82 protein-coding genes, 2 tRNA genes, 2 pseudogenes and 1 riboswitch (1 of these 87 cut by a window edge) are annotated in these 87,397 nt (G+C 59.8%); of the genes and pseudogenes, 42 read left to right on the top strand and 44 right to left on the bottom strand.

What is annotated here, in order from left to right:
- The first annotated feature begins 196 nt into the window (after nt 1-196).
- Genes ACVWYU_RS19695 through ACVWYU_RS19685 form a run of 3 tightly spaced genes read left to right on the top strand, consistent with a single transcriptional unit; the run spans nt 197 to nt 3,762 of the window.
- Nucleotides 197-856 (top strand): paraquat-inducible protein A, encoded by a 660-nt coding sequence (locus ACVWYU_RS19695; RefSeq protein ID WP_457373463.1) that lies wholly within the window; start codon nt 197-199, stop codon nt 854-856.
- Complete coding sequence (locus tag ACVWYU_RS19690; RefSeq protein WP_090325178.1) at nt 843-1,466, top strand: paraquat-inducible protein A; 624 nt, start codon at nt 843-845, stop codon at nt 1,464-1,466. The genes ACVWYU_RS19695 and ACVWYU_RS19690 overlap by 14 nt, the downstream gene beginning before the upstream one ends.
- Nucleotides 1,459-3,762 carry a PqiB family protein gene (locus ACVWYU_RS19685; RefSeq protein WP_457373462.1) on the top strand — a complete coding sequence of 768 codons (2,304 nt, stop codon included), beginning with the start codon at nt 1,459-1,461 and terminating at the stop codon, nt 3,760-3,762. The genes ACVWYU_RS19690 and ACVWYU_RS19685 overlap by 8 nt, the downstream gene beginning before the upstream one ends.
- Before the next feature lie 160 nt (nt 3,763-3,922).
- On the opposite strand, the gene mksF is transcribed toward ACVWYU_RS19685, so the two are convergent.
- The 3 genes from mksF to mksB are packed head-to-tail and all read right to left on the bottom strand — an operon-like array spanning nt 3,923 to nt 8,746.
- A complete protein-coding gene (gene mksF / locus ACVWYU_RS19680) occupies nt 3,923-6,763 on the bottom strand; it encodes an Mks condensin complex protein MksF (protein WP_248916514.1) in 2,841 nt (946 codons plus the stop codon).
- Complete coding sequence (gene mksE / locus ACVWYU_RS19675) at nt 6,760-7,461, bottom strand: Mks condensin complex protein MksE (protein ID WP_090325174.1); 702 nt, start codon at nt 7,459-7,461, stop codon at nt 6,760-6,762. Before mksE ends, mksF begins: the two co-directional genes overlap by 4 nt.
- The gene (gene mksB / locus ACVWYU_RS19670; protein ID WP_248916515.1) at nt 7,451-8,746 is read right to left on the bottom strand and encodes an Mks condensin complex protein MksB; all 1,296 of its coding nucleotides are present in this window, start codon (nt 8,744-8,746) and stop codon (nt 7,451-7,453) included. Before mksB ends, mksE begins: the two co-directional genes overlap by 11 nt.
- A gap of 206 nt (nt 8,747-8,952) precedes the next feature.
- On the opposite strand from mksB, the gene ACVWYU_RS19665 reads away from it, so the two are divergent.
- Together ACVWYU_RS19665 and rimI are read left to right on the top strand one after the other, a co-directional pair.
- A complete protein-coding gene (locus tag ACVWYU_RS19665; protein ID WP_457373466.1) occupies nt 8,953-9,705 on the top strand; it encodes an energy transducer TonB in 753 nt (250 codons plus the stop codon).
- On the top strand, nt 9,698-10,150 hold the full coding sequence (rimI, locus tag ACVWYU_RS19660; RefSeq protein ID WP_007981794.1) for a ribosomal protein S18-alanine N-acetyltransferase: 453 nt from the start codon (nt 9,698-9,700) through the stop codon (nt 10,148-10,150). The genes ACVWYU_RS19665 and rimI overlap by 8 nt, the downstream gene beginning before the upstream one ends.
- A 68-nt stretch (nt 10,151-10,218) precedes the next feature.
- Here the strand turns inward: rimI and ACVWYU_RS19655 are convergent, their stop codons facing one another.
- Nucleotides 10,219-10,623: a serine kinase/phosphatase gene (locus ACVWYU_RS19655; RefSeq protein ID WP_457373461.1), complete on the bottom strand. Its 405-nt coding sequence runs from the start codon at nt 10,621-10,623 to the stop codon at nt 10,219-10,221.
- Nucleotides 10,624-10,791: 168 nt separating this feature from the next.
- Here ACVWYU_RS19655 and can point away from each other — a divergent pair, with 168 nt between their 5' ends.
- Nucleotides 10,792-11,436 (top strand): carbonate dehydratase, encoded by a 645-nt coding sequence (can, locus tag ACVWYU_RS19650; protein ID WP_090325166.1) that lies wholly within the window; start codon nt 10,792-10,794, stop codon nt 11,434-11,436.
- Nucleotides 11,437-11,441: 5 nt separating this feature from the next.
- Here the strand turns inward: can and ACVWYU_RS19645 are convergent, their stop codons facing one another.
- The 3 genes from ACVWYU_RS19645 to ACVWYU_RS19635 all read right to left on the bottom strand — a co-directional run bounded on the left by ACVWYU_RS19645 (nt 11,442) and on the right by ACVWYU_RS19635 (nt 14,838).
- Nucleotides 11,442-11,966 (bottom strand): SET domain-containing protein-lysine N-methyltransferase, encoded by a 525-nt coding sequence (locus ACVWYU_RS19645; RefSeq protein ID WP_457373460.1) that lies wholly within the window; start codon nt 11,964-11,966, stop codon nt 11,442-11,444.
- Nucleotides 11,967-12,118: 152 nt separating this feature from the next.
- Nucleotides 12,119-13,291, bottom strand: a complete 1,173-nt coding sequence (locus ACVWYU_RS19640) for a hypothetical protein (protein ID WP_457373459.1) — start codon at nt 13,289-13,291, stop codon at nt 12,119-12,121.
- 128 nt (nt 13,292-13,419) lie between these two features.
- A complete protein-coding gene (locus ACVWYU_RS19635) occupies nt 13,420-14,838 on the bottom strand; it encodes a short-chain fatty acid transporter (RefSeq protein ID WP_090325162.1) in 1,419 nt (472 codons plus the stop codon).
- A 202-nt stretch (nt 14,839-15,040) separates the two neighbouring features.
- On the opposite strand from ACVWYU_RS19635, the gene ACVWYU_RS19630 reads away from it, so the two are divergent.
- The 5 genes and pseudogenes from ACVWYU_RS19630 to ddlA all read left to right on the top strand — a co-directional run bounded on the left by ACVWYU_RS19630 (nt 15,041) and on the right by ddlA (nt 19,691).
- On the top strand, nt 15,041-16,354 hold the full coding sequence (locus ACVWYU_RS19630; RefSeq protein WP_457373458.1) for an MFS transporter: 1,314 nt from the start codon (nt 15,041-15,043) through the stop codon (nt 16,352-16,354).
- 130 nt (nt 16,355-16,484) lie between these two features.
- Nucleotides 16,485-17,213 (top strand): annotated as a pseudogene (locus tag ACVWYU_RS19625) (PAS domain-containing protein); the annotation flags it as partial.
- A 9-nt stretch (nt 17,214-17,222) separates the two neighbouring features.
- Nucleotides 17,223-17,801 (top strand): methyl-accepting chemotaxis protein, encoded by a 579-nt coding sequence (locus ACVWYU_RS19620; RefSeq protein WP_457373465.1) that lies wholly within the window; start codon nt 17,223-17,225, stop codon nt 17,799-17,801.
- A 148-nt stretch (nt 17,802-17,949) separates the two neighbouring features.
- Nucleotides 17,950-18,549, top strand: a complete 600-nt coding sequence (locus ACVWYU_RS19615; RefSeq protein ID WP_090325157.1) for a flavin reductase family protein — start codon at nt 17,950-17,952, stop codon at nt 18,547-18,549.
- A 47-nt stretch (nt 18,550-18,596) separates the two neighbouring features.
- Nucleotides 18,597-19,691, top strand: coding sequence for a D-alanine--D-alanine ligase (ddlA, locus tag ACVWYU_RS19610; RefSeq protein ID WP_457373457.1), 1,095 nt, complete (start codon nt 18,597-18,599; stop codon nt 19,689-19,691).
- Between the two features lie 79 nt (nt 19,692-19,770).
- On the opposite strand, the gene ggt is transcribed toward ddlA, so the two are convergent.
- Entirely contained in the window at nt 19,771-21,603 is a 1,833-nt protein-coding gene (gene ggt / locus ACVWYU_RS19605) for a gamma-glutamyltransferase (protein WP_457373456.1), read from the bottom strand.
- A 166-nt stretch (nt 21,604-21,769) separates the two neighbouring features.
- On the opposite strand from ggt, the gene ACVWYU_RS19600 reads away from it, so the two are divergent.
- Nucleotides 21,770-22,873, top strand: coding sequence for a DUF2817 domain-containing protein (locus tag ACVWYU_RS19600; protein WP_457373455.1), 1,104 nt, complete (start codon nt 21,770-21,772; stop codon nt 22,871-22,873).
- A gap of 174 nt (nt 22,874-23,047) precedes the next feature.
- Here the strand turns inward: ACVWYU_RS19600 and ACVWYU_RS19595 are convergent.
- Nucleotides 23,048-23,124 (bottom strand) — tRNA-Met (locus ACVWYU_RS19595).
- 116 nt (nt 23,125-23,240) lie between these two features.
- A complete protein-coding gene (locus tag ACVWYU_RS19590; protein ID WP_457373454.1) occupies nt 23,241-25,298 on the bottom strand; it encodes a methyl-accepting chemotaxis protein in 2,058 nt (685 codons plus the stop codon).
- Nucleotides 25,299-25,630: 332 nt separating this feature from the next.
- On the opposite strand from ACVWYU_RS19590, the gene ACVWYU_RS19585 reads away from it, so the two are divergent.
- The gene (locus ACVWYU_RS19585; protein WP_457373453.1) at nt 25,631-26,848 is read left to right on the top strand and encodes an MFS transporter; all 1,218 of its coding nucleotides are present in this window, start codon (nt 25,631-25,633) and stop codon (nt 26,846-26,848) included.
- 66 nt (nt 26,849-26,914) lie between these two features.
- On the opposite strand, the gene ychF is transcribed toward ACVWYU_RS19585, so the two are convergent.
- The 8 genes from ychF to ACVWYU_RS19545 all read right to left on the bottom strand — a co-directional run bounded on the left by ychF (nt 26,915) and on the right by ACVWYU_RS19545 (nt 33,834).
- On the bottom strand, nt 26,915-28,015 hold the full coding sequence (gene ychF / locus ACVWYU_RS19580) for a redox-regulated ATPase YchF (protein WP_090325143.1): 1,101 nt from the start codon (nt 28,013-28,015) through the stop codon (nt 26,915-26,917).
- Between the two features lie 22 nt (nt 28,016-28,037).
- Nucleotides 28,038-28,622, bottom strand: coding sequence for an aminoacyl-tRNA hydrolase (gene pth / locus ACVWYU_RS19575; RefSeq protein ID WP_090325142.1), 585 nt, complete (start codon nt 28,620-28,622; stop codon nt 28,038-28,040).
- Nucleotides 28,623-28,791: 169 nt separating this feature from the next.
- On the bottom strand, nt 28,792-29,394 hold the full coding sequence (locus ACVWYU_RS19570; protein WP_090325140.1) for a 50S ribosomal protein L25/general stress protein Ctc: 603 nt from the start codon (nt 29,392-29,394) through the stop codon (nt 28,792-28,794).
- Between the two features lie 141 nt (nt 29,395-29,535).
- Nucleotides 29,536-30,477 carry a ribose-phosphate pyrophosphokinase gene (locus tag ACVWYU_RS19565; protein ID WP_003171603.1) on the bottom strand — a complete coding sequence of 314 codons (942 nt, stop codon included), beginning with the start codon at nt 30,475-30,477 and terminating at the stop codon, nt 29,536-29,538.
- 46 nt (nt 30,478-30,523) lie between these two features.
- Nucleotides 30,524-30,598: transfer RNA gene (locus tag ACVWYU_RS19560), tRNA-Gln, on the bottom strand.
- Between the two features lie 36 nt (nt 30,599-30,634).
- Entirely contained in the window at nt 30,635-31,486 is an 852-nt protein-coding gene (gene ispE / locus ACVWYU_RS19555; RefSeq protein WP_248916523.1) for a 4-(cytidine 5'-diphospho)-2-C-methyl-D-erythritol kinase, read from the bottom strand.
- A gap of 1 nt (nt 31,487) precedes the next feature.
- Nucleotides 31,488-32,105 (bottom strand): lipoprotein insertase outer membrane protein LolB, encoded by a 618-nt coding sequence (gene lolB, locus ACVWYU_RS19550; RefSeq protein WP_090325137.1) that lies wholly within the window; start codon nt 32,103-32,105, stop codon nt 31,488-31,490.
- A gap of 4 nt (nt 32,106-32,109) precedes the next feature.
- Nucleotides 32,110-33,834 carry a tetratricopeptide repeat protein gene (locus ACVWYU_RS19545; RefSeq protein WP_390957249.1) on the bottom strand — a complete coding sequence of 575 codons (1,725 nt, stop codon included), beginning with the start codon at nt 33,832-33,834 and terminating at the stop codon, nt 32,110-32,112.
- Between the two features lie 214 nt (nt 33,835-34,048).
- On the opposite strand from ACVWYU_RS19545, the gene hemA reads away from it, so the two are divergent.
- From hemA to ACVWYU_RS19515, 6 genes are all read left to right on the top strand, one after another.
- Nucleotides 34,049-35,338: a glutamyl-tRNA reductase gene (gene hemA, locus ACVWYU_RS19540; RefSeq protein WP_090325133.1), complete on the top strand. Its 1,290-nt coding sequence runs from the start codon at nt 34,049-34,051 to the stop codon at nt 35,336-35,338.
- Entirely contained in the window at nt 35,335-36,417 is a 1,083-nt protein-coding gene (gene prfA, locus ACVWYU_RS19535) for a peptide chain release factor 1 (RefSeq protein ID WP_247256321.1), read from the top strand. The genes hemA and prfA overlap by 4 nt, the downstream gene beginning before the upstream one ends.
- On the top strand, nt 36,418-37,248 hold the full coding sequence (gene prmC, locus ACVWYU_RS19530; RefSeq protein WP_390957247.1) for a peptide chain release factor N(5)-glutamine methyltransferase: 831 nt from the start codon (nt 36,418-36,420) through the stop codon (nt 37,246-37,248).
- A complete protein-coding gene (locus ACVWYU_RS19525) occupies nt 37,242-37,997 on the top strand; it encodes a molybdopterin-synthase adenylyltransferase MoeB (RefSeq protein WP_390957246.1) in 756 nt (251 codons plus the stop codon). Before prmC ends, ACVWYU_RS19525 begins: the two co-directional genes overlap by 7 nt.
- Nucleotides 37,990-38,781, top strand: coding sequence for a glutamate racemase (gene murI / locus ACVWYU_RS19520; protein ID WP_390957245.1), 792 nt, complete (start codon nt 37,990-37,992; stop codon nt 38,779-38,781). Before ACVWYU_RS19525 ends, murI begins: the two co-directional genes overlap by 8 nt.
- 119 nt (nt 38,782-38,900) lie before the next feature.
- The gene (locus ACVWYU_RS19515; RefSeq protein WP_457373452.1) at nt 38,901-39,419 is read left to right on the top strand and encodes an acyloxyacyl hydrolase; all 519 of its coding nucleotides are present in this window, start codon (nt 38,901-38,903) and stop codon (nt 39,417-39,419) included.
- Between the two features lie 75 nt (nt 39,420-39,494).
- Here ACVWYU_RS19515 and ACVWYU_RS19510 read toward each other — a convergent pair whose 3' ends face one another.
- From ACVWYU_RS19510 to ACVWYU_RS19460, 11 genes are all read right to left on the bottom strand, one after another.
- Nucleotides 39,495-39,800, bottom strand: coding sequence for a YkgJ family cysteine cluster protein (locus tag ACVWYU_RS19510; RefSeq protein WP_457373451.1), 306 nt, complete (start codon nt 39,798-39,800; stop codon nt 39,495-39,497).
- 62 nt (nt 39,801-39,862) lie between these two features.
- A complete protein-coding gene (locus tag ACVWYU_RS19505) occupies nt 39,863-41,134 on the bottom strand; it encodes a class I SAM-dependent methyltransferase (protein ID WP_457373450.1) in 1,272 nt (423 codons plus the stop codon).
- Nucleotides 41,121-41,936, bottom strand: coding sequence for a DUF1365 domain-containing protein (locus tag ACVWYU_RS19500; protein ID WP_457373449.1), 816 nt, complete (start codon nt 41,934-41,936; stop codon nt 41,121-41,123). The genes ACVWYU_RS19505 and ACVWYU_RS19500 overlap by 14 nt, the downstream gene beginning before the upstream one ends.
- Entirely contained in the window at nt 41,933-43,180 is a 1,248-nt protein-coding gene (locus ACVWYU_RS19495) for an NAD(P)/FAD-dependent oxidoreductase (protein ID WP_457373448.1), read from the bottom strand. Before ACVWYU_RS19495 ends, ACVWYU_RS19500 begins: the two co-directional genes overlap by 4 nt.
- Nucleotides 43,177-43,959, bottom strand: coding sequence for an SDR family NAD(P)-dependent oxidoreductase (locus ACVWYU_RS19490; protein WP_248916533.1), 783 nt, complete (start codon nt 43,957-43,959; stop codon nt 43,177-43,179). The genes ACVWYU_RS19495 and ACVWYU_RS19490 overlap by 4 nt, the downstream gene beginning before the upstream one ends.
- Nucleotides 43,956-44,378 (bottom strand): nuclear transport factor 2 family protein, encoded by a 423-nt coding sequence (locus ACVWYU_RS19485; protein WP_248916534.1) that lies wholly within the window; start codon nt 44,376-44,378, stop codon nt 43,956-43,958. Before ACVWYU_RS19485 ends, ACVWYU_RS19490 begins: the two co-directional genes overlap by 4 nt.
- Nucleotides 44,371-45,816: a deoxyribodipyrimidine photo-lyase gene (gene phrB, locus ACVWYU_RS19480; RefSeq protein ID WP_457373447.1), complete on the bottom strand. Its 1,446-nt coding sequence runs from the start codon at nt 45,814-45,816 to the stop codon at nt 44,371-44,373. The genes ACVWYU_RS19485 and phrB overlap by 8 nt, the downstream gene beginning before the upstream one ends.
- A gap of 13 nt (nt 45,817-45,829) precedes the next feature.
- Nucleotides 45,830-46,771 (bottom strand): MerR family transcriptional regulator, encoded by a 942-nt coding sequence (locus ACVWYU_RS19475; RefSeq protein ID WP_457373446.1) that lies wholly within the window; start codon nt 46,769-46,771, stop codon nt 45,830-45,832.
- Nucleotides 46,771-47,730: a YbgA family protein gene (locus tag ACVWYU_RS19470; protein ID WP_457373445.1), complete on the bottom strand. Its 960-nt coding sequence runs from the start codon at nt 47,728-47,730 to the stop codon at nt 46,771-46,773. The genes ACVWYU_RS19475 and ACVWYU_RS19470 overlap by 1 nt, the downstream gene beginning before the upstream one ends.
- A 181-nt stretch (nt 47,731-47,911) precedes the next feature.
- Nucleotides 47,912-48,127, bottom strand: coding sequence for a TIGR02450 family Trp-rich protein (locus tag ACVWYU_RS19465; protein WP_457373444.1), 216 nt, complete (start codon nt 48,125-48,127; stop codon nt 47,912-47,914).
- Nucleotides 48,124-49,110 (bottom strand): NAD(P)/FAD-dependent oxidoreductase, encoded by a 987-nt coding sequence (locus tag ACVWYU_RS19460; protein ID WP_047533123.1) that lies wholly within the window; start codon nt 49,108-49,110, stop codon nt 48,124-48,126. The genes ACVWYU_RS19465 and ACVWYU_RS19460 overlap by 4 nt, the downstream gene beginning before the upstream one ends.
- A 198-nt stretch (nt 49,111-49,308) precedes the next feature.
- Here ACVWYU_RS19460 and ACVWYU_RS19455 point away from each other — a divergent pair, with 198 nt between their 5' ends.
- Both ACVWYU_RS19455 and hemH read left to right on the top strand, forming a co-directional pair.
- Nucleotides 49,309-50,211: a TIGR01777 family oxidoreductase gene (locus ACVWYU_RS19455; RefSeq protein ID WP_457373443.1), complete on the top strand. Its 903-nt coding sequence runs from the start codon at nt 49,309-49,311 to the stop codon at nt 50,209-50,211.
- A gap of 13 nt (nt 50,212-50,224) precedes the next feature.
- Entirely contained in the window at nt 50,225-51,250 is a 1,026-nt protein-coding gene (gene hemH / locus ACVWYU_RS19450; RefSeq protein ID WP_457373442.1) for a ferrochelatase, read from the top strand.
- Between the two features lie 135 nt (nt 51,251-51,385).
- Here the strand turns inward: hemH and ACVWYU_RS19445 are convergent, their stop codons facing one another.
- Together ACVWYU_RS19445 and upp are read right to left on the bottom strand one after the other, a co-directional pair.
- Nucleotides 51,386-52,660, bottom strand: a complete 1,275-nt coding sequence (locus ACVWYU_RS19445) for a uracil-xanthine permease family protein (RefSeq protein WP_090325106.1) — start codon at nt 52,658-52,660, stop codon at nt 51,386-51,388.
- A 2-nt stretch (nt 52,661-52,662) separates the two neighbouring features.
- Nucleotides 52,663-53,301 (bottom strand): uracil phosphoribosyltransferase, encoded by a 639-nt coding sequence (gene upp / locus ACVWYU_RS19440; protein WP_090325104.1) that lies wholly within the window; start codon nt 53,299-53,301, stop codon nt 52,663-52,665.
- 175 nt (nt 53,302-53,476) lie between these two features.
- On the opposite strand from upp, the gene ACVWYU_RS19435 reads away from it, so the two are divergent.
- The 4 genes from ACVWYU_RS19435 (at nt 53,477) to ACVWYU_RS19420 (ending at nt 55,456) form a co-directional block, all read left to right on the top strand.
- Nucleotides 53,477-54,034, top strand: coding sequence for a hypoxanthine-guanine phosphoribosyltransferase (locus ACVWYU_RS19435; RefSeq protein ID WP_090325102.1), 558 nt, complete (start codon nt 53,477-53,479; stop codon nt 54,032-54,034).
- A 4-nt stretch (nt 54,035-54,038) separates the two neighbouring features.
- Nucleotides 54,039-54,512 (top strand): WbuC family cupin fold metalloprotein, encoded by a 474-nt coding sequence (locus ACVWYU_RS19430; protein WP_457373441.1) that lies wholly within the window; start codon nt 54,039-54,041, stop codon nt 54,510-54,512.
- A gap of 107 nt (nt 54,513-54,619) precedes the next feature.
- Nucleotides 54,620-55,105: a hypothetical protein gene (locus ACVWYU_RS19425; protein ID WP_090325099.1), complete on the top strand. Its 486-nt coding sequence runs from the start codon at nt 54,620-54,622 to the stop codon at nt 55,103-55,105.
- 63 nt (nt 55,106-55,168) lie between these two features.
- Nucleotides 55,169-55,456 (top strand): PA4642 family protein, encoded by a 288-nt coding sequence (locus ACVWYU_RS19420; protein WP_090325097.1) that lies wholly within the window; start codon nt 55,169-55,171, stop codon nt 55,454-55,456.
- A 68-nt stretch (nt 55,457-55,524) separates the two neighbouring features.
- Here the strand turns inward: ACVWYU_RS19420 and mqo are convergent, their stop codons facing one another.
- Both mqo and ACVWYU_RS19410 read right to left on the bottom strand, forming a co-directional pair.
- Nucleotides 55,525-57,033 carry a malate dehydrogenase (quinone) gene (mqo, locus tag ACVWYU_RS19415; protein ID WP_457373440.1) on the bottom strand — a complete coding sequence of 503 codons (1,509 nt, stop codon included), beginning with the start codon at nt 57,031-57,033 and terminating at the stop codon, nt 55,525-55,527.
- A 739-nt stretch (nt 57,034-57,772) separates the two neighbouring features.
- Complete coding sequence (locus tag ACVWYU_RS19410; RefSeq protein WP_090325094.1) at nt 57,773-58,006, bottom strand: hypothetical protein; 234 nt, start codon at nt 58,004-58,006, stop codon at nt 57,773-57,775.
- Between the two features lie 204 nt (nt 58,007-58,210).
- Between ACVWYU_RS19410 and ACVWYU_RS19405 the strand changes: the two genes are divergently transcribed.
- Complete coding sequence (locus ACVWYU_RS19405; RefSeq protein WP_090325093.1) at nt 58,211-58,795, top strand: YajG family lipoprotein; 585 nt, start codon at nt 58,211-58,213, stop codon at nt 58,793-58,795.
- A 137-nt stretch (nt 58,796-58,932) separates the two neighbouring features.
- On the opposite strand, the gene ACVWYU_RS19400 is transcribed toward ACVWYU_RS19405, so the two are convergent.
- Complete coding sequence (locus tag ACVWYU_RS19400) at nt 58,933-59,139, bottom strand: hypothetical protein (protein WP_247256338.1); 207 nt, start codon at nt 59,137-59,139, stop codon at nt 58,933-58,935.
- A 192-nt stretch (nt 59,140-59,331) separates the two neighbouring features.
- Here ACVWYU_RS19400 and ACVWYU_RS19395 point away from each other — a divergent pair, with 192 nt between their 5' ends.
- Entirely contained in the window at nt 59,332-59,616 is a 285-nt protein-coding gene (locus ACVWYU_RS19395) for a hypothetical protein (RefSeq protein WP_090325090.1), read from the top strand.
- A gap of 76 nt (nt 59,617-59,692) precedes the next feature.
- Here ACVWYU_RS19395 and ACVWYU_RS19390 read toward each other — a convergent pair whose 3' ends face one another.
- Complete coding sequence (locus tag ACVWYU_RS19390) at nt 59,693-60,856, bottom strand: 1-acyl-sn-glycerol-3-phosphate acyltransferase (protein ID WP_174552487.1); 1,164 nt, start codon at nt 60,854-60,856, stop codon at nt 59,693-59,695.
- A 142-nt stretch (nt 60,857-60,998) separates the two neighbouring features.
- Here ACVWYU_RS19390 and ACVWYU_RS19385 point away from each other — a divergent pair, with 142 nt between their 5' ends.
- Genes ACVWYU_RS19385 through ACVWYU_RS19375 form a run of 3 tightly spaced genes read left to right on the top strand, consistent with a single transcriptional unit; the run spans nt 60,999 to nt 62,110 of the window.
- Nucleotides 60,999-61,181: a CPXCG motif-containing cysteine-rich protein gene (locus ACVWYU_RS19385; protein ID WP_090325087.1), complete on the top strand. Its 183-nt coding sequence runs from the start codon at nt 60,999-61,001 to the stop codon at nt 61,179-61,181.
- Between the two features lie 9 nt (nt 61,182-61,190).
- On the top strand, nt 61,191-61,451 hold the full coding sequence (locus ACVWYU_RS19380; RefSeq protein ID WP_090325085.1) for a putative signal transducing protein: 261 nt from the start codon (nt 61,191-61,193) through the stop codon (nt 61,449-61,451).
- 35 nt (nt 61,452-61,486) lie between these two features.
- The gene (locus tag ACVWYU_RS19375) at nt 61,487-62,110 is read left to right on the top strand and encodes an SOS response-associated peptidase (RefSeq protein WP_090325083.1); all 624 of its coding nucleotides are present in this window, start codon (nt 61,487-61,489) and stop codon (nt 62,108-62,110) included.
- Between the two features lie 107 nt (nt 62,111-62,217).
- Here ACVWYU_RS19375 and ACVWYU_RS19370 read toward each other — a convergent pair whose 3' ends face one another.
- Complete coding sequence (locus tag ACVWYU_RS19370) at nt 62,218-62,961, bottom strand: methyl-accepting chemotaxis protein (protein ID WP_425415231.1); 744 nt, start codon at nt 62,959-62,961, stop codon at nt 62,218-62,220.
- A gap of 111 nt (nt 62,962-63,072) precedes the next feature.
- Nucleotides 63,073-63,270: pseudogene (locus ACVWYU_RS19365) on the bottom strand (HAMP domain-containing protein); the annotation flags it as partial.
- A 1,359-nt stretch (nt 63,271-64,629) separates the two neighbouring features.
- Between ACVWYU_RS19365 and ACVWYU_RS19360 the strand changes: the two are divergent.
- Nucleotides 64,630-65,448: a M48 family metallopeptidase gene (locus ACVWYU_RS19360; RefSeq protein ID WP_457373439.1), complete on the top strand. Its 819-nt coding sequence runs from the start codon at nt 64,630-64,632 to the stop codon at nt 65,446-65,448.
- Between the two features lie 79 nt (nt 65,449-65,527).
- Here ACVWYU_RS19360 and ACVWYU_RS19355 read toward each other — a convergent pair whose 3' ends face one another.
- From ACVWYU_RS19355 to ACVWYU_RS19345, 3 genes are all read right to left on the bottom strand, one after another.
- The gene (locus ACVWYU_RS19355; RefSeq protein WP_090325078.1) at nt 65,528-66,112 is read right to left on the bottom strand and encodes a TMEM165/GDT1 family protein; all 585 of its coding nucleotides are present in this window, start codon (nt 66,110-66,112) and stop codon (nt 65,528-65,530) included.
- Nucleotides 66,113-66,201: 89 nt separating this feature from the next.
- Nucleotides 66,202-66,327, bottom strand: a riboswitch (yybP-ykoY riboswitch).
- 40 nt (nt 66,328-66,367) lie between these two features.
- On the bottom strand, nt 66,368-67,366 hold the full coding sequence (locus ACVWYU_RS19350; protein ID WP_247256340.1) for a class I SAM-dependent methyltransferase: 999 nt from the start codon (nt 67,364-67,366) through the stop codon (nt 66,368-66,370).
- A 33-nt stretch (nt 67,367-67,399) separates the two neighbouring features.
- Nucleotides 67,400-68,365 (bottom strand): 2-hydroxyacid dehydrogenase, encoded by a 966-nt coding sequence (locus ACVWYU_RS19345; protein WP_457373438.1) that lies wholly within the window; start codon nt 68,363-68,365, stop codon nt 67,400-67,402.
- Between the two features lie 91 nt (nt 68,366-68,456).
- Between ACVWYU_RS19345 and ACVWYU_RS19340 the strand changes: the two genes are divergently transcribed.
- Nucleotides 68,457-69,086, top strand: coding sequence for a LysE family translocator (locus ACVWYU_RS19340; RefSeq protein WP_090325073.1), 630 nt, complete (start codon nt 68,457-68,459; stop codon nt 69,084-69,086).
- Nucleotides 69,087-69,088: 2 nt separating this feature from the next.
- Here the strand turns inward: ACVWYU_RS19340 and ACVWYU_RS19335 are convergent, their stop codons facing one another.
- A complete protein-coding gene (locus ACVWYU_RS19335) occupies nt 69,089-69,859 on the bottom strand; it encodes an AraC family transcriptional regulator (RefSeq protein ID WP_457373437.1) in 771 nt (256 codons plus the stop codon).
- An 85-nt stretch (nt 69,860-69,944) separates the two neighbouring features.
- Between ACVWYU_RS19335 and ACVWYU_RS19330 the strand changes: the two genes are divergently transcribed.
- The 7 genes from ACVWYU_RS19330 (at nt 69,945) to ACVWYU_RS19300 (ending at nt 81,104) form a co-directional block, all read left to right on the top strand.
- Nucleotides 69,945-71,129, top strand: a complete 1,185-nt coding sequence (locus ACVWYU_RS19330; RefSeq protein ID WP_090325072.1) for an MFS transporter — start codon at nt 69,945-69,947, stop codon at nt 71,127-71,129.
- 145 nt (nt 71,130-71,274) lie between these two features.
- Nucleotides 71,275-72,957 carry a fatty acid--CoA ligase gene (locus tag ACVWYU_RS19325; RefSeq protein WP_090325071.1) on the top strand — a complete coding sequence of 561 codons (1,683 nt, stop codon included), beginning with the start codon at nt 71,275-71,277 and terminating at the stop codon, nt 72,955-72,957.
- Between the two features lie 339 nt (nt 72,958-73,296).
- Nucleotides 73,297-75,234, top strand: a complete 1,938-nt coding sequence (locus ACVWYU_RS19320) for a DUF1302 domain-containing protein (protein WP_247256342.1) — start codon at nt 73,297-73,299, stop codon at nt 75,232-75,234.
- Between the two features lie 28 nt (nt 75,235-75,262).
- Nucleotides 75,263-76,627 (top strand): DUF1329 domain-containing protein, encoded by a 1,365-nt coding sequence (locus ACVWYU_RS19315; RefSeq protein WP_090325068.1) that lies wholly within the window; start codon nt 75,263-75,265, stop codon nt 76,625-76,627.
- Between the two features lie 173 nt (nt 76,628-76,800).
- The gene (locus ACVWYU_RS19310) at nt 76,801-79,539 is read left to right on the top strand and encodes a LuxR C-terminal-related transcriptional regulator (RefSeq protein WP_457373436.1); all 2,739 of its coding nucleotides are present in this window, start codon (nt 76,801-76,803) and stop codon (nt 79,537-79,539) included.
- Between the two features lie 87 nt (nt 79,540-79,626).
- Complete coding sequence (locus tag ACVWYU_RS19305) at nt 79,627-80,268, top strand: MBL fold metallo-hydrolase (RefSeq protein WP_248916544.1); 642 nt, start codon at nt 79,627-79,629, stop codon at nt 80,266-80,268.
- 104 nt (nt 80,269-80,372) lie between these two features.
- On the top strand, nt 80,373-81,104 hold the full coding sequence (locus tag ACVWYU_RS19300; protein ID WP_090325063.1) for an OmpA family protein: 732 nt from the start codon (nt 80,373-80,375) through the stop codon (nt 81,102-81,104).
- 232 nt (nt 81,105-81,336) lie between these two features.
- Here ACVWYU_RS19300 and ACVWYU_RS19295 read toward each other — a convergent pair whose 3' ends face one another.
- Nucleotides 81,337-81,771 (bottom strand): YhcB family protein, encoded by a 435-nt coding sequence (locus ACVWYU_RS19295; protein ID WP_090325061.1) that lies wholly within the window; start codon nt 81,769-81,771, stop codon nt 81,337-81,339.
- A 144-nt stretch (nt 81,772-81,915) separates the two neighbouring features.
- On the opposite strand from ACVWYU_RS19295, the gene ACVWYU_RS19290 reads away from it, so the two are divergent.
- The 3 genes from ACVWYU_RS19290 (at nt 81,916) to zapE (ending at nt 85,110) form a co-directional block, all read left to right on the top strand.
- Nucleotides 81,916-82,545 carry an alpha/beta hydrolase gene (locus ACVWYU_RS19290; protein ID WP_247256396.1) on the top strand — a complete coding sequence of 210 codons (630 nt, stop codon included), beginning with the start codon at nt 81,916-81,918 and terminating at the stop codon, nt 82,543-82,545.
- Nucleotides 82,546-82,569: 24 nt separating this feature from the next.
- Nucleotides 82,570-83,925 carry a tryptophan--tRNA ligase gene (locus ACVWYU_RS19285; RefSeq protein WP_248916546.1) on the top strand — a complete coding sequence of 452 codons (1,356 nt, stop codon included), beginning with the start codon at nt 82,570-82,572 and terminating at the stop codon, nt 83,923-83,925.
- A gap of 90 nt (nt 83,926-84,015) precedes the next feature.
- Entirely contained in the window at nt 84,016-85,110 is a 1,095-nt protein-coding gene (gene zapE / locus ACVWYU_RS19280) for a cell division protein ZapE (protein ID WP_390957228.1), read from the top strand.
- A gap of 90 nt (nt 85,111-85,200) precedes the next feature.
- Here zapE and ACVWYU_RS19275 read toward each other — a convergent pair whose 3' ends face one another.
- Both ACVWYU_RS19275 and ACVWYU_RS19270 read right to left on the bottom strand, forming a co-directional pair.
- Nucleotides 85,201-86,184: an asparaginase gene (locus tag ACVWYU_RS19275; protein WP_457373435.1), complete on the bottom strand. Its 984-nt coding sequence runs from the start codon at nt 86,182-86,184 to the stop codon at nt 85,201-85,203.
- A gap of 75 nt (nt 86,185-86,259) precedes the next feature.
- Nucleotides 86,260-87,397 carry the 3' portion of a hypothetical protein gene (locus tag ACVWYU_RS19270; protein WP_457373434.1) on the bottom strand. Its footprint extends 56 nt past the window's final position, so the window shows 1,138 of its 1,194 coding nt (coding positions 57-1,194); its start codon lies beyond the right edge, outside the window — the gene reads right to left on this strand; it ends in the stop codon at nt 86,260-86,262.

Here is an 87,397-nt window from a genome sequence, read left to right as displayed (position 1 = left end):
ATGGTAGTGTGGGGTTTCCCCATGTGAGAGTAGGTCATCGTCAAGATTAAATTCCGAAACCCCTATCTGCGTATGCAGGTAGGGGTTTTGTTTTTTGCGCGCGGGAAAGCCCGAGTAGTTCGTCACACAAATTTGCACAGTTATTTTCGGTTCAGAACACTAGAATAGGTCCAACTTTTTCGGAGCCGAAGCCTTTATGCCAGATCCGCTTGACGCCCCCGTGCTGTCAGAATTGCCACTTGGCGATTTGGTGGCGTGTCATGAGTGCGATTTGCTGATGCGCAAGCCAAAGCTCGCCCATGGCGAGAAAGCGTTGTGCCCGCGCTGTGGATACGAACTCTACGCTCATCGAAACAACGTTGTGCACCGCAGCCTCGCCTTGGTTATCGCAGCACTGTTGTTATATGTTCCGGCGAACTTTTTACCGATCATGCAGCTCAATCTACTTGGGCAGTCATCGCAAGATACTGTCTGGAGCGGCGTTGTCGGCCTGTTTAACACCGGTATGCAAGGCGTAGCCGTAATTGTGTTCCTGTGCAGCATGGGGATACCGCTGCTCAAGTTGCTCTGCCAGTTGACGGTATTGCTGAGCATCCGTTTTGATGTCGGCCGCAGTTACGGTTTGCTGCTTTACCGTATTTATCACCACTTGAGAGATTGGGGGATGCTTGAGGTTTACCTCATGGGCGTGCTCGTCGCCATCGTAAAGCTGGCAGATATGGCAGCAATGACCATAGGTCTCGGGCTTGCCTGCTTCGTCGCTTTGCTGTTGGTTCAAGTCTGGCTGGAGGTTGTCATGTCGCCTCACCAGGTCTGGCAGGCTTTATCAGGAGAGGATGCCCATGCGGGCGATTGATGCAGGCATTCTGATTTGCGCCGAATGCCATGAATTGAACAAGCAGGAAGCTGGTGCCGATGAGCAGGTGTGTACTCGCTGTGGGGCGATGGTGCATGCCCGCCGTCCCAATAGCCTGATGCGCACCTGGGCGTTGCTGATTACCGCCGCCATTCTCTACATACCCGCCAATGTGCTGCCAATCATGACTGTGAGTTCGCTGGGCAAGGGCGACCCCAGCACTATCATGTCCGGCGTGATCCAGTTGGTTCAGCACGGCATGATTCCCATTGCCGCCGTGGTTTTTATCGCCAGTATCCTGGTACCCACGTTCAAATTGGTGGGCATTGCACTGCTGCTGTATTCCGTACAGCGTCGTCAGCCACTATCAGCCCGCCAACGCATATGGATGTACCGTTTCATCGAGTTCATCGGCCGCTGGTCAATGCTCGATATCTTTGTGATCGCCATTCTGGTGGCGGTCGTGAACTTTGGACGACTGGCCAGCGTCGAAGCCGATCTTGGCGCCATCGCTTTCGCCAGCGTGGTCATCTTGACCATGCTGGCTGCAGTTACTTTCGATCCCCGACTGATTTGGGATAACACGGAGTCGGACGACGACCATGACTGATTTGCCAACAGCAAAAACCCGACCGGCCTCGAACTGGTCGGCCATTTGGGTGCTACCCCTGATTGCCTTGATCATCGGCGGCTGGCTGGGCTGGCGTGCCTATACCGAGACAGGCATCGAGATCCAGGTACGCTTTGAAAGCGGCGAAGGCATTCAGGCCAACAAGACCGAAGTCGTCTACAAAGGCATGTCGGTCGGCAAAGTGAAAGCGCTCAAACTCGATGATGAAGGCGCCTCCAAAGGCGTAATCGCCACCGTCGAAATGAACAAGGACGTGGAGCAATACCTGCGTACCAGTACGCGCTTCTGGTTGGTCAAGCCGAGCGTAACCCTGGCCGGGATCACTGGCCTGGAGACCTTGGTATCGGGCAATTACGTCGCGATCAGCCCGGGTGAAGGTGAGCCCACCCGAAAATTCAAGGCGCTGGCCCAAGAGCCACCGCTCTCCGACGCCCAGCCCGGCCTGCACCTGACGATCAAGGCTGATCGCCTGGGCTCTTTGAATCGTGGTAGCCCGGTGTTCTACAAACAGATCAAGGTCGGCCAGATCAAAAGCTACGAGCTGTCCGAAGATCAGAGCACCGTTGAACTCAAGGTCTTCATCGAGCCGACCTACGCCAAACTGGTGCGGAAGCACACGCGTTTCTGGAACGCCAGCGGCATCAGCATTGATGCCAACCTGTCGGGGGTGAAGGTGCGCAGCGAGTCCCTGGCCAGCATCGTCGCGGGCGGTATTGCATTCGCCACGCCGGAAAACCGCAAGGACAGCCCACCCACCGATCCGAGTCTGCCGTTCCGGCTCTATGAAGACTTCGATGCCGCGGCGGCCGGAATCAAGGTCAAGGTCAAACTCAGTGACTTCGAAGGTTTGCAGGCCGGTCGTACGCCAGTGATGTACAAAGGCATCCAGGTCGGCACGCTCAAGGCGCTTAAGGTCGATCCAGACTTGTCCGCTGCCACTGCCGAATTGACGCTGGACCCGCTGGCCGAGGATTACCTGGTCGATGGCACCCAGTTCTGGGTCGTCAAGCCGTCGATCTCTCTCGCGGGCATCACTGGTCTTGAGGCGCTGGTCAAGGGCAACTACATCGCCGTGCGTCCCGGGGATAAAGGCGCTGCACCGCAACGCGAGTTCGTCGCACGGCCCAAGGCGCCGCCGCTGGACCTGCGTTCGCCGGGTTTGCATCTGGTGTTGTTCACCGAGAACCTCGGTTCGCTGGAGGTCGGCAGTCCGGTTCTGTACAAGCAGGTCAAGGTCGGCTCGGTACAGAGCTATCAGTTCTCGCGCAAAAAGAACCAACTGGTGATTGGCGTTCACATCGAGAAGGAATACGAAAACCTGGTCAACGCCTCGACCCGGTTCTGGAATGCCAGCGGCATTACCCTGACGGGGGGGCTGACCGGAGGGATTCAAGTCAAAAGTGAGTCGCTGCAAAGCTTGATGGCCGGCGGCATTGCCTTTGAAACGCCGCAGGCCAAGGCGCCATTGCAAAAGCGCATTCCGCGTTTCCGGCTGTTTGCCAGTCATGATGAGGCTACGCAAAAAGGCGAAGTGATCACGATCAAGGTCGACCGCGCCGACGGCTTGCGCGCCGGTACTCCGATCCGCTTCAAAGGGCTGGATGTCGGCAAGATTGAAAGCGTCGACCTCACGGATGACCTGCAATCGGTGCTTATAAGCGCGCGGATCACGGAAGTGCCTGAGCGCATCGCCCGCGTCGGTAGCCAATTCTGGGTGGTCAAGCCTGAGCTGGGGTTGATCAAGACCTCCAACCTGGAAACCTTGGTGACCGGGCAATACATTGAGGTCCAGCCTGCGCCGAAGAACCTCGGTCCGCAGAAGAACTTCACGGCCCTGGCCAGCCCGCCGGAGAGCGCCAAGGTTGAAGCCGGATTAAGCCTGGTGCTTAGCGCGGCACGGCGTGGTTCGCTCAAAGCCGGTGTACCGGTAACGTACCGTGAAATCACCGTCGGCAAAGTGACCGGGTACGAGCTGGGTCAGACCGCAGACCGCGTGTTGATCCACATTCTGATCGAGCCGAAGTACGCGCCATTGGTTCGCAGCGGCACTCGCTTCTGGAACACCAGTGGTTTTGATTTTGATGTCGGACTGTTCAAGGGGGCGACACTACGCACCGAGTCGCTGGAGACCATGATTCAGGGTGGGGTTGCGTTTGCCACTCCGGATGGCGAGCGCATGGGCAGTCCGGCACGGGCAGAGCAGACGTTCCCGTTGTTCGACAAGTTCGAAGAGGAATGGCTGACCTGGGCGCCGAAAATTTCCCTGGGTAAATAATCCCTGGCGTATGGGGCGTCTATAGTGGCACCTTCGTCGGTACGCCACCCGGAGCAAGCCCGCTCCTACAGAGGGCTCGGTTGCTCGCAAAGATAAAGCCCAAATGAAAAAGGCCGCGATCCTTGGGATCGCGGCCTTTTCATTGCCATCAATTCAAGCGTCAGACCGCATCCAGCTCCGGCTCGTCCGCTTCAACATTGACCGTCGCCTTCACCTGATCGTGACGGCGGATGTACTTCCAGTCCGCTTCGTCGATGTAGATGCCGGCCGGGCCGCTGCCGCCTTCCAGGTCGATAGCGACACTGGCGCAGACCTGAGGCTTCACACTCGCCAGGATCGGTACGAAACCCAGTTGCAGGCTGGTTTCCAGCAACGCCGCCTGGTTTTTCTCGTCGATGTCCGCTGCCTCATCGAGGTAGTACGGCAAGCGCACACGACCAGCCAGGTCGCGATCCATCAAGTGCAGCAACAGGTACATGTTGGTCAGCGCCTTGATGGTCATCGTGGTGCCGTTGGACGCGGCGCCGTCGATGTCGGTGTGGATCACTGGTTGACCGTTGACCTTGGTGATCTCGAACGCCAATTCAAACAAGTCCTTGAGGCCGAGCTGGTTATGGTTCGCCGCCACCAGGCGTGCCAGATACTCCTTGGCCTCTTCGTTCTTGTTGTCCTGTTCCGCGCTCTGGCTCAGATCGAACACCGACAGGGTCTCACCTTCTTCGTACTGGCCGGCGCTGTGGATGATCTGGTCGATGTGCTTGAGCGCTTCCTTGTTCGGCGCCAGCACGATGCGGAAACTCTGCAGGTTGGACACCTGACGTTTGTTGATCTCGCGGTTGAACAACGCCAACTGGTGCTCGAGGCTGTCGTAGTCGCTGCGGATGTTACGAAGGGTCCGGGCGATGTCCGTGACGGCGGCACGCCGCGCCTTGCCCAGGGTCAGGGCTTCGTCGGTGCGGTGTGCGTACGCGTTGATCAGCAGTTGCAGGCGGCGCTCCATATCGTCTTCGCTGTCGAACTTGGCCACGCCCTTGAGGCGCACCTGAGCGTACAGCGCTTCGATCTGGCCGTCGGCGCGCAGCAGACCTTGCCAACTGTCCTGATAATCGTTGAGCAGCGGCAACAGGTTATCCATGGAATCGTCGATCGGGTCCATGAAAGGCGTGCCGAAAGGCAGGTCCGCCGGCAGCAACTGACGGCGGCGCAGGGCGTCATCGAGCGTGCGTTGCTTGGCCTCCATGTCGGCGATCTGCCGGCCGACCAGTTGCAGCTTGGCCGAGAGTTGCTGAACACGTTCGGTAAAGGCATCGCTTGAACGCTTCAATTCATCCTGCGCGGCTTCCATCTGCGCCAGCTGCTCAAGCTTGTCGCCTTCCTCGGCGCTCAGGGTCTGGGCGCGACGGAAATCCTCCAGGGCTTTCTGCGCATCCAGCACTTGCTGGTACAGGGCTTCGGTCTGGGTCTTGCTCGCGGCGCGGTCAGCGGCCACGGCTTGCTGGGTTTTCAGTTGCTTGAGTTCTTTCTCCAGACGCTCCTTCTGGTCGCGCAATGCCGCGCGGTCAGCCAGCGCCTGCAGGGCGGGCGGTTCGATGTGCGAAAGGTCGATGGACAGCCCGGGCACTTCGAAGCGTTCGCCCTTGAAGCCATCGAGGATCAGTTCCACCGATTTGACCCAGTCGCCATTGTCGTCCAGCGCAATGCCGTGCTCGCCCAGCGGCAGGCTGAACAGGGCACTGTTGAACAGACGCATCAGGCGCTCGACGTCCTGCTGCGAGAACTCTTCGCGCAAACGCGCGTAACTGTTGTTGTCGGCGTGATCGAGTTGCTGCTTGACCGACTTCAGGCGTTTTTCCAGGTCGCGCAGACGTTCGTCGAGGTCTTCGGCGCTGAACTGGCGGGACTGAGCGAGTGCACCGGCCAGTTCATCGTGGGCGTCCTTGGCCGCGAGCAACTGCTGCTCCAGCACCTTGACGTCGTCGATCAGCGCAAAGCGATGCTTGAGCACCGACAGCTCGCCGAGCCAGCGCTGGATGCCGGTGATTTCCCGCTCCAGACGCATCAGTTCCTGAGTGCCACCGCGCTGATCGTTTTGCAGTTCGTCCTGCTCGCGACGGTAGTGTTCGGCCTGGATCGTCAGCTCTTCCTTGCGTGCGCCGGCGTAGTCGGACCAGGTGCCGAGCAGGGAGTCGAGCAATGGCGAAATCCGGTGCAGTTTGCCGCGCAGGATGTCGCGCTGTTTCACGCCATTGGCCAAGGCCTCGACCAATGGACCGGCGGCGACCAGCGAGTTGTAGTCCTGTTCCATGCGTCGTACATCGCGGAAGGCTTCTTCGCACGCCGCGATGTAGTCCACGCTACCGGAACGCAGGCTGTGTTCGAAGGCGTCGAGGAACAATTGCTTGAGCTTGGCCGCAGTGATTTCGCGCATGTGCAGCAGGTTGATGAACAGGGCGCGGAAGGTCTTCAGGCTCTGCTCACTGGTGGAGCGTAGCGGGATCAGCGTCAGGTCCAGCGGGATCGAGGTGTGTCCACCGACCAGCAGGCGACGCAGTTCATCCGGCTTGAGTTCGTAGGCCTTCAGGCCTTCGCGTTCAAGGTTGGTGAACAGCTCTTTCTGACGCAGGCAGGTGTCGTTTTTCTGGTAATGAGCCAGGTCCAGATTGCCGGCATAGGCAAAGAACTGGTGACCGAAACCGCCACCCGGACCGCGACCGACCACGCCGATCACGTGCGGACCGTGGGGCAGGTTGACTTCCACCAGGATGTAACTGGTGTCCGAGGCGAAGTAGAAGCGCCGGGATTGTTCCAGGCTGTACTTGCCGAAACTCATGTCCGACATGCGTGCCAGGATCGGGAACTGCAGGGCGTTGATCGAGGCGGATTTGCCCAGGTTGTTCGCGCCGTAGACTGATAGTGGCTCTTCCAGCGGGAACAGGCCGAGGCTGTAACCGGCGGTGTTCAGTAGGGCAAAGCGGCGGATGCCGTAGCGTTCCTTGCTCATGCGTCGAGCTCCTGTTCTTCGGCAATGGCGCGGGCCAGCGCGTCCTCTTCGCTTTCACCGTCGAACTCGCTGAGGTCCAAGGGATCATCGGTCTGCAGCAGCTTTTCATCGCTGTCTTCGTCGATCAGCACCGGCGCCGGCAGTGGCAGCACGCTGTGCAGGCTGGCTGCCAGATCGCGGTCCTGTTGAACCGACAGGCACACATCGAGGAAACGGTGCATCGGCGGCAGGAAGCGGTAGACGCCGTTTTCTTCCCCGGCGAAGCCGAGCTGGGTCATGCGGCGCATGATTTTTTCTTCCAGTTCGTCCTGGGTCTGCACTTCGGCCTGGATGAACAGGTCGCGATATTTCTCGAGCAGCGACGGCAGTTCATCACGGCCGAGGCTGCCGCCGTCGAGCACGGCGATCGGGTCGCGGCCCTGGTCGGCCAGGTGCTCGACGAGGATGAAGGTGAACAGCGCCAGGCGTTGGGCCGTCTTGTTCACTGCCGCCGCCGCGAGGTCCGGCACGAAGTAGTAGAAACCACGGGTATCACAGACCAGTTCAAAGCCCAGCGCCTTGAACAGCGTGCGGTACTGATCCTGAAAATTCGACAACTGCGCGTACAGCTCTGGATCGCGACGGCTGACGTGGTAGCCCTTGAACAGCTCGCGAAAGATCGGCGCCAGCTGAGACAGTTCGGATAGATCAAGTTGCATGGGGAGTACTGGCATAGAGGGTGCTCGCAGAATTCTCGGAGGCATCATCGCCGGCCGAGAGCAGGGCGAAGGAGCGCAGGCTGACCTGGTGCTCGTGTGTGAAGTAATCGCGGCGTTCCAGACGCTCGCGTTTGAAGCGTTTTTCCCGCGACAGGCGTGAGAACCAATACAGCAATTCGTCGGTGGCGCCGTCCGGTTCCTGCTCCAGCAGCCAGGTCATCAGGTCCGGCATCGGCAGGGCCTCTTCGCAGCGGTCGAGCATTTCCCGAACCGTGCGTGGCGCGCGCGGCGCATCGCCGCCCTTTTGGGTCTTGTGCGCCTTGGGGAAGCGGGCCGGTTTCGGCTCGAATCGGGCCAAGGCGTAAACGTAGGCCTCGACCTGACTGGCGCTACCAAGGAATGTACTTTGCGGCCGGGTGAACATCGGCATCGCGGCTTGTGGCACGGCGTCGATACCCTTGCGGCGAATCATCGACAGGGCCAATGCCGCACCACGGGTCACGGCATTGTGACGGCGGGCTTCTTCACGCAATGGCAGCAGCAGTTCGCGGGCGTGACGCAGGGTCAACTGGGCGCTGGTCTGCATTTCGAGGATCCGCGCGTGGGTGCGCAGCAGCATGTCGTCGTCAACCAGATGGCCCAGGCGTTGCTGCTCGGTGAGCATCTTCAGCAGAACGTTTTCGACCTTGCGCACACCTTGTTCAAACGCGCCGTCGGCGTTGACCAACTGAATCATCGGCTCGACGTATTCGTCCCAGGTCGCCAGGACTTCAGCGTAACGCTGGCGCAGCGGGATCTGTCGGTCGCTGGTCTTGGCCCGCTCGGCAACAGCCACCAGGGCTTGTTCGTCGTTGGCGAGTTTTTTCAATACATCGCGTACGCGCATGTCGAGCAGGCGCAGTTGGCGCGCCAGATCGTTGCCGTCGCGGATGTCGAAGGCATCCTGGATGTAGCCGGCCAGGCGTTCGAGATGTCGCAAATAGGCTTCGATCTCCAGGCACAGGCCCAGACGGTGTTCACGGCGCAGGTAAGCGAGGAAGTCGTGGATCTGCGCGTTGAGCTCGAAACGGTTCGGGCTTTTCGCCACGGGAACCAGAATGTCGAGGCGAATCCACACGTCCAGCAGGCTGGTGATGTCCTGCGGCGTACTGTCGAGTTGCTGGGCGGCCAACTGTGAACGCAGTTCGTTGAGGCTCAGTGTGCCTTGGTCGAAGTGCTCGCACAGTGGCTCCAGAAGTGCCCAGTGTTCAGCGAGGGCGCGCAAGACGCGCTTGGGTTCGATCATCGGAATGGCCGGCTGGTTGGCGATTAAAAGCCGGGATTGTACTGCATCGGGGCCGATGCGATTCACTCTCGGGACGGACTGTCGCTTTTCTAATGATCAACTGCGGGCGATCTTGAGCGAAGGGCGGTAGAATCACCGCACTTTAGTAATCCACAAGTGGCCGACCTTTGCTTATCGAGTCCCGCCGCCGCGCCTATTTGAACGCCATGCAAGTGGTCAATTGGTTGCCGCGCACCGAATTGCCCTTTGCTGCGCCGTCGCGGCCCGAGCTGCTGGATCTGCAGCTGCCCGAGCCGTTGCCCGTCGCCACGGCGGCGCCGGCACCTGCGGCCCAAGCGCCTGTGGAACCGCAGGTCAAACCGGCCGAGCGGGTGAAAATCGAAGTGCCACGGCCATCGTTGGCAAGCACGCGCACCGGGGCCAAACCGGTGGAAGAGGTCGAACAAGCACCGGTCGTCGCCAAAGTAGCACCCGTTCCCCCGCCACGATTTGCCCTTCAATTGCTACGGGCCGGGCGTTGCCTGCTGCTGGTGGAGTTACCCACAGGCGAAGCCTTCCAGACCCGCGATCCCGCTTACCTGTTGCTCAAGGACATGCTTCGCGCCGCCGGCTTGCCGGACAGCCCGCAGATCGTCGGCGAGCCGGTGCGCTGGCCGCTGTTGGCCCGAGGCACCATGGATCAAGGCCCGGAAGCGGCGCGTGACTTCGTGCAGGGCTTCATCTCGGCCCGCCTGGAAGAGGCGCCGTGCGTCTGTCTATGGCTGATCGGTCTGCCTGCCGTGCGTTTTGCCGGTGAGGCCAACGCCGAATCCTTCAATCGCGAACTCCAGGTCGAAGGCCTGGGCTCGGTCTGGGCCTTGCCTGGCCTGGAATTATTAATGGAAGAGCCACAGCGTAAGGCTGATGTCTGGCAAGCCATGCGTCGGCTGATGGCGCGCTGGAAAGAATCAAATGAGTGACGCTGTATCGTTCCGCCCGATGACCGAGGCGGACCTCGAAGCTGTACTGAAAATCGAATACGCGGCCTACAGCCATCCCTGGACACGCGGGATTTTTCTCGATGGCCTGGGCAAATACCAGATCTGGCTGATGTTCGAAGGGCAGCAGCAGGTGGGCCATGGTGTGGTGCAGATCATCCTGGATGAGGCGCATCTGTTGAACATCACCGTCAAACCGGAAAACCAGGGCCGTGGCCTGGGTTTGACGCTGCTGGAGCATTTGATGTCGATTGCCTACAAGGCCGATGCCCGGGAATGTTTCCTGGAAGTGCGCGACAGCAACACCGCGGCGTTCAAGCTGTATGAGCGCTACGGCTTCAATGAGATTGGACGGCGCCGGGATTACTACCCGGCGGTGGGCGGCCGGGAAGATGCGGTGGTCATGGCCTGTACGCTGGTAGATTGAGCATCTCTGTTACAAATTAGGCGCCGATTGCTGTGCAGGAGCCGCCAAAGGCTCCTGTCCAGGATCGATCAACGCTTGCGGTCCAACGGATCGCGCCGCGCCAATTCCTCTTCATCCAGTCCATTGCCTCCACCGATGTCGTCTTCACCGACAATGCTCAAGTCCCAATCAGCCTGGTCACCGTTACCCGCTTCATGGGCATCCCGGGCACCGTCTTCCCGGATCAGGGTTTCCGGGCTCATGTCATCATCCGTGGGCTCATGGTCAGCGGTCGATGCACCGGTCATGCCGGCTTCGCGCACACGCCGTCGCGGCATTTGTTGCGCTCGCTCGCTGTCCGGCAACTCGTCACCGATCCTGGCATCGGGCTCTTCATCGTCGAAATCCAGCTCATGCACCGAACCCATGCGGTCTTCGTTATCATCGATGGGTTCTGGTTGCACCGCATCATACGGACGTCGTGAATCAGTCATGGCAATTCCTCATACTGTGGGTCTTACTAGGGTGGACCCACTGGGTTACTGAGAATTCCACCGGCTTGGAGCGCCATTTCAGTGCATCGGGTGGCATCTGCATAAAGCGCGTGACCCCGACGGGCGGTTGTCTGTCAAAGCTGCGCATCATTCTCGAGGCTTCAATGCATGAACGAATTACAAGATCTGATCGATAACAACGAGCGTTGGGCTGACGCGATCACCAAAGAAGATCCTGACTTCTTCGCCAAGCTGGCTCGCCAACAGACTCCCGAGTACCTGTGGATCGGCTGTTCCGATGCCAGGGTGCCGGCCAACGAGATCGTCGGCATGCTGCCGGGCGACTTGTTCGTCCACCGTAACGTGGCCAACGTCGTGCTGCACACCGACCTCAACTGCCTGTCGGTGATTCAGTACGCGGTGGACGTACTCAAGGTAAAACACATCCTGGTGACCGGCCACTATGGTTGCGGTGGCGTGCGAGCCTCGATGCAGGATCGCCAGTTCGGCCTGATCGATGGCTGGCTGCGTTCGATTCGCGATCTCTACTACGAGAAGCGCGAAGAACTCGCCAAACTGGCCACCGAAGAGGAGCAGGTCGACCGTCTCTGCGAACTCAACGTGATTCAGCAAGTGGCCAATGTCGCCCATACCAGCATCGTGCAAAACGCCTGGCACCGCGGGCAGAACCTGTCGGTCCACGGTTGCATCTACGGCATCAAGGACGGTCGCTGGAAAAGCCTGAACACCACCATCAGTGGTTTCGAGCAATTGCCGCCGCAGTACCGCCTGCGTCCGGTCGAAGCGCAGTAACGCCCTCAATCGAACAGGTGCCGACGCCAGCGCTGTAAAAATGCCTGGCCGTCGGCGTTTGGCGATTCATCGTAGCCGGTGATCCAGCCACGACATTTGTACGAACCGCACCGACAGGCGAACTGACGCAACAGTTTGTCTTCGGTGGCGGCGTAATCGATCGTCAGCCAGTCACCTTTCTGGATGTCCTTCAGCGCCCAAAGCCACAGCTCACTCATGTCGAGAAAGACATTCGGGTCGCAAGAGTGTTGCAGCAATCCACAGAAGCGTGGGTCGAAGACATGCACGCCGGGAGCGAGTTGCCGGGTATGCCTGCAGCGATAGGGCAGGAGTTGTCCCGATGTCCGGCACATTCGACTGATACGCGGAAATTCGCGCAAGGCAGCAATGGCGACCGCTGTGCCTCTTTCGTCGGCGATGACCTCGAAGTCGGCCCGGGAGGGGAATCCCAGGCGAATCGGCAGATGCGCAAATGGATAGACACCGGCTGGCGGTGCGGCGACAGGAGTGCGAGGGGCATTGGCTTTCATAACGATCCTTGTTGGCTGGTGCTGCGACTTCCTCTAACTGACGATCCTGTCAGCACTGCAGCACAGGGTTACACCCCCAGCCTCTCGCAGATGAGTGGGCGGGTCTACTGTCATAACTGACAGCAAGGCTCGCCGTTCATCGGTTGATCGGTTTATAACGCCGGAGCGGGAATTGCGGTCTCGGGTGCAGGTGCCTTGAGTTGTTTGAGCTGGACCTGGATCGCTGCGGACGCGCATTTGCCCGCGGCTTGTTGAGGCGTCAGATTGCGGATCGAGGTGTAGAACAACTCACAGGTTTTATCTTTCTGGGCCACTTGCCAGGTTTGCGTGCAACTCCTGAGCTCAATGTCGGCATTGCTGTCAGTCTCGCGCCCCATCGCGGCCTGCCAGCACGCGGCACTCAGGTCCTGCCCCATGACTTTCAGTCCCGCGGCATCGGCTTTGGCCTTGGCATCGCTGCCAGTGTAGTTAGCCGGGTCGGCGGCGTACCAAATGTAGCTCGGGTGGTTGGCACCCAGCACGGGTACTTTGAGGCCTTCGTTCGGGCTGATACTCACCAGTCCCAGGACGTTCACCGTCGGCCCGTACTGCTGTTTGATCCAGTTACGCACAGGCGTACCAAACGCGACCATCGGTACGGCATCGCCGCTGGCCTTACGGCTGAAGTTCTTGACCATGGTGGTCTGGTAATCCTTGAAATAATCGTAGACACCTTCCAGGTCCTTGCCGGCGTTGGATGGCGCGGCAATCGGCGCGATGTCGATGATCGTCTGGTAACTCGGCGTTTGCTCGGCCGGGACGCCATTGATGGTCAGCAGCGAGGCCCAGCGATCCGTCGTGGCCGACTTGAGGTAATCCTGGGCCTGGGTCAATGAGTAATCGGGTGGGAAGTGCAACAGTTCGACGGTTTTGCGGTTCTCCAGCGCCATGCCCAGCGGCAGGAAGAAATACCAGTCATAGGCCCATTTGCCGTCGGCATTCAGTTTGCTGGCGCCGGTGTAAGCCTGATCGCCGGCGTCGAGCAGCGCCGTCAAGGGTTTTTGATAGTCGGCGGGTACGCCGCTGATGACAGTGAAGAGCTGACCATTATCGCTTTTGACCAGAACCTTCGCCTCGCTGTAGCCATCGCGCTGCACGCTTTGGGTCAGGTAGTGTTCGACCGTTTGTTCAAGTGTCCAGTTGCGAAAGCAAATCACGTTGCAGTTGTTGGGGTATGCAAAAAGACGCGTGAGGCGCTCGGTGCTACCCAGGTTCAGGGTCACATCGGCGTGGGCGGCGGCGCTCAGGGTGAGCGCCGCGAGAGACAGTCCTGCAAGTTTGAACATGCTCAGATCCTTTTCAGCGTATGGACCCGTTGGCGGGTACTACATACTGAAACGGCTGAAGACACATTTCAAATGTGGGCGCTTCACCTCCTCCCACAAAAGCTCCAGGGTGTTCGAAAGATGCCGGGCTACGGCATTACCGGCGGCGTATACGCCAGCGTCGTCCCCAGCGCCCAGAGCAATAGCAGCACCAGAGGCGTGTGCACCAGCAGTTGCACGAATGAAAAGCCGATCAGGTCCCGCGCCTTCAGCCCCAACACACCCAGCAGTGGCAGCATGTAGAACGGGTTGATCAGGTTGGGCAGGGCTTCGGCGGCGTTGTAGATCTGCACGGCCCAACCCAGGTGGTACTTCAGATCCGTGGCCACTTGCATCACATAGGGCGCCTCGATGATCCACTTGCCGCCACCGGACGGAATGAAAAAGCCGAGGATTGCCGAGTACACACCCATCAGCAGCGCATAGGTGTCGTGGGAAGCGATGCTGACGAAGAAAGTCGAGATGTGGTGGGCCAGGGTCTGGGCATCGGCACCTTTGACCGTGGTCATCAACGCGGCGATCGAGCCGTAGAGTGGAAACTGGATCAGCACGCCGGTGGTGGTCGGGACCGCACGGGCCACGGCGTCGAGGAAGCTGCGCGGGCGCCAGTGCAGCAGCGCACCGAGCATGATGAACAGGAAGTTATAGGTGTTGAGGCCGGAGATCGCGCTGATCGCCGGTTTGGTCGAAAACTCGTGGAACAGCCATCCGGCGGCCAGCAGCACCAGCAAAATGATCAGCAGCGGGCTGTGCTCCAGCCATTCGCCGGGACGGGTGCGCGGTTGCAGCGGCGGTAGATTGAAGCTCGGGTCGACACCGCAGTCCTTGGCGTCCCGTGCCGAGTTGGGGCCGGGGGCGGTCGCGTAGGCGATGATGATCGAGACGACGACCAGCGCCAACAGCATCGCACCCGACTGCCAGAGAAAGATGGTCTGGGTGAAAGGAATGACCCCGGTGATCGACAGAATCGACGGTGGCAGGCTGGCCGGGTTGGCCTGCAATTGTGCCGCAGACGACGACAGGCCCAGGGCCCACACCGCGCCAAGGCCAAGATACGCCGCGGCGCCGGCGGCGCGGTAGTCCATTTTCAGGTCGGTACGGCGGGCGAGGGCGCGCACCAGCAAGCCGCCGAACACCAGCGACAGGCCCCAGTTCAGCAGCGATGCAACCATGGAAATCAGCGCCACCCAAGCCACGGCGGAGCGACCGTTTTTCGGGATCTTCGCCAGACGGTCAATCAGCTTGACTGCCGGTGGCGAGCTGGCGACCACATAACCGCCGATCACCACGAAAGCCATCTGCATGGTGAACGGGATCAGGCTCCAGAAACCGTCACCGAATGCCATCGCTGCATCGGTGGGTTTGGCGCCCATGGCCATGGTGGCGAGTGCGACGATAATCACGGCGAGCGCGGCAAACACCCAGGAATCGGGGAACCAGCGTTCGGCAAAGCTTGAGCAGCGCAGGGCAAAGCGGGCGGAGCGGCTATCTTCGATATCAGCGGCCACGGGGGAGTACCTCTAATTTTTATGTTTGTTGTGGTCTTTGGGACGGTAGAAGCCCCTCTGGACAGACAACAACATTAATTCACCGGGAAGTTTTTTGCGGGGCTGTTTTGTGGCTATGGGACTTTGGTCTAACGGGTTGTCCGCCAGCGCGTTTGCGTAGACCATGGGCGCCTTGGTTTCTGCCTGCACCAGAGTTCTTTTCATGACTGCCAACACCGTTTCGCGCCCGGCGCCGTTCAACCGCTCGGACTACAAGACCCTGGGGCTCGCGGCCCTCGGCGGGGCGCTGGAAATCTACGATTTCATCATCTTCGTATTTTTTGCGCTGACCCTGAGCCAACTGTTTTTCCCGCCGGAAATGCCCGAGTGGCTGCGATTGCTGCAAAGCTTCGGCATCTTCGTCACCGGTTATCTGGCGCGGCCACTGGGCGGGATCCTGATGGCGCATTTCGCCGACCGTTTGGGCCGCAAGAAAGTCTTCAGCCTGAGCATCCTGATGATGGCGCTGCCCTGTCTGCTGATCGGCATCATGCCGACCTACGCACAAATCGGTTATTTCGCTCCGCTGTTGCTGTTGCTGCTGCGAGTGCTTCAAGGGGCGGCCGTGGGCGGTGAAGTGCCGAGCGCCTGGGTGTTCGTCGCCGAACATGCACCCGTGGGGCATCGGGGCTACGCTTTGGGCTTTTTGCAGGCGGGACTGACTTTCGGCTATCTGCTCGGTGCCTTGACGGCCACGTTCCTGGCGCAGGCTTTCACCCCGACTGAAATCCTCGATTACGCCTGGCGTTACCCGTTTCTGCTGGGCGGCGTGTTTGGCGTGATCGGCGTCTGGCTGCGCCGCTGGCTTAGTGAAACGCCGGTGTTCATGGCCATGCAGGCACGGCGCGAGGAAGCCGTCGAGTTGCCGCTGCGCAGTGTCCTGCGTGAGCATCGCCTGGCCATGCTGCCGGCGATGACCCTCACCTGTGTGTTGACGTCGGCGGTGGTGGTGTTCGTGGTCATCACGCCGACAATGATGCAGAAAACCTTCGGCATGACCGCCAGTCACACTTTCGCCTTGAGCGCATTGGGCATTGTTTTTCTGAACATTGGCTGTGTGCTCGCCGGGTTGCTGGTCGACCGCATCGGCGCCTGGCGCACGGTGATGCTGTATAGCCTGCTGCTGCCGTTGGGTATCGGTGTGCTTTACGCCTGTCTGATCAGCGGCGGCGACTGGGTCGGTCTGGCCTACGCGGTGGCGGGGCTCGGTTGCGGGGTGGTCGGTGCGGTGCCCTCGGTGATGGTGAGCCTGTTCCCGGCGCGGGTTCGTGTGTCGGGCATCTCGTTTACCTACAACATTGCCTACGCCGCCTGGGCGAGTATCACACCGCTGTTGTTGATCGGTCTGATGCCCTGGAGTCCCTGGATCTGCGTGATTTTCTGCGCGGTAATGGGTGCGGTGGGCGTGGGAAGCGCGGCGTACTTTGGCACGAGGATGCCAAAAATCGCCGGTTGTTCGGCCGCTGGCGCTACGTGAATCAACAAGGCGACAGGGGCGCTTGAACTATTTTTGTAGGACAAAGCTGAAACACTCTTCAGAAAAGATCTGCAAGGCCGATGGCTAGGCTGTAAATCGCTTTCTACCCCAGTCCATCGGTGCATCCCCCATGTTCAATAAACGCTTGAAGCAGGAGCTATCGGCTCTTCGCGAAGAACTCTCCAGCCTTCAGCAAGTGAAGGAAAGCCTGGAAAGCGAGATGCTGGTGTTGACCCTCGATACGGATGGGCGGGTTCAATCAGTCAATCAGAATTTCCTCAACGAAATGCACTACAAGAGCAACGAGCTGATTGGCCGGCATATCGAAGAAATCGTTCCTGATCATGTGAGAAATGACGAATTCCAGCTGCGGTTCAAGAACGCGATGAATCGCGGCGAGCACTTTGCCGGCGCGGTGCGCCTGTTGCGGGGTACTGGCGAGGAGGCGTGGTTGCGTTCGATCCTGCAGCCCGTGCGTTCGGCGGATGGCCGGATCAAGCATTTTTCGATTTTCTCCAGCGACCTGACCCGCACCATTGAGGCCTCCCGTGAGCACGAAAACCTGATCGGGGCGCTGGTGCGCTCGACGGCGGTGATCGAGTTCGACCTCAATGGCAACGTGCTGACCGCCAATGACCGTTTCCTCGCCGGGATGGGTTACAGCCTGGCGCAGATTAAAGGCAAACATCACCGCATCTTTTGCCTGCCGGAAGAGCACAACAGCGCCGAGTATCAGAACTTCTGGCGTCGCCTGAACGCGGGTGAGTACGTGGCTGAACGCTTCAAGCGCATCGATAGCCACGGTCGTACGGTTTGGCTGGAGGCTTCTTACAATCCGGTAGTCGATGCCAATAACCGGCTCTACAAAGTGGTGAAGTTCGCCACGGTGATCACCGATCAGGTCAATCAGGAGCAAGCCGTCGCCGAAGCCGCGAACATTGCCTACAGCACCTCGCAGCAAACCGATCAAAGCGCCCAGCGAGGCAGCGCCGTGGTCACTCAGGCGGTGGATGTGATGCGTGATCTGGCCAAGCATATGCAAACCGCCGGCGATGGCATCGAAGCGCTCAATGAGCAGTCACTGGTGATTGGCTCCATCGTCAAAACCATCAGCGGCATTGCCGAACAAACCAACCTGCTGGCGCTCAACGCCGCCATCGAAGCGGCACGCGCCGGTGAACAGGGCCGGGGGTTTGCCGTGGTGGCCGATGAGGTCCGGCAACTGGCTTCGCGCACCAGCCAGGCCACCGACGAAATTGTCGTTGTGGTGCGGCAGAACCAGGACATGGCACGCAACGCCGTGGCCCTGATGACCGACGGCAAGCTCCAGGCAGAGCAGGGGCTGGCGCTGGCGGCGGAAGCCGGCACTGTGATCGTCGAGATCCAGGATGGCGCGCAGAAAGTGGTGAATGCTGTCGGGCAGTTCGCCAATCAGTTGGCGTCTTGATGTCCTGCTCCTGAAGAAATCGCCTGCACTGGTTCCTGCAAGGTGTTACACGCAGGCGCTGGCGCAGGTGGCGATCTTTTCGCCCGCTCGATCCCTGTTTTGCAAGATGTCGTTACAATCGGCTCCTTCCCCCAAGGAGCAGGCATCCATGAGCGTTTCTCACCGTCGTCCGGTCCCGTTGTCCAAGGCCTATCGTCTACTCAATCACGGGCCGACCGTTCTGGTCAGCGCGGCTCATGACGGTCAGCGCAATATCATGGCGGCTGCCTGGGCCATGCCGCTGGATTTCGAACCGCCGAAAATCGCCGTGGTGCTGGACAAGTCCACCTGGACCCGGCAACTGCTGGAAGCCTCGGGCACCTTCGTGTTGAACGTTCCCTGCGCAGCGCAGGCCGATATCGTACAAACCGTCGGTTCGACGTCTGGCCTGGCGCTCACCCGGGAGCAGGGGCGCGACAAATTCCAGACCTATGACCTGCCGACGTTCGCGGCCGAACTGATCGACGCACCGATGCTCGAAGGCTGCGTTGCCTGGCTCGAATGCCGGTTGTTGCCGGAACCCGACAACCATCAGCAGTACGACCTGTTCCTCGCCGAAGTGATTGCCGCTCAGGCCGACGAGCGCGTGTTCAGTGACGGCCGTTGGCACTTTGAAGGCCAGGATGCGTTGCGTACCCTGCACCACGTCGCCGGCGGGCATTTTCTGACCATCGGCAACCCTGTGGATGGCAAAACCTTGCAGCCATGAAGTGACTGCTACCCTAGCCATAAGCACATTCACAAAGAGGCCAGGCAATGAGCAAGTTGCGTGTGGGGATTATTTTTGGGGGGCGTTCGGCAGAGCACGAAGTGTCGTTGCAATCGGCGAAGAACATCGTCGATGCGCTGGATCGTTCGCGCTTCGAGCCGGTGTTGGTTGGTATCGACAAGCAAGGCCACTGGCACCTCAATGACCCGTCGAATTTCCTGCTGAACCAGGAAAACCCGGCGCTGATCGCTCTCAATCAGTCCAATCGCGAATTGGCGGTCGTACCGGGCAAGGCGAGCCAGCAACTGGTTGAAACCTCCAGCCAGGAGCTGTTGGGCCATGTCGATGTGATCTTCCCGATTGTCCACGGCACCCTCGGTGAGGACGGCTGCCTGCAAGGGCTCTTGCGCATGGCCGACCTGCCGTTTGTTGGCTCCGATGTGCTCGGATCGGCGGTTTGCATGGACAAGGACATCAGCAAGCGTTTGCTGCGCGATGCCGGGCTGGCGGTCACGCCGTTCGTGACCCTGACCCGTACCACTGCGGCGCGCAAAAGCTTTGCCGAAGTGGCGGGAAAGCTCGGTTTGCCGTTGTTCGTCAAACCGGCAAACCAGGGCTCTTCCGTGGGGGTGAGCAAAGTCAACGACGAAGCCGAATACACCGCGGCAGTCGAGCTGGCATTGGGCTTCGATGAAAAAGTGCTGGTCGAGTCTGCCGTCAGCGGCCGCGAGATCGAATGCGCGGTGCTCGGTAACGAAGACGCCATCGCCAGCGGTTGTGGCGAAATCGTGGTGCACAGCGGGTTTTATTCCTACGACAGCAAATACATCGATGACAAGGCCGCTGAAGTGGTGGTGCCGGCCCAGATCAGTCATGAGGCCAGCGAGCGTATTCGTGCCATGGCCGTCGAGGCGTTCCATGTCCTGGGCTGTTCCGGTCTGGCGCGGGTCGATGTGTTTCTGACCGACAGCGGTGAAGTGCTGATCAACGAAATCAATTCGCTACCCGGATTCACCCGCATCAGCATGTACCCGAAACTGTGGCAGGCCGCTGGCATGACCTACAGTGAACTGGTCACGCGATTGATCGAGCTGGCGCTGGAGAAACACCGGATTCGGCAGACGCTGAAAATCAGTCGATAAGCGGGTGCGATGGCCTGATCTCAAACTGCAAAAAAGGGCCTACCCCCTCGGTAGGCCCTTTCTCATCTCTGCGTAAGACTCAATCCCCCAGCGCTTCTCCCTCACGCCGAGGGTCGGCTCCACCGGTCAGCGATACTTTGCCTTGGGCATCCTTTGTTCGAACAATCGCCTGGGTGCCGCTGGTCATGTCGATTTCATTCACTTCATGCCCTTTGGCTTTCAACGCCTGAATCAGCGCCGGGCTGAACTGCCCGCGTTCCAGCTCGGTCGGGCCATTGCGACTGCCGAAATTGGGCAGGTTGATGGTTTGCTGCGCATCGAGGTTCCAGTCGAGCAGGCCGATGGTGGACTTGGCGACGTACTCGATGATTTGCGAACCGCCGGGTGAGCCGATGGTGGCGAGGAATTCACCGCTCTGGCGGTCGAAGATCAAGGTCGGGGCCATGGACGAACGTGGGCGCTTGCCGGGTTCGACGCGGTTGGCGACTTTTTGCCCATGCTCATCGGGGATGAAGGAAAAGTCCGTCATTTCGTTGTTGAGCAGGAATCCCTGCACCATCAGGTGCGAGCCAAACGCAGACTCGATGGTGGTGGTCATGGACACTGCGCCGCCCTCGTCGTCGATCGCTACCACCTGTGAGGTGGAAATACGCAACGGCGACCGGTCCGGCGCATAGGCAACCTGAATGCCCGGAGGCGTGCCCGGTTCAGCCGTGCCCATGCTGCGTTCACCGATCAGTGCGGCGCGGCTGGCCAGGTAAGCCGGGTCTACCAGGCCTTTCACCGGTACCGGCACGAAGTCCGTATCCGCCACGTACTGCGCGCGATCGGCATAGGCCAGGCGCTCGGCTTCGGATATCAGGTGCACGGCTTGCGGAGACGGTTCGCTGCCCGCAGGCGCGTCGGTTTTCACCGGTTGCAGCGGTGCCAGGGCGTAGCGGTTATTGCGTGTCTCCAAGGCTTGAAGCGTGCCGAGGATCTGCGCCACGGCGATCCCGCCCGACGACGGTGGCGGCATGCCGCAGACCTGCCAGCGCTTGTAATCGGTGCACAGTGGCGCGCGCTCCTTGGCCATATAGCCCTTGAGGTCGCTCAGTGAAAGGCTGCCAGGGTTGGCGTGGCCCTGAACCTTGTCCACGATTTCCTGCGCGACGGCGCCCTGGTACAACGCATCCGGCCCTTCGTTGGCGATGCGTTGCAGCACGGCGGCCAATGCCGGGTTTTTCAGGCGGGTGCCAACGGCTTTCGGGCGGCCATCGGCATTCAGGAAATAGGCGACCATGTCGGGCGAACTGCGCAGCGACGAATCCGACGCGATCAACTGATACAGGCGTGGCGAAATGACGAAGCCTTGCTCCGCCAGCTTGATCGCCGGTTCGAACAGCTGTGCCCAGGGCAGGCGGCCGTGTTTTTTGTGGGCCAGTTCCAGGGCGCGCAATACGCCTGGCGTCCCTACCGAGCGACCACCAATTTGCGCCTGGGTGAAAGGCATGGGTGTGCCGTCGGCTTGCAGGAAAAGCCTTTCCGTGGCACCGGCCGGTGCCGTTTCGCGGCCGTCATATGTGCGCACGTTCTTGCCGTCCCACAGCATGATCAAAGCGCCGCCACCAATGCCCGACGATTGCGGCTCGACCAGCGTCAACACCGCTTGCATTGCAATCGCCGCATCGATGGCCGAACCGCCTCGACGCAGCATTTCCCGCCCGGCCTCGGCCGCCAGCGGGTTGGCGGCGGCTGCCATGTGCTTCGAGGCGTGCCGGGTTTGCAGGTCGGTGCGATAGCCGGAAGCGCTTTCCGGCGCGACCGGTAGCGTCGAGACAGATGGCGCGTTGCAGGCGGTCAGGGCTAAAGCCACAGTGATCATCGACAACGCTGACAGGCGCATGCGCTTCAAGTGGAAGGCTGAGAACATGCGGGGCACTCCGTCCGTGGGATAAAGGATTCGTGGACTTTATCGGCCACCGCCCGGTGACGCAAACCATGTCCCACGGCCAGGACGCTTTTTTCCTTCATCAATGGATGGAATTTCTGTAGGGTCGATGCCATCAGGCAGGCCAGAAGATCAACAAGAGGCAGACATGCAGACCGAGTTCCCGACCCAGCCAAGCTACCGCACCCAGCGCGAACAATTCCTCGCGGCGGCCACCGCCGCCGGGGCGACGCTGACCGAGTATCCACACCCGCTCACAGGACCCTTCGGCGAGGCCTTGAGCACCGATGTGGCTGTCCTGGGTGATCCGGGCGCCAAACGTCTGCTGATTGCGCTCAGCGGCACCCATGGGGTTGAAGGCTTCTATGGCTCGGGGTGTCAGATCAAGTGGCTGCAGGAGCTGGGCAAGCGTTCGTTGCCAGCCGATGTCGCCGTGGTAATGATCCACCTGATCAACCCCTGGGGGACGGCGTGGCTGCGTCGGGTCAACGAAGACAACATCGACCTCAACCGCAATCACCTGAACTTCGAGCGGCCCCTGCCGGACAACCAGGCGTATGAGGGTTTGCACGAGATCTACGCCTGCACCCAGTTGGAAGGTCCCGAGCGTGAGCGCACGGACGCCTTGCTGGATGCGCAGATTCGCCAGCACGGCTGGCCGGCGGTCATGTCGATTGTCGAAGGCGGGCAGCATGCGCATCCCGATGGCTTGTTCTATGGCGGCCTGGCGCCGAGCTGGTCGAATCGCACCTTGCACCAGATCATCCAGAAGCATGTAGCCCATGCCGATGTCGCCATGTGTTTCGACTTGCACACCGGGGCCGGAGAATACGGTCATCCGATGCTGCTGACGATTACCGAAGCGGCCTATCCGGCGCTGGTCGATGCGCAGGCGATTTATGGTCCGTGGCTCTACACCTTGCACGCCGGTGCCGACACCCTGAGTGAAACCGGTGTTGCGGCCACCGCAACTGGCTACACCTCGCAGGCATTGATCAATGCGCTGCCGCAGGTGCGGCTGATGCCATTCGTCATTGAGTGCGGAACGTATCCGGGAGCTCAGGTGCATCGCCATCTGCGTGATGACCACTGGCTGCATCTGCACGGCAATCCGAGCGACGCGGTGGGGCGCGAGATCAAGTTGAATCTGCTGGAGCAGTTCTATCCGGCCGATAGCGACTGGCAGGCGATGGTCTGGTTGCGGACCTGGCAGATCTGGGAGCGGGCTTTGTCGGCGTTGCCAACGATCTGAGGTTGAGGCTGTTTTATGTAGGAGCGAGCCTGCTCGCGATGAATCCAAAGACGCTGCGGGGTATCAGGCTCGCCGCGTCATCGTTGACGATCATCGCGAACAAGCTTGCTGCAGCAGGCATAAAAGGCAGGCATAAAAAAACGGCCTACCTTTCGGTAAGCCGTTTTTAGTACTTGGTGGCTACACAGGGACTTGAACCCCGGACCCCAGCATTATGAATGCTATGCTCTAACCAACTGAGCTATGTAGCCAAGTGGCGCGCATTATTCACCGGTAACGGGGATGCGTCAAGCATAAATCTAAAATATTTCTCTACACTTTCAACCGCTTATCCTTCTGACCCGAAAAAACGGGTCAGGGCAGGGCATCATTTGAGCTGAAATCTGCCGGTATTGGCGCTCAAAGCCTTGCTGCCCTGGCTCAAGGTGTCTGCCGCAAGGTTCACCGCCCGCGCGCCTTCGAGCAAGCGGACCGCCGCCTGATCGACTTGCTGGATGTTGCCGCTGACCTCATCGGCGGTGCTCGCTTGCTCGTCGACCGCCGTGGCGATCTGCGCCAGGGTGTCGGTGACGCCCTGGACGGCGCTGGCAATCTCCCCCAATCGATGACCGAGGCTGGTGACGGCTTGCGCATCGGTCTGAGCCTGCCCGCAGGCCGCTTCCATCAGGCTGACGGCTTCGTTCACGGTGCTGCGCAGGCTATCGACGGTGCCGGCGATTTGCGCGGTCGAGGACTGGGTGCGCTGTGACAGGCTGCGCACTTCATCGGCCACCACCGCGAAGCCGCGGCCCTGTTCACCGGCGCGAGCTGCTTCGATGGCGGCATTGAGCGCGAGCAGGTTGGTCTGTTCGGCAACGCCGCGAATGGTATCGACCACCAGTTGAATCTGCTGCCCCTGCTCACTGACCCGTCCCAGCGCCGCTGCCGTGTCATTCAGGCGTTGATTGAGTTGTTGGATGCTGGCCGTTGTGCGCTGACTGTCACGGCTGCTGTCGGCGGCGATACGCTGAGTCTGCTGAGCACTGCCGGACGCTCGTTCGCAGCTGTCGGACACGCCTTGGGAGGTCGCGGCCAGTTGTGTCGCCGCCGCCGCAATCTGACTGATTTGCAGTTGTTGGGCTTCAACCTCGCCCAAGGCGTCGGCGGAGTGATGATTGAGGGTTTGCACCGCGTTGCTCAGTTGCAGTGTTTCGTGATCGACCCCCAGCAGGCTGGCGCGCAATTGCACCACCGCGACGTTGAGGGCGGTGCTGATGGCTGCCAGTTCGTCGCGACCTTGTACTGGCACCTGCAAGCTCAGATTGCCATCGCGCAAGGCTTCGGCCAGCAAGGTGATACCGCTGGCGCTACGGCGGATCGACGCCTGCAAGCAGATGAACAGGTACAGCGCGGCCAGCAGCAGGCTGCCAAATATGCTCGCCGCCAAAATGAACTGGCGTATGGCAGAACCCTGGTAGTCATCCAGACGCTGATCCAGTGAAACCAACGATTGCTGGCGCAACGCGGCAAGGTCGGAGAGCAGGGCGTCGAGGCTGCGTTCGAACTCCTCGGGCTTGAGGGTGATGCTGCCGCCGAACACGCCGTCATCCAGGACTTTCAGGCCGGCGTCGAGGTGCTTGAGGCTGTTATGGTATTGCCCGGCCCAACCTTGCAGCGCGCTGGGCAACCGCGCCTCAAGTAAACCTGCCGTTTTGACCAGTTGTTCCCGGGCATCGCCGATGCGGCTGCGCAAGTCGCGCAGTTGCAGACGACTTTGCAACGTAAATTGCCCCGACACCACCGAAGCCTGACCGACACTGGCCAGGCGGCCGACGCGTTCGATCAGGTCGGGCGCGTGCTGGGTGGAGATCTGCGTCAGCAGGTAGGTTTCCAGCCAGGGTGCCAGCGTCAGCCGATTATCCATGGCGATCTGCTCGCGCAAGGCTTGCAGGGCGCTCAGGGCGTTGGTGAAGCGATCGTAGCCGTCCGGCCACCAACCGACGCTGCTCAGACTTTTCGAATCCAGGCCGTTGAGGGCAGTTTGCAGCGCTTGAAAACGGGTCAGGGTTTCGCCTTCCGCGCCTTCCTTTTGCAGGGCGCTGCTCAGGTCTGAAGTGGCTTGGGCGACTGCGGGCTGGACTGCGTCGAATGCGCCCATGGCGGCGAGGGTGGCCGGCGTTGGCTGGCGATTGGTTTCGGTGGCGCGCCAGCGAGCCGCACGGTCACGCTGGGCCTCCAGCAGGTTATCGAGCGCATCCAGAGCGAGTAATTGACGGACCCCGGCCCGTTCGCCGGAAATCAGGTTCAGTTTGTCGCGATAGTCCAGACCAATCATCCATAGACTGCCGGCCAGCGGCAGGATAAACAGCAGAAACAACAGCTGAAATTTGCGTGCGAAGCCAAAACGCCCCAGCAGCCTGATCCCCGGTGATAAAAAAGCCTGCATGCCCCATGACTCCTTCGGACACCACGCGCCATTGGCGTGCATCGAGGTCTTGGCGACCACGATCTGTGCCCCGTAAAAGGCCTCGAAAGTTCACCTTTGCCCGCTCTGTAGGCCGACTCTGTGGTGAAACTTCCCATTCTCGGTCCCCTTTGTAAGGGGGCCGCGTTGAAGCGCAAGAGCGAGGCAAGATTCAGACCATGGCGTTGAGCTATCACTGTTTTGCCGATGAATATCGAAGTCGTTAGCAGGCTAAGGGGATGGCATTGTTGCACCGAAAAATGGCACATTGGCGCACCTGCCTGTGCACACCTACCTGTTGTCCGGAAATTCTCATGGCTATCAGCAATGCTCAGTCCGCCACTGCATCGGCGGCCACTCCTTTACAAAGCAGTCCGTTGGTGATGCGCATCATTGGCGCGGTGGCGCTGGCGCATTTGATCAACGACCTGATCCAGTCGGTATTGCCGTCGATTTACCCGATGCTCAAGGCCAACTACGGCCTGACATTCACTCAGGTCGGCCTGATTACCTTGACCTTTCAACTGACCGCTTCGCTATTGCAGCCGTGGGTCGGGTATCACACCGATCGCCATCCCAAGCCCTGGCTGTTGCCCGCCGGCACTGTGTGCACGCTGGTCGGGATTCTGATGATGTCGGTGGTCGGCAGCTTTCCATTGATTCTGCTGGCGGCGGGGTTGATCGGTATCGGCTCCTCGACCTTTCACCCGGAAGCTTCACGCGTGGCGCGACTGGCTTCGGGCGGGCGCTTCGGGCTGGCGCAATCGACCTTCCAGGTCGGTGGCAACGCGGGATCGGCCTTCGGTCCCTTGCTGGCGGCCGCCATCATCATTCCCTACGGTCAGGGGCATGTGGCCTGGTTCGGCCTGTTCGCTGTATTTGCGTTGTTCGTGCTCTACCGCATCAGTCGCTGGTACGCCAACCATTTGAACCTGTTCAAGCTCAAACAGGGCCAGGCGGCGACTCACGGCTTGTCCAAAGGCCGGGTGATCAGTGCGTTAGTAGTGCTGGGGCTGCTGGTGTTCTCCAAGTATTTCTACATGGCCAGTTTCACCAGTTATTTCACCTTCTACCTGATCGAGAAGTTCGACCTGTCGGTGGCCAGTTCGCAACTGCACCTGTTCCTGTTTCTCGGTGCGGTTGCGGCGGGGACCTTCTTCGGTGGGCCGATCGGCGACAAGATCGGGCGCAAGGCGGTGATCTGGTTCTCGATCCTCGGCGTAGCGCCGTTCACCCTGGTCTTGCCGCACGTTGATCTGTTCTGGACCAGCATTCTGAGCGTGGTCATCGGCTTCATCCTGGCTTCGGCGTTCTCGGCGATCGTGGTCTACGCCCAGGAACTGGTGCCGGGCAATGTCGGGATGATTGCCGGGGTGTTCTTCGGCCTGATGTTCGGTTTTGGCGGCATTGGCGCGGCCTTGCTGGGCCATCTGGCGGATATTCGCGGTATCGAATACGTGTACTTGCTGTGTTCGTTCCTGCCGTTGCTCGGAGTGCTGGCGATTTTCCTGCCGCGTACTCAAAAGATCTGATTCAGGCCGGGACAGCAGGCACAAAAAAGCCGCGTATCAAACGCGGCTTTTTCTTGAGCGGGTGTTTTACACGTTGAAGCGGAAGTGCATCACGTCGCCGTCCTTGACGATGTAGTCCTTGCCTTCCAGGCGCCATTTACCGGCTTCCTTGGTACCGGCTTCACCCTTGTACTGGATGAAGTCGTTGTAGGCGATCACTTCGGCGCGGATGAAGCCTTTTTCGAAGTCGGTGTGGATCACGCCCGCAGCTTGTGGTGCGGTGGCACCTACGCGGACGGTCCAGGCGCGGACTTCTTCGACACCGGCGGTGAAATAAGTCTGCAGGTGCAGCATTTCGTAGCCAGCGCGGATCACGCGGTTCAGGCCTGGCTCTTCGAGGCCCAGGGCTTCGAGGAACATGTCTTTCTCTTCACCGTCTTCCAGTTCGGCGATTTCCGCTTCGATCTTGTTGCAGACCGGAACAACCATGGCGCCTTCTTCTTCGGCGATGGCTTTTACCACGTCCAGGTGCGGGTTGTTTTCGAAACCGTCTTCAGCGACGTTGGCGATGTACATGACCGGTTTGGTGGTCAGCAGGTGGAAGCCCTTGATCACTGCCTTTTCGTCGGCACTCATGTTCTTCATCAGGCTGCGTGCAGGCTTGCCCAGGGTGAAGTGAGCGATCAATTGCTCCAGCAGGCCTTTCTGGACCACTGCGTCCTTGTCACCGCCCTTGGCGTTGCGCGCGACTTTCTGCAGTTGCTTCTCGCAGCTGTCGAGGTCGGCGAAGATCAGTTCCAGGTCGATGATTTCGATGTCGCGTTTCGGGTCGACGCTGTTGGAGACGTGAATCACGTTCTCGTCTTCGAAGCAGCGGACCACGTGGGCGATGGCATCGGTTTCGCGGATGTTGGCCAGGAATTTGTTACCCAGGCCTTCACCTTTCGACGCACCGGCCACCAGGCCAGCGATGTCGACGAATTCCATGGTGGTCGGCAGGATGCGCTTTGGATTGACGATCGCGGCCAGGGCTTCCAGGCGCGGGTCCGGCATCGGCACGATACCGCTGTTGGGCTCGATAGTGCAGAAGGGGAAGTTCTCGGCCGCGATACCGGATTTGGTCAGGGCGTTGAACAGGGTGGACTTGCCGACGTTAGGCAGGCCGACGATGCCGCAATTGAATCCCATGGTGTTTCCCCTCGGATAAGAGTCAGGCCTTCTGGCTGTGCAGGTTTTTCATCGCGCGGTTCCATTCACCGGCGAGGATATCCGGCAGCACGCCGAGGGCAAAGTCGATGCTGGCATCGAGTTTTTCCTGTTCGGCGCGTGGCGCACGACCCAGGACGAAATTTGAAACCATACTGGCAACGCCCGGGTGGCCAATGCCAAGCCGCAAGCGGTGAAAGGTATTCTGATTGCCCAGTTGCGCGATGATGTCGCGCAACCCGTTGTGACCGCCATGGCCGCCGCCCTGTTTGAGCTTGGCGACGCCCGGAGGCAGGTCGAGTTCGTCGTGCGCCACCAGGATCTCTTCGGGCTTGATGCGGAAGAATCCGGCGAGTGCCGCTACGGCCTGGCCGCTGCGGTTCATATAGGTGGTGGGAATCAGCAGACGAACATCCTGACCCTGATGCGTATAGCGCCCGGTCAGGCCGAAATATTTGCGATCGGCCACAAGGTTCACGCCTTGTGCGCTCGCGATGCGCTCAACAAAAAGGGCCCCTGCGTTATGCCGGGTCTGTTCGTATTCAGCGCCTGGATTTCCCAAGCCAACGATCAGTTTTATGGCAGTCACGATAGGGGCCCTTCTTTGGAGTGGTGGATAACATCGCCGCCATCAGGGAGTGCGGCGAAAGTGGACGAAAATTGCTCATTTACCATTATGTAAACTCCGCGTTCTCGCCCGCTTTCTCGCTACGCTCTAGTCCGCGATGTTTCCGGTCACTCCGGCGAACAGAGTGAAATTACTCTGCTGCGCCTTCTTCGGTAGCTTCTGGAGCAACACGTGGAGCGTGAACGTTGGCAACAGCCAGGTCGTTACCGTGAGCCAGAGCAACGAACTCAACGCCTTTAGGGGCGGTGATGTCGGACAGGTGAATGATCGAGCCGACTTCAGCGTTAGCCAGGTCAACTTCGATGAATTCAGGCAGGTCTTTTGGCAGGCAGGACACTTCGATTTCAGCAACAACGTGCGAAATCTCGCCGCCTTTCTTCACCGGAGCAGCTTCGTTGATGAAGTGCACTGGAACGGTAGCGGTCAGCTTCTGGCCGGCAACTACGCGTACGAAGTCAGCGTGCATCACGTGGCCTTTGGCCGGGTGACGCTGCAGAGCCTTGATGATTACGTTTTGCTTGGTGCCGCCAACGTTCAGCTCGATGATGTGGCTGTAAGCCGCTTCGTTTTCGAGCAGTTTGGCAACTTCTTTAGCCAGCATGCTGATGGATTCAGGGGCTTTTTCGCCACCGTAAACTACAGCTGGAACCAGGCTTGCGAGACGACGCAGGCGGCGGCTCGCACCTTTCCCCAGGTCGGAACGCACTTCAGCATTCAGAGTAAAATCGTTCATGTTGTATCTCCAAAATAACCACATTCGCCCCAGCGTTTGCGACCAGCGCTAAAGGCGATATGGGCAAAAAAGCCCCGCCCCGACAGGAATGCCGGGGCGGGGCGCTTTTCGTCAACGAGATGTTCGAGAAGGGCAGGGCCCTTAGCGGAACATCGCGCTGATCGATTCTTCATTGCTGATGCGGCGGACCGCCTCGGCAACTACCGGTGCGATATCCAGTTGACGGATACGCGCACAGGCTTGTGCAGCAGCGGACAGCGGGATGGTGTTGGTCACCACCAGCTCGTCCAGCACGGAATTTTCAATGTTTTCGATCGCCCGACCCGACAGCACAGGGTGCGTGCAGTAGGCGAAAACCTTGGCAGCGCCATGCTCTTTCAGGGCCTTGGCCGCGTGGCACAGGGTGCCGGCGGTATCGACCATGTCATCGACCAGAATACAGGTACGCCCTTCGACATCACCGATGATATGCATCACTTCAGAGTGATTGGCTTTCTCACGGCGTTTGTCGATGATCCCGAGATCCACGCCCAGGGATTTGGCAACGGCACGTGCACGCACGACGCCACCAATGTCCGGGGACACGATCATCAGGTTTTCGAAGCGCTGATCTTCAATGTCATCCACCAGAACCGGGGAGCCGTAGATGTTATCTACCGGAATATCGAAGAAACCCTGGATTTGGTCAGCATGCAAATCAACCGTGAGAACACGGTCGATGCCGACTACGGTAAGCATGTCAGCCACGACTTTCGCGCTGATAGCCACACGTGCGGAACGCGGACGGCGATCCTGACGGGCATAACCAAAGTAAGGAATAACAGCAGTGATACGAGTAGCTGAGGAGCGGCGGAAGGCATCGGCCATCACTACCAGTTCCATCAGGTTATCGTTGGTCGGAGCGCAAGTCGGCTGAATAATGAAAACATCTTTACCGCGGACGTTTTCATTGATCTCGGCTGTAATTTCGCCGTCGGAGAACTTACCGACAGAGATGTCACCGAGAGGGATATGCAGCTGACGTACGACACGCCGAGCCAGATCGGGGTTAGCGTTCCCCGTAAAGACCATCATCTTGGACACGCGCAGTACCTGAAGGCTGAGGGTAACCTGGATGAGTATAGGAAAATGGCAGGGGCGGCTGGATTCGAACCAACGCATGGCAGGATCAAAACCTGCTGCCTTACCGCTTGGCGACGCCCCTGTATCTGTTGCAACGATTACCCAGTAATCGATTCCTTTAGAGCAGACTTTGCAGCTTGCGATGCAACATCGAAATGTTGCTTCCTTTTGCTACAAACCCTGTAAGGGTCTCTGTAAGAAGGGCCGAGACTTTATCAGCTTCAGCTTTGCTTGGGAAGCCCCCAAACACACAACTTCCAGTTCCGGTGAGTTTCGCTTCGGTAAAATTACCTAACAAATTCAATGCGTTACGTACCTCTGGATAACGCCTTGATACTACCGGCAAGCAGTCATTTCGACTGTTTCCCTTGGGAACGGGGCGCACTTTAATGGGCGGCGAGTTACGTGTCAACAACGGATCGGAAAAAATTTCTGCCGTACTTACAGATACTTGCGGCACGAGCACGAGATACCACGGTTCTTCCGGGTCTACCGGGGTCAGTTTCTCGCCCACGCCCTCGGCGAAAGCGGCGTGACCACGGACGAAAACCGGGACGTCGGCACCTAGCGTCAGACCCAGGGCGGCCAGCCGATCCTCATCCCAGCCCAATTGCCAGAGGTGATTCAGGCCCAGCAGGGTGGTTGCGGCATTCGAGCTGCCGCCACCGATCCCGCCGCCCATGGGCAGGATTTTATCGATCCAGATATCGATGCCGAGCGAGCAACCGGATTGCTCCTGAAGTTTTTTCGCCGCTTTGACGATCAGGTTGCTGTCATGGGGGACGCCTTCGAACTCGGTGTGCAGGCGAATGACACCGTCATCGCGCACGGCGAAGGTGATTTCGTCGCCATAGTCCAGAAATTGAAACAGCGTCTGCAATTCGTGATAGCCGTCTGCGCGGCGACCGAGAATGTGCAGCATCAGGTTGAGCTTGGCCGGGGAGGGCAGGGTCAGGCGAGTGGCAGACATGTCATTGCCCCAGCTTGCGCGGTTGCCAGGCCTTGATCACCAGGGTGACATCAAGGTCGGTGCCGTGCAGTTTGATGCGCTCGGGCAACCAGTAACCGTTTTGCTCGGTGTAGGCGGTGTACTCGACTTGCCAGCCATCCTGCTCGAGATTGGCCAGGCGGCTGTCGCCATCGAGTGTCAGGCGGCTTTTGCTGTCCGGAGCCGGGAGTCCGCGGACCCACCAGGCCAGATTGGACACCGGCAACTTCCAGCCCAGCTGTTCTTCAAGCAGGACTTCCGGACTCGGCGCTTCATAGCGGCCCTGGTTGGCGACTTCCAGAGAGACTTTGCCCGGCCGCCCGGTCAGGCGTGCCGCACCGCGACCCAGGGGGCCGGAAAGGCGGATGTCGTAGTAATCCTGGCGTTGCAGCCAGAACAGCGTGCCACTACCTGAATCCTTGGGTGCGCGAATGCCGATCTTGCCGTCGATCTGCCAGCCGTCGAGACCGGTCAGTTGTTGCTTGTGCTCGCGCCATTGGGCGGGGTTGCCATGGCCCTCGACGGATTCGCGGGCACCGAAGCCCGCGCAACCGGCGAGCAGGGCGATGAAACTGAAAACGATGATGTGGCGCAAAAACATAATCTTAAAGAGTCTCTGATCCGGTCAGGCGTTTGATGGTGCCGCGCAGGGTTGGGCTGTCAGGCTGTTCCTTGAGGAATTTTCCCCAGATTTGTTTGGCTTCGCGTTGCTTGCCATTGGCCCATAGCACTTCGCCCAGGTGCGCGGCGACTTCCTGATCAGGGAAGCGCTGCAGCGCCTGGCGCAGCAGGCGTTCGGCTTCGTCGAGGTTGCCCAGGCGGAAGTTGACCCAGCCGAGGCTGTCGAGCACCGCCGGGTCTTCCGGGCTGATCTGGTGGGCCTGTTCGATCAGGGCCTTGGCTTCGGCGTAACGGGTCGTACGATCGGACAGGGTGTAGCCCAGGGCGTTCAGCGCCATGGCGTTGTCCGGATCGCGCTTGATGATCAGGCGCAGGTCTTTTTCCATCTGCGCCAGGTCATTGCGCTTTTCCGCCTGCATGGCGCGGGTGTAGAGCAGGTTCAGGTCGTCCGGGTATTTCTGCAGGGCTTTTTCCAGGACGCTCCAGGCTTTGTCACCCTGTTTGTTGGCGGACAGGGCTTCGGCCTCGATCAAATACAGCTGGATCGCATAGTCCGGCTGCGCGTCGCGTTCGGCCGCCAGGCGGCGTTGTGCTTCGGCGGTCCTGCCGTTGTTCATCAGGATATCGGCCTGGCGCAATTGTGCCGGCAGGTAATCATTGCCCGGGCCCACCTGGCCATACTCGACCAGTGCACCCTGTGGATCGTTGCGCTCTTCAGCGATGCGGCCAAGGTTGAGGTGCGCGGAGTCGACGTGGCTTTCCCGGGCGATCAGGTCTTCAAGGTAGCCCTTGGCCTCGTCCCAGGCCTTGGCTTCCAGGCACACGAGCGCCAGGGAATAACGCAATTCATCGTCTTCCGGGTATTGCTGGACCAGGCTCGAGAACTCGGCTTTGGCGTCGTCCATCCGGTCCTGTTCAACGAGCATGCGCGCGTAGGTCAGGCGCAGGCGTTTGTCGTCCGGGTATTTCTTGATGCTTTTTTGCAGCAGCGGCAAGGCCTCGTCACCGCGATCGAGGGTTTGCAGCAGGCGCGCGCGCAGCAGAATCGGGGCTATTTCGCCTTCATCAGGCGGATTGTTTTCCAGCAGGGTCAGCGCGCCTTTGGCGTCGCCATCCTGCTGCATCAGCAAAGCCTTGCCGAAAATCAGCTGACTATTGTTCGGGTGGCGTTGCAATAAACGGTCGAAACTCTTCATCAGACCGTTACGCGTGTCCTGGTCGGTATCGGCGGCGGACAGGGCGAGGAAGTCGAAGTGGGTGTCGCCCTTGCCTTGCAGGACTTTCTCCATATAGACCATGGAGTCGTCATAGCGCCCTGCACGTGCCAGTTGTACGGCCGCGGCACGTTGCGCCTCGAGGTCGTTCGGGGCGTTTTTGGCCCAGATCAGCGAGGTATCCAGGGCGGCCTGATCGGCGCCCAGGTACTCGGCAATACGGAATGCCCGCTCGGAGATGCCCGGATCCTGGGTGTTGATGGCCTGGGTCACGTAGTTGTCCAGGGCAATGTCGAAACGATTGCGCTGGCCAGCCAGTTCGGCGCTCAGCAGGCTGAAGACCGTGTCTTCGCTGAATGAGCTGTAAACCTTGGGCTTTTCAGGTGCCGGAGTGCTGTCTTCGACCGGCGACGTACCGTCCGACGACACGGGTGCCAAGACCTGGCAGCCGCTGAGGAAGACAAAAGCGAGGAGCAACGCGGAGGATCTATTCATATAGGAAGAGGACGACTAACCTGCGGTCGGATCATCATGACACAAGCCTTGGGCCAAACATAACCGGCCTGCCATTTTCGCATGTGCGCGACTGTAAACGAGAACGGCTCGCAGTACGGGTAGAAGCCTGCCACGGCAATAGATATCGAATAGTTGTTCTGATTCCGTCGAAGTAGGACAATTGCCGGCTTCACGTCACCATCAGCGACTTTGAATGGCCTTCCTTGCACTCGGTATTAACCACAAGACTGCTTCAGTAGACGTCCGCGAGCGCGTGGCCTTTACCCCTGAGCAGCTGGTGGAGGCCTTGCAGCAGCTCTGCCGACTCACCGACAGCCGCGAAGCTGCGATCCTCTCCACCTGCAATCGCAGTGAGCTCTATATAGAACAGGATCACCTGTCGGCGGATATCGTTCTGCGCTGGCTGGCCGAATACCATCATTTGAGCCTCGACGAGCTGCGCGCGAGCGCCTATGTGCACGAAGATGATGCGGCAGTTCGTCACATGATGCGGGTGGCTTCCGGGCTCGATTCGCTGGTGCTGGGTGAACCGCAGATTCTCGGCCAGATGAAATCTGCCTACGCCGTGGCTCGGGAGGCCGGCACCATTGGCCCGTTGCTCGGACGCCTGTTCCAGGCCACGTTCAATGCCGCCAAGCAAGTGCGCACCGACACCGCCATCGGTGAAAACCCGGTCTCCGTGGCGTTTGCCGCGGTCAGCCTGGCGAAACAGATTTTCAGCGACCTGCAACGCAGCCAGGCCTTGCTGATTGGCGCCGGCGAGACCATCACCCTGGTCGCCCGCCATCTGCATGACCTCGGCGTAAAGCGAATAGTGGTCGCCAATCGCACGCTGGAGCGGGCGAGTACATTGGCCGAGCAGTTCGGCGCCCATGCGGTGCTGCTATCGGACATCCCGGCGGAACTGGTGCGCAGTGACATCGTCATCAGCTCCACTGCCAGCCAATTGCCGATCCTTGGCAAGGGCGCCGTGGAAAGCGCCCTGAAGCTGCGCAAGCACAAACCCATTTTCATGGTGGATATCGCCGTTCCCCGGGATATCGAACCAGAAGTCGGCGAGTTGGACGACGTTTATCTGTATAGCGTCGACGATCTCCATGAAGTGGTCGCCGAAAACCTCAAGAGCCGGCAAGGCGCTGCCCAAGCGGCGGAAGAGATGGTGTCGGTCGGCGCCGAGGATTTCATGGTCCGCCTGCGCGAATTGGCGGCGGTGGACGTACTCAAGGCCTATCGTCAACAAAGCGAACGCTTGCGCGACGAAGAATTGCAAAAGGCCCAGCGCCTGCTGGCCAACGGCGCGAGTGCCGACGATGTGCTGCTGCAACTGGCCCGTGGCCTGACCAACAAACTCATGCACGCACCGAGCGTGCAGTTGAAAAAGCTCTCTGCCGAAGGTCGCCTCGATGCGCTGGCGATGGCCCAGGAACTCTTTGCCCTCGGTGAGGGCTCATCGGAAAGCTTTTCGGATAAGAAACCGCAATGAAAGCGTCACTGCTCAATAAGCTGGACATCCTCCAGGACCGTTTCGAGGAATTGACCGCCTTGCTTGGCGATGGCGAGGTCATTTCCGATCAGAACAAATTCCGCACCTATTCCAAGGAGTACGCGGAAGTCGAGCCGATTGTCGACACCTATAAACAGTTGCTCAAAGTACAGGGTGACCTCGAAGGTGCCCAGGCATTGCTCAAGGACAGCGACCCGGACATGCGCGAAATGGCCGTGGAAGAAGTCCGCGAAGCCAAGGAACGCCTGGTCGAACTGGAAGCCAGCCTGCAACGCATGCTGCTGCCCAAGGATCCGAATGACGGTCGTAACGTCTTCCTGGAGATCCGGGCGGGTACTGGTGGTGACGAAGCGGCGATTTTCTCCGGCGACCTGTTCCGCATGTATTCGCGTTACGCCGAGCGTCGCGGTTGGCGGGTGGAAATCCTTTCGGAGAACGAGGGCGAGCACGGCGGCTATAAAGAAGTCATCGCTCGTGTGGAAGGCGACAACGTCTACGGCAAGCTGAAATTCGAATCCGGTGCGCACCGCGTGCAACGGGTTCCGGCTACCGAATCCCAAGGACGCATCCATACCTCGGCGTGCACAGTGGCGGTATTGCCCGAGCCGGATGAACAGGAAGCGATCGAGATCAACCCGGCAGACCTGCGGATCGACACTTATCGCTCCTCCGGTGCCGGCGGCCAGCACGTCAACAAGACCGACTCGGCGATCCGCATCACCCATTTGCCGTCCGGTATCGTGGTCGAGTGCCAGGAAGAACGATCCCAGCACAAGAACCGTGCACGGGCGATGTCCTGGCTGTCGGCCAAGCTCAACGATCAACAGGCCAGCGCCGCCGCCAATGCCATCGCCAGCGAGCGTAAATTGCTGGTGGGCTCGGGTGATCGCTCCGAACGCATCCGCACCTACAACTTCGCCCAGGGCCGGGTCACCGACCATCGGGTCAACCTGACGCTATATTCCCTCGACGAAATCCTCGCCGGCGGCGTCGATGCCGTGATCGAGCCGTTGCTGGCCGAATATCAGGCCGACCAACTGGCGGCGATAGGTGAGTAAATGACGATCATCGCCAGTTTGTTGCGCGCTGCCGATCTGCCCGACTCGCCTACGGCGCGTCTGGATGCAGAATTGTTGCTGGCGGCGGCGTTGGGCAAGTCCCGTAGTTTTCTGCACACCTGGCCGGAGCGCATCGTTCCGAGCGAAGCGGCGCTGGTGTTCGCCGAATACCTGCAGCGCCGTCGCAGCGGTGAGCCGGTGGCCTACATTCTGGGCCAGCAAGGTTTCTGGAAGCTCGATCTGGAAGTGGCGCCACACACGCTGATCCCGCGTCCTGACACCGAGCTTTTGGTGGAAGCCGCGCTTGAATTGTTGCCAGCTACACCGTCCAGGGTCCTCGACCTCGGCACCGGCAGTGGTGCCATCGCCCTGGCCCTGGCCAGCGAGCGTCCGGCCTGGAAGGTCACCGCCGTCGATCGCGTGCTCGAAGCCGTGGCCCTGGCCGAACGCAATCGTCAGCGCCTGAATTTGAACAACGCCACGGTGCTGAGCAGTCATTGGTTCAGCGCCCTGGAAGGTCAGCGGTTTGATCTGATCATCAGCAATCCACCCTACATCGCGGCGACCGATCCGCACCTGGCGGAGGGCGACGTGCGCTTCGAACCGGCCAGTGCCCTGGTGGCCGGAGTCGACGGGCTCGACGATTTGCGCTTGATCGTCGCCCAGGCACCGGAGCATCTGGCAGCCGGTGGCTGGCTGATGCTGGAACACGGATATGACCAGGCCGAGGCGGTGCGTGATTTGCTGCTGACCCGTGGCTTTGAAGACGTCCACAGCCGTACCGATCTGGGCGGTCATCAACGCATCAGTCTGGGGCGTCTGCCATGCTGAATGATCAGGAATTGCTGCGCTACAGCCGGCAGATTCTGTTGCACCACGTCGACATCGACGGTCAGTTGCGCTTGAAAGACAGTCGCGTGCTGATTATCGGTCTTGGTGGTTTGGGTGCGCCGGTAGCGCTGTATCTGGCAGCGGCGGGTGTCGGCCAGTTGCATCTGGCGGACTTCGATACGGTCGACCTGACCAATCTGCAACGCCAGATCATTCACGACACCGACAGCGTCGGCATGAGCAAGGTCGATTCGGCGATCAAGCGCCTGACGGCAATCAATCCCGAGGTTCAACTGGTCGCCCATCGTACGGCGCTGGATGAAGACTCCCTGGCGGCGGCCGTTGCAGGTGTGGACCTGGTCCTCGACTGTTCCGACAATTTCTCCACCCGTGAAGCGGTCAATGCCGCTTGCGTGGCCGCCGCAAAACCGCTGGTCAGCGGCGCAGCGATTCGCCTTGAAGGGCAGTTGTCGGTGTTCGACCCGCGTCGTCCGGAAAGTCCGTGCTACCACTGTTTGTACGGGCATGGCAGCGAGGCCGAACTGACCTGCAGCGAGGCCGGAGTGGTCGGTCCGCTCGTGGGGCTGGTCGGTAGCCTTCAAGCCCTTGAGGCACTCAAGCTGCTGGCGGGTTTCGGCGAGCCGTTGGTGGGGCGCCTGTTGTTGATCGACGCCTTGGGCTCGCGTTTCCGTGAGTTGCGCGTCAAGCGGGACCCGGGTTGCAGCGTTTGTGGGCCAAAGCATGCGTGAAGCGCCGATTGGCGTGTTCGACTCCGGCGTCGGTGGGCTTTCGGTGCTGGCCGAGATCCAGCGTTTGTTGCCCAACGAGTCACTGCTGTACGTCGCCGATTGCGGCAATATTCCTTACGGCGAGAAAACCCCGGAATTCATCCGACAGCGTTGCAGCGTCATGGCCGGTTTCTTTCAACGGCAGGGCGCCAAGGCCCTGGTGCTGGCCTGCAACACGGCCACCGTCGCGGGGGTTGCCGACCTGCGACGCGATTATCCGCAATGGCCTATCGTCGGCATGGAACCGGCCGTCAAACCGGCGGCTGCCGCGACCCGCAGTGGCGTGGTCGGCGTGCTGGCCACGACCGGCACATTGCAGAGCGCCAAATTCGCGGCGTTGCTCGACCGTTTCGCCACGGATGTGCGCGTGATCACCCAGCCTTGCCCTGGGCTGGTGGAGCTGATTGAGAAGGGGGATTTGCACAGTCCCGCATTGCGTCAGCTGTTGGCAGGTTACGTCGAGCCCTTGCTTGCCGAAGGGGCTGACACCATCATCCTGGGCTGCACCCATTACCCTTTCCTGAAGCCGATGCTCAAGCAGATGATCCCCGATGACATCAGCTTGATCGACACCGGTGCTGCTGTTGCGCGCCAACTTCAGCGTTTGCTGGCCGAGCGCAATTTGCTCGCTGAAGGACCTGCGCGTGGGGCGCAATTCTGGACCAGTGCCGATCCCCTTCACTTCACAAATATTTTGCCGATACTGTGGAATACCGCTGGCGTTGTGCAAAGATTCAACGAGTAAAAGGTTGTGGGACAAGCGAATAATTGGGGTGAACTTCTAATAAATCGCCGACTTCTATAGCTGTGAGTGTCGAGCACCAAAAAAAACCAAACGTAATCGTTCGGAAAAGGAAGTTTCTAATGAAGCGTCTATTCTGCTTGGCCGCGATTGCGGCCGCACTGATGGGACACAGTTTTACCGCACAAGCGGCAGGCGTGGAGTTCGGGGTCGGCCAGACCAGCGACTCGACCACGACTTATCGATTGGGCATGCAGTTTGATTGGGACAAGAGTTGGTGGCAGAGCGACGTCGGTCGCCTGACCGGTTACTGGAACGGTGCCTACACCTATTGGAATGGCCGCAAGAGTACCAGCAACAATAGTCTTTCGTTCTCGCCAGTGTTCGTTTACGAGTTTGCCGGGGAGAGCATCAAACCTTACGTCGAACTGGGGGTGGGCGTGGCGTTTTTCAACCATACCCGGGTCGAAGACAATCGCATTGGCAGTGTCTTCGAGTTTGAAGACCGCTTGGGATTTGGTCTGCGTTTTGCCGGCGGGCATGAAGTCGGGATTCGGGCTATCCACTATTCCAACGCGGGGATGACCGACCCGAATGACGGCGCCGAGAGTTACGCGTTGCACTATACGATGCCGCTGTAAGGATCACTGCTTCGACAATTTGCACATACCCCTGTGGGAGCAAGCTTGCTTCCACAGGGGTATGTGTTTTCACTTTCAGCGATACGCCGTGGAAATCCCCCGGCGCTCATCGATGCATTCCGGCGCACCCATCTCGAATTCCCGGCAGATCAGCGGGCGTTTTTCATAGATGGTGCACATCATCGTGTTGCGATCCAGCGCCGCACACCAGCCGTCATCCAGGCGCAGCATGATTTCCCCGCCCCAGTCATCGGTGTCGATGAAGCGTTCGGGCACACCAGTGTCGGTGATCAGCATGACTTCGAGCTGGCAGCAGCAGGCTGCGCAGCTCGAGCAAGTGACCGCCGGCTCCGCGATTTGCGTGTGGGGGATGATTTTCATGTCGCGCAGTGTAAGTCAGTCACCCGCTGCTGTGTGAACGCTCAGACGGGACGTCTCAGTCATCAAGCGTCGAAGCGACCCAATAGCGGCTCGGTGATTGCCGATGGCTTGGCCAGGAGCAGTTGTGCGGTGCCGATGGTGCGCTCCATAAAGCCGCCTTCGCAGTAGCACAGGTAAAACTCCCACAGCCGCAGGAAATAGTCGTCATAACCCAGCTCACTCAGGCGACCCTGGGCGCGGCGAAAATTCTCGCGCCACAAGCGCAAGGTTCGCGCGTAATGCAGGCCGAAGTCTTCCATGTGCAGGAGGTTCATGTCGGTGTCGCGACTGACGATCTCCAGCATCTTCTGCACGCAGGGCAAGGCACCACCGGGGAAGATGTAGCGTTGAATGAAGTCGACGCTGTTCTTGGCCTGTTCATAGCGCTGGTCGCGGATGGTGATGGCTTGCAGCAGCATCAGGCCGTTGCTCTTGAGCAGGTGGGCACACTGTTTGAAATAGGTCGGCAAGAAGTGATGACCGACGGCCTCGATCATCTCGATCGACACCAGTTTGTCGTATTGGCCGGTGAGGTCGCGGTAGTCCTTGAGCAACAACGTGACCTGGTCTTGCAGCCCCAGGGCATCGATGCGCTGTGCGGTGAAGGCGTATTGCTCCCTGGACAGTGTGGTGGTGGTGACTTTGCAGCCATAGTGCTGCGCCGCGTACAGCGCCATGCTGCCCCAGCCCGTGCCGATCTCCAGCAAGTGATCCGTTGGCTTGAGGGCCAGCTTCTGGCAAATCCGCTGCAGTTTGTTCAACTGCGCTTGTTCCAGGCTGTCCTCGTCGGTCAAAAACTGCGCCGCCGAATACATCATCGTCGGGTCGAGAAACTGTTCAAACAGGTCGTTGCCCAAGTCGTAGTGGGCGGCGATGTTTTTCTGCGAGCCCTTGCGGGTATTGCGATTGAGCCAGTGCAGGCCCTGAATCAGCGGCCGGCCGAGTCTCGCCAGGCCACCTTCGAGGCCATCGAGCACTTCAAGATTACTCACGAACACCCGGACCACCGAGGTCAGGTCCGGCGAACTCCAGTAGCCCAGGATGAATGCTTCGCCCGCCCCAATCGAACCGTTGCTGGCCACCAGTCCCCACGCCGCGGCATCGAGGATATGGATCTCCCCCACCAAGGCATGGCTGGCACTGCCGAACACATGGCGTACGCCGTCTTCGATCAGCACCAGCTGGCCGTGCTTGAGTTGGTTCAATTGCCGAAGCACGCCACGGCGCAACAGCGATCCGGTCAGGCTGTGGGTGCTGAACAAGTTGGCTTTGGCCGAGACGCTAGAGGCTTTCATGATGGCGATCCTTGGGCAGGGTGGTGGCGGTCTGAAAGTTGCCGTCGGCCGCCTGATGGGCAAACAACGGCACGCGCTTGAGCAGCAGGCGCAGGGCTTGCCAATAAATGGCCAGGGCCGTTTTCGCGGTCATCCATGGAAAGCGCCGCAGGTAACGGTGCAGGCTGGCGCGATCGAGGGTTTCGCGTTCGAGCGTGAGCGTGGCGTCGAACAGTTTTTCTTCGCCCTGCCAGTCGGCCATGTGCACGCCAAGTCTTTTGGCCACGGGGCTGAAGCTCATGCGGTACTGGATATCGCGCGGCAGGAAGGGCGAAACGTGAAAAGCCTTGGGCACGGCGAAGTGTTGATGAAAATCCGCCAGGTCCTGCGGTGCCCTGGCGGGCAGCACGTAGTGATAGCGCTCGCGCCATGGCGTGTTGCTGACTTCGCAGACAATGGCCGCCAGTTGCCCGTCAGCTTCATGGCAATAGAAAAAACTCACCGGATTGAACGACAAGCCCCAACTGCGCGGTTGGGTCAGCAGGCAGACCGAACCTTGCGGCACATGGCCGATGGCTTCGCTGACCTGTTGGCGCACGGCGTCGATCAGGCGCATGCCGTTGCCGGTATAGGCCTTGAGGTAATCGCTTTCACGGAATGAAAACGGCGCAAAGCGGCTTACCCCCGCGAATCGTGACAAGCCGAGAACGGCGTCCTGTTCATCGAGGTCCAGGTACAACAGGCCGATCCGATAGCGGAATGCGTGGTGCCGGGGGGCAAAGCGCCGATGGGCGATCCAGCCGCTGTAAAGGGCGCTGTTCACAGGGTTTCTCCAAAAGCGCGGGCCACATGCAGGGCGCTGACTACGCCGTCTTCATGGAAACCGTTGGCCCAGTACGCGCCGCAGTACCAGGTGTGCTGCTGCCCGTCCAATTCGCCCCGGCGTGCCTGTGCCGCCACGGCCGCGAGGCTGTATTGCGGATGGGCGTAGGTGTATTTGGCGAGCACTTTGAGCGGATTGATGGCGGCGCTCTGGTTGAGACTGACGCAGAACGTCGTCTCGCTCTGGATGCCTTGCAGGATATTCATGTCGTAGGTGACGGCGGCCCGTGTATGGCCAGGGCCGCCGAGACGAAAATTCCAGCTGGCCCACGCGAGTTTTCGCTGAGGAAGCAGGCGCGTGTCGGTGTGCAGCACCACCTCATTGTCGGCATAGGGCAGGGCGCCGAGGATCGACTGCTCGGCTTCGCTCGGCGCTGCCAACAGTTGCAAGGCCTGATCGCTGTGGCAGGCGAACACCACCTTGTCAAAGCGCTCGCTCCCGGCAGGGCTGTGGATAACCACGCCATCTGCATCGCGATCGACCCGTGTGACAGGACAGTTGAGGCGGATTTTCTCGCGAAAGCTGGCGGTCAACGGCGCGATGTAGGCGCTGGAGCCGCCTTCGATGACTTGCCATTGCGGGCGATTGTTCACCGATAGCAAGCCGTGATTCTTGAAGAACCTGACGAATGATTGCAGCGGGAAAGCCAGCATGTCAGCCATGGGCATCGACCAGATCGCCGAGCCCATCGGCACAATGTAATGCAGGATGAAGCGCTCGCCATAGCCGCCGGCTTTCAAGTAATCGTCCAGCGTGGTGTCGGGCTTGATTCGCTGTTCTTCGAGGTCGCGCAGGGCTTGTTTGTTGAAGCGCAGGATGTCCCGCAGCATGCCCCAGAACCCCGGCGACAACAGGTTGCGGCGCTGGGCGAACAGGCTGTTGAGATTGTTGCCGTTGTACTCCAGGCCGGTATCGGGGTCGGTGACCGAGAAGCTCATTTCCGTGGGCTTGAAACCCACGCCGATCTGGCCCAGCAGACGAATGAAATTCGGATAGGTCCAGTCATTGAATACGATGAAACCGGTGTCCACCGCATAGGGCCGGCCATCGACGGTTACGTCCACGGTGTGGGTATGTCCGCCGACCCAGTCACTGGCCTCGAACAGGGTAATCTCGTGACGGCGGTTGAGTAGATACGCACAGGTCAGCCCCGAGATACCGCTGCCGATAATTGCAATCTTCACAGCTGATCCTTGATCGGCGGATGGCTGCGTACCATTCGTTTGCCGATCGCCAACTTCATCCGGCCGGGCAACTTCGACAATGGCCAGAGGGCGGCCATGAACAACGCCGGAAACGCGATTTCCAGCGGTCGATCCTTGAGCTTGGCGAAGATGTGCCGCGCGGCTTTATCCGCTGGCCAACTGAGGGGCATGGGGAAATCGTTTTTTGCTGTCAGCGGGGTGTCGACGAAGCCGGGGCTGACCACGGTGACTTCGATGCCTTCCGGCGCCAGATCGATACGCAGCGATTCGAACAGATAACGCATCCCGGCCTTCGAGGCGCCATAGGCTTCGGCCCGGGGCAGCGGCAGGTAAGTCACGGCACTGGCCACACCCACCAGGTGCGGCGCAGTGCCTGCCCGCAACAGTGGCAGCGCGGCTTCGATGCAATAGCTGCTGGCAAGCAGGTTGGTGCGCACCACATGCTCGATGATCGAGGCGTCGAACTGCTTGGCGTCCACATACTCGCAGGTGCCGGCATTGAGGATCACCGTATCCAGCGAGCCCCAGTCCTGGGCAATCTGCTCGCCGATTTCACGCACGGTCTGACTGTTGGTCAGGTCGCCGGCGACCACCAGCACTTGCCCTGGATAGCGCGCAGACAGAACTTTCAACGGCGCCACAGAACGTGAACTGACAGCCAGGTGCGCGCCGGTCTTGAGGATTTCTTCGGCCAGCGCGGCTCCAATACCGCTGCTCGCGCCGGTCAGCCAATATCTTCGTGGAGGTGTAAGGCTCATCCCATTCTCCTTTTCAGCCAGGCGATCGCCCGGCCCAATATCGGTAGATGTTCGTAAAGCATTGCCCCGGCATCGAAGTAATCCCGGTGGCAATAAACCTTGTCGCGCCAGCGCAAGTGGGAACAACCGTCGACCCGGATCAACCGGCCGCCCGCCAGGCGCGGATGGCGGTAACTCATGACCCAGCGCAAATAGCCTTCGCCTTCAGCGATCTGGTCGAAGCCATGAAAGTCGAAGCGCAGTTCGTTGACGTTGGCGTAAAGCTCGGCGAAGTAGGCGCGCAGTTGTCCGAGACCTTGCACTTCGTGCAACGGATCGGTGAAGCGCACATCGTCGGTGTACAGCTCGCCGAGGCGTTGCAGATTGTCTTTGTCCAACTGTGCAAACTGCCGGGCAAACTGGCGCAGAAAGCTACTCATCGTGAGCTCCGGCGGTCTGGCGCGACGGCAGGTTCTTGAATGCCGCCAGGGCGCGAGCACGGGAAGCATTCAGGTCGACGATGGGGCGCGGATAATCCGCTACACCGAACAGGCCGCCGAGTTGCGCCGGGTTGTGCACCTCCTTTTTGTTCAGCCCGGCCAGTTCCGGCAACCAGTGCTTGATGAACACACCGTCGGCGTCGAACTTTTCCGACTGGCTCAGCGGGTTGAAAATCCGGAAGTAGGGCGCCGAGTCGGTGCCGGTCGATGAGCTCCATTGCCAGCCGCCGTTGTTCGCAGCCAGATCGCCATCGATCAGGTGACGCATGAAAAAGCGTTCACCCTCACGCCAGTCGATCAGCAGGTTCTTGGTCAGGAACATCGCCACCACCATGCGCAGGCGGTTGTGCATCCAGCCGGTTTCCAGCAACTGGCGCATGGCCGCATCGACGATGGGCAGGCCGGTGCGCGCCTCTTGCCAGGCCGCCAGTTCTTCCGGGGCGTTGCGCCAGGCCAGGGCTTCGGTTTCCGGGCGGAAGGCACGATGACGAGAGACCCGTGGATAGCCCACCAGAATGTGTTTGTAGAACTCGCGCCATAGCAGCTCATTGATCCAGGTGACGGCGCCGACCTTGCCGCTTTCGAATTCGCCCTGATTGCTTTGCAGCGCCGCGTGCAGGCATTGGCGAGGGGAAATCACCCCGGCCGCGAGGTACGCCGAGAGTTGGCTGGTGCCAGGTTTTGCCGGGAAATCACGCTCGCTCTGGTAGTAGTCGATCTGGGCATCGGCGAAGGTGTCGAGGCGGCGGCGGGCTTCGACTTCACCGGCCGGCCACAATTCGCGCAAGCTTTCGCTGGGGGTGTCGAAACCCTGGATCTGTGCGGGAATCGCGTCGCTGAAGATGTTCAGCGGCGCTTGCGCCATGGGCGCGCTGACCAGGCGTGGCAATGATCGATGCAGGCGTTCGTAGCAAACCTTGCGGAACTGGCTGAAGACCTGGAAGTAGCTGCCCGTTTTGGTCAGCACAGTGCCTGGCTTGAACAGCAGTTGATCCAGGTAACTGTGGGCGTCAATGCCTTGGGCCTTGAGCAGATCGGCCACCGCGGCGTCACGGCGGGTTTCATGCAGGCCGTACTCTTCGTTGAAGTGCACGGCGTCGATTTTCAACTGCCGGCACAGATCCAGCATCACCCGGGGGGCATCGTCCCAGCGCGGGGCGTTGCGGATCAGCAGTGGAATGTTCAGTTCGGCCAAAGCCTTGCTCAGCGTCTTCAGGTTACGTAACCAGAAGTCGACTTTGCACGGCGCGTCATCGTGCTCCAGCCATTGCTGCGGGCTTGGCAAATACACCGCCACGCAGGGGCCAGCCGCAGCGGCGGCCGAGAGCGCGGTGTTGTCATTCACGCGCAAGTCACTGCGCAACCAGATCAATTGCATGGGAGTGCCCGCATTAGATAAGCCCGCGCTGAACCAGTACTTGATGAGCCGTCAAAGGATCTTCAGCCACATACAGATCAGCGATCTCTGATGTTTTTACGGACAACTCGGCGTGGTGGATGCATACCGTTGGTCCGGCAATCATTTTTGGGCAGCTGACGCCATTGAAAAGTTTCGGCAGCTGCGAAGGGTTGATGGCTTTGCTGGAATACAGCAGTACGCCACGGGGTTGCAGGTGATCGACCGCCAGCGCCAGTTCGCCGGCGGGCAGGGGCCAGTCGAACACTTCCACCGGGCAATCGGCGCTGCTGATCAGCCACGCGGTCAGCCACAGGTGAGGTTCCAGGGGCAGGTCCGAGTGATTGATCAACAGCAGCGGCGCGGTGTGTAGCTGACGATTGTTATGGTAGATGCGCGCACCGAATTTGCTGCGCAGCCAGGAGTAAACAAACACCCGCTCCATTTGCGCGCCGAACTGGCCTTGCCAGCGTTGTTCCAGATCGGCGAGCAATGGCATCAGCAATTGTTCGCACAAGGTCCGTGGCGGATACAGGGCCATGACCTGATTGACGGTGTCATCCAGTGTGCGCTCGGACAAAGTCGCAACGGCTTGCAACAAGGTCTGGCGAAGACGCTGCCAATCGTTCTCGGTGGACTCGCTGAATTCTTGCGGGGTGTCGAGCAATTGCTTGACCTGACTGACGGCTACGCCGCGATTGAGCCAGGTGAGGATGGTCAGGATGCGTTGCACATGTTCGGCTGAAAACAGTCGATGCCCCTTGGGCGTGCGTTGCGGCACGATCAGGCCATAGCGTCGCTCCCAGGCGCGCAAGGTGATGGCGTTGACCCCGGTTTGCCGGGCCACTTCACGGATCGGCAGCCAGCCTTCGTCCAGGGCTTTCTTGAAATCGGCGCCGAGGTCTTCACTGGCGCTGCTGTCGAGTGGGGCTTTCATCAGATGGCATTTCGCAGGCTGAGGTTTTCCGGGTGCGGTTGCAGGTAAACCTGCTGCGCGATGTACGGGTCAGGGTGCTGGCGGAAGTGGTGTTTGAGCAGCGTCAGCGGCACCACCAGTGGCACGATGCCGTGACGGTACTGGCCGATGACGTGCTGCATTTCCTGCTTGTCCTCGGCACTGATCGCCTGCTTCAAGTAACCGCTGATGTGCTGCAGCACATTGGTGTGGGTGCGGCGGGTGGCACATTTTTTCAGGGCCGCCATCAACTCGCTGAAGTAGCGCGGGCCAAGTTCTTTCGGGTCGGTGCGGCCCATGCTGCCCAGCAGATTGCCCAGGGTTTTGTATTGCATCGGGTTGTGGGCCATCAGCAGGTATTTGTAGCGTGAGTGAAATTCAGTGAGGCCGCGTCGAGTCAGGCCTTCTTGCAGCAATTGCTGCCAGGCGCTGTAGGCGAACACACGGGTGATAAAGTTTTCGCGCAGTACCGGGTCATTGAGCCGGCCGTCTTCTTCCACCGGCAAATCCGGATGCAGGGCGCAAAACGCCTGGGCATAGATACCCTGGCCGCCCCCATCGACCGGCGCACCATTTTCGCGGTAGACCTTGACCCGCTCCAGTCCGCAGGAGGGTGACTTCTGCATGAAGATGTAGCCGCTGATGTCGCGAAGCTCTGCGGCCATCTGCCGGCCGTAATCGGCCAGTGGCCGGGTGACGTTGATCTCGCGGTTGATCGTCCCGACGGCTTCGGGTTGATTCGGATCACCGACCAGCCGGATCGGCTCCCGGGGAATGCCCAGGCCAATCGCGACTTCCGGGCAGACCGGCACGAAATCGAAGTAGTCGGTGAGGACGCGGCTGCACAAGCGCGATTCCTTGTGCCCGCCGTTGTAGCGTACCTCTGCGCCGGTCAGGCAAGCGCTAATGGCGATTTTCGGTTTGGCAGGCGACTGGAGCATCGGAGCACCTCGGAATCTAAACCTATACAGACTTCATAATCTGTACAACATAGGTTCATCATAGATTCAAAGGTGTACAAGTCAAATAGTTTGTATAAGTTTTGGTCGGGGTGCAGAAATCCTCTGCGCGCGCTGGCTCACAGCTGGGAGGTTGGAGGTGTCGCTGCCATCGTCCCAGGGTCTAGTTCCAGCCCAATTTCCAGCTGTCGCTATTTTTCAAGACCTGCCAGTCGTACCACTCACTGCGTTTGGTCAGCACCGCTTGTAACTCGACTTTCAGCACTGTCCCTTCGTCGTCACGCTGCAGTTCAGTCACCAGGAAGTGTTTTTCGCGGTTTTGCGGATGGGCTGCTGTCCATTTCGACAGCAGCAATTTGCTCGGGTTGATGCGGTTCACTGCAGATGCTCATGCAAGCGGCGGGCGGCTTCCTGGCCGCTGAGCCAGGCGCCTTCGACGCGGCCGGACAGACACCAGTCGCCACACGCGTACAGGCCCAGATCGGCATCGGCGAGGGTGCCCCACTCATGGCTGCTTGCCGGGCGGGCATAGAGCCAGCGGTGGGCGAGGCTGAAGCTGGGGGCGGGCATCGCACTGTGCAACAGTTCGGCGAAGGCGCCGTGCAATTGCTCGATCACCGCTTCCTTGGGCAGGTCGATGTGCTGGCGACTCCAGGCGCTGGTGGCATGCAACACCCAGGTGTCGAGGGTGTTGTCGCGTCCTGGTTTACTGCGGTTGCGTGCCAGCCAGTCCAGCGGACTGTCCTGTACGAAACAGCCTTCCATGGGGGTGTCCAGCGGGGTTTCGAATGCCAGGGCGACGGCCCAGGTAGGGTCCATTTTCACCCCGGCGGCAGCGCCGGCAAGCTTCGGTGCCGAGGCGAGCAAGGCGGTTGCCTGAGGCGCCGGCGTGGCGATTACCACATGGCTGAAGGGGCCATGGGTGAAGCCTTCGGCGTCCTGCAGGTGCCAGTGTTCTTCGCCGCGATAGACCTCGGTGATGCGGCAGGCGAAATGCACTTCCAGGTCACCCAGCAGGGCGCGGGTTATGGCGCTCATGCGCGGCGTGCCGACCCAGCGCGTCTGTTCGTCCGGCGACAAGTTGAGCTGTCCGCCGTGGAAGGTGTAGAGCTGGGGTGTCCACTCGGCGACCCAGCCATTGGCCTGCCAGCGTTGCACTTCGGTGACGAAGCGGCGATCGCGAGCTGTGAAGTATTGCGCGCCCATGTCCAGGGCACCCGCGTCGCTGCGCTTGCTCGACATGCGTCCGCCACTGCCGCGGCTTTTATCGAAAAGTTGAACGACATGCCCTGCGTCTGTCAGGGCTTGTGCGGCTGATAACCCGGCTATGCCGGTGCCGATGATTGCGATAGGTACAGTCATAAGGGCCTCGTTTACCTTTCTGTACAGACTACGCCGGGGTTTAAACCTGTACAATATTGTTTTTTGGTATAACTTTTAGCGTTCTCGTTCTGACAGCTTGGCCTATTGTTAAACACAGAGCCTGCCCGATACCAAAAGATCCCTTGCTTATAAAAATAGACTAGTGATCAGGGTAAAACGCCACGCGAGGAAGATGTCATGCACATATTGCTGACCGGCGGTACTGGTTTGATAGGACGTCAGCTCTGCCAACTCTGGTCGAGACAGGGTCATCGCTTGACTGTCTGGAGTCGCAGGCCTGAAAAAGTCGCGAAAATCTGTGGCGCTCAGGCGCGTGGAATCGCAAGGCTCGAAGATCTGGGTGATGCTCCCGTCGATGCCATCGTCAACCTCGCCGGTGCACCGATCGCGGACCGTCCATGGACTCACAAGCGCAAGGCCTTGTTGTGGAGCAGCCGTATTACTTTGACCGAAAGCCTGCTGGCCTGGATCGAGAGCCGCGAACAGAAACCTCAGGTCCTGATATCGGGGTCGGCGGTGGGTTGGTACGGCGATGGCGGCGAGCGTGAGCTGACCGAGGACTCGCCACCGGTCAGCGAAGATTTCGCCAGTCAGCTGTGCATCGCCTGGGAGGAGACCGCTCAGCGCGCCGACGCGTTGGGTGTTCGTGTGATCCTCATCCGCACCGGGCTGGTGCTGTCGGCCGAGGGCGGTTTTTTGTCGCGGCTGTTGCTGCCGTTCAAATGCGGGCTGGGCGGTCCGATTGGCAGCGGTCGGCAGTGGATGCCGTGGATTCACATCAACGACCAAATCGCCTTGATTGATTTTCTTCTGCACCGCAACGACGCCATCGGTCCATATAATGCCTGCGCACCGAAGCCGGTGCGCAATCGCGAATTTGCCAAAACCCTGGGCAGCGTGCTGCACCGCCCGGCGTTCATGCCGATGCCGGCCTTTGCGTTGAGGATCGGCCTGGGCGAGTTGTCGATGTTGTTGCTGGGCGGTCAGCGAGCCACACCGGTTCGTTTGCTGCAGGCGGGTTTCACTTTCCAGTTCACTGATTTGCGCGCGGCCCTGGATGACTTATCCAGCCGCCTCTGAAATAGGATGTTGCATGACGGATCACGCGTTGCTTCTGGTCAACCTGGGCTCACCAGCCTCCACCTCGGTGGCGGATGTACGCAGCTACCTCAATCAGTTTCTGATGGACCCGTATGTGATCGACCTGCCATGGCCGGTTCGGCGTCTGTTGGTGTCGCTGATCCTGATCAAGCGCCCTGAGCAGTCGGCCCATGCCTATGCTTCGATCTGGTGGGAGGAAGGCTCGCCACTGGTGGTGCTCAGCCGTCGCCTGCAACAAGCGGTGGCTGCCCACTGGAAGCACGGGCCTGTTGAGCTGGCGATGCGTTACGGCGAACCGTCCATTGAGTCGTCGCTGCTGCGCCTGGTGGCGGCGGGTCACCAGCGAATCACGTTGGCGCCGCTATATCCGCAGTTTGCCGACAGCACCACGACCACTGTGATCGAAGAAGCCAAGCGGGTGGTGCGCGAGAAGAAACTCAACGTTCAGCTGTCGGTGCTCCAGCCGTTTTACGATCAACCGGAATACCTCGATGCGTTGGTGGCCAGTGCCAAGCCTTATCTGCAACAGGATTACGACCACCTGTTGTTGAGCTTTCACGGCCTGCCTGAGCGGCACCTGACCAAGCTCGATCCGACCGGCCAGCATTGCTTCAAGAATGATGATTGCTGCAGGAACGCTTCGCCGGCCTCCCTGACGACCTGTTACCGCGCTCAATGCCTGCGTAGCGCGGCCGAATTTGCCAAGCGCATGGGCCTGCCGGATGGCAAGTGGTCGGTGTCGTTTCAATCGCGACTGGGCCGGGCGAAATGGATTGAGCCCTACACTGAAGCGCGCCTCGATGAACTGGCCAAAAGTGGAGTGAAGAAGGTGCTGGTGATGTGCCCGGCCTTCGTCGCCGACTGCATCGAGACGCTGGAGGAAATCGGTGATCGCGGACGGGAGCAATTCCTCGAAGCGGGAGGGGAGGAATTGGTGCTGGTGCCATGTCTCAACGATGATCCGCAGTGGGCGCGAGCGTTGAGTGCGTTGTGTGAAAGAGCGCCATTGGCGCTATAGGAATACAACCTGTGGCGAGGGAGCTTGCTCCCGCTTGAGTGCGTAGCACTCACAAAACCTTCATCGACTGCGAGAGTTTTGGGGCCGCTTCGCGACCCAGCGGGAGCAGGCTCCCTCGCCACAGGGGTTAATCTGTTACAACAGCGGCTCATTCGCCTTCTTGTGCTTCCAGCTGTCGTTACCCGGAAGGATCAGGTTCAGCGCAATCGCCACCACTGCGCACAGCGCAATGCCTTTGAGGCCGAAGTCATCGGGACCCGTGCCGGTTCCGATCAGTACGCCGCCAATCCCGAACACCAGGGTCACCGAGACAATCACCAGGTTGCGTGCTTCGCCCAGGTCGATCTTGTGGCGAATCAGCGTGTTCATGCCCACGGCTGCAATCGAGCCGAACAACAGGCAGAGAATCCCGCCCATTACCGGCACCGGAATGCTTTGCAGCAGCGCGCCGAACTTGCCGATGAACGCCAGGCTGATGGCGAAGATCGCCGCCCAGGTCATGATTTTCGGGTTGTAGTTCTTGGTCAACATCACTGCGCCGGTCACTTCGGCGTAGGTGGTGTTGGGCGGACCGCCGAACAGACCGGCAGCGGTGGTGGCAATGCCATCGCCGAGCAGGGTGCGGTGCAGGCCGGGTTTCTTCAGGTAATCGCGACCGGTCACGCTACCCACGGCGATCACGCCGCCGATGTGTTCGATGGCCGGGGCCAGGGCCACCGGAACGATGAACAGAATCGCCTGCCAGTTGAACTCCGGCGCAGTGAAGTGGGGGAGGGCGAACCATGGAGCCGCAGCAATCTTCGCGGTATCGACCACGCCGAAGTAGAACGACATGCCAAAACCCACCAGCACGCCTGAAATGATCGGTACCAGGCGGAAAATGCCTTTGCCGAACACGGCGACGATCAGGGTGGTCAGCAACGCTGGCATCGAGATCATCATCGCCGTCTGGTAATGAATCAGTTCAGAACCGTCGCCGGCCTTGCCCATGGCCATGTTGGCGGCAATCGGTGCCATGGCCAGGCCGATGGAGATGATCACCGGGCCGATGACCACGGGCGGCAGCAGGCGGTCGATGAAACCGGTGCCTTTGATCTTCACCGCCAGGCCGAGGAAGGTGTAGACGAAACCGGCCGCCATCACGCCGCCCATGGTCGCGGCCAGGCCGAACTGGCCTTTGGCGAGGATGATCGGGGTGATGAAGGCAAAGCTCGACGCCAGGAACACCGGCACCTGACGCCCGGTGACGATCTGGAACAGAATCGTCCCCAGGCCGGCGGTAAACAGCGCCACGTTCGGGTCCAGGCCGGTGATCAGCGGCATCAGCACCAAAGCGCCGAAGGCCACGAACAGCATCTGTGCGCCAGACAGCACCGTGCGCCAGAGCGGATCGTTGAACTCATCCTGCATGGTCAAGCGTCCTTCTGCTTGGTGCCGAAGATCTTGTCACCGGCATCGCCCAGGCCCGGAATGATGTAACCGTGCTCGTTCAATTTCTGATCGATGGAAGCGGTATAGATGGTCACGTCCGGGTGAGCTTTCTCGACCGCGGCGATGCCTTCCGGCGCGGCAACCAGCACCATGGCGCGGATGTCCTTGCAGCCAGCCTTTTTCAGCAGGTCGATGGTGGCGACCATCGAACCGCCAGTGGCGAGCATCGGGTCGATGATCATCGCGAGCCGTTCGTCGATTTCGGGTACGAGTTTCTCCAGGTAGGTGTGGGCTTCGAGGGTCTCCTCGTTGCGAGCCACGCCCACGGCGCTGACTTTGGCGCCCGGAATCAGGCTCAGCACGCCTTCGAGCATGCCGATGCCGGCGCGCAGGATCGGTACTACAGTGATTTTCTTGCCGGCGATTTTCTCGACCGACACGGTGCCGCACCAACCTTCGATATCGTAGGTTTCCAGCGGCAGGTCTTTGGTGGCTTCATAGGTCAGCAGGGCGCCGACTTCCTGAGCGAGCTCACGGAAATTCTTGGTGCTGATGTCTGCGCGGCGCATCAGGCCAAGTTTATGACGGATCAGCGGATGGCGGATCTCGAGGATGGGCATGGGAAAGGCTCCGGCGGCGGGCAAAAAAACCGGCCTAGATTAATCTATCCGAGGGTGTTGTCCTATAGACATACAGTACGTTAGTCCACAAAGGCTTGATCTGGCCGTGCGGGATGCGTACCTTTGCCCGCTTTTCCTCACTTCGTCCCCCCCGTTACCACCCCAGGAGAGCGCCATGTCCGCTGATCTCGAGCATATCCGTCAAGTCATGCGAGAGGCTGACTGCCTGTACACCGAAGCTGAAGTCGAGGCGGCTATCGCCCGCGTCGGTGCGCACATCAATGAGCAACTGGCCGACAGCAATCCGGTGGTGTTCTGTGTGATGAACGGCGGGCTGATTTTCGCCGGCAAACTGCTGACCCATCTGCAGTTCCCGCTGGAAGCGTCCTACCTGCACGCCACCCGCTATCGCAACGAAACCAGCGGCGGCGAGCTGTTCTGGAAGGCCAAGCCGGAAGTGTCGTTCATCGACCGTGACGTGCTGATCATTGATGACATCCTCGACGAAGGCCACACCCTGGGCGCGATCATCGACTTCTGCAAACACGCTGGCGCGCGTAAAGTGCACACTGCCGTGCTGATCGACAAGGACCATGACCGCAAGGCGCGTCCGGACCTCAAGGCCGATTTCGTCGGTTTGCCGTGCATCGACCGTTACATCTTCGGCTACGGCATGGACTACAAAGGCTACTGGCGCAACGCCAACGGGATTTTTGCCGTTAAGGGTATGTAAGACCATGACCAAGACGAGCTTTCTTGATCAAACGCTGTTCGCTGAGCTGGCCGAGAAAGCCGCGGCCAATCCTCGCGGGCGCCAACATCATAATTTTCACCAGATGGAAGAGGCTTGCCACCGCATGGCGGTGGGCTTGCAGCCCGCCACCTATATTCCGCCTCACCGGCACCTGGGGGAAAACAAGGCTGAAACCTTGCTGGTGCTCAAGGGGAAACTGGGCTTGTTGATCTTCGACGAATCCGGCGCAGTGCTGAGCAAGTCGGTCCTGCAGGCCGGTGGCGATTGCGTCGGCGTGGACCTGCCAACAGGTGTGTTCCACGGCCTGGTAGTGCTGGAGCCCGACAGCCTGATGTTCGAATGCAAGGCCGGCCCTTACCGCCCGGTCGGTGAAGGTGAGCTGGCTCACTGGGCGCCGCGTGAAGGCGAGCCGGGTGTCGCGGAGTATCACGCCTGGATGCGTGCGCAGTTCGACTGAACCATGACCTGTAGGAGCGAGCAGGCTCGCTCCTACAGGAGATGTGTCCAGCCATCCAGTCCTGTTAGCTCATGCTAGAGTGCTCAGCCCCGATTCCGGAGCCTGTCATGAGCCGTTCGATCCGTTGCTGCGCCGCCCTGTTGCTGACCCTCAGCCTTCCCCTGGCCGCCGCCCCGGCGCCGATGCACGCGCAGTTCTTGCCACCGGACGACCTGTCGCTGCGCGACGCCGATCCTGAGCAGCAGCAATTGATGCAGGTCACGGACTATTCAGTGGTGCTTGGTGCTCAACGCCAGTCCAACCAGCAACCGATTCCGGTCACCTCACAGCTGTCGATCCGCCTCAAGGGCAAGTCCTTGAACAAGGGCGCCACGATCAATCAGGTGCTGGTCTACTTCGATGGCGAAAGCAAAAGCCTGAAAAAACCGGTCTACGACGACAAGAGTAAAACCCTGACGCTCTATTACCCGCTGGCTCAGTACCGGGTGGTGATGGACTTGCTGCGCAATGACACGGTGTATTGCCAGTTCCTCAGTTACGCCAACGGCCATATCTGGGCCGACCTGCACACCGGTAGTGTTCGTCCGCGTTGAGTGCCAGGCCCGCGCAGGGGTAAACTGCCTGCCCCGTGAAATGTCTGCGAGCTGGAGTCGGCAATGCGTAAAGATAAGAAACAAGTGATTGGTGACGAGATCGGCGATGAGCAGATCAAGTTGTTCCTCGATTTCGAACCGGTCGACGCCACTTCGCCTTCGTTGCACAAACTGGTGAAGGCCTACCGTGGCCTGCGTATCGATGATTTCGAGCGTTTTCTGAAGTTCTTCGCCGAAGCCGGCCTGGACCTGAATGGCAAGGATGAGCACGGCAATGATTTTGTCGCCCTGATCAAGGATCAGCGCAACGCATCGGATTACATCGAGCTGATCGAGAAAGCTCGCGGCTGACCGCTTTTCAAAGGCATAAAAAAACGCCCCGCTCTCAATGAGAACGGGGCGTTTTTTATGGGGTTCAATCAAGCGTAGCTTTCGGTTTCGCTGCTTGCCTGAACCAGTTCCAGCGCGACGTTGTTCTGCGTGTTGATCTTGCGATACAGCGCAGCGTCGGTTTCCAGGACTTTTTCACGGGCCGGGAAGATTTCTGCCAGTTTGGCAGCCCATTCGCCTTTGGCTTTGCCCGGGAAGCATTTTTCGATCAGCTCGAGCATGATCGAAACGGTCACCGAGGCACCCGGCGAAGCGCCGAGCAGGGCGGCCAGGGAGCCGTCCTTGGCTGCGACCAGTTCGGTACCGAACTGCAGAACGCCGCCTTTTTTCGGGTCTTTCTTGATGATCTGCACCCGTTGGCCGGCCACTTCCAGGCGCCAGTCTTCGGCTTTTGCTTCAGGGTAGAAGCGACGCAGGGAATCCAGACGCTGTTCCATCGATTGCATCACTTCGCTGACCAGGTATTTGGTCAGGTCCATGTTGTTCTTCGCCACGGCGAGCATCGGGCCGATGTTGCCGGCGCGAACCGACATCGGCAGGTCCATGAAGGAACCGTGCTTGAGGAACTTGGTGGTGAAGCCGGCATAAGGTCCGAACAGCAGGGACTTCTTGCCATCGACGACACGGGTGTCCAGGTGCGGCACGGACATCGGTGGCGAACCCACGGCAGCCTGGCTATAGACCTTGGCCTGGTGATGCTTGACCACTTCCGGGTTGTCGCAACGCAGCCATTGGCCACTGATCGGGAAGCCGCCGAAGCCTTTGCTTTCTTCGATGCCCGAAGCTTGCAGCAGTGGCAACGCCGCGCCGCCGGCACCGAGGAACACGAACCTGGCATCGACATCACGGGAATTGCCGCTGTTGACGTCCTTGATGCTGACGGTCCAGCCGCCGTTATTGCGCTTCAGGCCGGTCACACGCTTGCAGTACTTGACCTGGGCATCGGGTGCGCTGGTCAGGTGCTTGAGCAACTGGTTGGTCAAGGCGCCGAAGTTGACGTCGGTACCATTGATCACGCGGGTGGCGGCAAGGGTTTCGCCGGGGTCGCGCCCAGGCATCATCAATGGCATCCACTCTGCCATTGTCGCCTTGTCTTCGGTGTACTCCATGTCGGCGAAGGCGTGGTGCTTGCTCAGCACCTTGAAGCGCTCCTTGAGGAAGGAAACGCCACTTTCGCCCTGCACGAAACTCAGGTGCGGAACCGGGCTGATGAACGATTTGCACGAGCCGAACGTGCCTTTTTTGGTCAGGTACGACCAGAATTGCTTCGACACCTCGAACTGGGTGTTGATGTGCACGGCCTTCTTGATGTCGACGGTGCCATCGGCAGCCTGCGGCGTGTAGTTCAACTCGCACAGGCCAGCGTGACCGGTACCGGCGTTGTTCCACGGGTTGGAACTCTCCGCGGCTCCGGAATCCATCAGCTCGACGACTTCCAGCTTGATCGCGGGGTCGAGCTCTTTGAGCAGCACCGCAAGGGTGGCACTCATGATGCCGGCCCCAACCAGTACTACGTCGACTGCTTCGTTATGCGCCATTTAACGCGTCTCCAAAATCTGCAGCACCAAATTGACGGCATGGCTGCCAGGAGTGACGGGGCATGTCTATGTGGCCCCAGGTACCCATGGCAGGATCGCCATGTCCGAATCTTCGCAATTTTTCGCAACTTCGACGGACGCTACCTGCCGGGTCTAGTCAGAGTCCCATGAACTCATTTCAACGTGCGGCTGGCAATTCGACTTATGGTCGATACATCCGTTTGTGCAACCAAATCCGTAGCGGACAGGCTTCAGGCTCCGGTGTTCGAGGAGTACTCGGTCCTGTGTCGTTGGGCTGTTGTAGACGCTAATGGTGCATGTTCAGACGCAAAACTATTCATTTGCTCGCCACACTCTTGTGAAGTTGTGAAAACCCGTTTTTTTCACGCTCTTTTGAAGACGTGAACCTCAAAAAAGGGCTGTCCCAGCCTGGCACCGTGCCCGGATGATGTGCCGCCAGGGAATACACGGCAGGCAAAACGGGCAAACAGCTCAGTAACCGAGCGTAATGACAGCTCTGCAGATTCGCGAAAAGAGGGGGGCTGCCAAAGGAACAGCAAGCGCGCCAGCTTCACTCGATCTGTGTGGGCGGCTCTCTGTGGGCGGTGCGGGGTGTCAATACCAGGGCATTGACGATGCTGCGAGGCCCGATCAGGAGACGTCCTTATAATCGGGGGGAGATTGTAGCGAAGAAACGCAGGGAATTGGTCGTGTTTAATGACTTTTATTAGGCGTCTGGTCAGGTGGTTAACAGTTGTTGCACTCGGGAACGGGATTGAGGCTGGTCGATGCGGGCACCAGCGGGCAGCGGTTGGTGCAGCCAGCAAAGGCGGATTTCTTCGATTTCGACCCAGCCATCGCCCATGGGCTGGAGGCTGCATTGCTTGAATGCCTGGCAATGGCCCTGGCTGTCGAGCAGGGCGAAGCTGCGGTGGCGCGGGCGTGGTGCGAACAGTGAAACGAGAACGCGCATGGTCAATTACCTTATGGACGGCTACCGATCAAGGTGACAGTTCGTCATGACGCGCAGGTGAATGGCGGGTGAAGGATGCGTGACAGGAACCGCGCTCTGAAGGGTTTGTCAGAGATTTCAGTAATCGTTGCCTGACCCTAGTTAGCCGCAGTGGCGCACCGCTATACTGCCGGCCTGTTTGTGCCTGATTCTGGAGAGAAGAGCATGTTGCAACGCCTGTTGTTCGGTTTGATTACTGTGACCAGCCTGACGCTGGTCGGCTGCGCCCACAGTCCGCAACAACTGAGTCCGGAACCCAAGCTCACGGCGCAACTGGCGCCGGTAGGCCATGGTCAGCCGGTGGTGGTGCGTGTGGTGGACGGCCGTCCGTCGCCGACCCTGGGCACCCGTGGTGGCCTGTACCCGGAAACCAGCGCGATTACCGTGCAGGGCCAGCAGATCCTGCCGAAGTTGCAGGCCCAGGCTGAAGCCGCCGTGCGCCTGTTGGGCTTCACCCCGACAGCCAATGCGATGAATGCGCCACAACTGACCGTGACCCTGACCGAGCTGAAGTATCAGTCGCCCAAAGAAGGCATGTATGTGACCGAGGCGACCATTGGCGCGACGTTCCGCTCCGATGTGCAGAATGCCAACCGTCGCTACAGCGGTCGTTATGGTTCATCCCTGGACCAGCGTTTCGGCATGGCGCCGAACCAGGAAACCAACACCAAGCTGGTCAGCGACGTGTTGAGCGATGCCTTGACCCGACTGTTCAAGGACCCGACCGTCGGGCAGATTCTCGGCGAGTAATGCGAGCCCTGTAGGAGCGAGCCTGTCGAATCGTCGCACCGTCGCGATGGTCGTCAACGATTACGCGGGAAATCTGATGCCCCGCGGCGTCCTCAAGCCCATCGCGAGCAGGCTCGCTCCCACAAAGGAAACAGTTCTCAGGCCGCTTGCGAGTAAAACTCCAGCACACTCACACCCGTCAGCAAATCCGCTTCGGGCAAGTCCGCGTGTTGATGGCCGCCGAGCGCGCAGTACACCAGCCAATGGCGGTCCTGAACGTTGAAGGCGAGGCTGCCGACGAGGGTTTGTTGTTCGTCGTTGTGATTGATGAGGTAGAGGCGATCCTGGTTTTCGGCGTGCAACATGACGCAGTCCCTGTCGGTTTCGAGGGGCGACAGACTGACGTATTCAGATGACGGCCCCATGACGCAGGACAACCATTGGTCGAATGCTTGTTATTTGTCGGAAAGGCAGGGCAGGCGCAGAGGCTTTCGGTAGAATCCGCGCCGCAGTCGCCGGTTCGGCGTCCGTCACACCGGTTTTGCCAGAGGTTTGTCATGTCGTTGCATTTGATGACGCTGTTTACCACCCATCCCGCCAAATTGATCAATCTGCTGGCCTTGCTCTTTGCGTGCCCTGGCGGATGGCTGCTGCACGCAGCCCGTCGCCGTGAGCTGCGCGCGATCGCCAGCCTGCAAGCGCAGAGCCAGAGCCGTCGCGTCGATGAGCCCATGCTATTGCTCGATGGTGCGACGCTGCGCATGAACCGGTTTTTCTACGCCTTCGGTTTTGCCTGCCTGGGGTTGGCGTTGCTGGTGTCGTGGATCAGCACTCGAGTCTGAACCTGATGTAACCCGGTAGTAATCAGAAAACAAAAACGGCGCCCCAAAGGCGCCGTTGTCGTCTCTGCGAATGGCCTTACAGCGGCAACCCGGCCTTCACGCGGTACTGATTGCGTACCGGCGTCGCATATTGCAGCACCAGGAACGGGCGATGCTCTTCGGGGCAAGCGTCCAGGCGCTGTTGCCATTGCTCCTGGGCCTTGGCCAGTTCGGCGGCCGGGAATATCTCGGCGGCGCTCGGCACATGCAATTGCGGGTCGGCGTCCTTCCATTGCGCATAGGCCAGGTAGTGCACCGGGAACAGGCGGTAGCCGCCGAGGATTTGCTTGTCCATTTCGACAGCCAGTTGCTTGGTGTCCTCGAACAGTTCAGTGATCGGCGCGGCAAAGTTCACATGGACCCGGCCTTTGTAACCGGTAATGCCCTTGGCGATGCTGACGTCGTCCTCCCCCGGCGCCTTGGTGTAGCTGCCGGTGGTGGCGCGGATGTAAAGCTCGCGGGCCTTGGCCAGGTCGCACGGGTCGTATTCGTAGCTGATCGACACCGGCGTGAGGTTCAATGAGCGGATGACTTCGCCGAACGGCTCGTCCTTGCGGCTCATGTGGAACATCTTGAGGATCGCCGACTCGGTACGGTCGTCGCCGTCCTTGGCCCGGCCCTCGGCCTGGGCGATCCATATCGAGGCGCAATCGTTGCGGATCGAATGATTGATGTACGCCGAGAGCAACTGGTAGGCCGCCATCTTCTCGCGGCGGCCGGTGATCGAACGGTGCACGATAAAGCTCTTGTTCAGACGCATCAGGTCGCTGACGAAGGGTTTTTGCAGCAGGTTGTCGCCAATGGCGATGCGTGGAGTCGGCAGGCCGGCGTGGTACACGGCGTAGTTGACGAAGGCCGGGTCCATCACGATGTCGCGGTGGTTGGCGATGAACACATAGGCGCTGCCGGACTTGAACTGCTCGACGCCGGTGTACGTCACGCCGTCCGTGGCCCGCTCGATGGTGTGGTCGACATACACCTCGACTTTGTCCTGCAAGGAGGCGACCGAATTGACACCGGCGAACTCACGACGCAGCCGATGAGCTATAAGAGGTTTGAGCGCCCAGCCTAAAGCGCCAGCAAAACGCGGGAAGCGGAAGTGGGTGAGGATATCTAGAAACGCCTTGTCGCCGAGCAGCCGTGCCAGTACTGCCGGGACTTCGCTGTCGTCGTAAGGTCGGATGGCATCGAATTCGCCCATCATGCTCTCTTGTTAGAAACGGCTAGGGTAAGTAAAGGTTTTGATCGAAAACCGGCGGGACACGGTCTGAAAAAGTAGTCAGACAAAAATGGCCCTGCAAATAGACCGGCGATTATACGCACAAGTCACTTGGGAGACCGCGATGCTTGAAACCGAGCATTATCAATGTCCGTATTGTGGTGAAGATTGCGAGGCGGTTCTGGACTTGTCTGGCGGCGATCAGCAGTACATCGAGGACTGTCCGGTGTGTTGTCGGCCGATTGTGTTCACACTGCAAACCGATGGTCAGGAATGGATGCTAGACGTGCATGCCGAAGACGAGTGAGAGCCCTTTATGCAGCGCATCTATGAACCGGAAAACCTGATGGAAGGCGAGTTGCTGCAAAGCATGCTGGCCAGCGAAGGCATCGAAGCGCATCTGGTCGGTCGCGATCTGGTGGGTGGCAGCGGCGAGCTGCCAATCTTCGGCCTGCTGGGGTTGGCGGTGGAGAACGATCAGGCGCAATACGCCCGGGAGCTGATCACCGCGTACAATGCCGCGCTGCCGCTGTCCGGCGATGAACCGGAAAGCTTTCCCGGCACGCTGGTCTGTTAGGCTGGCGTTCGTTTGATCAAGAGTCGTGCTGCCCCATGTGTGGACGTTATGCCCTGTTTCGCTGGAATCCCGCCTTCGCGGCCCTGCCCGGTTTTCCCGCCGATCAGCAGGCGCAGTGGAACATTTCCCCCAATGATTCAGTGTTGATGCTGCGTGCGGGCGCGGATGGCCAGCGTGAACTGGCCCGTGCCCGTTGGGGGCTGACGCCGCCCTGGCTGACCGATCTGTCGCGCACCCCGGCCCATGCCCGCGCCGAAACCGTTGCGGAACAGCCGATGTTTCGCCAGGCCCTGCGCGAACGCCGCTGCCTGTTGCCGGCCAACGGTTTCTATGAATGGCGTGGCACCACGCGCAAGCGCCCGTACTGGTTGACGCCGGGGGAGGGCTCGTCGTTGTTTTTCGCGGCCATCTGGGAAGCGTATCCGGTGCAGGAACAGGTGTGGTTGAGTACGGCCGTGATTACCCAGCCTGCCGCCAGTCAGCGTCGACCGCTGATTCTCGATGCGGCGGGGCAGGACCTCTGGCTCGATCCGGAAACGCCGTTACATGCCTTGCAGGCGTTGCTGGCCAGCGAACCCGCGGCATTGCGCGAACGGGTGCTGGCGAATATGGTCAATGATCCGAAGCTCAATGGGCCGGAGTGTTTGACGCCGGGTTGAGTTCTTTGGCGACTGGTCCGGCCCCATCGCTGGCAAGCCACACAGTGGATTTGTGAACACCACAGGTCTGTGTGGGAGCTGGCTTGCCAGCGATGAAGGCCCTCGAATCAAACCCTGAACTGATTGATCAACCGCCGCTGCTGTTCGGCCAGTTTGGTCAGGTCCGCACTGGCCGCGCTCGATTCATCCGCGCCGCCGGCCACTTCATTGGCCACCTGGCCGATGTTGATCACGTTACGGTTGATATCGTCTGCCACCGCGCTTTGCTCCTCGGCGGCGCTGGCGATCTGGGTGTTCATGTCGTTGATCACCGACACCGCTTTTGTAATGGTTTCCAAGGCCTCTGCCGCTTTCGCCGCGTGTTGCACGCTTTCGTCGGTGCGGTTCTGGCTGTCCTCCATGACCCGCACCACGTCCCGAGTGCCTTGTTGCAGCTGTTGAATCATGGCCTGGATTTCTTCCGTGGCTTTCTGGGTCTTCTGCGCCAGATTGCGCACTTCGTCAGCCACCACCGCAAATCCTCGGCCCTGTTCACCGGCCCGTGCCGCTTCAATGGCGGCGTTCAAGGCCAGCAGGTTGGTTTGTTCGGCAATTCCGCGAATGGCCGTGAGGATCGCGTTGATGTTTTCACTGTCCTTGGCCAGGGTCTGCACGACGCCGACCGCGCGGCCGATTTCCAGTGCAAGCGCGCCAATGGAGGTCGAGGTGTCGCGGACGATTTGCATACCCTGACTGGCAGCCTGATCCGCATGACTGGCGGCCTGTGCAGCCTGGGTCGCGTTGCGTGCCACATCCTGGGCGGTGGCGGTCATTTCGTGCACCGCAGTGGCGACTTGATCGATCTCGGCCATCTGCTTGTGCACCCCGGTGTTGGTGCGAATGGCGATGTCGGCGGTGTGTTCCGACGAATCGCTGACGCTCTGCACCGAGGCCACCACCTGAGTGATCATCGCCTGCAACTTGGCCAGGAAAGTATTGAAGCCTTTGGCGATCGAGCCCAGTTCGTCGGCGCGGTCGCTGGTCAAGCGGCGGGTCAGGTCGCCTTCGCCCTGGGCAATATCGTCGAGCATGGCGACCATTTGCTTCAGTGGGCGGGCAATGCCGTGGCCCACCAGCCAGATCACCAGCAAGCCGATACCGGCAATCAGCAGGCCGACCATGGCCATGCCGAAGGTGTCGGATTTGCGTTGGGTATTGAGATCAGACTGCAGTTTTTGCAGGTCGGCCATCACCGCGTCCAACGGCAACTGCAGCATCAGGGTCCAGCGGGCATCGGTCTGGCCAATGCCGAAGGGCAGGTACAACTCGATCCGGCCCTGGGCCTTGTCGACGGTATAGGTCACTTCGCCGCGCTTGAGATTGGCCATGTTGGCAATCTGCTTGCTGTCGAGGATGTCGCTGACCTTTTCGCCGAACTTGCTCGGGTCCTTGGTGTAGGCAACGATTCGGCCGTTGCCGCCAATCAGGGTCATTTCACCGGCACCGCTGTAGAGCTTCTGGTTGGCGCCCAGGAGCATTTCCTGGATGAAGTTCACCGAGAGGTCAGCGCCGACGATGCCCTGGAAGGCGCCGTTGAGCATGATCGGTTCGATAAAGGAAGCGAGCATGACGATCTTGTCGCCGACTTTGTAGGGCGCCGGATCGATCACGCAGGATTTTTTGGTTTCTTTCGAACACAGGTAGTACTCGCTGGCGCGCACACCGGTGGACAGGGTTTTCTGATCGTCGACGTCCACCAGTTTGTCCAGGCCGAGGCTACCGTCCTCATTGCGGAACCACCAGGGCAGGAAGCGCCCGTTGGCGGCGTCGATGCCGACCACTTTGGTGCCGACGTAGGCCGCATCATTATGGTCGAGGGCGTTGGGTTCCCAGCCAATGTAGGTGCCGAGAATCTTCGGGTTTTTGCTGACGTTTTCCTTGATCAGGCTGATCAACTGCTCGCGGCTGAGGCTCAGTGCCGGCTGTCCATCGGCTCCGGGCGTGCCGATCAAGGCGTTGACTCGCACCAGTCCGCCGGCAATAAGCAGCGGCGCTTCGAGTTCGCGTTGAATCTGGCTGACCTGGGTCTGCGCCAGGGACGTCAGGCGTTGTTCGATCACTTGCTCGAATTGCGCCTGGGTCCGCTGCTGGACCATGTCTTGCGTCCGTGCCCCGGAGAACAGTGCGTAAACGACCAGCGCTGCCACGACACTTAGAACAATGGCACCGGCAAGGGCTGCCACGGAAAACTGGATTGACTTGAATTTCATGGGGCTCCGCACGCGAGAAGACGACTGCGGTGGTGTATCGGCAGGAGGTCGAGCGGGCATTAGAAGCCGTTGCTGAAATGACTGTTTTGGCGTGGTCGAGGTCGTAAATGAATCAGGGCGAACCCTGAAAGGCCGTGGCATGTGTCGCTTTGTGAATTTTTTCCTGCAAGGGGGAGCGCTTTGCACGAAATCGGCGTCTTACCTCCTTTGTATCTGGCGTCGATACATTTGCGCGCATAGGATACCGGCATGTTTTCACGGAGTTTTTTGATGAACAAGACATTGGTGTTGTGTGGGCTGAGCGCGAGTCTGCTGCTTGCCGGGTGTCAGTCGGTCAACACGACCAACGGCGGTGCTGTAGGCGTTGAGCGCAAGCAATACATGTTCAGCATGTTGTCCACCGATGAGGTCAATCAGATGTACGCCCAGTCTTATCAAAAGACGGTAGGCGAGGCGAGCACCCAGGGTGTGCTGGACAAGACCAGTAACGATGCCAAGCGCATTCAAACGATCTCCAATCGGCTGATTGCCCAGGCTCCGGTGTTTCGTCCGGATTCGGCCCAGTGGAAGTGGGAAGTCAATCTGATCAAGAGCGATGAGCTCAACGCCAACTGCGGGCCAGGTGGCAAGATCATTTTCTACACGGGTCTGATGGACAGCTTGAAGCTGACCGACGACGAAATCGCCGCCATCCTCGGCCATGAAATCGCCCATGCCCTGCGCGAGCACGGTCGCGAAGCGATGTCCAAGGCCTATGGCATCGAAATGGCCAAACAGGGCGCCGGTGCCTTGCTCGGATTGAGTCAGGACAGCCTGGCGCTGGCCGATACTGTGGCCAACTACGGCATGACCTTGCCCAACAGCCGCGCCAATGAAAACGAGGCGGACTTGATTGGCCTCGAACTGGCCGCGCGGGCCGGTTACAACCCGAATGCCGCGATCACCCTGTGGAACAAGATGAGCAAGGCTTCGGAAGGTGCTCCACCGGAGTTCATGAGCACTCACCCGGCGTCGTCGAGTCGTATTGCGTCCTTGCAGGCGGCCATCCCGAAGGTCATGCCGCTTTACGAGCAGGCCAAGAAGCCCTGATTGGATTCAGCAAAAGCTGCACGTTTTCAGCTTTTGTGGCGAGGGAGCAAGCTCCCTCGCCACAGTCCCTTCTAACGCGTCAAACCCAGCCGCTGCTCTGCATTGCCTTATACACCGCCACGATGGCGAGGATGAAAAAGGCCGAGGCGGCGAGTCGACGGATCAGTGTCAATGGCAATTTGTCAGCAGCAAAGTTACCTGCCAGCACCACCGGCACGTTGGCAATCAACATGCCCAGCGTGGTGCCGATGATCACCAGCCACAGCTCCGGATATTGCGCGGCGAGCATCACCGTCGCGATCTGAGTCTTGTCGCCGATTTCGGCCAGGAAGAAAGCAATCAGCGTTGTCAGGAACGGCCCGAACTTGCGGGCGGTGCTGGCTTCGTCGTCATCCATCTTGTCCGGCACCAGGGTCCACAGTGCGGTGGCGGTGAAGCTCGCCGCGAGGATCCAGTGCAGCAGCGTATCCGAGAAGAAACTCCCCACCCAGGCGCCTACCGCGCCGGCTGCTGCGTGGTTGGCCAGGGTCGCGGCGATGATCCCGGCGATGATTGGCCAGGGTTTGCGGAAGCGAGCGGCAAGAATGAGCGCGAGCAGTTGCGTCTTGTCGCCGATTTCGGCCAAGGCAACGATTGCGGTAGGTACGAGTAGTGAATCCAGCATCAGGGGTTTTCCTAAGGGGCGGGTCGACACGGCTATGACACGTACAGCCTTCCCGCCCCGGGTAAGGTGTTCGTGTCATAGGTCTTGTCAAACCCCGGCGATCCATCTGATGTGGACGCTTGGGTCGCATACGCCATGGTCTGAGGACCAAGTATGTTGACGCATGCCGGACGAGCGTGGCGCTCGTGGGAGACTACTCCCCTAGGACGGAGCGGATTCTGCCTAGGCAAAATCCATTCGGCAAGCAGAAATTTCTTATCCGCGTTTGGCCCGGTAGATTCGGAAACCCTGTCCTTCGGCCTTGATCGCGCACACACCCAGATGCTCTTCGATCAGTGGTTGATACTTCAGGAAGCTGTTCGCCACCAGGCGCAGTTCGCCACCGTTTTTCAGATGTTTGGCCGCTTTTCGCAGCAGGTTTTCGGTGGCGAAGTAATCGGTATGAACGCCGACATGGAACGGTGGATTGCTCAGAATCGCACTCAAACCCATGGGGGCGGCGTCGATGCCGTCACCGGTAATGACGTCTGCTTCCAGACCGTTGGCAGCCAGGGTCAAGCGACTGCTGGCGGCGGCGAATGCGTCCACGTCCAGCAAAGTGACCTGGTTGTGCGGATAACGACGCTTTACCGCAGCCCCCAGCACGCCCGCGCCGCAACCGAAATCCAGCAAATGACCGCTGGGCAGTTTATCCAGGTGCTCGAGCAACAGCGCGCTGCCGCGATCCAAGCGACCATGGCTGAACACGCCCGGCAGACTGATGACCTTGAGCGGGCCTTCCGCCAGCGGCAATTCGTATGCCTGGGCCAGGCTTTCCAGCGGCTTGGCCGCCGGTGCATTGGCCACGGTGACTTGCCAGAGCTGACAATGCCGCGCGCTGTCGAGTTTGCGTGGTTTGCCGAACGGATTCAGTTGCTTGGCCGCCCCCTCGATACCGCTTTTTTTCTCGCCGACCAGAAACACCTCACGACCTTCCAGGCGCGAAGCCACGGCGTTGAGGATGTAATCGGTCAGGTCCTTGGACTTGGGCAGAAACACCACTGCGCTGTCGAACTCGCGCTGCGGGACATTCACGCCAAAATGGCTGCGCTCGGCGAAACGCGCATCCAGGGCCGCCTGGTCGCCGGCGTGCCAGCACCAGCCATGGGCGGCCGGCAGGCGACCGAGCAAGTCGTCGGCGGGCAAACCGGCCAGCAACACCGAACCCTGGAATAACTCAGCCTGACGAAGCAGTACTTCACTGCGCGGATCCATAACTGCTCCTGTGAAAAAAAGTGCCGCAGTTTATCAACTGACGACCCGCAGCGCCTTACCGCTGAAGTACGCCAGAGCGTTTTCCGTGACTTGACCCACGATTCGCTGCCGCGCTTCGCGACTGCCCCAGGCGTTGTGCGGAGTGACGATCAGCCGCGGGATGTCGTGGGCCAGCAGTGGATTGCCATGGGTCGGCGGCTCGACGCTCAGTACGTCGGTGGCGGCGCCACCCAGGTGGCCGTTACGCAGCGCATCGGCCAGCGCTTGCTCGTCGATCAGACCGCCACGGGCGGTGTTGACCACGAATGCGCCGGGTTTCATCAAGGCCAGTTCGCGGGCGCCGATGAAATGGCGCGTGTGTTCATTGAGTGGGCAGTGCAGGGTCAATGCGTCGATTTGCGGCAACAGTTCTTCCAATGGCAAGCGATCCGGCCGGGCAGGGCGCCCCGGAATCTGCCCCAACAGCACGCGCATGCCAAAGGCCTCGGCCAGTCGCGCCACCGCGCCGCCGAGTTCGCCGTGACCGAGCAAACCGAGGGTTTTGCCCTCCAGTTCGACGATCGGGTAGTCCAGCAGGCAGAACTGTTTGGCCTGTTGCCAGCGACCTTCGCCGACAGCTTTCTGATAGTCCGCCAGGCGCGTGGCCAGGTTGAGCAGCAACATGAGGGTGTGTTGGGCGACCGAGGGCGTGCCGTAGCCCTGGCAATTGCACACGGTAATCCCGCGGGCGCGGGCCGCAGCGAGGTCGACATTGTTGGTGCCGGTGGCGGTGATGAGGATCAGCTTCAGCTCGGGGCTGGCGGCCATGGCGGCGGCGTCGATCATGATTTTGTTGGTGATGGCCACTGTGGCGCCCTTTAGGTGGTCGATCACCTGATCAGGGAGGGTCTGGGCGTACAGTCGCAAGTCACTGAAACAATCGCGTAACGGATTGAGATCGAGATCGCCCAGATCCAGGGACGGGTGATCGAGGAAAACGGCGCGGCGAATGTTCGTCATCAACTGTACCTTTTGTGCATTGAACTGAAGGCGTAATCTGCCGAGCCTACCAGATGAAACAATCAGTTACGCTTGTCCAAAAGGAGCCCCCATGTACTGGACAGAGTTCTTGACCGTCGCCCTTATTCACCTGCTGGCCGTGGCCAGTCCCGGCCCGGACTTTGCCGTGGTGGTGCGTGAGAGTGTGACCCACGGTCGTCGCGCCGGCACCTGGACGGCGCTTGGCGTCGGCACCGCGATTTTCCTGCACGTCGGCTATTCGCTGCTGGGCATCGGTCTGATCGTGTCCCAGTCGATCATGCTGTTCAATGCCCTGAAATGGGCCGCCGCCGCTTATCTGTTGTACATCGGCTTCAAGGCTCTGCGGGCGCAGCCAGCCAAACCGGTGGCGGATGATCTGCACAAGGAAGCCGGCGAGCGCACGGCCCGTGGCGCCTTTACTTCAGGTTTCGTGACCAATGGTCTCAACCCGAAAGCCACGCTGTTTTTCCTGTCGCTGTTCACCGTGGTAATCAATCCTCACACGCCGCTGATGGTACAAGCCGGCTACGGGATTTACCTGGCCGCCGCGACGGCGACCTGGTTCTGCCTGGTGGCGATGCTGTTCAGCCAGCAGCGTGTGCGCGCCGGTTTCGCCCGCATGGGTCACTGGTTCGACCGCACCATGGGCGCGGTACTGATCGCAATCGGCGTGAAGCTCGCATTTACCGAGATGCACTGATCCTACGTGGCGCCGAGTTCGCTCAGCTTGTTCAGGGTGTTCAGGTATTGCCGGGGATTTTCTCCCAGCAAACGACGGAACATCGCGCTGAACGCGCGGGCGCTGCCGTAACCCAGGTCCTGCGCCACGCTCTGCACGCTTTCCCCGGCGAGCAGGCGGGGCAGGGCTTCCATCAAGCGCAGTTGCTGGCGCCAGTCATTGAAAGTCATCTTGAGCTGTTGCTGAAATAGTCGTGCCAGAGTGCGTGAACTGGCGCCGACCTGCTGCGCCCAGTCCTCCAGCGTGTTGAGGTGATCAGGTTTTTGCAGCAGTGCCAGACAGATGCTCTGCAAGCGCCGATCCTCGGGCATGGGTATGTGCAGCGCAAGGTTTTCCAGGCTGGCCAGCTCTTGCAGCATCAGTTGCTGAATCAGAGGATTTTCAGCGTGCTGCGGGCCTTGCACTGCCCGCACGATCAGCTCGCGCAGCAGCGGCGTGACCGCCAGGACACAGCACTGCTGCAGGTTCGCCGGCGACAGTTCGGCGTCGATGAAGAGCGAGCGCATGCGCACCTCCCCGGACATGAAAATCTCATGTTCCACCCTTGGCGGAATCCACACGGCGCGGGTCGGTGGAATGATCCACGCACCCTGCGCCGTCACCACTCGCATCATCCCGCACACGGCATACAGTAACTGCGCTTCGCGATGTTGATGAAGTTCCTGGTGTGCGCCATCCACGTAATCTCGCGGATAGGCACTGACCGGCCCGTGCTGGAAATGGCTGATTAACATGTCAGATCCGATGACTTTGTTGTCAGGAATGCGCGTTTTCGCCAACTTAGCATAGGTCGCTCACTCCAACGTAAAGCGTGCCGCGATGAACCAGTCCAGAAACGTAATCCGCTACATCAATGCCGCCCATGTGATCGACCACATGTTCATGCTCATATTTCCCGCCGCGGTGCTCGGCATGACGCAGGCGTTTGCCCTCGATTTCGCGGCGCTGATCGGCTTGTCCCTGGGCGGATTCATCGCCTTTGGCGCTTGTTCCTTGCCGGCCGGCTGGCTGGGGGATCACTGGAGCCGACGGCGAATGATGCTGGTTTTTTTCTTCGGCATTGGCGCTTCAGCGATTTTTACCGGCTTGAGTCACAGCGCGCCGATGTTGGTGCTGGGTCTGACGCTGATCGGTATTTTTGCAGCGATCTACCATCCGGTGGGCACCGCGATGCTGGTGGCCTACGCACAAAACCGTGGCCGGGAGATCGGCATGAATGGCATGTGGGGCAACCTGGGCGTGGCGTTTTCAGCGCTGATCACCGGGCTGCTGGTGGCGCATTTCGGCTGGCGTGCGGCGTTCATTCTGCCGGGTGTGGTGGCGATGGTACTGGGTGTCGGGTTCGCCTTGCAGGTGCGTGAGGAGCCCGTCCCCAAGCGTCCCCACACGCCGCTCAAAGGTGCGGGCGGCCAGCGAATCTCCATGGCGTTGGTGTTCGGCGTGCTGGCATTGGCCACGGCGACCGGCGGCGTGGTGTTCAACGCGACGACGATGACTTATCCGAAACTGTTCCAGGAGCGGTTGCACGAGTTGTTCGCTTCGCCGCAAACCTTGGGTGTCGTGGTCAGCCTGGCTTACGCCTTTGGCGCCGTGGCTCAGTTGAGCATTGGCCGGGTTTTGCATCGCGTCAGTCTCAAGTGGCCGTTCGTGGTGCTGACGATGTGCCAGGCGCCGCTGCTCTTCGCACTCGCCTATGGCGAAGGCTGGGGCGTGATTGCGTTGGGGGCAGCGTTCATGTTCGTGGTGTTCGGCCAAGTCACGGTCAACGATGCGATGGTTGCCAATTTCGTTGCGCCTCAATGGCAATCACGGGTCTTTGCGTTGCGTTACTGCCTGTCTTTCGGTGCCAGCGCCACCGCCATCCCTCTGATCTCTTACGTCGAACCGCTCCAGGGATTGGTCGGGCTCTATTTGATTTTGGCGGCGATTGCGGCATTGACCTTCGTCGCGGCCCTGGTCTTCCCGCGCACGCCCTCGGAGGCTTTGGCAGGACAAACGGCCTGAGCGCTGCTGCTTACCGATAAATGCTGGCGTAACGCTAGCATTTGTGCGGCTCTGCAAATCATTCCTTTGGCTGATTTGACTGGCGATCAAGGGCACTAAAGTGCTTACTTTCAGCCACGACCGTGCAGTCAGAAAAGGGATTCTTATGTTGCAGACTCGCGTTATCCCCCCAGCCGAAGGCGCTTACCAGTATCCGCTGCTGATCAAACGGTTGCTGATGTCCGGTGCGCGTTATGAGAAAACCCGCGAGATCGTTTACCGCGACCAGTTGCGCTACAGCTATCCGACCCTGATCGAGCGGGTCGCGCGGTTGGCCAATGTGCTGACAGAGGCCGGGGTCAAGCCCGGGGACACCGTGGCGGTGATGGATTGGGACAGCCATCGTTATCTGGAATGCATGTTTGCCATTCCAATGATCGGCGCGGTGATCCACACCATTAATGTGCGCCTGTCGCCGGAACAGATCCTCTACACCATGAATCACGCCGTGGACCGCTTTGTGCTGGTCAACAGCGAGTTCGTTGGGCTGTACAACGCGATTGCCGGGCACCTGACCACGGTCGAGAAAACCCTGTTGCTGACCGACTTGCCGGAAAAGACCGCCGACCTGCCGAACCTGGTCGGCGAGTACGAGCAGCTCCTGGCGGCCGCGAGCCCGCGGTACGACTTCCAGGATTTCGACGAAAACTCGGTCGCCACCACCTTCTACACCACCGGTACCACCGGCAATCCCAAAGGCGTGTATTTCACCCATCGACAACTGGTGCTGCACACCATGGGCGTGTCGACCATCATGGGCGCGATCGACAGCGTGCGCCTGTTGGGCACCAATGACGTGTACATGCCGATCACGCCGATGTTCCATGTGCACGCCTGGGGTCTGCCTTATGTGGCGACGATGCTGGGGCTCAAACAGGTTTATCCCGGTCGCTATGACCCGGAGTACCTGGTGGAGCTGTGGCGCAAGGAAAAGGTCTCGTTCTCGCACTGCGTGCCGACCATTCTGCAGATGGTCCTCAATGCCAAGGGGGCGCAAAACACCGATTTCGGTGGCTGGAAAATCGTCATCGGCGGCAGTGCACTCAATCGTTCCCTGTACGAAGCGGCGAAGGCCAAAGGCATTCAGTTGACCGCCGCCTACGGCATGTCGGAAACCGGGCCGCTGGTCTCGTGCGCACACCTCAACGACGAATTGATGGCCGGCACCGAAGACGAGCGCACGACTTATCGGATCAAGGCTGGCGTGCCTGGGCCGCTGGTGGAGGCGGCGATCGTCGACGCTGAGGGCAATTTCCTGCCCGCCGATGGCGAGACCCAGGGCGAATTGGTGTTGCGTGCGCCCTGGCTGACCGAGGGTTATTTCAACGAGCCGCAGAAGGGCGCCGAGCTCTGGGCCGGCGGCTGGTTGCACACCGGTGACGTGGCGACCCTGGACAGCATGGGCGTGATCGACATTCGTGACCGGATCAAGGACGTGATCAAGACCGGCGGCGAGTGGGTGTCCTCCCTCGACCTCGAAGACCTGATCAGTCGCCATGCGGCGGTACGCGAAGTAGCAGTGGTCGGCATCGCCGATCCACAGTGGGGCGAGCGCCCGTTTGCCTTGCTGGTGGTCCGTGAAGGCCATGTGATCGATGCCCGGGAACTCAAGGAACACCTCAAGCCGTTCGTGGAATTGGGGCACCTGAGCAAGTGGGCGATCCCGAGTCAGATCGCCCTTGTTACTGAAATTCCCAAGACCAGCGTCGGCAAGCTCGACAAGAAGCGAATTCGCGTCGATATCACCGAATGGCAAGCTAACAACAGTACCTTCCTTTCCACGCTTTAAGCGTCTTCTGGCGTGCCCAAAAGGGCACGCCGGCCCCACCAAGCAAGCGCTTGGCTTGTCAAATCAGATATTTCAGCCATCCTTGCCGTGCCGACGGGCGTCGGCCTGGCAAAAGGACTGTTCCAGAGTGGCTGGCAGCTGCAAATCACACTTTAGAGGGATCAAGCTGTACTACCTGCTGGCTATAGTCCGCTCAAGGATTTTTAAGAACGGAGCAAACGCACAAACCGGGGCGATGCAATTTTGGAATGACTTTGGGATGCCTTGGCTCCCCGTCATCCTCAACGTTTTTAGAAGTGCTCACTGCCATAACAATAAAATGCACATGGAGTAGCGTCGATGACATCAGTAAACCAGTTCTGGCGCCGGGCGAAACTGCCTCTGGCCGTCAGTCTTGCCTCTACGCTCGCCGGGCCAGCATTCGGCGTCAGTTTCAACGTTGGTGAAATCGAAGGTCAGTTCGACTCGTCCCTGTCCATTGGTGCCAGTTGGTCTACCGAGCAGCCGAACAAGAATCTCATCGGCGTCAACAACGGTGGCCGTGGCCTGTCCCAGACTTCCGATGACGGTCACCTGAACTTCAAGAGCGGGGAAACCTTCTCGAAGATCTTCAAAGGCATCCATGACCTGGAACTGAAATACGGCGATACCGGTGTCTTCGTCCGTGGCAAATACTGGTACGACTTTGAATTGAAGGACGAGAGTCGTCCATTCAAGGACATCAGCGACGATGGCCGCAAGGAAGGCGCCAAATCCGCTGGCGGAGAGATCCTCGACGCCTTCGTTTATCACAACTATTCCATTGCCGATGAGCCAGGTTCCGTGCGCTTGGGCAAGCAGGTGGTGAGCTGGGGTGAAAGTACTTTCATCGGCGGCGGCATCAACTCCATCAACCCGATCGACGTGTCCGCATTCCGTCGTCCGGGTGCCGAGATCAAGGAAGGCCTGATCCCGGTCAACATGTTCTACGTGTCCCAGAGCATCACCGAGAATCTGTCGACCGAAGCGTTCTATCAGCTGGAGTGGGATCAGACCGTTGTCGACAACTGCGGGACCTTCTTCTCGCAACCGGACGTGATCGCCAATGGCTGCGACAACAACCTGGCGGTTCTGCGTACTCAACAAGGCCTGAACGGAGCGCTGGCGGCGGCGGGCCTTCCGGCTTCGTTGCGTAATGCCAGTATCAACACCCTGGCGGCAAACGGCGTGACCTGGGGCAACCCGGATGAAGGCGTGATCGTTCGTCGTGGTGCGGATCGTGATGCTCGTGACAGCGGTCAGTTCGGTGTGTCTTTCAAGTACATGTTCGACCCGCTGGACACCGAATTCGGCGCCTATTTCATGAACTACCACAGCCGTAACCCGATTTTCAGCGGGCAGGGTGCACCGGCCAGCGCCTACAGTGCGGCAGGCCTGGTGGGCAAGTTGGTGGGATCGGGCGTTCCACTCTCCGTGGCGCGTAACCTGGCTCCGACCTTGCTGCCGCTGCAGGTTGCGGGTAACTCCAGCTACTACGTCGAATATCCTGAAGACATTCGCCTGTATGGCTTGAGCTTTTCCACCACGTTACCTACAGGCACTGCCTGGAGTGGCGAATTCAGCTACCGGCCGAATGCTCCGGTTCAGCTCAACACCACCGACATCCTCTATTCCGGCCTGACACCGCTCAACCCTAGCGTGTCCTTACTCCAAGGGACACCTGGGCAGGATCAACAAGGCTATCGCCGCAAAGAAGTGAGCCAGATTCAGACGACGTTCACTCACTTCTTCGACCAAGTGATGGGCGCTGAGCGACTGACCCTGGTTGGCGAAATCGGTCTCACCCACGTTGGTGGTCTGGAGAGCACTTCCAAAGCACGTTACGGCCGTGATCCGAGCTATGGCCCTGGCCCGCTGCCGAATGGCCAATGCGTGGCGTTGAACACGTCTACCCTGGCAGGCGGCCCGCAAAACAACGTCAGCCGTTACTGCGAAAACGATGGCTTCACCACCGCGAACTCGTGGGGTTACCGCGGCCGTGCCATCTGGGAATACAACGACGTATTCGCCGGGGTGAACCTCAAGCCGAACATCGCTTGGTCCCATGACGTGAGCGGTTACTCCCCGGGCCCTGGCGGCAACTTCGAGGAAGGCCGCAAGGCGGTCAGCCTGGGTGTCGATGCCGAGTACCAGAACACCTACACCGCGAGCCTGGCCTACACCAACTTCTTCGACGGCAAGTACACCACCGTGGATGACCGCGACTTCGTTGCGCTCAGCCTCGGCGTGAACTTCTAAGCACTGTATTTTCAGGACGAACGCACATATGAAAATAACAAAGAGTCTGTTCCGCGCCGGTGTTTTGGGGCTTTCGCTGCTGGCGACCAGTGTCATGGCAGCCGTCCCGGCAGCCGAGGCGGATAAGCTGGGCAAGAGCCTGACCCCGATGGGTGCTGAAATGGCGGGTAACGCCGACGGCTCGATCCCGGCCTGGAAACCCCTGCCGAAGAACGCCGGTACCGTCGACAGCAAAGGCTTCCTGTCCAATCCGTACGCCAGCGAAAAACCGCTGTTCACCATCACGGCGCAGAACGTCGAGCAATACAAGGACAAGCTCTCTCCGGGCCAGTACGCAATGTTCAAGCGCTACCCGGAAACCTTCAAGATGCCGGTTTACCCGTCCCATCGTGGTGCTACCGTGCCGGATGACGTGTTCGCCGCTATCAAGCGCAACGCCACCAACACCAACCTGGTGTCCGGAGGCAACGGCCTGGAAAACTTCGAAACCGCAGTGCCGTTCCCGATTCCGAAAAGCGGCGTTGAAGTCATCTGGAACCACATCACTCGCTATCGCGGTGGCAGCGTAACCCGTCTGGTCACCCAGGCTACGCCACAGCCGAACGGCTCGTTCAGCCTGGTGTACTTTGAAGACCAGTTCGTGTTCCGCGACAAGATGAAGGACTACGATCCGAAAAACCCGGGCAACATCCTGTTCTACTTCAAGCAAAAAGTGACCGCTCCGGCACGTCTGGCCGGTGGTGTGCTGCTGGTGCATGAAACCCTCGACCAGGTTAAGGAACCGCGTTCGGCGTGGGTCTACAACGCCGGTCAGCGCCGTGTGCGTCGTGCACCGCAAGTGTCCTATGACGGGCCGGGTACTGCAGCCGACGGCCTGCGTACTTCCGACAACCTGGACATGTACAACGGTGCGCCGGATCGTTACGACTGGAAGCTCGAAGGCAAGAAAGAGATGTACATCGCCTCCGACGCCTACAAACTCGACGATCCGAACCTGAAGTACGCGGACATCATCAAGGCCGGTCACATCAATCAGGACCTGGCGCGTTACGAGCTGCGTCGCGTCTGGCATGTGGTTGCCACCTTGAAGGAAGGTCAGCGCCATATTTACGCCAAGCGTGACTTCTACATCGACGAAGATACCTGGCAAGCAGCGGTCATCGACCACTACGACGGTCGTAACCAACTGTGGCGCGTTGCCGAAGCCCATGCCGAGAACTACTACGACAAGCAAGTGCCGTGGTATGCGCTGGAAGCCTTGTACGACCTGCAATCGGGCCGTTACCTGGCGCTGGGCATGAAGAACGAAGAGAAGTCGGCGTATAACTTCGGCTTCCAGGCCACCACCAGCGACTTCACCCCGGCGGCATTGCGTCAGGATGGTGTTCGCTAAGGCATAAAAAAAGAGGCCGCATCCTCTGGAAACGCCCCGACTGGTTCGGGGCGTTTTTTTATTCGTAGACTTTTTGTAGCCATTTGTAGCAATTACCTTCATTACCTCATCGTTTACCGCTAGTCTGCGGACATCTGCAACGCCGCCATCCGTAATTCAAACAAGAGCCGGCCATGACTGATCTGTCCCCACCACCAGGTCCTGCAAGCGTTGCCGTCGCCACGCTGGCCGGGCGTTTTTTCCGTCCGCCATTGCCCGACGGCCATGTGCTGCGGCCTCGTCTTTGCGAGCGTCTGAGTGCAGGGCTAAATGGCAGGCTGTTACTGGTCAGTGCACCGGCGGGGTTCGGTAAAAGTTCGTTGGCGGTGGAGTTCTGTCAGTCGCTGCCGGCCCATTGGCAAAGCCTTTGGCTCGGATTGAGTCCGCGCGACAGTGACCCGGGTCGATTCCTCGAGCGCTTGCTCGAAGGCCTTCAAGACTATTTTCCGCAGCTGGGCAGGCAGTCCCTCGGGCTGCTGAAGATGCGTCAGCGACATCAGCCGTTTGCATTCGAAGAATGGCTGGATGGCTTGCTCGATGAGCTGGCCGTACACCTTTCGACAGCGACGCCGCTGTTACTCGTTCTCGATGACTATCATCTGGCCCAGGGGCCGGTGCTTGATCGCTGCTTGCAGTTTTTCCTCAACCATTTGCCCGATGGCTTGCTGGTGATGGTCACCAGTCGCCAGCGCCCTGACTGGCATCTGGCGCGGCTGCGCTTGTCGCGGCAACTGCTCGAATTGCATGAACAAGACTTGCGCCTGACCCACGATGAAGCCTTGACCCTGCTTGACCGTCACAGCAGTACTTTGCGCGGTGAGGCGCTGGAAAGCCTGATCCAGCGCAGCGAAGGTTGGGTTGCCGGCTTGCGCTTCTGGTTGCTGGCGGCCTCGGAGGCAGGCAGTCATGGCGCATTGCCCCAGGCGTTGCATGGCGGGGAGGGGCTGATTCGCGATTACCTGTTGGAAGAAGTCATCGATTGCCTGCCCGCCGAGGTTCAGTCATTCCTGTACGACACGGCGCCTCAGGAGCGTTTTTGCAGTGAGCTGTGCGACGCCATTCGCGACGCTCACGACAGCGCCGAGATCCTGCGTTTTCTGGCTGCACACCAGGTTTTCCTGGTGCCGCTGGACGAACACGGCCATTGGTATCGTTATCACCATTTGTTTTCCGATCTGCTGCGCACGCGGCCTACCGCACAGACAGTGGTGCCGGCCGCGAGTCTGCACCTGCGTGCCTGTCGCTGGTTCAATGCCCAGGGCTTGCTCGACGAAGCGGTGGAGCAGGCCTTGCGCGCCGGACATCTGGACGTGGCGGCGAACCTGGTACAAAACCTTTCCGAAGAGCAATTGCTGGCCGAGCAGAACGTCGGCATGTTGCTGCGCTGGAAAATGGACTTGCCCGACAGCCTGCTGATCAGCACGCCGCGCCTGATCGTGCTTTACAGCTGGGCGTTGGGGCTGGCCTGTCAACTGGATGCGGCCGAGGAACTGTCGAGCCATTTGAGCCGCTTCCTGCCGGCCCCGTCGGCCACTGCACAGAAATCCATGCTGGCGCAGTGGTTGGCGCTGAGCGGGATCATCGCGCGCGGGCGCGGCAACCGCGAGCTCACGCTGCTCTATTGCAGCGAGGCGCTGGAAAGCCTTCCGTGCAAACGCTACGGACAGCGTTTGATGTGCCTCTCGACCCTGTCCAACCTTGCCATCGCCGATGGCGACTTATGGCGCGCGCGCGAGCTGAATCGGGATTCCCTGGAATTGGCGCAGCGGGTTGGCAACCCGTTGTTCGAAGCGCTGGCTCACTACGACCGCGCCCGAGTGCTGCAGGCGCGCGGAGAAATCCTTCGTTCGCTGGAGGAAGTCCGGCAAGGCCTGCAGCGCCTGCAAGGGCTATCCGCGCAACGCCTTTATGCGGTTCGCGCCCGACTGACCTTGTACGAAGGATTTCTGCTGGCGCTGCGCCTGCAACCACAGGCGGCGAGAGGGCGATTGCAGGTCGGTTTGAACGAGGCGCGTGCCTGCCGCGACATCAGCGTGTTGATCGGCCACTGCGTGATCGCGCGGCTGGAAGGCAGCAGTGGCGAATTCGCCAAAGCCTTTGCCGAGCTCGCCGAGGCCGAACGTCTGATGCACATCTGGGACGTGCCGCCCATTTACTATCTGGCGATGATCACGCAGGTCAAATGTGAACTCTGGCTGGCCCAGGGCCGCACAGATCTGGCCGAAGCCTGGCTGGCGCGATTGAGTCAGACCTATAACGGCGAACACCCTGCCGCGCCCCCGGAGTTCCATCCGCAACTGCCGCTGCATATCGAGCTGCAACAAGCGTTGCTGGACGTCATCCAGGCCCAGCCGATGCTGGCTGAGGGGCGTTTGAATGTGCTGCTCGAACAGGGGCAGCAAAGCGGTCGGCAAATGCTCAGTGCGATGGCGCTGGCGCAAAAAACCTCGCTGCTGCTGAGCACCGGGCGCGAGCCCGAGGCACGCAAGGCCTTGGGTCAGGCGCTGGAGGCCGCCGCCGGTGGCGTACTGCAACCGTTCGACAGGTTGTTGGCCGAGCATCCGGACTGGCTGCGCGCGCAGCTTCAACTCAGCGCACCTACCACTGTTTCTCAAGACCTGGCCGAGAAACTTCCGACGCCGGTGATCCGCCCGGCGCTGGAATCCACTGCTGCGGCAGAGCAACTCAGTACGCGGGAACTGGCAGTCCTGCGGCTAATCGCCCAAGGCTGTTCGAATCAGGAAATCAGCGATCAGCTGTTTATTTCCCTGCACACGGTCAAAACCCACGCCAGCCACATCAACAGCAAGCTCGGGGTGGAACGGCGTACGCAGGCAGTGGCGAGGGCGAAGGAGTTGGGGGTGTTGGGCTAAGGGTAAAACTAAAGTTACGCAGGGCGGTAAATTGCCGGGCGCCGATTTGTGCGACCATTACCCATCCCTGTTGATTGAGCCTCCCCGATGTCCCAGCCAACCACCCTCATCCGCGAAACCTTCCCCGTCGGCCCTTTGCAGTGCAACTGCACGATCATCGGCGATCCGGTAACGAAAAAGGCCATTGTCGTCGATCCGGGTGGCAACCATGAGCTGATCCTGGCTCGGCTCGATGCACTGGGCCTGAAAGTGGTCAGCATCATCCACACCCACGCTCATCTCGATCACTTCCTGGCTTCCGGTCAGTTGAAGGAGAAAACGGGCGCCACCTTGCACCTGCACAAAGAGGATCAGTTCCTCTGGGACAACCTGGAGATGCAGTGCCAGATGTTCGGTGTGCCCTACACGCCGGTGCCGTCGCCGGACCGCTGGCTGGCCGACGATGAAGAGTTGGCCTGCGGTTGCGGCGTGGCGTTGCACACGCCCGGTCATACGCCGGGTTCCATGAGCTTCTGGTTTTCCGAGGCGAAGCTGCTGATCGCCGGCGACACCCTGTTTCGTCGCGGAGTAGGGCGCACGGATTTGTGGGGCGGCGATCAGGCGACCATCGTGCGCTCGATCAAGCAGCGTCTGTACACCCTCGACGAGGAAGCCACCGTAGTCGCCGGCCACGGTCCCGACACCCGACTCGGCGATGAAATGCGCGAGAATCCTTTTGTTCGGGCTTGAATTGTAACGGGCGGAATTTTTGTCCGGCGAGACGATCCAACGCCCGCAATGGTTCGATGCTTAAGTTCGTTGCACCACAGAATGTAAAAAAGTAGGAGCTCTACATGTTCACCACGCGTCCTTTGATTATTGTTGCTACTGCCGTGGCGCTGTTGTCTGGTTGTGCATCGCCCAACCCGTACAACGACCAGGGCCAGGCGGATAGCGGCTCCACGGGCATGAGCAAAACCGCTAAATACGGTGGTCTTGGCGCTCTGGCCGGTGCTGTGGCGGGTGCTGCCATCAACCACGATAACCGTGGCAAAGGGGCATTGATTGGCGCAGCTCTGGGCGGTGCTTCCGCTGCGGGTTATGGCTATTACGCGGACCAGCAGGAGAAAAAACTGCGGGCCAGCATGGCCAACACAGGTGTTGAAGTGCAGCGTCAAGGCGATCAGATCAAGCTGATCATGCCGGGCAACATCACGTTCGCCACTGATTCGGCGAACATCGCTCCGAGCTTCTACCAGCCGCTGAACAACCTGGCCGGCTCGCTGAAAGAGTTCAACCAGAACCAGATCGAAATTGTCGGCTACACCGACAGCACCGGCAGCCGCCAGCACAATATGGACCTGTCCCAGCGTCGCGCGCAGAGTGTGGCGACCTACCTGACTTCGCAAGGCGTCAGCGGTGCCAACCTGAGCGCCCGTGGCGCTGGTCCGGATAACCCGATCGCCAACAACGGTGACGTCAACGGCCGTGCACAGAACCGTCGTGTCGAGGTCAATCTCAAGGCGATTCCGGGTCAGCAGTATGGCAGTCAGCAGCAACCAGGCACGGTTCAGCAATACCCTTGATCGTCTGACTGAACCCCAGGCGTGTAAGAGCCGCCCGATCCTAAACAGATCAGGCGGTTTTTTTTGTCATTGATTCCGGCCCCATCGCGAGCAGGCTCGCACAGTTCAAATGCGGCCCTTTTGTGAGAGCGAGCCTCCTCGCGATGGGGGCAGACCGGGCAAAGACGAGTTCAAAAACAAAAAAGCCCCGGACAATCGCTCGTCCGAGGGCTTTTTCACGTCTGAGACCTGATTACTTCTTCAGGCCGTAATGCTCGTCGAGCATGCCCGGTGCGTTCGGGGCTTTAGGCGCGTAGTCGCGTGGAGGTTCCTGATTGCGCGGCGGCGTCAGGCGTTCCCGTGGAGCCTGCACCGCGTCGGCGTGCAGGGAGGCCAGCAAGCGTTGGCGGGTTTGCTCGTCCAGGGCCAGGCGATTGGCACCCTCGGCGAGATGATCCTGCACTTCCTGATAGCTCTGAGTCAGTTTCTTGACCAGTGTTGCAGTGCTGTTGAAGTGGGTCACCACCTCATTCTGATAATTGTCGAAACGTTCCTGAATATCGTCCAGCTGACGTTGCGTGCTGCTGGGCGCGGCATTCGGCGCCAGGCGAGCGATCAGGAATCCAATGGCGACACCCACAACCAGGGCAAGAGTCGGCAACAACCAAACTAAGAGCGAGTGTTCCACGAGTCCTTCCTCTATAAACGGCTTTGCTTTACGTTAACGGCTCGAACCTGCGCTGTATACCGCGATTCGCTCGCAATAGACAGTTGCAGACAATTTGCTAGACGAGTCGACCCGATTCGAGGTCACGGAGTTCCTTCCTTGCTGATGCGTGAAACCCCTGTAGTGATTGATGGCCCGGTCGGTCAACTGGAAGCACTTTACCTGGACAACGAGCAGCCGCGCGGCCTGGCGCTGATCTGCCATCCGAACCCGGTGCAGGGCGGCACCATGCTCAACAAAGTGGTCTCGACCCTGCAGCGCACCGCGCGCGATGCCGGTTTGATTACCCTGCGTTTCAACTACCGTGGCGTCGGTGCCAGCGAAGGCTCGCACGACATGGGCACCGGTGAGGTTGATGATGCCCAGGCCGTGGCCACGTGGTTTCGGGCCAAACACCCGGATTTGCCGCTGAACCTGTTCGGATTCTCCTTCGGCGGTTTTGTTGCGGCAAGTCTGGGCGGACGCCTGGAAGCGCAGGGTGAGCGGCTCAAACACGTGTTCATGGTTGCGCCGGCGGTCATGCGCCTGGGCGATCAGCACTCGTTGCCGCAACAGGGCGAACTGACCCTTATTCAGCCGGAAACCGACGAAGTCATCGATCCGCAGCTCGTTTACCAATGGTCCGACAAGCTCGAACGTCCCCATGAGCTGCTGAAAGTGGCAGAATGCGGACACTTTTTTCATGGCAAGCTGACCGATCTCAAGGATCTGATCCTGCCGCGTCTTTCGAATTGATTGCAGTCTGACAAGCGATTACCCATGACGACTCGTACCCGTATCCTCACCGGCATCACCACCACCGGCACGCCGCACCTGGGCAACTACGCCGGCGCCATTCGCCCGGCGATCCTTGCCAGCCGTGACAGCAATGCCGATTCGTTCTACTTCCTGGCGGACTATCACGCCCTGATCAAATGCGATGACCCGCTGCGCATCCAGCGCTCGCGTCTGGAAATCGCCGCGACCTGGCTGGCCGGTGGCCTGGATGTGGACCGCGTGACCTTCTATCGCCAGTCCGACATCCCGGAAATCCCTGAACTGACCTGGCTGCTGACCTGCGTCGCCGCCAAGGGCCTGCTCAACCGTGCCCACGCTTACAAGGCCTCGGTGGACAAGAACCTCGAGACCGGCGAAGACCCGGACGCCGGTATCACCATGGGCCTGTACAGCTACCCGGTGCTGATGGCAGCGGACATTCTGATGTTCAACGCGCACAAGGTGCCGGTCGGTCGCGACCAGATCCAGCACGTGGAAATGGCCCGGGATATCGGTCAGCGCTTCAACCACCTGTTCGGCCAGGGCAAAGAGTTCTTCACCATGCCCGAGGCATTGATCGAGGAAAGCGTTGCCACGCTGCCAGGCCTCGACGGTCGCAAGATGTCGAAAAGCTACGACAACACCATTCCGTTGTTCAGCAGCGCCAAAGAGATGAAGGACGCGATTTCGCGGATCGTCACCGACTCCCGCGCGCCGGGCGAAGCGAAAGATCCGGACAATTCGCACTTGTTCACCCTGTTCCAGGCGTTTGCCACGCCGGCGCAATCCGACGAGTTTCGTAGCGAACTGCTGCAGGGCCTGGGTTGGGGCGAGGCGAAGAATCGCCTGTTCCAGTTGCTGGACAATGAGTTGGGCGAGTCACGCGAGCGCTATCACCAGTTGATCGAGCGCCCGGCAGACCTGGAAGACATCCTTCAACACGGCGCGAAAAAGGCCCGTGCGGTGGCGACACCTTTCCTCAATGAGCTGCGTGAAGCGGTTGGCCTGCGCTCTTTCGTTGCCCAGACCCAGGTGGCGGCGAGCACCAAGAAAAAAGCGGCGAAAGCCGCGCGCTTTGTCAGCTTCCGCGAAGACGACGGCAGTTTCCGCTTCCGTCTGCTGGCGGCCGATGGCGAACAGTTGCTGCTCTCGCGCAATTTCGCTGACGGTAAAACCGCTGGCCAGGTGACCAAGCAGCTGCAATCGGGCCAGCCACTGGACGTGCGCAATGAAGACCTGAGCTTCGGCGTCTGGCTGGAAGGCGAGTGTGTCGCCCAGAGCCCAGCCTTCGCTGACAGCGCTGCGCGCGATGCTGCAATCGAAGCATTGCGGATCGCTCTGACGCCTGTTCAGGAATAATCAGCGGCACGGCCCGACCAAGGGCTGATTGCCATTCCCACGGGCCATCGCTACAGTGACGGCCCGTTTTTGTTGCCTTGCTAACGAATTATGACGCCCCTAGAACGATATCAAGCTGATCTGAAACGCCCGGAATTCTTCCATGACGCTGCGCAGGAAACGGCTGTGCGTCATTTGCAGCGCCTGTACGACGATCTGGTCGCGGCCGAGCAGAACAAACCGGGCCTGCTGGGCAAACTGTTTGGCAAGAAGGATCAGACCCCGGTCAAGGGCCTGTACTTCTGGGGCGGCGTGGGTCGCGGCAAGACTTACCTGGTCGACACCTTTTTCGAGGCGCTGCCGTTCAAGGAAAAGTCCCGCACTCACTTCCACCGCTTCATGAAGCGCGTGCACGAAGAGATGAAAACCCTGGGCGGCGAGAAAAACCCGCTCACAATCATCGCCAAGCGTTTTTCCACCGAAGCCCGAGTGATCTGCTTCGATGAGTTCTTCGTTTCCGACATCACCGACGCCATGATCCTTGGCACCTTGATGGAAGAGCTGTTCAAGAACGGCGTGACCCTGGTCGCGACCTCGAACATCGTGCCGGACGGTCTGTACAAGGACGGCCTGCAGCGCGCGCGTTTCCTGCCGGCCATTGCGCTGATCAAGCAGAACACCGAGATCGTCAACGTCGACAGCGGTGTCGATTACCGTCTGCGTCACCTCGAACAAGCGGAGCTGTTCCACTTTCCGCTCGACGAAGCGTCCCACGAAAGTCTGCGCAAAAGCTTCCGTGCGCTGACGCCAGAGTGCACGGCAGCGATCGAGAACGACGTGCTGATGATCGAAAACCGCGAGATCCGTGCCCTGCGCACCTGCGATGACGTGGCCTGGTTCGACTTCCGCGAACTGTGCGACGGCCCGCGCAGCCAGAACGACTACATCGAACTGGGCAAGATCTTCCACGCCGTGTTGCTTAGCGGTGTCGAACAGATGAGCGTCACCACCGACGACATCGCTCGACGGTTCATCAATATGGTCGACGAGTTCTACGACCGTAACGTGAAACTGATCATTTCTGCCGAAGTCGAGCTCAAGGATCTCTACACCGGCGGTCGCCTGAACTTTGAGTTTCAGCGTACTCTCAGTCGTCTGCTGGAAATGCAATCCCACGAATTCCTGGCTCGCGCGCACAAGCCGTAGGGCGGTTCGGAAAATGAAAGAGGCCTGCACATGCAGGCCTTTTTTATCAGCACAAATCCTCCGCCTACAGGTTTGTACATTGTTTTGAAGTCAAAAGTCTTCGTTTAGATACCGTGCAAGCTCGTGCTGCCGTTGGCAACCAAGCAGCAACCAAAGCAGAATTCTGGCCTTTCGCGGACATAGAAAGCCCGCCATCAATGCCCCCTTTCGGATCAAGTCCATTTCACCACCACCAAAACCGTAAGAGGCACGAGCGGTGGAGCCGGAGCCGGTTCGGGTCGCAATGATCACGGGGATTCGTTCGGCAATTTGCTCAATTGATGTCGCCCAGCGCTGCGAGATGTGGCCGGCGCCAAAACCTCCGATCACCAGCCCGTCGTAATCGAGTGCGAGAATGTTTTCCAGTAGCAGGGCGTCGGCCGAAAGTGAGGCCTCAAGCAGCGCAACCTTCTGTGTGGTCTGTTGCGGCAGCGGTAGCACCGTGCGCGGCCCCGGCGGGCGCAGGTAGCGAACATGATCTTCCAACAGTAGGCCTGCGGGCCCCACGACCGGAGAGGAAAACGCTTGCAGTGCCAGTGAATCGGTTTTGCGCACGCTGCTCGCTTGATGGATCTGTCCGTTCATTACGACCTGGACACCGCGATGCCGGCTGTTTTGCGCCAGGGCAACGCGACATGCATCCAGCAGATTGGCCGGTCCATCGGCGCCTGGCTGCGCTGCGGAACGCATGGCACCGGTCAGCACCAAGGGGGTGTCGTAGGGCCACAGGTAATCCAAAAACACTGCGGCTTCTTCGAGGGTGTCGGTGCCTTGGGTTAGCACGACCCCAACGGCGCCCTTTTTGACCTGAAACTCAGCCCAGGACAATACGTTCAGCAAAAACTCGAAATCCAGGGACGCACTGGGCAGCAGGCCGAGGGTCTCTACGGTGACTGCGGCCAGTGTCGTCAGTTCCGGTATTGAAATCAGCTGGGCTTCGCCGCTGACGGTCGGGATGACACCTTCATCGGCATTGCTCGCTTGCATGCTTACCGTGCCGCCAAGTGCCGCGATGGACAGTTTGGGCAGGTCCATGGGATACCTCGCTTGTTTGTAATGAAAAGTGGCTGTATCCGCTTTTGAGGCGGCGATACAGCCGAATGGCTTGGCTTAATCGGCGATCAGAAAACCGATTAGCGGCACGATCAGCAGTGTGCTGATGGCCATCGACAGTACATTGGCGATGTAGGCGTGCATGTCGGCCGGTAATTTCCTGGCAATCACACAGGCCAGTGGTGGTGCGAGTAATGCCCCCAGCAGTGCACTTGAGACGATAATCTGCCAGCTGCCGCCATAGGCCAGGATCGCCGCAGGCACCACTGAAACCAGTGGGATGTAAGTGGGGTACCAGCCGCGCAACATCCATTGTTGACGCCAGATCAGCACGCCGATGGCCGAGGCCAATGCCTGTGCGCCGATGATGTGCAGCAACAGACCCGACCCATACGCGGGGCTTGAAGGGTTCAAGCTGTACGCTAGCAATGCACCCAGTATCAGGCCCAGGCTGGCCAGCTCATTGCCGAAGAACGGTGCTTCGGAAAAGTCCGCCAGAATCCGGCGCAAGCTCCAGATGAGGCCATAGTCGGGCGCCTTGGCAGGGGCGATCGAGGCAGGAGGTGTTTCCGACGACCTGGGTTTCACCAGATTCGGCCAATAGCGGCAGAACAGAAACGCCAGGACGCTGGCTACCGCCATACCCATTACATTGCCAATCACTGCCGGCAAGGACAGCGGTTCGCACACGTAGTTGACGATCAGCAGGCACATCGGTGTGACGAGTACGGCGCCCATGAGTGCGCCGTTGATCGTGACCCTCCAGCCTCCGCCAAACATCAGCACCATTGCCGCTGGCAGTGAGACAAATGCTACGAATGTGGGTTGCCAGGTTGTGGCGGTCACCGTCCAGCCCCACAGCAGATTGCTCAGCAGCAACCCGAGCAACGAACTGGTGACCAGCCAGGGCCAAAGTCCCGTTCCATAGGAGATGGCAAACCCTTGCCAGGACTTCCCCGTTCGATTCGCCCAGTAAGCCAGATAAGCACCCGCCAGTAGGCCGATCGAAGCGAACTCGTGCTTGTAGAAAGCCACCTCGCTGATGTCACCTAACACCCAGCGCAACCAGGCACTTGGTTCGGGTAGCATCGATACCATGTCGCCGTACCCGGGCCAATGCGCGTCCCAGAACGTACGGTTACTGTAAGAAAGCCAGACGATCAGCACTGTCGCGCCGATCATTAGCAGAACGACG

It is taken from the genome of Pseudomonas sp. TE12234 (genome assembly GCF_054061835.1).
This window is presented reverse-complemented; position numbering and strand designations above follow the sequence as displayed.

Excerpts from the sequence above, each read along its gene's own strand:
- ACVWYU_RS19695 (WP_457373463.1), top strand. The coding sequence starts at position 197 with ATGCCAGATCCGCTTGACGCCCCCGTGCTGTCAGAATTGCCACTTGGC.
- ACVWYU_RS19690 (WP_090325178.1), top strand. The coding sequence starts at position 843 with ATGCGGGCGATTGATGCAGGCATTCTGATTTGCGCCGAATGCCATGAA.
- ACVWYU_RS19685 (WP_457373462.1), top strand. The coding sequence starts at position 1,459 with ATGACTGATTTGCCAACAGCAAAAACCCGACCGGCCTCGAACTGGTCG.
- mksF (WP_248916514.1), bottom strand. The coding sequence starts at position 6,763 with ATGAGCAAGGAACGCTACGGCATCCGCCGCTTTGCCCTACTGAACACC.
- mksE (WP_090325174.1), bottom strand. The coding sequence starts at position 7,461 with ATGCAACTTGATCTATCCGAACTGTCTCAGCTGGCGCCGATCTTTCGC.
- mksB (WP_248916515.1), bottom strand. The coding sequence starts at position 8,746 with ATGATCGAACCCAAGCGCGTCTTGCGCGCCCTCGCTGAACACTGGGCA.
- ACVWYU_RS19665 (WP_457373466.1), top strand. The coding sequence starts at position 8,953 with ATGCAAGTGGTCAATTGGTTGCCGCGCACCGAATTGCCCTTTGCTGCG.
- rimI (WP_007981794.1), top strand. The coding sequence starts at position 9,698 with ATGAGTGACGCTGTATCGTTCCGCCCGATGACCGAGGCGGACCTCGAA.
- ACVWYU_RS19655 (WP_457373461.1), bottom strand. The coding sequence starts at position 10,623 with ATGACTGATTCACGACGTCCGTATGATGCGGTGCAACCAGAACCCATC.
- can (WP_090325166.1), top strand. The coding sequence starts at position 10,792 with ATGAACGAATTACAAGATCTGATCGATAACAACGAGCGTTGGGCTGAC.
- ACVWYU_RS19645 (WP_457373460.1), bottom strand. The coding sequence starts at position 11,966 with ATGAAAGCCAATGCCCCTCGCACTCCTGTCGCCGCACCGCCAGCCGGT.
- ACVWYU_RS19640 (WP_457373459.1), bottom strand. The coding sequence starts at position 13,291 with ATGTTCAAACTTGCAGGACTGTCTCTCGCGGCGCTCACCCTGAGCGCC.
- ACVWYU_RS19630 (WP_457373458.1), top strand. The coding sequence starts at position 15,041 with ATGACTGCCAACACCGTTTCGCGCCCGGCGCCGTTCAACCGCTCGGAC.
- ACVWYU_RS19615 (WP_090325157.1), top strand. The coding sequence starts at position 17,950 with ATGAGCGTTTCTCACCGTCGTCCGGTCCCGTTGTCCAAGGCCTATCGT.
- ddlA (WP_457373457.1), top strand. The coding sequence starts at position 18,597 with ATGAGCAAGTTGCGTGTGGGGATTATTTTTGGGGGGCGTTCGGCAGAG.
- ggt (WP_457373456.1), bottom strand. The coding sequence starts at position 21,603 with ATGTTCTCAGCCTTCCACTTGAAGCGCATGCGCCTGTCAGCGTTGTCG.
- ACVWYU_RS19600 (WP_457373455.1), top strand. The coding sequence starts at position 21,770 with ATGCAGACCGAGTTCCCGACCCAGCCAAGCTACCGCACCCAGCGCGAA.
- ACVWYU_RS19590 (WP_457373454.1), bottom strand. The coding sequence starts at position 25,298 with ATGCAGGCTTTTTTATCACCGGGGATCAGGCTGCTGGGGCGTTTTGGC.
- ACVWYU_RS19585 (WP_457373453.1), top strand. The coding sequence starts at position 25,631 with ATGGCTATCAGCAATGCTCAGTCCGCCACTGCATCGGCGGCCACTCCT.
- ychF (WP_090325143.1), bottom strand. The coding sequence starts at position 28,015 with ATGGGATTCAATTGCGGCATCGTCGGCCTGCCTAACGTCGGCAAGTCC.
- ACVWYU_RS19570 (WP_090325140.1), bottom strand. The coding sequence starts at position 29,394 with ATGAACGATTTTACTCTGAATGCTGAAGTGCGTTCCGACCTGGGGAAA.
- ispE (WP_248916523.1), bottom strand. The coding sequence starts at position 31,486 with ATGTCTGCCACTCGCCTGACCCTGCCCTCCCCGGCCAAGCTCAACCTG.
- lolB (WP_090325137.1), bottom strand. The coding sequence starts at position 32,105 with ATGTTTTTGCGCCACATCATCGTTTTCAGTTTCATCGCCCTGCTCGCC.
- ACVWYU_RS19545 (WP_390957249.1), bottom strand. The coding sequence starts at position 33,834 with ATGAATAGATCCTCCGCGTTGCTCCTCGCTTTTGTCTTCCTCAGCGGC.
- hemA (WP_090325133.1), top strand. The coding sequence starts at position 34,049 with ATGGCCTTCCTTGCACTCGGTATTAACCACAAGACTGCTTCAGTAGAC.
- prfA (WP_247256321.1), top strand. The coding sequence starts at position 35,335 with ATGAAAGCGTCACTGCTCAATAAGCTGGACATCCTCCAGGACCGTTTC.
- prmC (WP_390957247.1), top strand. The coding sequence starts at position 36,418 with ATGACGATCATCGCCAGTTTGTTGCGCGCTGCCGATCTGCCCGACTCG.
- ACVWYU_RS19525 (WP_390957246.1), top strand. The coding sequence starts at position 37,242 with ATGCTGAATGATCAGGAATTGCTGCGCTACAGCCGGCAGATTCTGTTG.
- murI (WP_390957245.1), top strand. The coding sequence starts at position 37,990 with ATGCGTGAAGCGCCGATTGGCGTGTTCGACTCCGGCGTCGGTGGGCTT.
- ACVWYU_RS19515 (WP_457373452.1), top strand. The coding sequence starts at position 38,901 with ATGAAGCGTCTATTCTGCTTGGCCGCGATTGCGGCCGCACTGATGGGA.
- ACVWYU_RS19510 (WP_457373451.1), bottom strand. The coding sequence starts at position 39,800 with ATGAAAATCATCCCCCACACGCAAATCGCGGAGCCGGCGGTCACTTGC.
- ACVWYU_RS19505 (WP_457373450.1), bottom strand. The coding sequence starts at position 41,134 with ATGAAAGCCTCTAGCGTCTCGGCCAAAGCCAACTTGTTCAGCACCCAC.
- ACVWYU_RS19490 (WP_248916533.1), bottom strand. The coding sequence starts at position 43,959 with ATGAGCCTTACACCTCCACGAAGATATTGGCTGACCGGCGCGAGCAGC.
- ACVWYU_RS19485 (WP_248916534.1), bottom strand. The coding sequence starts at position 44,378 with ATGAGTAGCTTTCTGCGCCAGTTTGCCCGGCAGTTTGCACAGTTGGAC.
- phrB (WP_457373447.1), bottom strand. The coding sequence starts at position 45,816 with ATGCAATTGATCTGGTTGCGCAGTGACTTGCGCGTGAATGACAACACC.
- ACVWYU_RS19475 (WP_457373446.1), bottom strand. The coding sequence starts at position 46,771 with ATGAAAGCCCCACTCGACAGCAGCGCCAGTGAAGACCTCGGCGCCGAT.
- ACVWYU_RS19470 (WP_457373445.1), bottom strand. The coding sequence starts at position 47,730 with ATGCTCCAGTCGCCTGCCAAACCGAAAATCGCCATTAGCGCTTGCCTG.
- ACVWYU_RS19460 (WP_047533123.1), bottom strand. The coding sequence starts at position 49,110 with ATGACTGTACCTATCGCAATCATCGGCACCGGCATAGCCGGGTTATCA.
- ACVWYU_RS19455 (WP_457373443.1), top strand. The coding sequence starts at position 49,309 with ATGCACATATTGCTGACCGGCGGTACTGGTTTGATAGGACGTCAGCTC.
- hemH (WP_457373442.1), top strand. The coding sequence starts at position 50,225 with ATGACGGATCACGCGTTGCTTCTGGTCAACCTGGGCTCACCAGCCTCC.
- ACVWYU_RS19445 (WP_090325106.1), bottom strand. The coding sequence starts at position 52,660 with ATGCAGGATGAGTTCAACGATCCGCTCTGGCGCACGGTGCTGTCTGGC.
- upp (WP_090325104.1), bottom strand. The coding sequence starts at position 53,301 with ATGCCCATCCTCGAGATCCGCCATCCGCTGATCCGTCATAAACTTGGC.
- ACVWYU_RS19435 (WP_090325102.1), top strand. The coding sequence starts at position 53,477 with ATGTCCGCTGATCTCGAGCATATCCGTCAAGTCATGCGAGAGGCTGAC.
- ACVWYU_RS19430 (WP_457373441.1), top strand. The coding sequence starts at position 54,039 with ATGACCAAGACGAGCTTTCTTGATCAAACGCTGTTCGCTGAGCTGGCC.
- ACVWYU_RS19425 (WP_090325099.1), top strand. The coding sequence starts at position 54,620 with ATGAGCCGTTCGATCCGTTGCTGCGCCGCCCTGTTGCTGACCCTCAGC.
- ACVWYU_RS19420 (WP_090325097.1), top strand. The coding sequence starts at position 55,169 with ATGCGTAAAGATAAGAAACAAGTGATTGGTGACGAGATCGGCGATGAG.
- mqo (WP_457373440.1), bottom strand. The coding sequence starts at position 57,033 with ATGGCGCATAACGAAGCAGTCGACGTAGTACTGGTTGGGGCCGGCATC.
- ACVWYU_RS19410 (WP_090325094.1), bottom strand. The coding sequence starts at position 58,006 with ATGCGCGTTCTCGTTTCACTGTTCGCACCACGCCCGCGCCACCGCAGC.
- ACVWYU_RS19405 (WP_090325093.1), top strand. The coding sequence starts at position 58,211 with ATGTTGCAACGCCTGTTGTTCGGTTTGATTACTGTGACCAGCCTGACG.
- ACVWYU_RS19400 (WP_247256338.1), bottom strand. The coding sequence starts at position 59,139 with ATGTTGCACGCCGAAAACCAGGATCGCCTCTACCTCATCAATCACAAC.
- ACVWYU_RS19395 (WP_090325090.1), top strand. The coding sequence starts at position 59,332 with ATGTCGTTGCATTTGATGACGCTGTTTACCACCCATCCCGCCAAATTG.
- ACVWYU_RS19390 (WP_174552487.1), bottom strand. The coding sequence starts at position 60,856 with ATGGGCGAATTCGATGCCATCCGACCTTACGACGACAGCGAAGTCCCG.
- ACVWYU_RS19385 (WP_090325087.1), top strand. The coding sequence starts at position 60,999 with ATGCTTGAAACCGAGCATTATCAATGTCCGTATTGTGGTGAAGATTGC.
- ACVWYU_RS19380 (WP_090325085.1), top strand. The coding sequence starts at position 61,191 with ATGCAGCGCATCTATGAACCGGAAAACCTGATGGAAGGCGAGTTGCTG.
- ACVWYU_RS19375 (WP_090325083.1), top strand. The coding sequence starts at position 61,487 with ATGTGTGGACGTTATGCCCTGTTTCGCTGGAATCCCGCCTTCGCGGCC.
- ACVWYU_RS19370 (WP_425415231.1), bottom strand. The coding sequence starts at position 62,961 with ATGGCCGAGATCGATCAAGTCGCCACTGCGGTGCACGAAATGACCGCC.
- ACVWYU_RS19360 (WP_457373439.1), top strand. The coding sequence starts at position 64,630 with ATGAACAAGACATTGGTGTTGTGTGGGCTGAGCGCGAGTCTGCTGCTT.
- ACVWYU_RS19355 (WP_090325078.1), bottom strand. The coding sequence starts at position 66,112 with ATGCTGGATTCACTACTCGTACCTACCGCAATCGTTGCCTTGGCCGAA.
- ACVWYU_RS19350 (WP_247256340.1), bottom strand. The coding sequence starts at position 67,366 with ATGGATCCGCGCAGTGAAGTACTGCTTCGTCAGGCTGAGTTATTCCAG.
- ACVWYU_RS19345 (WP_457373438.1), bottom strand. The coding sequence starts at position 68,365 with ATGACGAACATTCGCCGCGCCGTTTTCCTCGATCACCCGTCCCTGGAT.
- ACVWYU_RS19340 (WP_090325073.1), top strand. The coding sequence starts at position 68,457 with ATGTACTGGACAGAGTTCTTGACCGTCGCCCTTATTCACCTGCTGGCC.
- ACVWYU_RS19335 (WP_457373437.1), bottom strand. The coding sequence starts at position 69,859 with ATGTTAATCAGCCATTTCCAGCACGGGCCGGTCAGTGCCTATCCGCGA.
- ACVWYU_RS19330 (WP_090325072.1), top strand. The coding sequence starts at position 69,945 with ATGAACCAGTCCAGAAACGTAATCCGCTACATCAATGCCGCCCATGTG.
- ACVWYU_RS19325 (WP_090325071.1), top strand. The coding sequence starts at position 71,275 with ATGTTGCAGACTCGCGTTATCCCCCCAGCCGAAGGCGCTTACCAGTAT.
- ACVWYU_RS19320 (WP_247256342.1), top strand. The coding sequence starts at position 73,297 with ATGACATCAGTAAACCAGTTCTGGCGCCGGGCGAAACTGCCTCTGGCC.
- ACVWYU_RS19315 (WP_090325068.1), top strand. The coding sequence starts at position 75,263 with ATGAAAATAACAAAGAGTCTGTTCCGCGCCGGTGTTTTGGGGCTTTCG.
- ACVWYU_RS19310 (WP_457373436.1), top strand. The coding sequence starts at position 76,801 with ATGACTGATCTGTCCCCACCACCAGGTCCTGCAAGCGTTGCCGTCGCC.
- ACVWYU_RS19305 (WP_248916544.1), top strand. The coding sequence starts at position 79,627 with ATGTCCCAGCCAACCACCCTCATCCGCGAAACCTTCCCCGTCGGCCCT.
- ACVWYU_RS19300 (WP_090325063.1), top strand. The coding sequence starts at position 80,373 with ATGTTCACCACGCGTCCTTTGATTATTGTTGCTACTGCCGTGGCGCTG.
- ACVWYU_RS19290 (WP_247256396.1), top strand. The coding sequence starts at position 81,916 with ATGCGTGAAACCCCTGTAGTGATTGATGGCCCGGTCGGTCAACTGGAA.
- ACVWYU_RS19285 (WP_248916546.1), top strand. The coding sequence starts at position 82,570 with ATGACGACTCGTACCCGTATCCTCACCGGCATCACCACCACCGGCACG.
- zapE (WP_390957228.1), top strand. The coding sequence starts at position 84,016 with ATGACGCCCCTAGAACGATATCAAGCTGATCTGAAACGCCCGGAATTC.
- ACVWYU_RS19275 (WP_457373435.1), bottom strand. The coding sequence starts at position 86,184 with ATGGACCTGCCCAAACTGTCCATCGCGGCACTTGGCGGCACGGTAAGC.